Origin of the sequence: Streptomyces gottesmaniae, assembly GCF_031845845.1 — a bacterium.
GTDB classification, from domain to species: Bacteria; Actinomycetota; Actinomycetes; order Streptomycetales; family Streptomycetaceae; genus Streptomyces; species Streptomyces akebiae.
In genome coordinates this window covers 1-115343 of the sequence record NZ_JAVRFJ010000029.1, presented here as the reverse complement: position 1 = coordinate 115343, position 115343 = coordinate 1, and the positions used below count along the sequence as shown (strand labels likewise).

The following is a 115343-nucleotide window of genomic DNA, read 5'->3' as shown; positions in this document are numbered from 1 at the left end:
CCCCGACATGGGCAAGGACCACGGCACCCACGCCCTCAAGGTCACCGACCCGGGCGTCGTGCACTTCCTGGTCTCCGCCTTCGAGTACGCCTGGGAGCGGGCGCGGCCGGTCGTCTACGAGCACGACCAGCAGCGCCCCGCTCTCCTGACCGACGAGACGCGGCTGCATGTGCTGCGCCTCATGGTCGACGGCTACACCGACGCCGCCATCGCCAGCCGGCTGGGCATCAGTCCCCGTACGGTCGCCAGCCACCTCAAGAAGGTCGGCGACCTGCTCGGCAGCAACAGCCGTGCCCAGCTCGCCTATCTCACGGCCAGGAGCGGCTTGCTGGAGGACGTGACGGCGGCCGACTGCGGCTGCGAGAAGCAGGGTTGACCGCGCGGGCCACCCGCGTCCGGCCCTGGCTCAGGCGACTCGGACGCGGAGGGAGTAGAGGCGGGTCGTCTGGACGGCGTTCTGGTTGTCGTCGCTGACCAGCAGCACCTCCAGCCGGCCCCCGGGCCGCCCGGCCCCGGTGACGGTCATGCCCTCGATGTTGTCGAGCAGCGGGTTGGGCTGGGGCTGCTTGGCCGTGGCACCGAGGGAGGGGCAGTTCACGAGGTCGGCGAGGAGCGTCTTGCGGACGAGCCGGACGCCGTCGCCATGACGGGTGCCGTCACCGATGCCATGACCGGTGCCGTCGCCGATGCCGTGCCCGGTGCCGTCGCCGGCGCGGTCGCCGTCCTGGCCGGTGAGGACGGCGACGCCGCCGGTGTCGGTCGCGCGACGCGTGTCGGCGGCGTAGAGGCGGACCGTGTTGCCCACCCCGGCGGTGAATCCGCGCTCCAGGACGAGCAGCCGCCCGCCCGGGAGACCGGCCACCTCGACGACGCCGAGGCCGGTGTCCGCGCGGTAGCCGTACTGGGCGGAGAGCCTGAAGTCCCCGGCGCCGCCGTGCCGTTGCCAGGTCTGGAAACGGACCACCCCGGCGGTGTCCCCGGCGAGGGTGCCCTCCATCGAGGCGAGCAGGGTGCGTCCGCCGGGCAGCAGGGTGAGCCCTTCGAAGGTCTGGTTGGCGACCGCCCGGCCGGCCGGGGCGACCTTCAGCGCGTCCGGCACGGGCAGGCTGCCCAGGATCCGCCCCCGCCGGTCGTGGCGCCGTACGGTCGGCTCGGTCTCGGAGGTGATGAGCCGGGTGCCGTCCCGGTCGACCGCGAGCGCCTCGGAGTCGAGCGCGGCACCGGTCTCCGTGGCGAGCGGGAGGACGCCCTCGGGCGCCCGTGTGCGGCGGTCCAGGGTGAAGAGGGCGGACCGGTCGGAGACGGCGAGGAGCGAGCCGTCACGGTCGACGGCGAGGCCGGAGAGGTTCCCGACGAAGGTGTCCGCGTAGGTCGTCTTGTCGAGGGCGTCGGAGTAGCCCTCGATCGACACGGACGACGAACAGGCGTGGCCGCGCGGCGTATCGGCCTGGACGGGCCCGGCGGCGGCGAGAGTGGCGGCGGCCACCGCCAGGCCTGCGGAGAGGGTCGCGACGAGGCTTCTGAGAGGCATGGCGTCACGGTAGGACGACGTCGGTGAGCCGCGGATGGCCTCGCCGTGAATGTCCGGATGACATCGGGAGCGTGCGCCTCATGGCTCGGGAGTGGGGGTTGTTGGCGGGTGCGGGTCCGGTGGGGGCTGGTCGCGCAGTTCCCCACGCCCCTGAGCAGGGGCTGCGCCCCGTGCTTTTCGGCCCGAAAGGCCGGAGGCCTTTCAGGGGCGCGGGGAACTGCGCGAGAAGTCCAACGCACCGGCACCCGCCAACGAACCCGCACCCCCGAGCTACTGGGCGCCCCCCGCCTCCGGGACCGGAACCGTCGCCTCCTGCGGCCGGTCGGTGGGCACGTACCGCTGCACGCCCGCCGTGCCCGAGGAGCTCTTCGGAGCGGGCACGAGATCCTTGTGGATGACCTTGGCGACACCCTGGATGGTGTTCACCCCGTACTGCATGTCGGGGTTGCCGTGGGTGAGGACGGTGATCGTGTAGTCCCGTCCGCCGCCCTTGAACGTGCCGACGCTGTGCACCCGCCAGCCGTGCGTGGCGCGGGACAGCCACCCGTTCTTGACGTGCACCTTCACGGTGGAGGGCGCCCCGGCCGGGGTGCCCCAGCGCTGCGAGGAGACGACCTTGTTCATCAGCTTGAGGACGTACGCGCGCGCGTTGTCGCTCAGGACGGTGTTCTTCGCGGTGAGCAGCGCGAGCAGCCGCTGCTCGTCCCGGACGGTGATCTGGGTGAGGCCCCAGTAGTTGTTCGCGCCCGGCTTGGTCTGCGTCATCTTGGCGGCCGTGAGGAACGCCTTGATCTTCTTGACGCCGAGCTGCTTCCACAGGGTGCTGGTGGAGGCGTTGTCCGACTTGGTGATCATGGCGGTGGCGAGCTTGGTCTCACGGTCGGTGAGATACCTGTTCGTCTTCTTGGCGTCGTACAGCAGCGCGGCGAGCACGGTCACCTTCACGACGCTGGCCGAGTCGAAGGCGGTGTCCCCGCGCAGCGTGCAGGTGGTGCCGGTCACCCGGTCGTACAGGCCGACCGCCACCGTCCCCTTCCGCTTCGCCAGCGCCGTCGTGATGTCCTTCTGCAGCTTCTCGGCCAGCCCGGCCTGCTTGGACGTACAACTGACCTGCGGCGCGGCGACCGCGGCCGGCGCGAACGCCGCGGCCGCCGACGTGAGGACCATTCCGGCCCCGATCCCCGCAGCGACCACACGCGCCCGTCTGGACGCCGGCGACACCCGGGATACCCCCGATATCCGGTGAGTCATCAAACCTGTCCCATCCCTTGAGCGACTGGAACCCGCCTCTGACGGATTCACCACAGTCGACTCGTGAGGACGATCGATAGTTGTACGTGAGTTCCCTTCGTCACGGGACGGGGTGGGTCGGCAGCTGGGGAACGACAGCTCGCTGAGCCGGGCCGAGCGGCATCCCGGCCCGCGGTTGCGTGAGCAGCTCGAGAAGGCGGGCGAGCAGTTGCTCGCCGCGCCCACCCGGGTCCCCAAGCACTGGCAGGCCGCCGGCGAGGCAGTAGCCTCCCCCCATGACCGCCACCCTGCAGACGATCCACGACGTGCCCGTGCTGGTGTGTGCCGCCGAGGGCGGGGTGATCGGGGGTGAGAGCGACGCGCTGGACCTCATCGGGGACGCCGGGTACCAGGGCGCCGCGTGGGTCGCCGTTCCCGTCGAGCGGTTCGACGAGCGGTTCTTCCGGCTGAGCACCCGCGTCGCGGGCGACGTCATCCAGAAGTTCGTGCAGTACCGCGTCGGTCTCGCCGTCGTCGGTGACATCTCCCCGTACACGGCCGACAGTTCGGCCCTGCGCGACTTCGTCCGGGAGTGCAACCGCAACCGTCAGACGTGGTTCCTGGCCGATGTCGACGAGCTGCGGGAGCGGCTCAGGGGCTGAGCCCGCCCACTCAGCGACCGAGCCACCCGCTCAGAGGCCGAGCCACCCCCGCACCCGGCTCACACCAGCTCGGGGTGGCGTTCGGCCCGCCGCTCCGGCTGCCGCGTCGACGCGGCCTTCGGCGCCCAGCGTCTGTCGACCCGTACGTAGCCGTATACGACCGATGCCATGACCAGGAGGAGAAGCGGCCCGTACGCCCACGGGTGTCGGGCCATTTCCACCGGCAGAAAGCGATAGGCCAGCAGAAGCCCCACGAATACCGTCGCGCCATGGACGACCAGTGCGATTCCCGCCCTGTCCCAGCCACGGTCGAACGTCCGCAGCGCCGCCTCGATCGTGATGGTGAACACGACACCGGCGATGAGATCCACGCCGTAGTGATATCCGAATCCCAGTGTCGCGGTGAGCGTGGCGAGCAGCCAGAAGGTTCCCGCGTACCGCAGAATGCGCGGCCCACGGCGGGAGTGGATGAAAATCGCGGTGGCCCATGCCGTATGGAGGCTGGGCATGCAATTGCGTGGGGTGATCTCGTCGTACGCCATCGGGTGCGGGGCGGTGAGCGGTGGTGGCGTGTCGGGCCAGATGTCGGCCAGTGCCCAGTGCTCACCGCCGGTGCCGAAGGCGCCTGTGCCGTAGGCGAAGACCGGTCCGACCACGGGGAAGATCATGTAGATGCTCGGCCCGAGGAGGCCGATCATCAGGAAGGTGCGCACCAGGTGGTGGCGCGGGAAGCGGCGCTCGGCCGCCACGTGCCGCAGTTGGTAGAGCGTCACGACGACCGCCGCCACCGCGAGCTGGATGTAGACCCAGTCGAGCAGATGGGTGCCGACGGGGCCGGTGGCCCTGACCATCCGGCCCACCAGCCACGAGGGGTTGCCCAGGGCGTGGTCGGCGGTCGCGAGGTACGGGTCGAGCACCGTGGGCCGGGTCTTGGACGTGATCAGCAGCCAGGCGTCACCCGTCTTGCGGCCGGCCACCAGCAGCAGGCCGAGCCCGACGCCTTTCAGCAGGAGCGCCCGTTCGCGGCCGGTGCGACGGGTGACGGCGACGACCGCGCAGCCGAGGATCACCCACAGCGCGCCGTTGCCGAACATCATTCTGGCGTCGAGAAGCCATCGGACCAGGAAGAAGACGATATCGATTCCGATGGCGGCACCGGCCGCGATGAACCGTTCTCGCCAGGTGAGCACCACCATCGTCAACGCCATGCTGGCATAGAGCAACGGCCCCGATTTCGGGGCGAGTATCACCTCGCTCGCCTGGTTGGTGATCGGCCCCGGCAGGCCGTATCCCCGTGCGGCGATCTCCAGCGCGAGAATGAATCCGACGGCCGCGACGCTCACCCCGGCCCACAGAATCGTCCTCGGTTGACGCCACTTGACGGACGAGAACGTGCTTCGTATTCGCGGGAGCGCCCGCGAGATCAGGGATATCAATTATCCGGCCGTCGTCTCGTTCGATCGGCCGGGTCTCTTATTGGTGAGCAACATGGCTTTCCGGTGTGGGGGTGAACGGGTGGACGGACGGCGGGTGGACGGGCGGACGGCGGGACAGACGGACGGCGGGGTACCACGGGCGGGCGGACAGACCGACAGGCCGGACCACGCCAGGCGTGATCGCTGTAAGGAAGACGGCTCATCCCCCGTCGAGGTTGCTCTGCACCCGACAACTACGCAAGACCTCCCACCCACCCAGCACGGCTGAATCCGCACGTCAATGAGGGTCTCCCCTTGAATCGAGGCAGGTGAAGGGGAGTTGAGGCACAAGGGTTGCGCCATTGGCCGAATCGTCACCAGATCGCCTTCCGGCCGTAACACGTGGACTGACCCGTCCATGCCAATCTCTCGGTTACCCACACAGTCAACCCGCGTAGAACGAGGCTCCCCGAAGCAACTCCTCGTCCTGCGCGGCCCTCTGGGAAGGGACACCCCTCATGCCTGCTGCGCGGATACGCAGTTGGAAGTCGGTCGCTCTCGCGACGTCGGCCGTGCTCGTCGGTATCGTCCTCCCGGCGGCCACCGCCACCCCCGCCTCGGCGACGACGACCGCGTACGACAACACGTACTACGCGAGCGCGATCGGCAAGACCGGTACCGCCCTGAAGTCCTCGCTGCACTCGATCATCGACGGTCACACGACCATCTCGTACTCGGCGGTCTGGAACGCGCTGAAGGTCACCGACCAGGACCCCAACAACACCAACAACGTGAAGCTGCTCTACAGCGGCATCTCCCGCAGCAAGTCCCTCAACGGCGGCAACTCCGGCAACTGGAACCGCGAGCACGTGTGGGCCCAGTCGCACGGCGACTTCGGTACCTCCGCCGGTCCCGGCACCGACCTGCACCACCTCCGCCCCGAGGACGTCACGGTCAACGCCATCCGCGGCAACCTCGACTTCGACAACGGCGGCAGCAGCTTCACCAACAGCGGCGGCAGCCTCTACGACTCGAACTCCTTCGAGCCCCGGGACGCGGTCAAGGGCGACGTGGCCCGCATGATCCTCTACATGACCGTCCGGTACGAGGGCGACGACGGCTGGCCCAACCTGGAGCCCAACGACTCCGTCAACAACGGCGGCACCCGCTACCACGGCCGCCTGTCCGTACTGAAGGCCTGGAACGACGAGGACCCGCCGGACTCCTTCGAGGAGCGCCGCAACGACCTCATCTACAGCAACTACCAGGGCAACCGGAACCCGTTCATCGACCACCCGGAGTGGGTCGAGGCGATCTGGTAGCCCCACCCGAGCACGGTGAGCCCCCGGTCCGGTACGGGCCGGGGGTCCGCCGTTCCCACCGCCGCACCTTTGCTTCCGCCTGTGTGCACGCACAGCCGACTGCCCAGCCACACCACAGTGCGCGCCCGGGCCCCGGCAGCACCACCCGGAGACCCTTGGCCGCCCTCGCGTCCAGGGGCCCCGGCAGTTACGCACCCATGACATTCGGACGTACAACCGGCGAACCCCCGATCGAGTCGGACTACATGGACGCGGTGCTTCCGCCCCGCCGAAACCCCCCGACCCGAAAGGGACGTGCATGTCACGAGCACGAGCACGAGCAACAGCACGACGCAGCACCCGTACCGCGCGCGTGAGCGCCCCCTTGGCCGCGGTGGTCCTGCTGACCGGAGGGCTGACCGCCCTGTCGCTCGGCCCGGCCTCGGCGGCTCCCGCGGCGGTGGGCGTGGCGGACGACTTCAACGGCGACGGATACGCCGACCTGGTCGTGGGCGCCCCGAACGCCACGGTGTCCTCGCAGGCCAAGGCGGGCTATGTGGCCGTCCTGTACGGCTCGAAGAGCGGGGTCTCCCCCACGAACAAGAAGCTGATCAGCCGGTCGACGAGCGGTGTGCCCGGCTCCGCCACCGCGAACCAGCGCTTCGGCTCGACGTTCACCAAGGGCGACCTGGACCGTGACGGCTACGGCGACCTGGTGATCGCGGGCGGCACGGCGGGTTCGGTGATCGTCTGGGGCTCGTCGTCCGGGCTGACCGGCGGTACGAGCATCGCCCAGTACGGCGCGGCCCCGCAGGCGGGCGACTTCGACGGCGACGGCAAGACCGACCTCGCGCTGTTCTCCGCGCAGTCCGTCGGCGGCGACGACCCCGAGGGCGCGCCGGCGGCCCTGTGGAAGGGCCCGGTCTCCCGCGCGGGCAAGCCCGCCGCGGTCCTCCCCCTCCTCGACAAGTCCCTGTGGTGGGGCTGGTACGAGGACGACGCGTCGTGCGACACCGGCGGCGGCTGCGAGAACGGCCCGGCCTCCATCACCGGCCCGGTCGTCTCCGGCCAGGTCGGCGACGTCAACGGCGACGGCCGGGACGACATCGTCCAGTGGCACTACACGGGCGACGGCACCTGGGGCAACCGCCTGCTCCTGGGCGGCGCCTCGGGCTTCACCCGCGGGTACGCACCCGGGGACGACACGAGCCGCGACCCGGCCGGCACCGGCGTCGGCGACGTGAACGGTGACGGCTACGACGACGTGGTCGTGGGCGCGGAGGGCTGGTCCGACCAGGTCCGCGTGGCCTACGGCTCGCCCACCGGCACGTCCGAGGAGAACGTCCAGACCTTCGACCAGAGCCTGCCCGGCTTCCCCGGCGCGCAGGAGGAGGGCGACCTGGTCGGCTCTGCGGTCTCTGTCGCGGACGTCACCGGCGACGGTTACGCCGACATCGCCCTCGGCATCGCGTACGAGGACGTCGACGGCATCGTGAACACCGGCTCGGTCGCCCTCGTCCCCGGCACCGCCTCCGGTGTCACGGGTTCCGGCACCAAGGTCTTCCACCAGAACACCGCCGGGGTCCCCGGGGTCGCCGAGGCGGACGACAAGTTCGGTACCACCACGGCCCTGCTGGACCTCAACGGCAACGGTCACCCCGACCTCGCCGTGGGCGCCCCCGCCGAGAACAGCGACAACGGAGCCGTCTGGGTCCTCCCCGGCACCGCCACCGGCCCGACCACCACGTCGGCCCTGGCCTTCGGCCCCGGGGACGTGGCGGGCCCGGTCACGGACGCGATGTTCGGCGCGGCTCTGCGCTGACACCGCTCGCGGCGCGCGTGCCCGGCGGTACCGGGTACGCGCGGCGCGTCACGTCCGCGGGCGCCGGTCGGGCCGTGTGGCGCAGGTCAGGGCGTGTGCGCAGGTCAGGCCGTAAGGCGTCAGGTGACGTGCGTCATCACAAGTGCGTCGGCGCGAACATCCGCAGCGCCGTCGGCAGGACGACCACCGAAGGGCCCGGCGTGGCAAGGGACTTGGTCAGGTCGGCCGCGAGGGTGTCGGGGGTCGTCCGGGTGGCCGGGACGCCGAAGGACTCGGCCAGGGCCACGAAGTCCGGGCGGGTCAGTTCCGTGCCGGTCGTCTCGCCGAACGCGTCGGTCATGTACTCGCGCAGGATGCCGTAGCCGCCGTCGTCGACGATCAGCCAGGTGACGTCGAGGTCGTACTGCCGGGCCGTGGCCAGTTCCGCGATCGAGTACAGCGCGCCGCCGTCGCCGGAGACGGCCAGCACCGGCTGGGTCGGGTCGGCCGCCGCCGCGCCGAGGGCCGCCGGGAACGCGTAGCCGAGGCCGCCGGAACCCTGCGCGGAGTGCATGGTGTTGGGGTGCCTGGGGTCGAACGCCGACCAGGCCCAGTACGCCAGGATCGTCATGTCCCAGAAGGAGGGAGCGCGGGCCGGCAGGGCCCGTCGGACGGACGCCAACAGGTCCTGTTCGAGGGTGAGTTCCTGTCCGTCGATCCGCTCACGCACCCGTGCGAGCACGTCCCGCACCCGCTCCGGCGCCGTCGCGTCCTCCCGGGTCCCCTCGATCGTCTCCAGCAGCGCCGTCAGCGCCAGCCGGGCGTCCGCGTGGATGCCCAGCGCGGGGTGGTTGGACTCCAGCTTCCCGAGGTCCGCCTCGATCTGGATGATCCGGCCCCGGGGCTTGAACGTGTGGTAGTTCGAGGAGAGTTCACCGAGGCCCGAGCCGACCACCAGCAGGACGTCCGCGTCCTCCAGGAAGTCCGTCGTGTGACGGTCCTCCAGCCAGGACCGCAGCGACAGCGGATGCGTCCACGGGAAGGCGCCCTTCCCCCCGTAGGTCGTCACGACCGGCGCCGACAGCCGCTCCGCCAGCATCCGCAGCTTGCCGGAGGCGTCCGCCCGTACCACCCCGCCGCCCGCGATGATCGCCGGACGGGCCGCCGTCGACAGCAGGTGGGCGGCCAGCGCGGTCAGTTCGGGGCGCGGGGGCAGCTCCTCGGGGAAGGCGTCGCCGCCCGTCACCACCGGGATCCGCGTCTCGGCGAGCAGCACGTCCTGCGGGATCTCCACCCACACCGGGCCGTGCGGGGCCGACAGCGCCGACTTCCAGGCCGCCTCGACCGCGGACGGGATCTGGGACTGGGTGCGGACGGTGTGCACGGACTTCACCACACCCCGGAACGAGGCCGCCTGGTCCGGCAGTTCGTGGAGGTAGCCGTGGCGCCCGCCGCCCAGGCCCGGGGTCGGGATCTGGCTGCTGATGGCGAGGACCGGGGCGGAGGCCGCCGCCGCCTCCTGCAGCGCCGCCAGTGACGTCAGCGCGCCCGGCCCGGTGGACAGCAGCAGCGGCGCCGCCTCCCCCGTGATCCGGCCGTACGCGTCCGCCGCGAACCCCGCGTTGTTCTCCACCCGCAGGCCGAGGTACCGCAGGTCGGAGCGGCGCAGCGCGTCGAACAGGCCGAGCGCGTGCTGGCCGGGGAGCCCGAAGACCGTCGTCGCGCCGAGCCCGGCCAGCGTCTCCACGACCAGGTCCCCGCCGGTGCGGCCGGGGGGAGGGTTCAGCGCGGCCTCCGTCTGGGCGGCCGTCGGGCGGAGTACCAGGTCGTGGTCGTGGGTCACTTGCCTTCGTTCTCCTCACGGGTTGCGGCGATCTGCCGGGACATGATCGTGGTGAGTTCGTACGCCGTGTGCGAGGCGGCCACCGCGGTGATCTCGGCGTGATCGTACGCGGGCGCCACCTCGACGACGTCGGCGGAGACCAGGTTGCAGGAGGCCAGGCCGCGCAGGATCTCCAGGAGCTCCCGCGAGGTCATGCCGCCCGCCTCCGGCGTGCCCGTGCCCGGCGCGTGGGCGGGGTCGAGGCAGTCGATGTCGATGGAGATGTAGAGGGGACGGTCCCCGATCCGCTGGCGCAGCTGGTCGGCGATCTCGTCCACACCGCGCCGCATCACGTCCGCCGACGTGACGATCCCGAAGCCCATCTTCTCGTCGTCGGTGAGGTCCTGCTTGCCGTACAGCGGCCCGCGCGTGCCCACGTGGGAGAGGGCGGACGTGTCCAGGATCCCCTCCTCGACCGCCCGCCGGAACGGGGTGCCGTGCGTGTACTCGGCGCCGAAGTACGTGTCCCAGGTGTCCAGGTGCGCGTCGAAGTGGAGCAGCGCCACCGGGCCGTGCTTCTTGGCGACCGACCGCAGCAGCGGGAGCGCGATGGTGTGGTCGCCGCCGAGGGTCATCAGCCGGGCCCCCGTCCCGAGCAGCTCGTCCGCCGCCGCCTCGACCGTCTCCACCGCCTCGTTGATGTTGAACGGATTTGCGGCGATGTCACCGGCGTCCGCGACCTGGGCGAGGGCGAACGGGGAGGCGTCCTGGGCCGGGTTGTAGGGGCGCAGCAGCCGGGACGCCTCGCGGATCGCGTTGCCGCCGAAGCGGGCGCCCGGCCGGTAGGAGACACCCGAGTCGAACGGCACTCCCACGACCGCGACGTCCGCCCGGCCCACCTCGTCCAGGCGCGGCAGCCGGGCGTAGGTCGCGGGTCCGGCGTAGCGCGGGACCCGGGAGGAGTCGACGGGGCCGCGGGGCGGGGCGACGGGGCCGCGGGGCGTCTCGGGGTCGCTCATGGGGTTCTGCCTTCTCTCGTACATCTCGCCGCGGGTGTGCCGTGCCGCGTATGTCCCACTCGGTACGACTCTGCCACCGGGCCGGTGGCGGCACCGACACTAGGTGGCCGGCGAGCGGCTGCGAAGTGTACGTTTCATCCATTCGTGCCGCTCTGGATGTAAGGAACGCACACCGTGCCGGACCCGGCCGCCCCCACCGCCCCCGCTGTCCCGCCCACTCCGCCGGTGCCCCTGTCGGCACTGCTGGCCCACGGCGGTCTGGGTCTGCGGCAGATCGCCGGCCCGGTGGACGCGGGGACGGAGATCCACGGGGCCCACGCCTCGGAGATGCCGGACCCGTACCCGTACCTGCTCGGCGGTGAGCTGCTGCTGACGGCCGGCGTCCACATCCCGGAGGCGGCCGGCTCGGGCACCGACATCGACGGCTGCCTCGACGGCTACCTCGACGACTACGTCTCGCGCATCGTGGCGGCGGGCGGCGCGGCCCTCGGCTTCGGCGTCGCCCCGGTCCACGACAGCGTCCCGGGGGCCCTGGTCGCCGCCTGCGACGCCCACGGCCTGCCGCTCGTCGAGGTTCCGCCCGGGACCACCTTCTCCGGCGTCGCCCGCGCCGTCTGGCAGCTGATGGCCCGGGCCCGCCACGCCGAACTCCGCCGCGTGACAGAGGCCCAGCAGGCCCTGGCGGCGGCCGTGTCCCGACCGGACCCGGTCCACGCGGTCCTGCGGCAGCTGGCCCGGCGCGTCTCGGGCCGAGCGGTCCTGTACGGCCCGGAGGGCACGGAACTGGCGGCGGCGGGGCGCGAGCCCGGTGCTGCGATCGACCAAGACCTGGCAGCGCTGACCACAGTGGTCCGCCCCGGCCTTGCCAGGGGCGCGGGGAACTGCGCGACCGGCCCCCACGCACCCGCAGCCGCCGACGCACCCCCGTCCCCCACTCCCTCCCCGCGTACCCCACTGCCCATCTCCGCCACAGACACGATCAACGGCACCTACTTCACCGCCTACGCCCTCACCCCCACCCACCCCGCTTTCACCCTCGGCATCGCCAGTGCCCGCCGCACCCCCGGCGACCAGACCATCGCCTCGGTCGCCGCCGCGCTCCTCTCCCTCCTCACCGGCGAACGCCGGATGGGCACCGGCGCGGCTCGCACCTCGGCCCTGGTCCGACTTCTGCTCGGCGCCGAACCGCAGGAGGCCGCGCCCCTCCTGGGCCCAGGCACCCACTGGCACGTCGTCCACGCCCGTCTCACCGACGGCGCCCCTCGGCCGGAGGCCCTCGCCGCGGCCGCGCTCGGCGCCGCCCTCGGCTCGCCCCTGGTCGACGCCCACGGCGACGTCGTACGCGTCCTCGTCCCCGCCGACCGCGAGATCCCCGAGCAGCCCGGCTGGACGTGCGGGGTGAGCGCCCCCGCCGAGCCGCACGCGTGGCCCGCCGCCGACGTACAGGCGGCCCGCGCGCTGGCCCGCGCCAGGGCCACCCGGACGGCGCTGGTCCGGCACGGGCTCCCGACGACGCTGGCCCAACTCGTGCCGCCGGAGGACGCGACCGCCCACGCCCAGGCCCTGCTGGCCCCGGTCACCGCCGCCCCCGGCGCCGCCGCGCTCACCGAGACCCTGCGCACCTGGCTGTCCCTGCACGGCAGTTGGGACCGCACGGCCGTCGCCCTGTCCGTCCATCGCAACACGGTTCGCCAACGCGTCGGCCGCTGCGCCGCGTTGCTGGACGCGGATCTCGACGACCCGGACGTCCGCATGGAGTTGTGGTTCGCACTGCGGCAGGACTGACCGACGAACACCTCTGGGGCCGCGCTCCGGGCCCCTCCTGCGGGACCCTGGTGCCGCGGCAGGCGACCTTCGCCCCGCCGGGAACGTCGCCTGCCGCGGCAATAGCCTTGGTCGCATGCGCAGATACGTGCTCACCGGCACCCCGGGGGCGGGCAAGACGACCATCCTGCGGGGCCTCGCCGCGCTCGGACACACGGTGATCGAGGAGGCGGCCACCGAGGTGATCGCCCGGGCGCAGTCGCGCGGTGAGGACGAGCCGTGGACCCGGGAGTGGTTCATCGACGAGATCGTCCAGTTGCAGAGACAGCGGCAGTTGGCGGCCCCGCCCGCCGACGACGTCCAGTTGTATGACCGTTCGCCGCTGTGCACGCTCGCGCTCGCCACCTACCAAGGGCGCTCGCCGTCCCCGGCACTGACAACGGAGGTCGAACGGGTCACCAGCCAAGCCGTCTACCAGCGGCAGGTGTTCTTCGTCCGCAACCTGGGTTTCTGTGAGCCCACCGCCGCACGCCGCATCAGTTTCCGGCAGTCGCTGGAGTTCGAGCGGATCCACGAGGAAACCTACCGCGCGTTCGGTCACGAACTCGTCGAGGTGCCCGCCGGTGACCTCGCCGGGCGGAGTGACGCGATCGACGCGGTCGTCTGCGGGCGCCGGGCGGAGTGACGCAGGTCGCAGCGGGCGGGACGCCCGCGACTCCCGCAGTTGTCTGCCTCACAATGGACGCATGCCGATACCCGGGACCCCCAGCCGCGCCGAGCTCGTCGAACACCTCGTACGGACGCGTATCGCGGGCGACGTCGCCACGCCGCGCGAGAACAACCTCTCCCACTACCGCGAACTGGCCAACGGCAACCGCCACTACTGGCTCGGCCTGGAGCTCGGGGACCGCTGGAACGACGAGCAGGACGTGCTGGCCGTGATGGCGGAGCGCGTCGGGGTGAACGACGACCCGGGGTACCGCTACGGCCAGGACACCATCGACCCGGATCTGACGGTCGACGCGCTGGAGCGCATGGCGGCCCGGCTGCGCAAGGCGGCGGAAGGCGGGCAGCGCGTCCTGTTCGCCACCGGGCACCCCGGCGGGCTGCTCCAGGTCCACCACGAGACCGCGCGGGCGCTGCGCGCGGCCGGCTGCGAGATCGTCGTCATCCCGGACGGGCTGCAGACGGAGGAGGGGTACGTCATGCAGTTCGCGGACGTGGCCGTCCTCGAACACGGCGCCACGCTCTGGCACACCCACTCCCCCGAGCCGATGCGCGCCATCCTGCGGGGTCTGGAGGGCGCCGGCCGTCCGCTGCCCGACCTGGTCGTCGCCGACCACGGCTGGGCGGGCTGCGCCGGCCAGCTCGGCATCGACTCCGTCGGGTACGCGGACTCCAACGACCCGGCCCTCTTCCTCGGCGAGTCCGAGGGCACCCTCCAGGTCGTGGTGCCCCTGGACGACCACGTGGTCAGCCCGCGCCACTACGACCCGATGTCGGCGTATCTGCTGGAGCAGGCGGGGCTCAGCGGGGAGTAGCCCCGGGTTGCCTCGGTACGCGCACCACGCCCTCCTGGATGACGGAGATGGCGAGGCGGCCGTCCTGGGTGTAGATCCGGCCCTGGCCGAGGCCCCGGCCGGCCGCCGCCGACGGTGACTCCTGGTCGTACAGGAGCCATTCGTCGGCGCGGAAGGGCCGGTGGAACCACATGGCGTGGTCGAGGGAGGCCCCGACGACGTCCCCGACGGCCCAGCCGCCGCGTCCGTGCGCGAGCAGGATGGAGTCGAGGAGCGTCATGTCGGAGACGTAGGTGGCGAGGACGACGTGCAGCAGGGGGTCGTCGTCGAGCTTGCCGTTGGCGCGGAACCAGACCTGGGAGCGGGGTTCGCGGGGCTCGCCGTAGCGGCCGTAGGGCGGGTCGTCGACGTAGCGCAGGTCGACGGCGGCGCGGGCCTCCAGCATCTTCTCCACGACGGCCGGGTCGAGGTCGTAGGCCGGGAGGCGTTCCTCGGCGGTGGGCAGGGTCTCGGGGTCGGGCGCGGCGGGCATCGGGGCCTGGTGGTCGAGGCCGTCCTCGTAGCGCTGGAAGGACGCCGAGAGGGCGAAGATCGGCTGGCCGTGCTGGACGGCGACGACGCGGCGCGCGGTGAAGGAGCGGCCGTCGTTCATGCGCTCCACGGTGTAGACGATGGGCGCGCCGGCGTCGCCGATGCGCAGGAAGTACGCGTGGAGCGAGTGCGGGAGCCGGTCGGCGGGGACGGTCCGCCCGGCGGCGACGAGCGCCTGGGCCGCGACCTGCCCGCCGAAGACCCGGGGGACGATGGCGGGCCGGGACTGGCCGCGGAAGATGTTCTCCTCGATCTGCTCCAGGTCGAGCAGATCGAGGAGAGACTGAAATGCGGGCTGACTCATGAGGTCAGTTGTACTGTGCAGCGGTTTCCGGTGCCTTACAGACCCATGTCCTTGGCGATGATCGTCTTCATGATCTCGCTGGTGCCGCCGTAGATGCGGTTGACGCGGTTGTCCGCGTACAGCCGGGCGATGGGGTACTCGTTCATGAAGCCGTAGCCGCCGTGCAGCTGGAGGCAGCGGTCGATGACGCGGTGGGCGACCTCGGTGGTGAACAGCTTGGCGGAGGCGGCCTCGGCGGCGGTCAGCTCGCCCGCGTCCAGCGCCTCGGTGGCGCGGTCCACGACGGCCTCGGCGGCGTCGACCTCGGCCTGGCAGGCGGCCAGCTCGAACTTGGTGTTCTGGAAGGCGGCCACCGGCTGACCGAAGACGGTGCGCTCCTTGACGTAGTCCTTGGCGAACCGGATGGCCGCCTTGGCCTGCGCGTAGGCGCCGTAGGCGATGCCCCAGCGCTCGGAGGCGAGGTTGTGGCCGAGGTAGTAGAAGCCCTTGTTCTCCTCGCCGAGGAGGTCCTCGACGGGCACCTTGACGTCGACGAACGCCAGCTCGGCGGTGTCGGAGGTCTTCAGGCCGAGCTTGTCGAGCTTGCGGCCGACCGAGTAGCCCTCGGCCTTGGTGTCCACGACGAAGAGGGAGATGCCGTGGCGGCGGTCCTCCTTGGTCGGGGCGGCGGTGCGGGCGCAGACGATCATGCGGTCGGCGTGGACGCCGCCGGTGATGAAGGTCTTGGCGCCGTTGAGGACGTAGTGCGTGCCGTCCTCGGAGAGCTTGGCGGTGGTGCGCATGCCCGCGAGGTCGGAGCCGGTGCCCGGCTCGGTCATCGCGATGGCCCACATCTCCTCGCCGGAGACGAACTTCGGCAGGAAGCGCTTCTTCTGCTCGTCGGTGGCGAGCAGCTTGATGTAGGGCAGGCCGAGCAGCACGTGCACGCCGGAGCCGCCGAAGGTGATGCCCGCGCGGGCGGTCTCCTCGTACAGGACGGCCTCGAACTTGTAGGAGTCGATGCCGGCGCCGCCGTACTCCTCGTCGACGCGGATGCCGAAGACACCGAGCTCGGCGAGCTTGTAGTAGAACTCGCGCGGCGCCTGGCCCGCGGCGAGCCACTCGTCGTACACCGGCACGACCTCGGCCTCGATGAAGGCACGGAGGGTCTCCCGGAACGCCTCGTGATCCTCGTTGAACACCGTACGGCGCACCGCCGCCACCCTTCTTGCGCCTGGACCGGCGCCGCTCTCGCGTACCTGGTTGCTCGCCGTCGGGGTTCCTCGGCCGATGGTCGCGGTCCATCGGCAGACGGTCGCGGCCCGCCGGACACGGCTAAGCGCTTGCTCAGACAACCGTACCGGCGGGTAGCGAAGCCCGTCCAGACCCCTCCCTCCGTAACGCTCGTCACTCCTGCGCGGCAGCCGCCCCGAACGCCCCCCGCGCCATCCGGTGCAGGAGTGCCGCGGTGGCCGTCCGGCCGGGGAGGGGGCCCGGGCGGCCGAGGTGCGGCGTGGAGTTCAGCAGGCCGAAGACCGAGTGCACGGCGGAGCGGGCGGCGGGCTCCGTCAGGCCCGGGTGGACCTCGCGCAGCACCTGCACCCACAGCTCGACGTACTGGCGCTGGAGCTGGCGGACGAGCTTGCGGTCGCTGTCGCGGAGGCGGTCCAGCTCGCGGTCGTGCAGGGTGATCAGGGGGCGGTCGTCCAGGGCGAAGTCGATGTGCCCCTCGATGAGCGAGTCGAGGACATCCTCGGCGGGCCCCCCGTCGGCCTCCGCCAGCCGCCGCTTGGCGCCCGTCAGGAGCTGCCCGCTGATGCCGACCAGCAGCTCGGCGAGCATCGCGTCCTTGCCGGCGAAGTGCCGGTAGAGACCGGGGCCGCTGATACCCACGGCGGCGCCTATCTCGTCGACACCGACGCCGTGGAAGCCGCGCTCGGCGAAGAGCCGCGCGGCCTCCTTGAGGATCTGCTCGCGACGGGTGGGGGCGTCGGTTCTGGTGGTCATGCGAGCAATTCTAGACAGGGACGTTAGCGGTCGTTAACCTGAGGGAAATGCGTTAACGCTCATTAACTAGGTGAGGGGTTCGCAGGATGCACGAGGCACCGGAGCTTCACAGCGCGGCCGACCCCGCGTCGGAAGCCTGGCGGGCCAACGAGGAGGCCCACCGCGCGCTGGTGGACGAGCTGCGCGGCAAGCTCGCCGCCGCCCGGCTCGGCGGCGGTGAGAAGGCGCGCGCCCGGCACACCGCGCGCGGCAAGCTGCTGCCGCGCGACCGGGTCGACACCCTCCTCGACCCCGGCTCCCCGTTCCTGGAGCTGGCGCCCCTGGCCGCCGACGGACTGTACGAGGGGCAGGCGCCGGCGGCGGGGGTGATCGCCGGGATCGGCCGGGTCGGCGGACGCGAGTGCGTCGTCGTCGCCAACGACGCCACCGTCAAGGGCGGCACCTACTACCCGATGACGGTGAAGAAGCACCTGCGCGCGCAGGAGGTGGCCCTGGAGAACCGCCTCCCCTGCCTCTACCTCGTCGACTCCGGCGGTGCCTTCCTGCCCATGCAGGACGAGGTCTTCCCCGACCGTGAGCACTTCGGCCGGATCTTCTACAACCAGGCGCGGATGTCGGGGGCGGGCATCCCGCAGATCGCCGCCGTGCTCGGGTCGTGCACGGCGGGAGGCGCGTACGTCCCCGCCATGAGCGACGAAGCCGTGATCGTCCGGGGGCAGGGCACGATCTTCCTGGGCGGCCCGCCGCTCGTGAAGGCCGCCACCGGTGAGGTCGTCACCGCCGAGGAGCTGGGCGGCGGCGAGGTGCACTCCCGGATCTCGGGTGTCACCGACCACCTCGCGGAGAGCGACGCCCACGCCCTGCGCATCGTGCGGACCATCGTCTCCACCCTGCCCGCCCGGGGCCCGCTGCCCTGGTCGGTCGAACCGGTCGTCGAGCCCAAGGTCGATCCCCACACGCTGTACGGGGCGGTGCCGGTCGACTCCCGCACCCCGTACGACGTGCGGGAGGTCATCGCGCGCGTGGTCGACGGTTCGCGGTTCGCCGAGTTCAAGGCGGAGTTCGGGCAGACCCTCGTCACCGGCTTCGCCCGGATCCACGGGCACCCGGTCGGGATCGTCGCCAACAACGGCATCCTGTTCTCCGAGTCCGCCCAGAAGGGCGCCCACTTCATCGAGCTGTGCGACCAGCGCGGCATCCCGCTGGTCTTCCTGCAGAACATCTCCGGCTTCATGGTCGGCCGGGACTACGAGGCGGGTGGCATCGCCAAGCACGGGGCCAAGATGGTGACGGCGGTGGCCTGCACCCGCGTCCCCAAGCTGACGGTCGTGATCGGCGGCTCGTACGGCGCGGGCAACTACTCGATGTGCGGCCGGGCGTACTCGCCGCGCTTCCTGTGGATGTGGCCGAACGCCAAGATCTCGGTGATGGGCGGCGAGCAGGCCGCGTCCGTCCTCGCGACCGTGAAGCGGGACCAGTTGGAGGCGCGCGGCGAGGACTGGCCGGCGGCGGACGAGGAGTCCTTCAAGGACCCGATCCGCGCCCAGTACGAGCGCCAGGGCAACGCCTACTACGCCACCGCCCGGCTGTGGGACGACGGGGTCATCGACCCCCTCGACACCCGCCAGGTCCTGGGCCTGGCCCTGACCGCCTGTGCCAACGCGCCCCTGGGTGAACCCCAGTTCGGCGTCTTCCGGATGTGAGGGGGAGCTGACAGTGAGCATGTTCGACACGGTCCTCGTGGCCAACCGGGGCGAGATCGCCGTCCGCGTCATCCGCACCCTGCGGTCGCTGGGCGTCCGCTCCGTCGCGGTGTACTCCGACGCGGACGCCGACGCCCGGCACGTCCGGGAGGCCGACACGGCGGTACGGATCGGCCCGGCGCCGGCGGGCGAGAGCTATCTCGTGGCCGAGCGGCTGCTTCGGGCGGCGGCCCGCACGGGCGCGCAGGCGGTACACCCGGGGTACGGCTTCCTCGCGGAGAACGCCGCCTTCGCGCGGGCGTGCGCCGACGCGGGCCTCGTCTTCATCGGCCCTCCCGCCGACGCCATCTCCCTCATGGGCGACAAGATCCGTGCCAAGGAGACGGTCCGGGCGGCCGGGGTGCCGGTGGTGCCCGGCTCCAGCGGCAGCGGGCTGACGGACGGCCAACTCGCCGACGCCGCACGGGAGATCGGCATGCCGGTACTGCTGAAGCCCAGCGCGGGCGGCGGCGGCAAGGGCATGCGGCTGGTCCGGGACGCGGCCGTGCTGGCCGACGAGATCGCCGCCGCCCGCCGCGAGGCCCGCGCCTCCTTCGGCGACGACACCCTCCTCGTGGAGCGGTGGATCGACCGACCCCGGCACATCGAGATCCAGGTCCTGGCGGACGGCCACGGCAACGTGGTGCACCTCGGCGAGCGCGAATGCTCCCTCCAGCGCCGCCACCAGAAGATCATCGAGGAGGCGCCCAGCGTCCTGCTCGACGAGGCCACCCGAGCCGCCATGGGCGAGGCGGCCGTCCAGGCGGCCCGTTCCTGCGGCTACTCCGGCGCGGGCACGGTCGAGTTCATCGTCCCCGGCGGCGACCCGTCCTCGTACTACTTCATGGAGATGAACACCCGCCTCCAGGTCGAGCACCCGGTGACCGAGCTGGTCACCGGTGTCGACCTGGTGGAGTGGCAGCTGCGGGTCGCGGCGGGCGAGCGGCTGGCGTTCGGTCAGCGGGACGTGACGCTGACGGGGCACGCGGTCGAGGCCCGCCTCTGCGCCGAGGACCCCGCGCGCGGCTTCCTCCCCTCCGGCGGCACGATCCTGCGGCTGCGCGAACCCCAGGGCGACGGCATCCGCACGGACTCGGGCCTCAGCGAGGGCACGGAGGTCGGCTCGCTGTACGACCCGATGCTCTCCAAGGTCATCGCCTACGGCCCCGACCGCGCCACCGCCCTGCGCCGGCTCAGGGCGGCCCTCGCGGAGACGGTCACCCTGGGCGTCCAGACGAACGCCGGGTTCCTGCGGCGGCTGCTGGCCCACCCGGCGGTGGTGGCGGGCGAGTTGGACACGGGGCTGGTCGAGCGGGAGGTGGACGGGCTGGTGTCGGACGAGGTGCCGGTGGAGGTCCTCGCGGCGGCGGCGCTGCGCCAGGCCGCGCCGGGCCCGGCCGACGGCGGCGGCACGGGCTGGACCGATCCGTTCGACGCGGCCGTCGGCTGGCGGCTGGGCGGTGAGCGGGCCTGGACGGCGCACCATCTGCGACTGCCGGGGCACGAACCGGTGACCGTGCGGGTGCGCCGTGCGGCGGACGGCACGGCCGAGGTGCTGCCGGACGGGGCCGACACCCCCCTGCGGGGGTCCGGGGGCGTGCTCACGCGCCCCGGGGACGAGGGCCGGTTCACGCTCCACCTCGACGGCGTCACCCACACCTTCGACCACGCCGCCGACTGGCTGGGCCGCGACGGCGACGCCTGGCACGTGCGCGACCACGACCCCGTGGCGGCGTCCCTGAGCCGGTCCGCGCACGCCGGCGCCGACTCGCTCACCGCCCCCATGCCCGGCACCGTCACCGTGGTGAAGGTGGCCGTCGGGGACGTGGTGACCGCCGGGCAGAGCCTGCTGGTGGTGGAGGCGATGAAGATGGAGCACGTGGTCTGCGCGCCGCACGCCGGGACGGTCGCCGAACTGGACGTCACACCGGGCACGACGGTCGCCATGGACCAGGTCCTCGCGGTCGTCGCACCCCACGAGGAGGTGGAGCGATGACCCTGCCCATGACGGTCCCCGAACCCGGTCTGCCGGCCCGCGTCCGGATCCACGAGGTCGGTGCCCGGGACGGCCTGCAGAACGAGAAGTCGACCGTGCCCACCGAGGTCAAGGCGGAGTTCGTCCGCCGCCTGGCCGACGCGGGACTCACCACGATCGAGGCCACCAGTTTCGTCCACCCCAAGTGGGTGCCCCAACTGGCCGACGCGGAGCGGCTCTTCCCGCTCGTGAGCGACCTGCCGGTGGCCCTCCCCGTCCTCGTCCCCAACGAGCGCGGCCTCGACCGCGCCCTCGCGCTCGGCGCCCGCCGGATCGCCGTCTTCGCCAGCGCCACCGAGTCCTTCGCCAAGGCCAACCTCAACCGCACGGTCGACGAGGCACTGGCGATGTTCGCACCGGTCGTCGGCCGGGCGAAGGCGGAGGGCGCGCACGTGCGCGGCTATCTGTCGATGTGCTTCGGCGACCCGTGGGAGGGCGCGGTCCCGATCCCCCAGGTCACCAAGGTCTGCCGCGCCCTGCTCGACATGGGCTGCGACGAACTCAGCCTCGGCGACACCATCGGGGTGGCGACACCAGGTCACGTGCGGGCGCTGCTGACCGAACTCGACGTCCCCGTGGACAGGCTCGGCGTGCACTTCCACGACACGTACGGCCAGGCCCTCGCCAACACCTACGCGGCGCTCCAGCACGGCGTCACCACCGTGGACGCCTCCGCGGGCGGCCTCGGCGGCTGCCCGTACGCGAAGTCCGCCACCGGCAACCTCGCCACCGAAGACCTCGTGTGGATGCTGCGCGGACTCGGCATCGACACCGGCGTCGACCTCGGCCGCCTCGTCGCCACCAGCACGTGGATGGCCGGACACCTGGGCCGACCCAGCCCGTCCCGCACCGTACGAGCCCTGTCCCACGAGGACGACGAGGGCCACGAGGACCTGAAGGAGCAGTGACGTCCATGAACCACCGTCTCTCCCCCGAGCTGGAAGAACTCCGCCGTACGGTGGAGGAGTTCGCGCACGAGGTCGTCGCGCCCAAGATCGGCGACCTCTACGAGCGGCACGAGTTCCCGTACGAGATCGTGCGCGAGATGGGCCGCATGGGGCTGTTCGGCCTGCCGTTCCCCGAGGAGTACGGCGGCATGGGCGGCGACTATCTGGCGCTGGGCATCGCGCTGGAGGAGCTGGCCCGGGTGGACTCGTCCGTGGCCATCACCCTCGAAGCCGGGGTCTCCCTGGGCGCGATGCCGATCCACCTCTTCGGCACACCGGCCCAGAAGGCGGAGTGGCTGCCGCGGCTGTGCTCCGGCGAGATGCTGGGCGCGTTCGGCCTCACCGAGCCCGACGGCGGCTCGGACGCGGGCGCGACCCGGACGACGGCCCGCCTGGACGAGTCGACGAACGAATGGGTCATCAACGGCAGCAAGTGCTTCATCACCAACTCGGGCACGGACATCACGGGCCTGGTCACGGTCACGGCGGTGACGGGCCGCACCCCGGAGGGCAAGCCGCTGATCTCGTCGATCATCGTCCCGTCGGGCACCCCCGGCTTCACGGTGGCGGCGCCCTATTCCAAGGTCGGCTGGAACGCCTCCGACACCCGGGAGCTGTCCTTCTCCGACGTACGGGTCCCCGCGGAGAACCTCCTCGGCGAACTCGGCCGCGGCTACGCCCAGTTCCTGCGCATCCTCGACGAGGGCCGCATCGCCATCTCGGCCCTCGCCACGGGCCTCGCCCAGGGCTGCGTGGACGAGTCGGTGAAGTACGCGAAGGAACGTCACGCCTTCGGCCGCCCGATCGGCGCCAACCAGGCCATCCAGTTCAAGATCGCCGACATGGAGATGAAGGCCCACACAGCCCGCCTCGCCTGGCGCGACGCCGCCTACCGCCTGGTCTCCGGCGAACCCTTCAAGAAGGAGGCGGCCCTGGCGAAGCTGTACTCGTCGACGATCGCCGTGGACAACGCCCGCGACGCCACCCAGATCCACGGCGGCTACGGCTTCATGAACGAGTACCCCGTCGCCCGTATGTGGCGCGACTCCAAGATCCTGGAGATCGGCGAGGGCACGAGCGAGGTCCAGCGGATGCTGATCGCGAGGGAGCTGGGACTGGTGGGCTGACCTCCGGTCTCCCTGGCGTCGGGGGGAGCAGCAGTCGTACGGGACGGCCCGGTGGTCTGCGCCCGACGAGCGGGCCGAGTCCGGGCCGAGTCCGGCCCGCGCGCCCGTGTCACCGGTGGCCCCGTGCACCCCGAGGAGTTCAGCTCCGTAGAGGTGTCGGGGACACCGACGGCTTCGACGGGGTGGCCGGCGGGCCGACGGGCCACCGCGTCGGTCCACGACGACGCCGCCCCGACGCCACCCCGATCGCCGCGCTCCAGGCCGAGAGCGGCGGCGAGTTCGTCCCGGGAGGGCGGACGCCCGCGGCGAGGACCAGCAGAGCGCGGTCCAGGACCGTGCGTCGGTGAACCTGACGGCCCCCACCGTGCCGCGGGGTGGGCCTCAACGAGGCGACGGCGGTTCGGCAGCGCAGGTCGAGGCCGAGCTCCGTGGCGCCGCGGTGGAGCAGCCGGGTCGCCCCTGCGAGGCGGAGGAGACCGCCGCAGCCCGTGATGGCCCGGGGCGGCCTCCGCCGACGCGGTGGGTGCGCGCCCCCCGACTCAGCGATGACCTCCGGCACGCCCGACAGCACCGCGGCGCCGGGGCGGTCCAAGTCGGCCGGGGGGCAGCACATCCGGGGCAGGTCCAGCCCTCTGGCAGGGCCTGCCCCGGTTCACCGGGAAGTCCGCCGGACGCGCCCGTGCCGGGGCCGGCGGTGGGACGCGGTCCTCCCCGGTGTCGTCATCAGGTCAGCTCGGTTCGGCGACCACGAGGTGGGTCTCCAGGGGCAGGCCGTGGACGGCCTTCACCGTGAAGCCGGCCTTGTCGAGGAGCGTGCGGTACTGCGTCTCGTCCCGCTCCCGGCCGCCCCCGAGCACCACCAGCATGTGCATGTTGTAGCCCTGGGTCAGCGAGGAGCCGGTGCCGCGGGCCAGGATGCGTTCCAGGATCACCAGTCGGCCGCCGGGGGCCATCGCCCGACGGCAGTTGGTGAGGATCCGGTGACATGCCTCGTCGTCGAAGCAGTGCAGAATGCGGGAGAGGATGTACACGTCGCCGCCGGACGGGACCGACTCGAAGAAGTTCCCGGCGACCCGCTCGCACCGGTCCGCGTGGTCCGTGGCGATCGGGCGGTCCTTGGTCTCCTCGATCACATGGGGGGCGTCGAAGAGCACGGCACGCGGGCCCTCGTTCGCGTTGAGGATCTCGTTGAGGAGCGCCCCGTGGCCCCCGGCGACGTCCACGATCCGCCTCGCCCCGGAGAAGTCGTGGACCCGGCTGACAGCGGAGAAGAAGAGCGTGCCCGCCACCATGGCCCGCTCGTACGTGAGCGATACCTCGGGGTTCTGGTGCAGATACGAGAACAGGTCGGATCCGTACACATGGGCGAAGGCCGAGCGGCCGGTGCGCAGCGAGTGGGAGAGCGCGCCCCACGCCGGGTAGAAGTGTGAGCCATAGATGCGTACGTGATCGCGCATCGAGTCCTCGGCGTCGGTGCGCAGCAGCTCACCGACGGCGGTGAGCGCGTAGCCGCTCGGCTCGTCGCCTTCGACCACGTCCAGGCTCTCCAGGAACAGCAGGAGTCTGCCCAGGGCGTCGGCGTCGGTCCGGGTCGCCAGGGCCAGTTCGACGGTGCGGATACGGCCCGCGTTCGCGATGGCGTCGACGATGCCCGCCTCGGTGGCGAGGTAGACGGCCTGGGTCTTCCAGAACCCGGCCATGAGCTCGAACAGCCGGCGTCCCGCCGTGGTGTCCTTCATGGTCATGCCCCCACCGTGTCGTCCGTCACCGGGTCCGTCCCGAGGGGCCGCAGCCGTCCTTCGCGAAGCAGTCGGATCAGCTCGGGTCGCTGGACCTTCCGGGTCGAGGTGCGCGGCAGGTCCTCGAACCGGAACTGCTGGAAGTCGCTCATCGAGGGCAGGTCGAAGGTCGCCCGCCGCCAGCGCCTCTCGTCGAGCGGCGCCTCTCCCCGGGTGGCCACCACCGGGACCGGCTCGCCCTGCGGACCGGCCACGATCACAATCTCGCGCAGCTCCTCCAGACGGCTCATCAGGAGGTCCTCGACCGCGAGGCTGCTTTCCACGGAGTCGATGCGGTCCACCTCGCGGTCCATCAGGTGCAGCAGACCCCAGCGGCTGCGGTAGCCCATGTCACCGACCCGCCACCAGCCGTCGTGCACCTGGCTCTCGAACCGTTCGTTCTCGCCGAGATAGGTGAGGATCCGCGTACGGCTGCGTACTTCGAGGTGGCCGGTCCGTCCCGAGCCGACCCGCCGGCCGTCGTCGTCGACGACACGCATGGAGATGAAGCCGGGCAACGGCAGGCCGACACAGCGGCCGTCCGCCTTGTGGGCGGTCTGACGTGTGTACCAGCGCCCGGCCATGGGGCCGATCTCCGACTGGCCGTAGAACTGGACGAAGACCGGCCGCTTGTGTCGTGAGGCGGCGAGCATGCGCTGGATGGTGCGCGGGTGCATCGCGTCGAACGTGGCGCCGAAGACCCGGACGCTGGAGAGGGGCGCCCCCGGTGCGGAGTCCAGTTCCTCCCAGTCGACATACGTGTTGGGGTGGGTCTCGATGTAACCGGGGCGGGTGCGGACGAACAGCGGGCCGATGCGGTCCGGGTCCGGATCGACGGCGATCACCATCGGGTTGCCGTGGCCGAGGAACATGGCCAGCCCCTGATAGAAGCGGGAGTGCACGAACGTCATGCACAGGGCGGCCGTCTCCCGCCCCCGTATGGGCCAAGACACCACTCGCTGGGGCACGAGGCGGTGCCAGCCGGTCTCGGGGCAGTGCACGGCCAGCTTCGGGATGCCCGTCGTACCGGAGCTGTGGGTGATCAGCGACGGCTGGCGCGGGTGGAGGAACACCGGCTCGCGCCGGGGCGCGTCCGCGTGCTCGGCGAGCACGGCCACCTCGACGCTCCGCCCGGACGACTTCGCGGCGAGGTCGGCGGGCGCGGTCCCGGCGGACAACAGGACCTTGCGGACGTCGTCGGCCAGTTCGACCCCGCTCAGCTTCCCCGCGAGGGTGTCGCCGTCGGTGAGCAGCCACGGCCGCTCCAGCCGGACGAGCAGCTCGCGCGCCACCGCGCCGTCCAGCGCCGGTGACAGCAGCGCGGGTACGGCGCCGATGCGGGCAGTGGCGCAGGCGAGCAGCGCGATGTCGAAGTTGTCCGTCTTGTACAGCGCCACGCGTTCGGTCGGCCTGACCCCGGCCGCCCACAGGCGCGCCGCCAACTCATCTATCTGGTCGGCCAGTTCACCGACCGTGAAGTGTGTGCCGCGGTCGGGGGCCCACTGCGGCGGGCGGTCGAGGGTGATCCGCGTGGTGGCGTCACGGCGCGCGGCCGCGTGGAAGATGTCGCCGATGTAGAAACCGTTCCCGCGCGTGACCCGGGACAACAACGTGTGCAGCACTGGTTCTCCTCGTGGGTGAGGGTCAGGAGCGAAGGGTGGGACGTGCGGTCACGGGCTCCCGCTCGGCGGTCACCGCGGGACCCGGGTGCGGGGCGACGGCCGCCCCGGCGTCGTAGCCGTACAGCCAGTCCAGGTGCTCCAGGCCCTGCCGGGCGCGGAGCCCGCTGTCGCGCCTCGCCTGGTCCGCGCCGTCGGGGAGGTGGAACGTCTCCCCCAGCGCGCGGGCGCGCCGGTGGACGTCGGCGGTCCGGGGGATGCGGAACTCCTCGTAGCGGCGTACCGCACGGGCCAGTTCTCCGGGGCCGGCGTCCCGGAGGAGTCGTACGAGGACCATGGCGTCCTCCAGGGCCTGGTTCGCGCCCTGCGAGAGATAGGGGAGGGTGGGGTGCGCGGCGTCGCCGAGCAGCACCACCCGGTCGGTGGCGTACCGGTCGGCCATGTCGCGGTCGAACAGGCCCCAGCGCGTCACCGAGGCCGCGGCGGTCACCACCCGCCGGACCTCCTCGTGCCAGCCGGCGAACGCCGCGTCGAGGTTCTCCACCGTGCCCGGGGAGGACGAGGTGCCGGCCTGTCCGTCGCCGCTGACGCCGACGGCGCTGAAGTGGACCGTGTCGCCGCCCACGACGGGGTAGTAGGTGACGTGTCGCTGGGGGCCGAGCCAGAACACGACGCGCGGGTCACGCGCGAAGGACGGCACGATGTCCGCCGGGACGAGACCGCGGTGCACCGAGTAGCCGGAGAAACGCGGCTCGTCGTCGACGACCGCCTTCCGGACGACGGAGTGCACTCCGTCGGCCCCGATCACCAGGTCCGCCGTGGTGACCGAGCCGTCCGTGAAGTGGAGTTCGACCTCGTCGGGCCGTTCCACCACACGCGCGCAGCCCCGGCCGAGTTCGACGACGCCCTCGGGCAGGGCGGACACCAGGCAACGCTGCAGATCCGCCCGGTGGATCAGGTAGTAGGGGGCACCGAACCGTTCGTCGCACAGGGTGCCGTGCTCGACTCGGGCGATCAGGCTTCCGTCGTCCCATCGTCGGGTCTCGATGGCCCCGGCCCGGACGCCGGTCCGGGCGAGCGCGTCCGTGATGCCCAGCCGCTTCAGGACACGCACCCCGTTGGGCGAGAGCTGGATGCCCGCACCCACGGCTCCGAACACCGGCGTCTGCTCGTAGAGCCGGACGTCCATGCCATGACGGTGCAGCAGCGTGGCGGTGACCAGGCCGGCGACGCCACCTCCCACGATGGCGATCTGTGCCTTCGACGGTGCCATGCGCATCCTCTCGACCAGAGGGACGGAGTCCGGGCGACGCCGCGAAGGGCCGACTCGTCGCCCGGACGGCGGGGGTGCCGTCAGCCTCGCAAACAGCTGTCGAGGTCACGTACGAACACCTGTCGAGGCCGAGCAGTAGGAACGCTCAACGCCGATGGCCCAGGCACGAAAAGGGCAAGAGCCCACCCCGGGGGATTCGGGTGGGCCCTTGCCGGTTCAGGGGGCGGGCTCTCGGCCGTCGGAGGAAGGTGAAGGCGATACGGCCCGCGAAGCCCTCTGCATGAGGCAGCGCTGAAGGGGCGCGGGGAACCGCGCGAGGGGCCACGACGGTGTCGCACGCGGGACGCCCGTCGCGGCACTTCGCGCGGAGCTCAGCGCAGCGCCTGCGCCTTTTCGATCTGTCGCGGCGACAGCCGGGCGATGGGCCAGAGCATGAGGACGGTGAGCGCGGCGAGGAGGCCGAAGGCCTGCTGGTATTCGCCGGTGGTGTCGCGCAGGGCGCCCACGACGACCGGTGCGAGTGCCGCGCATCCGTAGCCGACGAAGAACGCCATCGCGGCGAACCGCCCGGCCTGCGCGGCGTCACGGCTCGCCGAGACGGGCAGCGTCAGGACCAGGGTGAACAGTCCGCCGTGTCCGATGCCCATGGCGAGGACCCAGAGCCACGTGCCGGTACCCGGGCTGAAACCGAAGCCCAGGAAGCCCACGGCGGTCAGCACGGTCGTCACCGTCAGCCCGAAGCGTTTGTCGGCGCGCTCGCCGAGCAGCACGGGCACGCCCAGCATGGCGACGACCTGGATGGAGATCATCACGGTGAGCATGAAGCCGGCCCGAGCCTCGCTCAGTCCGCCGTCGTCGTGCAGCAGCGGCGCGATCCACGCCAACTCGCAGTAGTAGAGGGCGGAGTTGCCGGCGGAGATCGCGGTGATCCGCCAGGCCAGCGCGGAGCTCCAGGGCAGACCGGTGGTGGCCGGGCCCTTGGGACCGTCGATGTCGGCGAGGCGCAGTTGCCCCTTCGCGGCGGTCCACAGCACCATGCCCGCGACGGCGAGGATCGCCCAGGACGCCAGGGCCCCGGGCCAGGAGTCGATCGCGTCGGCCAGCGGCGCGCTGGCACCGGCGGCGACCGCGCCGCCCAGGCCGAGCCCCGCCGTGTAGATCCCGGTGACCAGTCCGGCGCGGTCGGCGAAGCGGGTCTTGACGACGGCCGGCAGCAGGGTCTGGGAGATCGCGATACCGGTGCCCACGACGGCGGCGCAGCACAGTTGCAGCCAGGTGGCCCCGCCCAGGCCGCGGGCCGCGGTCGCCAGGGCGACGACGGTCAGCCCGAGCAGCACACCGCGCTGCAGCCCCCACCTACGGCCCACCGAGGCGGCCAGCGGCGCGCCCAGGCCCATGGCCAGGGTCGGGATGGTGGTCAGCAGCGACACCGCGGTCGCCGAGAGGTCCAGATCCGCGCGGATCCGGTCCACCAGGGGGGAGACCGCGGCGATCGCCGGACGGAGGTTGGCCGCTGCCACGAAGAGGGCGACGGCGGCGAAGCCGAGCGCCGCGCGCCCCTGGCCGGGTGCCGGGACGGCACCTTCCGAGCTGCGGCCAGGTGTCACGACAGCACCTGACGCGGGACTTAAACGATCTTCGGTTTCGCTCATGACCTGCACCTTCGCTATCTCGGACATTTACCGTCCTTGTTTATACCAGAATCCCGGACACTCAATGTCGGAGATTGCTACCCTGGCGGTCATGAAGCTGTCCAACGGAGTCGAGTGGGCACTGCACTGCTGTGTCTCACTCGGCCAGAGCCACGCGCCCGTGCCGGCCGCCCGACTCGCGAAGCTGCACGGCATCCCGCCCGCCTATCTCGCCAAGCATCTGCAGTCGCTCTCCCAGGCCGGAATCCTGCGGTCCACACCTGGGCCGGTCGGGGGGTACTCCTTCGCCCAGTCGCCCACGCAGGTCTCCGTCCTCGACGTCGTCCTGGCGATCGACGGCCCGGAACCGGCGTTCCGCTGCACCGAGATCCGCAGGCAGGGCCCGCTCGGGCTGGGCCCCGAGAAGTGCCGGAAGCCCTGCGCCGTGTCGCGGGCCATGGCCGCCGCCGACGCGGCGTGGCGGGCGGCGCTCAAGGGCGTCACGATCGCCGACCTCGCCCGGGACATCGACGCCGACAGCGCCGGGACGGCCATGGGGTCGGTCCGGCAATGGCTGGCCGGTACGGGATAGCCCCGCCCGGACCGTCCCGCGCCGCCCCCTTACTGGATGTCCCCGGAGGTGCACTGAGCAATGAGCCCTGATGAGTGCCACGTGCGCGCGCTCGGCTCCGAACTGTCCGCCGTGGAATCGGTACCGATCGGCCGGCTGCTGCCGGCCGACTCCCCTCGCCGGTGGGGCGAGGACGACGAACACGTCCGGCTGCTCGCCCAGTCGGACGCACCGCTGCCCCCGATCATCGTGCACCGACCGTCCATGCGCGTCATCGACGGCATGCACCGGCTGCTGGCCGCCCGTCGGCACGGCGCGCGCGAGATCCGGGTGCGATTCTTCGACGGCCCGCCGGAGGACGCCTTCGTCCTCGCGGTCAAGGCCAACGTCAGGCACGGACTGCCGCTGTCCGCGGCCGAGCGCACCGCCGCCGCGACCCGCATCATCCGCTCCCACCCGGACTGGTCCGACCGCGCGATCGCCTCCGTCACCAGCCTCTCGGCGAAGACGGTCGGTGCCCAACGCCTCAGGATCTTCGGCAGTCCCGGCCGGTCGGCACGGGTCGGAAAGGACGGCAGGGTCCGTCCGCTCACAGCCGCCGAGGGGCGCAGGATCGCGGCCCGCCTCATCGCCGAGGAGCCCTCGGCGTCCCTGCGCAGCATCGCCAAGAGGGCGGGCATCGCCCCGGGGACGGTCCGCGACGTACGGGAACGGCTGGAGCGCGGTGAGGACCCCGTGCCGTCCAGACCCGCCGCCGCGACCGCGGGGCCCACGGCAGTCGTACCGCGGCCGCCGCACGCCGTCGCCCCGTCGCATCCGGCCTTCGGTCCCGACACGGCGCGTATGTCGGCCGAGACCCGCGAGGCGATGTTCCGCAGCCTGTGCCGGGATCCGTCCCTGCGCATGACCGAGACCGGGCGTCTGCTGCTGCGCATGATGGAGATCCACATGGCGGCGGACCACCGGCACATCGCGGCGGCGGTGCCGGCGCACTGCGCGGACTCGCTCTCCGCGATGGCCACGGCCTGCGCGGAGGTCTGGCAGGAGCTGGCCGTCCTGATCAAGGCGTCCGCCCACGCCCCGGCCCTGCCCACCGCGCCCCGGCGGAGCACCGCCTCCGCCGTCTAGGGTCTTGCCGGCAGACCGTTTCGGGGGCCGCGGAAGGACCTCGTCGACGGGGCGTCGCGGCCCCGGGAAAACGACCGCGGCCCGGGAACGTTCGTTCCCCGGCCGCGGTCCCCGTCACCGACGGGACACCCTCACGTCGTGCCGTACTCCGAGTTCAGTATGGCCAGTTGCAGATCCTGGAGCGGGGCACCGGGTTCGATCCCGACCTCGTTCACGAGGCGCACGCGCAGGCCGCGCAGCACCCCGAGAGCCTCAGCCCGACGGCCACCGAGCGCGAGCGCCCGCACGTACTGATGGTGCAGGCCCTCATGGAGCTCATGCTCCCGGGTGACGGCGGCGAGCTGGGTGACGGCCCTTTGATGCAGACCGGCCTCGATGTGCGCCTCGGCCCGCATCGCTATGGCGTCGAGCCGGCACTCCTCGAAGAGCCGCCGTTTCGAATCGAGCACGGGCCCGAGAGGCACATCCGCCAACGCGTCCCCGCGCCACAACTCCAAGGCCGCGTCCAGCAGTCGAATGCCCTCCGCGGTGTCGCCTTCCGCCAGGCATTTACTGCCGAGCCGTGTCAGCCGCTGGAAATCCAGCCAGTCGAGCTGAAAGTGGGCGCCTTTCAAGATGTACCCGCCCGACCGGGTCGCCAGCACCTCCTGGGAGATACTCGCCGCCGGGCGTCCGCTCACTCGCGCCAGTAGTTTTCGACAATTCAATATGTAGGTTTGCAGGGTGCGCAGCGCGGTCGCGGGCGGCTGCTCCGGCCACAGCTCACGCACCAGAACCTGGACCGGGACCACCTGGTCGGCGTGAACCAGCAACATGGCCAGAACCATACGGATCTTCGGCGCGACCGCGACGGTTTCGACCGCCCCGTCCACACCGACGTGCAATGCTCCCAGAACCGTGCCCTTCACACGGGGCTGAGCACTCTGGACCTCGTGGACCTCCCGCGCGACATGGAAAGCAAAGCCGGGTTCGGTCACGTACTCCGATCGGTACACCTATCCCCCATCGCTCAAATCCGGTCACCAATTGCCAACAAAAGGCGAGATGAATTGACTGAGGCGATCTCAATGTAACAGCATTCTTTTGCTCCACCAGAACCACTTCCGGCCGACCTGGCCGTAAACGGTCGAAAAATTTGCGTCGACCGGGTTCCTCTCTGTGCAACTGAGGAGCTTCCTCAGTTGCACAGTCGCCCGCACCCCACCACGTTCAACCGACGCCCGGCCATCGCCACCATCGCGAGCTGTGATTCAACGATTCCTTCGACCGTTTCTTGAACGCCCCCTGTGACGCTACAAGCACCCCACCGAAACCCATCTCCGCCGGTGCCATATCACCCGCAGAAGGAGCACTCGATGGCGCGTGCACTATTGACCGGCAGATCGATACGTTCAGCCAGGCTGTCCGGTCACGAGGACGGGCGACTGCTTCTCGTCCCCCTGGACCACTCGGTGTCCGACGGTCCCATCGCCACGGCCGCGGGCTTCGACGACCTGATCCGCGACATCGTGGCCGGCGGCGCGGACGGCGTCGTCGTGCACAAAGGACGGGCCCGGCTGCTCGCCCCCCACCTCTTCGTCAGTTGCTCACTGGTCGTACACCTCAGCGCCAGCACCTCGCTCGGCCCGGACAGCAACGCCAAGGTCCTCGTCGGGGACGTCGAGGAGGCGGTCCGGCTGGGCGCGGACGCGGTCAGCGTCCATGTGAACATCGGCTCCGACACCGAGGCCGAACAACTGGCCGCCCTGGGCACCGTGGCGGCGGCATGTGAGCGGTGGAGCATGCCGCTGCTCGCCATGGTCTATCCGCGGGGCCCGCGGCTGACCGGCCCCGCCTCCCCCGAGCAGGTGGCCCACGTGGTCAACGTGGCAGCCGACCTCGGCGCCGACCTGGTGAAGACGGTCTTCGTGGGCCCGCCGGACCGCATGGCCGATGTGGTCGCCGCCTCACCGGTACCGATCCTGGTCGCCGGCGGTCCGGGCGGCGAGCAGAGCCTGACCGACTTCGCCCGTACGGCGCTGGCCACTGGTTGCCAGGGCCTCGCGGTGGGGCGGCGCGTCTTCTCGTCCCCGGCCCCCGGCCAACTGGTCCGGGACATCGCGGACATCGTGCACGGTCCGACCCCGGTCCCCGTTTCCCTCCCTTCCCGAGACATGGCAGGTGTGATGTGAAGCTCAGCTGGATCGACATCCGCAACGTCGGCTCCGCGAAGGACGCCATCCTCCAGGAGGCGATCCACGCACGCGTGGACGGCATCCTCGCCGCGGCGCCCGAGGATCTGGAGCATCTGCCGCCGACCGTGAAGAAGATTCTGTTCCCCCAGGACCGTCCGCTGCCGGAGGACTTCGGCACCGCCGACGTCGTCGTGGTCGACCCGGCCAAGCACGGGGATCCCGTCGAGCTGGCCGGGCGACACCAGGGCGTCGAGTTCGGTCGGTACGTGGAGATCACGGATGCCGCGACCCTGGAGGACGCCTGCCGGTCGGGCCGCACGGACAAGTGGAGTCTGCTGTACTTCCGCGACCCCACGAAGATCCCGCTGGAGATCGTGATCGCCGCGGCGGCCGGGGCGAAGGGCAGTCTGATCACCGTCGCCCAGGACGTCGAGGAAGCGGAGATCATCTTCGGCGTACTGGAACTCGGTTCGGACGGAGTGCTCATGGCACCGGCTCGCGTGGGCGACGCCACGGCACTCAAGCAGGCGGCCGAGACCGGCGTGCCCGACCTGGAACTCGTCGAACTCGAGATCACCGCCACCGCCCATGTGGGCATGGGCGAGCGGGCCTGCGTGGACACCGCCACCTACTTCCGCGAGGACGAGGGCATCCTCGTCGGCTCGCACTCCAAGGGCATGATCCTCTGCGTCAGTGAGACCCATCCGCTGCCGTACATGCCCACGCGGCCGTTCCGCGTCAACGCCGGGGCGATCCACTCCTACACGCTGGCCAAAGACCAACGCACCAGCTACCTGAGCGAGTTGCAGGCGGGAAGCAAGGTCACGGCCGTGGACATCCACGGCAGGACCCGACTCGTGACGGTCGGCCGCGTCAAGATCGAGTCCCGCCCCCTGCTGTCCATCGACGCCATCGGGCCCGACGGCCGCACCGCCAATCTGATCCTCCAGGACGACTGGCATGTGCGGGTCCTCGGCCCGGGCGGCACGGTGCTCAACAGCACCGAGCTCAAACCGGGCGACAAGGTCCTCGGCCATCTGCCCACGGAGGACCGGCACGTGGGCTACCCCATCAACGAGTTCTGTCTGGAGAAGTGACCTCCCCCCGGCCGGGCGACCACGAGGTCCCCGGCCGGGTGCGTGCGTCTGGACAGACTCCTGGACTATCACCCCGAGACCGACACGAGGAAGCCACAGGGAGGGTGACTCATGCTCGGCGGCACACGCATTTCCCTTCATTCCGCGGACTCTCCAGCGGACTCCGGACCGGTACGGCGGCGACGGACGGCCGTCGAGCGGCAAGGGCTGGCCCTCCGGTTCGTCATGATCATCGGAGACCGGCGGCTGGCCGAGGCCCAGCACGTGCTGTGCGACCAGGACACCGTGGTGGTGGACTTCCCCGAGACATCCGTCCGCATCGGCCTGTGCCGGCTGCTGCCCGGCTCGGACGGCGGCATCGTGCTCGACTGCCGAGTCGACTACCGCCCTGGGGCCGGCGTCTCGCGTACGGCCCCAGCTGTCTCGTGGGAGCGGATCCTCACCGGCCGGCCGGGCTCCCTGCATCAGCGGGAGGCGCTGCTGCGGGAAGTCGTGGCGGCCAGGAGCCGCGCCCCCGGTCGAGCCGTCACCCGCCCCGCACTGGCCTCGCTGCGCTATCTGGCGGCGGCTGTCTGAAGCCCTGCCCGTGGCCTGGCGTCCGGATCGTGCCGATCCGGGCGCCAGGCCACGGGCATCGCGGTGACCGCGGGAGAGGGGGCTACTTCTCGACGGGGTCCTCGAAGCGGAGCACCCCGGGTACGGCCAGGCACACCAGGCTCGACACCGCGACGACGGCACCTCCGACGACGAGCGTGCCGGTCATCCCCAGCACGGCGACCGTGGGCCCGACGAGCGCGAACCCGAGGGGCAGCAGGGCGTACGCGCCGAGCTGGTCCAAGGCGAAGACCTTGCCGAGGAGTTCGTCGGGAAAGGCCCGCTGCAACGCGGACACCCAGTACACGAAGAACAGCTCCACCACGAAGCCGCCCAGCGCGAAGCAGAGCATCACGACGGGCAGCGGAAACGGCGCGGCCAGACTCAGCGGCAGCAGGGCGTACCCGGTCAGTCCCAGCATCGAGACGGCGCCCCGTGCCCTGGGCTGCCAGCGCCCGGCCAGCGCGATGGCCGGGAGGGCGCCGATTCCCATGGCGGCCAGGACAGCGCCGTACGCCACGTCGCCGCCGAAGTCGCGGCGCGCCACGATCGGCAGGAGGGTGAGCGCGGTCGCGGATCCGGCGAAGAGGTGCAGACACACCGTTCCCATGACGGTCAGCACCCAGGGGCGCCGTCGAATGGCCCGGAGCCCGGCGGCGGCCTCACCGAGCGCGGACGTGCGGGAAGCCGTCGTGGGTCTGGTGTCCGAGACGCGCCACACGCAGAGCGCGGCCAGCGCGAACACCGCGCTGGTCACCAGCAGGGCGGGCCGTACGCCGATCAGGGTCACCGCGGTCACCCCGACGAGCGCACCGCAGACGGCCGCTCCTCGCTGCGCCGCGGACACCAGGGCGTTGCCGCGCTCCAGCAGGACATCGGGCAGCAGATTCGGCAGCAGGGAGCGCGAGGCGGGCCGGGACAGGGCCTCGCCGGCACCGACCAGCGCGGTGACCAGGGGCAGCAGACCGAGCGGCAGCCAGGCGAGGAGGAGCGCGGTGGCGAGCAGGATGACGGCGCGGAACGCGTCGGCGGCGATGAGGATACGGGTGCGGCGCAACCGGTCCGCGATCACACCGCCGATCAGCAGACACACCACCAGGGCCACGGCCCGGCCCGCCAGCACCAGGCCGACCTGCCCCGCGCCGCCTCCCTCGTGCAGGACGTACAGACTGAGCGCCACCGGGAACACCTGGTCTCCGACGGCGCCACTGGCCTGCCCCGCCCACATCCGCAGGAACTGCGGATGGTCCCTCAGGTTCCCAGCCGACGAGGGGAGTTGTCCCTCGCCCTCGCGATCTCTCGGTTTCCCTGCGGGCGACGGGGGTTGCCCCTCGCCCTCGTCGATACGGCCGGGTGCGGTGGTGTCGTCCGTCATCAGTCGTCGGGATCGCTTTCTCTACTCGGTGAGCCGTCCGGCCGCGCGGTGTTGCGACGCGGCCGCACCTTGAGGGGTGGCAGAGGGAGGCAGCAGCAGACCGATGTCGACCAGTGCCGCGGCCACCTTTCGCGCGTTGTCCTCTCCCAGTGCCGCGGTGAGCCCGGCCATGTCCGCGGCCCGATCCCGGCGCAGCGCCGCCAGGAAGGGCGACACCGCGGCGGGCAGCCGCACACGTCGGCCTCCCACCGAGAGCTGAACGCCATCCTTCACAGCAGCCGTGTGAAAGTACACGCCCGCCCGAAGCCGGTGAACACCCTGTGGGCAGACATCGCCGCTCACCGGAAGGATCGGCACGGGCTCGGGAGTCTGCTCCCGGAACGCGGTTTTCCGCAGCGACCACATCACGTCGTCGGGGCAGACGTCGGCCGCCAGCGCCGCCAGACGTTCACCGGCCTCCTTGAGCAGACTCCGGGTCAGCGCGGCATCCTCGACCAGCCGGTCCGTCTCGACGCCGACGCGCATCCAGTCGAGGTCGGCGGCCCGCCGTACGAGTTCGGTGAGCACGTCGTGGCGGGTGATGGTGGAGACGGCGACGGTGAGATGGATGGACAGCGTGTCCAGCGCCATCGGTGAGTGCATCGTGCCCCGCGGCAGATAGAGGCTGTCGCCGGTCCGCAGCACCAGATCCGCGAGTGGTTCGCTGGCCGCGCGCATCTCCTCCCGTCGCCGGTCCGGTACGTCGAACCAGGCGTGGGCGGACAACGGGTCGCGCAGGGGCGGTGTGCGCAGCAGCCACCGCTTGTCCCCCGCTATCTGCAGGACGATCACGTCCTGGACGTCGAAGTGCAGGTCCACCCCCTGGGACCCCGGGGGTGTGACGAACGCGTTGACCTTGACGGGGTGGCCGATCTCGGCGGCGAGTTCGTGTGCGAAGCGCCGGATCGGCGGATGGAAGCGGTGCAGGGATCGCACGATGAGGGTCTGTCCGGCGGCGAGCCCGGCGCGGATGCCGTCGGTGCTGGGGAACGGCGCGGCTCCGGGCGCGTCACCGGACTCGGGGACTCGGTCCCGGGCGACATCGCGTTCCACACCGTCACGCACCAGTCGCAGCGACGAGGTGCGCAACCCGCCCGAAACCAGCTCCTCCAGGGCGTCGGGCGAGAACAGGTCGGCGAAGTCGTCGGCCAGTTCGGCGGCCTGGGTGTGGAGGTACCTGTGGCCGAACACCGACGAACGGAACTCGTCGGGCGGCAGTGCGACACAGCGCTTCAGACTCATGGCCTACTCCTGCGGCAGAAGGCCCGGGGCAGCAGACGGACCGCTGTGAACCGCTGGGTCACCGCACCGCTCCCGGGCGGGGAAAGGCGAAGTCGGCCGGGAGCAGCGAGACGGGCCCCTCCGGTACCCCCGCGGCCAACAGATAGACGGCGAACTCCTCGTCGGGGTCGACGCCGAGGAACCGCTCCAGCCGACTGTCGGCGAAAGCGACGGTCTGGAAGGGGCCGAGGCCCAGGGCCGTGGCGGTCAGGGCGAAGGTCTGGCCGTAGTGGCCGGCGTCGTACATCCACAGGCGATAGGCGCGCGGATGACGGTACTTCCAGGCCAGACGGTTGGCCACGGCCGTCGTGATGACAGTGAAAGCGCCTTGGTAAGAGGCTTCCTGATGGTAGGTCAGCTCGGCCAGTCGCTCCCGGTCCGCGTCGGCGTCCAGGAGTTCCAGCGCGTGGCGCACCACCGAGTAGTGGTACAGGCCGGGCGGCACCCCGATGACGTTGTGGACGACGATGTACGCCTCCACTTCGTGACGTCCGCCCGCCGAGGCGCTCACCCGGCACTGCTGCACCCCGAAGTCGCCGCCGTCGATGAACCGGTGGGGCGCGAAGCTGTGGAAGAGCAGCGTGCCGAGCTGGTCGAGGGAGACGGGCGTGTCGGCGAAGCGGCGATGGGTGCGACGTCCGGCGAAGACGTCGTCGACGGACGTCGACAGAGGCAGGGGCCGGCGGGGCAAGGGCACGACGGGGTGGTCCGGGTACTCCTTGAACGCGGGTGGCGCGTCGCTCTCGGCCAGAATCGCGTCCGCCTCGTCGGCCCGCCGGGGTGAGTCGACGAGATAGTCGGCGTCCCGTGCCTCGAGGTGGAAGCGCCGTGCCAGCCCGCCCCAGCGCTGCCACAAGGGAGGCGTCCGAGCGGCTTCGTCCACGGGGGTGAGAACACCGAGTTGGAGCAGGGCGGTGACAGCGTGGCGCACCTTCGCCTCGTGTTCCGCACCGAAGGCGCCCGCCAGTTCGTCCAGGTCGATTCCGTCTCCGGCCCTGTCCAGCACCTTGCGCAGGTCGGCCGAGAGCCTGACCCACTGTGCCCGCCCGGGGATTCCGACTTCGAGCCCCTCGGGAGGCCACCGCAGGACCAGGTGTTCGGGACGGCGGACCTTCATTCACGTCTCCCTCTCAGCAGCCGCGCTCTCGCTCGTGGTCCGGCCGTGATGCCGGAGGCATCACGGCCGGACGTACCGTTCGTCCTTACCGGACGATCAGGTGGACGGGTGGTGCAGCAGCACCTGGCCGTCCTCGACGATCTCGATGTCGAGCTCCATTTCTGTCACCCCCTCTTGATGAATAGTTTGTCCGACCGTCGACGAGAAGAGAAAAGAAGTCCCTTCACAGCCTGGACAGCCATTCTCTCCGCCGACACATTTGACATTAGGCGCAGCCTTTTGGGCCCCGCAAGCACCCCAACAATTCATGGCTAAAAATGTGGCGAACGCTGGACCGAAGCAGAGAGAAAGTGCAGGTGAGGACCGATATAAACGCACGGTCGCCCTAGCCATCCGGTTCCGGAATCAGTCTCCACCGAAGCATGAAACAGGTCTTGAGCGTTTCTCGACAGGCCACCACTAGGGTGCCCGAATCAGCAATTAGGAAGAATCCGCACCCACCCCGCCTTCAGCATTACCGGGTGCGAGTGATTACGTACTCAGGCGCGGGCGATCGCACTCTCGCACCGGACCGGGGACTGTGGGCCTCGTCCAAGATCGCCGACGTGCAGACGAAGGCCCGCACCGCTCGATCGGCCCGGCGGGACGCGGCCTCGCGCCTGGTCTCCGGCGAAACCCGCGAGAAGTCCAAGATCCGGGAGATCGACGAGGGCGCGAGCGACGTGCAACGGATGCCGATGGCGCGGGAGTTGGGCCCCGCCGGCCGACCGACAGACAGTCGACGTCGGCCTACGTCGGTCGACAGCGCACGTTCGAATGATGGCCGGAATCAGCGATGACAGAGCGTCTCCGACACGCTCCCACCAGGCTCGCCACCCGTGAGCCGAGCGCCCTTTCGTCCCGTATGGGATTCGACCGGAACCCCCCGCGATGCCCTGCGTATTGGTGACGCAAGCCACAGGTTTACGCTCCATCGGCGCCCACCAGGGCGCAAGAACCTTTGATTCACAGGCGATTCAAAGATTGAGGCAGGAGCGGACCCGGGTATCCCACTTCCTGGAACCACCCCCTGGACAAGGGATGAGGTTAGGCTAACCTACCTTCGAACTCACCCTCGGGCGGCACTCCGCCCCGTTCGAAAGTAGCCATACACATGTCCAACGCCAGAGCCGCTCACCTCACCCGCCGTGGCATCCTCGCCGCCGGTGGCGCACTCGGTCTCGGTGCCGTGCTCGCCGCCTGCGGGGACGAGGGCTCGACGAGCAGCAGCACTGGCTCCGACAAGGAGACGGCTGCCGCCAAGTCCGGCCCCTGGTCGTTCAAGGACGACCGCGGCGAGACCGCCAAGACCGACGAGGTCCCGTCGACCATCGTCGCCTTCGTGGGTGTCGCCGCCGCGCTCCACGACTACGGCATCGGCGTCAAGGGCGTCTTCGGCCCCACCAAGGCCGCCGACGGCAAGGCCGACGTCCAGGCCGGCGACCTCGACATCAGCAAGGTGACCATCCTCGGCAACGTCTGGGACGAGTTCAACGTCGAGAAGTACGCCGCCCTCTCCCCCGACGTCCTCATCACCACGATGTTCGACGACGCCGGCACCCTCTGGTACGTGCCCGAGGCCTCCAAGGACAAGATCGCCAAGCTCGCGCCGAGCGTCGGCATCTCCGCGTACGACCGTCAGCTGACCGAGCCGCTTCAGCGCGTGCTGGAGCTGGCCAAGTCCCTCGGCGCGGACACGGAGTCCGAGAAGATCACCGCCGCCAAGAAGCGGTTCGAGGACGCGGCCGCCCGGCTGCGCGCGGCCACCAAGGCCAAGCCCGACATCAAGGTGCTCGCCGGCTCCGCCAGCCAGGACATCTTCTACGTGTCCGGCTCGAACCTCTCCATCGACCTGGAGTACTTCAAGGCCCTCGGCGTGAACTTCGTCGAGCCGAGCGCCGCCGCGCTGAAGGCCAGTGGCGGCTGGTTCGAGAACCTCAGCTGGGAGAACGTCGACAAGTACGACGCGGACGTCATCATCATGGACAACCGCACGTCGGCGATCCAGCCGGACGCGATCGAGGAGGCGACGTGGAAGAAGCTTCCCGCGGTGAAGGCCGGTCAGGTCATCGGGCGTAACCCCGAGCCGATCCTGTCCTACGACAAGTGCGCGCCGCTCCTGGAGGAGCTGGCCGAGGCGATCGAGAAGGCCAAGAAGGTCAGTTAGGGCTGAGGCCCTGGGTGACCTGCGGGTGCGTCGCGGTTGCTCGCGCAGTTCCCCGCGCCCCTGGATATGCAGGGGCTGCGCCCCACGCTTGTTCAGCGGCCCGCAGGGGCCGTTGCTTTGAGGGGCGCGGGGAACCGCGCGACCGGCCCCCACCGGACCCGCACCCGCCGACGAACCCACAACCCGAGTTTCCCGGGCTCGCCCACTTGCGCACACGCTCCCGCCCCCTATCCAGGAGCCCCCATGACGACGGCCGTAGCCGCGCCCTTCCGTTTCTTCTCTCTTCAGGTCGTGCGGACGGAGCGGCTGGGGCCGTCTCTCGTGCGCGTCTCGTTCGCGGGGGACGACCTGCGGTTGTTCCACTCCGACGGGCGGGACCAGTCGCTCTCGCTCTTCCTGCCGCAGCCGGGGCAGGACGCCCCGGCGGTGCCCTATGAACTGGGTGACGGCTGGTGGCAGGCGTGGCGGGAACTGCCGGACGACGTACGGGCGGTGATGCGCTCGTACACCCTGCGGGGACTCCGCTCGGACGCCCATGGCGAGACCGTCGAGATCGACATCGACTTCGTCCTGCACGGGGTCGAGCCGGGGGCCGCCGTGCCCGCCGGTCCGGCGTCCCGGTGGGCGTCGGCCGCGAAGGCCGGCGACCGCGTGGTCCTGCTCGGTCCCGCGATCGCCGACAACCGCGCGATCCGTTTCCGTCCGCCCCAGGACACCGACCTGGTGCTGATCTGGGGCGACGACACCGCGCTGCCCGCCGCCTCGGCGATCCTGGAGTCGCTGCCTGCCGGTACGCGGGCCCGGGTCTGGCTGGAGGTCCACCACGCGGGGGACATCCAGGACCTGGCGACGGAGGCCGACGCCGAGATCACCTGGCTGGTGCGGACCGAGGGGGCGGCGACCGCCCTCGACACCATCCGCGCCGCCCAACTGCCGCCCAGTGAGCTGCCCTACGCCTGGATCGCCGGTGAATCCGGCCGCGTGAAGGAGTTGCGCCGCCATCTCGTGCGGGAGCGCGGGATCGACAAGCGGCGTGTCACCTTCGTCGGGTACTGGCGCGAGGGTCTGACGGAGGAGCAACTGCGGGAGCGCGGCGAGTAGTCGGGCGCCACCGGCACCGGAACCAGTGTCACTGAAGTGACCACGGTCACGGACGAGCCAGGATTTCCCGCAAGTTAATTAGGTTAGGCTTACCTAAGTTGGACGACGTGATGTCACCCCCCACTCACCTCTCCGTCCCACCCGGACCGCCCCGCTCGGAGGACCTCCCCATGCGCTCGCACCTGCTCAATGACACGACCGCGGAGCGGTACCGCCGCACCGTGACCGAAGGCGTGGAGCGGGTGGCGGCCAAACTCGCCACCACCGAACGACCGTTCACCGGTGTCACCGTCGACGCCCTCTCCCCCAGCATCGAGAAGATCGACCTCGACAAGCCGCTGCACGACACGGCCGCCGTCCTCGACGAGCTGGAGGACGTCTATCTGCGTGACGCGATCTACTTCCACCACCCGCGCTACCTCGCCCACCTCAACTGCCCGGTCGTCATCCCGGCCGTGCTCGGCGAGGCCGTGCTCTCCGCCGTCAACTCCTCCCTGGACACCTGGGACCAGTCGGCCGGCGGCACCCTGATCGAGCGCAAACTGATCGTCTGGACCAACGAGCGCATCGGGTTCGGTCCCTCCGCCGACGGGGTGTTCACCTCCGGCGGCTCGCAGTCCAACCTCCAGGCGCTGCTCCTCGCCCGCGAGGAGGCCAAGACCGACAGCACCGCCAAACTGCGGATCTTCGCCTCCGAGGTCAGCCACTTCAGTGTGAAGAAGTCGGCGAAACTGCTGGGCCTGGACCAGGACGCGGTCGTCTCCATCCCCGTCGACGCCGACAAGCGCATGCAGACCATGGCGCTCGCCCGTGAGCTGGAGCGCTGCCGGAACGACGGCCTCGTCCCCATGGCCGTCGTCGCCACCTCCGGCACCACCGACTTCGGTTCCATAGACCCGCTGCCCGAGATAGCCGAGCTCTGCGCCCAGTACGACACCTGGATGCACGTCGACGCCGCCTACGGCTGCGGCCTCCTCGTCTCCCGCAAGCGCCGCGACCTGCTGAACGGCATCGAGCGCGCCGACTCCGTCACGGTGGACTACCACAAGTCCTTCTTCCAGCCCGTGAGTTCGTCCGCCGTGCTGGTCCGCGACGGAGCCACCCTGCGCCACGCCACCTACCACGCGGAGTACCTCAACCCGCGCCGCATGGTCACCGAGCGCATCCCCAACCAGGTCGACAAGTCCCTGCAGACCACCCGCCGCTTCGACGCGCTCAAGCTGTGGATGACCCTGCGCACGATGGGCGCCGACGGCATCGGCCAGCTCTTCGACGAGGTCTGCGACCTCGCGGAGGAGGGCTGGAAACTGCTCGCCGCCGACCCGCGCTACGACGTCGTCGTGGCGCCCCAGCTCTCCACGCTGGTCTACCGCTACATCCCCGAGGCCGTCACCGACCCGGCGGAGATCGACCGCGCCAACCTGTACGCCCGCAAGGCCCTGTTCGCCTCCGGCGACGCCGTGGTCGCGGGCACCAAGGTCGGCGGTCGCCACTACCTGAAGTTCACCCTGCTCAACCCCGAGACCACGGCCGAGGACATCGCCGCCGTGCTCGATCTGATCGCCGGCCATGCCGAGCAGTACCTGGGAGAATCCCTTGACCGCGTCGCTTCCTGAACCCGCCGTGAAGACCTACGACTTCATCGGCATCGGACTGGGACCCTTCAACCTCGGCCTCGCCTGCCTCACCGAGCCCATCGCCGAACTCGACGGGATCTTCCTGGACTCGAAGCCGGACTTCGAGTGGCACTCGGGGATGTTCCTCGACGGCGCCCACCTCCAGACCCCGTTCATGTCGGACCTGGTCACCCTCGCCGACCCGACCTCCCCGTACTCCTTCCTGAACTACCTGAAGGACTCGGGCCGCCTGTACTCGTTCTACATCCGCGAGAACTTCTACCCCCTGCGGGTCGAGTACGACGACTACTGCCGCTGGGCGGCCGGCCGGCTGAGCAACGTCCGCTTCAGCACGACGGTGACGGAGGTGACGTACGAGGACGACGTCTACGCAGTGCGCACGGCCGACGGGGACGTCCTGCGCGCCCGGCGGCTGGTCCTCGGCACGGGCACCGTCCCGTACATCCCCGAGGCCTGCCAGGACCTGGGCGGCGACTTCTTCCACAACGCGCAGTACATGCACCGCAAGGCGGAGCTGCAGTCGAAGAAGTCGATCACGATCGTCGGCAGCGGCCAGAGCGCCGCGGAGATCTACTACGAACTCCTCTCCGAGATCGACGTCCACGGCTACCAGCTCAACTGGGTCACCCGCTCCCCGCGGTTCTTCCCCCTCGAATACACCAAGCTGACGCTGGAGATGACGTCCCCGGACTACATCGACTACTTCCGCACGCTGCCCGAGGAGACCCGCTACCGGCTGGAGAAGCAGCAGAAGGGCCTGTTCAAGGGCATCAACGGGGATCTGATCGACTCGATCTTCGACCTGCTCTACCAGAAGAACGTGACCGCCGGCGGCCGCCCGGTACCGACCCGCCTGCTCACCAACTCGTCCCTCAACAGCGCCACGTACGAGGACGGGCGGTACACCCTCGGCCTGCGCCAGGACGAGCAGGGCAAGGACTTCGAGATCGAGACCGAGGGCCTGGTCCTGGCCACCGGCTACCACTACCGGCCGCCGGCCTTCCTCTCCTCGATCAACGACCGGCTGGTCTTCGACGGCCACGGCCGCTTCGACGTGGCCCGCAACTACGCGATCGACACCACCGGGCGGGGGATCTTCCTCCAGAACGCGGGCGTCCACACCCACAGCATCACCTCGCCCGACCTGGGCATGGGCGCGTACCGCAACGCGTACATCATCCGCGAACTGCTCGGCACCGAGTACTACCCGGTCGAGAAGACCATCGCCTTCCAGGAGTTCGCGGTATGAGCGGCCTGAACGGTACGGACTTCACCTTCCGCCCCCTGGACCCGCTGAGCGACGCCGAGCTGCTGCACGGCTGGGTCACGCACCCCAAGGCGGCCTACTGGATGATGCAGGACGCCAGGCTGGAGGACGTCGAGCGGGCGTACATGGAGATCGCGGCCGACCCGCACCAGCACGCCCTGCTGGGGCTGCGGAACGGCGAACCCGCGTTCCTCATGGAGCAGTACGACCCCGCCCACCGTGAACTCGTCGGCCTGTACGAGCCCGAGCCCGGGGACGTCGGCATGCACTTCCTGGTGCCGTCGACGGACACCCCGGTGCACGGCTTCACCCGGGCCGTGATCACCGCCGTGATGGCGCACCTCTTCGAGGACCCGGCCACCCACCGGGTCGTCGTCGAGCCGGACGTGTCCAACAAGGCCGTCCACGCCCTCAACGAAGTCGTCGGTTTCGTCCCCGACCGCGAGATCGACAAGCCGGAGAAGCGCGCACTGCTGAGCTTCTGCACGCGAGAGCAGTTCTTTCGCAGCCAGAGCCTGGCTGCCCGAGGAGTAGCCGTATGACCCTGTCCGACGCCGTAGCGCATCTGTCCCCCCACCGCTGGGCACGGGCCAACCGCCTACTCATCCGCAAGGCCCTCGCCGAGTTCGCCCACGAGCGGCTCATCACGCCGGAGGCCACCGCCGACGGCCGCTTCGAGGTCCGCAGCGACGACGGTCTGACCCGCTACGGGTTCAAGGCCGTCCGCCGCGCCCTCGACCACTGGCAGGTCGACGCCGACTCGATCTCCCGTCGACGGGACGGCGTCGACCTCCCCCTCGCCGCGCTGGACTTCTTCATCGAGCTGAAGCGGTCCCTGGGCCTGAGCGACGAGATCCTCCCGGTCTACCTGGAGGAGATCTCCTCCACCCTGGCCGGCACCTGCTACAAGCTCACCAAGCCGCAGACGCCCGTCGCCGAGCTGGTGGACGCGGGCTTCCAGGCCATCGAGACCGGGATGACCGAGGGCCACCCCTGCTTCGTCGCCAACAACGGCCGCCTCGGCTTCGGCGTCCACGAGTACCTGTCGTACGCCCCCGAGACGGCGAGCCCGGTGAAGCTGGTCTGGCTGGCCGCGCACCGCTCCCGGGCGGCGTTCACGGCGGGCGTGGGCATCGAGTACGAGGCCTTCCTGCGCGACGAACTGGGCGCGGAGACGGTCGCCCGCTTCCGCTCGGTTCTCACCGAGCTCGAACTGGACCCCGCCGACTACCTCTTCATCCCGGTCCATCCCTGGCAGTGGTGGAACAAGCTCTCCGTCACCTTCGCCGCCGAGGTCGCCCAGCAGCACCTGGTCTGCCTCGGCGAGGGGGACGACGAGTACCTGGCCCAGCAGTCGATCCGGACGTTCTTCAACAGCTCCGCCCCCGGGAAGCACTACGTCAAGACGGCCCTGTCCGTCCTCAACATGGGCTTCATGCGCGGCCTGTCGGCGGCGTACATGGAGGCGACGCCGGCGATCAACGACTGGCTGGCCGGACTCATCGACAGCGACCCGGTCCTGAAGTCCACGGGCCTGTCGATCATCCGCGAGCGGGCGGCCGTCGGCTACCGGCACCTGGAGTACGAGGCCGCCACCGACAAGTTCTCCGCGTACCGCAAGATGCTGGCCGCGCTGTGGCGCGAGAGCCCGGTGTCCATGCTCCAGGAGGGCGAGTCCCTGGCGACGATGGCCTCCCTGGTCCACGTCGACCACGAGGGCAGGGGCTTCGCGGCCGCACTGATCGAGCGCTCGGGGCTGACCCCGACCGACTGGCTGCGCCGCTACCTGAAGGCGTACTTCACCCCGCTCCTGCACAGCTTCTACGCCTACGACCTCGTGTTCATGCCGCACGGCGAGAACGTGATCCTGGTCCTGAAGGACGGCGTGGTCGAGCGGGCGATCTACAAGGACATCGCCGAGGAGATCGCGGTCATGGACCCGGACGCGGTGCTCCCGCCGACGGTCGAACGCCTCCGCGTCGACGTCCCCGAGGACAAGAAGCTCCTGTCCCTCTTCACGGACGTCTTCGACTGCTTCTTCCGCTTCCTGGCCGCGAACCTCGCCGAGGAAGGCGTCCTGGACGAGGAGGACTTCTGGCGCACGGTCGCCGAGACCGTCCGCGACTACCAGCACGCCATGCCCGAACTCGCCGACAAGTTCGCCCAGTACGACATGTTCGCCCCCGAGTTCGCACTGTCCTGCCTCAACCGCCTCCAGCTCCGCAACAACAAGCAGATGGTGGACCTGGCGGACCCCGCGGGCGCACTCCAACTGGTCGGCAACCTGAAGAACCCGATAGCGGGCCTGTAACCACGGACCCACCACAAACTGACGGGCACCTCGGAGTACGGTCCTCCGAGGTGCCCGTCGCATGCGGCCATCGTTCAGCTTGAAAGGCGACGACCTGTCGCGCCCCTGGAAAGCACGGGGCGCAGCCCCTGCTTCTCAGGGGCGCGGGGAACTGCGCGAGAAGCCCCACCGGACCCGCACCCGCCGACGAGACCCACACCCCCACCCCCTACCGCGCCCCCCACGGCACCCCCGGCGCCCGAAAGTACCCAACCCCCAGCGCATCCCACCGCGCCCCCTGCGCACCCAACCGCACCCGATACCCCTCCCAGTCGAGCGCGCCCACCGGCGACCACCCCAACTCGGCCACCCCCACCACCCTCGGGAACGCCATGTACTCAACATCCTCCGAGGTCACGATCGTCTCGCTCCACAACGGCGCCTCGACCCCCCGGACAGCCCCCGCCGGCACCCCCGCCAGATAGGCCCCCGGATCCCAGTCGTACGCCCGCCGCACATCCACGTACCCGGCCCAGTCGAGCCCCAGCGGCGTGTCCTTGTCGTACTTCATGTCGAGGTAGATCCGGTCGGCGGGCGACAGCACGACCCCCGTCCCGTTGCGCGCGGCGGCGGCCACCCGCTCCTTCTCCTCCGCGCCCGTGCTGTCCAGCCCCCAGTACTGCGCGAGAGCGCCCCGCGCCGGCGCCGCCCCGGTCAGCTGGTGCCAGCCGACCACGGTCTTGCCGTACCGCTCGACGACCGGCTGCACCCGGTCCATGAACTTCGCGTAGTCCTCGTGGCTGGTGGAGTGCGCCTCGTCGCCGCCGATGTGGAGGTACCGCCCCGGCGTGAGCGCGGCCAACTCCCGTACGACGTCGTCCACGAAGTCGTACGTCACGTCCTTGTCGACGCACAGGGAGCTGAAGCCGACCTCGGTGCCGGTGTAGAGCGGGGGCGCGACACCGTCGCAGTTCAGCTCGGCGTAGGAGGCGAGCGCCGCGTTGGTGTGGCCCGGCATGTCGATCTCGGGGACGACCTCCAGGTGACGCGAGGCCGCGTACCGGACGATCTCCTGGTAGTCGGCCTTGCTGTAGTGGCCGCCGGGGCCGCCGCCGACCTGCGTGGAGCCGCCGTACGAGGCGAGGCGCGGCCAGGAGTCGATCGCGATGCGCCAGCCCTGGTCGTCGGAGAGGTGCAGATGCAGCTTGTTGAACTTGTAGAGCGCCAACTGGTCGATGTAGCGCTTGACCTGGCCGACGGTGAAGAAGTGGCGGGAGACGTCCAGCATCGCGCCGCGCCAGCCGTAGCGCGGGGTGTCCTCGATCGTGCCGCCCGCGACGAGCCACGGCCCCGGCTGTACGGCGTTCTTCTCCACGGCGGCGGGCAGCAACTGCCGCAGGGTCTGTACGCCGTGGAAGAGGCCGGCGGACGCGCGGGCGGTGAGAGTGACCCCGGAGCGGCCGCTGTCGAGCCGATACCCCTCCTGGCCGAGACCCGTCTCCCCGGGGGCCAACCGAAGGCGGATTCCGGCCTCCTGGCGTTCGGTCACCGGCAGCCGGTACCCCGTCGAGGGCCGCAGGATCCCGGCGAGGTACTCCCCCACCCGGCGAGCCTCGGTCCCGCCGTCCACGACGATGCGCGTACGGCTCGTCAGCCGGTACGGCGCTCCGTCGGCCCGGACCGAGGCGGGGGCCGGGATCACCTGCCCGAGCGGGACGGTGGCGGCGTCGGCGGGGGCGTCGGCAGGGGTGTTCTCGGACACGGGCGTGGCTCCCACGGCGAAGATCCCGGCCGCCACCACCAGTAGCAGCGAGCCGAGAAGGCGGGTCGATCCGTGGTGCGATCTCACGACGAGCTCCCTCCACTTATCGAACTGTGCGCTCCCCACCATCACCCCTCCACCCCCTCCAGGTCTAGACCATCTCTCCTCGCGGGCGATGGAAGAATCCCCGCATGGCGGAAATCCTCCAACGGGACGGCACGTGGACCTTCGACGGCGACACCCTGCGGCTGACCCCGGGTCGCGAAAAGAGCGTGAGCCTGCTCCGCAAGACCCTGGGTGAACTCGCCGTCCCGCTGGGCGCGTTGGCGGGCATCTCGTTCGAGCAGGGCAGGAAGTCGGGTCGGCTGCGGCTCCGGCTGCGCGACGGCTCCGACCCGCTCCTCCAGGCGACCGGCGGCCGGCTCACCGACACCAACGACCCGTACCAGCTGAGCGTCGACGCCGACCGGTACGGCGTCGCCGAGTACTTCGTGGACGAGATCCGCAACGCGCTGCTGCTGGACGAGGTGCCGACCGACGCGGTGGACACCTATCTCCTCGCCGGTCCGGCCGTCCCGCTCTCCGTCTCCGCCGGGGACGGCACCGCGAGCTTCGACGGCGACCACGTACGGCTGGAGTGGAACTGGAAGACCGAGGACGCGAAGGCCGCGGCCGGAGCGCGGACGCTGTCGCTGACGGACATAGCGGGCGTCGAGTGGCATCCCTCGGTCGGCCTGGAGAACGGCTACCTCCGCTTCACGGTGCGGAACGCGCCGACCAAGGCCCCGCCCAAGTACGACCCCAACTCCGTCGAACTGTGGGGCTTCAAGAAGGACCCGCTGATGGCCCTGGTCGCGGCGGCCGTACAGGCGCGGCTCCCGCACCCGGCGGCGTCGGCGCCGAAGCAGCTCACCCCGCCCCCGTCGCCCCGGGACCGGCCCGCCCCCGAGGAGGACCACGACGCCCTGCTGCGCCGCCTGCGCGAACTGGGCGACCTCCACCGGTCCGGAGTGCTCACGGACGAGGAGTTCACGATGGCCAAGCAGGCGGTCCTCAAACGCCTCTGACGTGCGCGAGGACCACCCGCCCGGTCACCGGGGTCACTTGGCCCGGCGCGCCACCGTGAAGTGGTCGACCCGCGCGCCCGTCTCGGCGATCCCGCGCACGGTGAGCGTCGCGTAGTGCCCCTTCGGTGCGGGCTTCACGTCCACCCGGAGGAAGGAGTAGTCGAGGTAGCGCACCCGCGACCAGGTGACGGTCTCGTCCTGCTTGCCGTCCTTCAGGTTGACGAAGGAGGCCACCGACTCGACCTCGTTCTCGTGCCCCTCGTACGACTGCGCGGCACTGAACGCGTACAGACTGCGGCCGGCCGCGCCCGCCGTGACGTACACCACACCCTCGGTCTCCGGGTAGACCGTGCCGCCGATCGGGAGCTTCTTGGTGACCGCGCCCGCCTTGATGACGTCGGTGCGTTCGTACTGGTGGTTGTGGCCGTTGATGACGAGGTCGACGGAGTACTTCTCGAACAGCGGCACCCACTCCTGTCGCACGCCGCCTTCCGAGGCGTGCGCCGTGGAGGTGCAGTAGGCGCAGTGGTGGAAGAAGACCACGACGAAGTCGATGTCACGGGAGGCGCGGAACTTCTTCAGCCGCGTCTCCAGCCACCGGGTCTGGGTGCCGCCGGAGATGCCGAGGTTGGCCGGGATCTCGAAGGAGATGTCGTTGGCGTCGAGCGAGATGACGGCCGTGTTCCCGTAGACGAAGGAGTAGACGCCGGGCAGGTTCTCGCGGTCGGGGCCGTTGTCGGGCAGGTTCCAGCGGGCGTCCTCGCCGCCGTAGCCGTTGGGCGAGTACCAGGCCTCCATGTCGTGGTTGCCGTAGGCGGGCATCCACGGGACGGACTTGGCGACGGACTCGGTCTGGGCGAGGAACTGGTCCCACACCCGGGCGTCGAAGCCGGTGTCGGCGGCCCTGCCCTGGCCGGCCGGGTCGGCGTAGGCGATGTCACCGGCGTGCAGGTGGAAGGCCGGGTTCTGGCCGAGCAGCAGGCTGTTGTTGGCGAGGCCGTGGTAGCCGACGCCCTCGTCGCCGAAGGCCGTGAAGGTGAAGGGCGGCTTGTCGGCGGGGGCGGTGGTGAAGGTGCCGAGGGTGCCCAGCAGGTGCGGCTCGGCCGGGTCGAAGCCGGTGTGGCCGACGCCGTAGTAGTAGGTGCGGCCGGGCTTGAGGTGGGTCAGCTCGGCGTGCACGTAGTACTGCGTGTGGTCGCCGCTCGCGCCGACGCCGGCCGGGGTGTGGAGGGTGCGGACCTCGGCGTCGATGCGGCGGGAGAGGTCCTGGGGGTGGGCGCCGATCCGGATGAACGGCTTCCTGACCGCGACCGGGACCTGCCAGGAGACGGTGATCTCGGTGCGCGGGTCGTTGCCGAAGGCGAGGTGGCGGCCGAAGGGGGCGACGAAGGAGCCGTCGACGCGCTCGGTGCCCGTGCCGGCCTGGGTCGGGACGGACGAGGCACGGAGGGCGGCCGGGCCCGCCGCGGTGGCGGCCCGGGCCGTGGCCGGGACGAACGCGCCGCCCGTGACGGCGCCGAGCGTGACCGCGCCGCCTCTGATCATCGAGCGACGGGAGAACGTGGAGCGCAGGTACTCGTGCTGCTCGGCCATGCTCATGCGCTCGGCCAGCCGCTCGGGTACGCCCATGCGAGGAATGTCCATGGCGTCCGAAAGTCGTCGCCTCAGGCGACGGGATGCGGGACACCGCATGGACGGCGCACGAACACCCACTCATCACACGTTCAACGTTCCCCCAAGGGCCAGTAACAGCACCTTGCCCGATATCGGGCAGGATTCTTGCGAAACACCCTCCGGTACCCCATGATCTACCGAGTGCACGACGAACTTGTTGATCATTTGACGCGATCCTCGCCCCTCAACCGGGGCGAGGCGCTGCGTGTGATCCAGGACGTGCTCGCCTACTTCGACGAGACGACCGAGGAATACGTCCGTCGCCGCCACCGCGAGCTCCAGGCCCAGGGCCTGGTGAACGCGACGATCTTCGAACGGATCGAGGCGGACCTGAAATACCGGGCGGTCGCACCGCCGGAGCTCACGCTCAGGCAGCTGCGCCGCATCGTCTACGGCTGAAACGGGATACGTATATATGTGCGGGATTGTCGGTTACATCGGCAAGCGCGACGTGGCGCCGCTGCTCCTTGAGGGCCTGCAGCGCCTGGAGTACCGGGGCTACGACTCGGCGGGCATAGTCGTCACCTCGCCCAAGACGGCCGGCCTGAAGATGGTCAAGGCCAAGGGCCGGGTCCGGGACCTGGAGGCCAAGGTCCCCGCGCGCTTCAAGGGCACCACCGGCATCGCCCACACCCGCTGGGCCACCCACGGCGCCCCGTCCGACGTCAACGCCCACCCGCACATGTCGGCCGACAACAAGGTCGCCGTCGTCCACAACGGCATCATCGACAACGCCTCCGACCTGCGGAAGAAGCTCGAAGCCGACGGCGTCGAGTTCCTCTCCGAGACCGACACCGAGGTCCTCACCCACCTCATCGCCCGCTCCCAGGCCACCACCCTGGAGGAGAAGGTCCGCCAGGCGGTGCGCATCGTCGAGGGCACCTACGGCATCGCCGTCATGCACGCCGACTTCAACGACCGGATCGTCGTGGCCCGCAACGGCTCCCCGGTCGTCCTCGGCATCGGCGAGAAGGAGATGTTCGTCGCCTCGGACATAGCCGCTCTGGTCGCCCACACCCGCCAGATCGTCACCCTCGACGACGGCGAGATGGCCACCCTCAAGGCCGACGACTTCCGCACCTACACCACGGAGGGCACCCGCACCACGGCGGAGCCCACCACCGTGGAGTGGGAGGCCGCCTCGTACGACATGGGCGGCCACGACACCTACATGCACAAGGAGATCCACGAGCAGGCCGACGCCGTGGACCGCGTACTGCGCGGCCGGATCGACGACCGCTTCTCCACCGTGCACCTCGGCGGCCTCAACCTGGACGCCCGCGAGGCGCGCCAGATCCGCCGCGTCAAGATCCTCGGCTGCGGCACCTCGTACCACGCGGGCATGATCGGCGCCCAGATGATCGAGGAGCTGGCCCGCATCCCCGCGGACGCCGAGCCGGCGTCGGAGTTCCGCTACCGCAACGCGGTCGTCGACCCCGACACCCTCTACATCGCCGTCTCCCAGTCCGGCGAGACCTACGACGTGCTGGCGGCCGTCCAGGAGCTGAAGCGCAAGGGCGCCCGTGTCCTCGGCGTGGTGAACGTCGTCGGCTCGGCGATCGCCCGCGAGGCGGACGGCGGCATCTACGTGCACGCGGGCCCCGAGGTCTGCGTCGTCTCCACCAAGTGCTTCACCAACACCACGGTCGCCTTCGCCCTGTTGGCGCTGCACCTGGGCCGCACCCGTGACCTCTCCGTCCGCGACGGCAAGCGCATCATCGCGGGCCTGCGCAGGCTCCCCGCCCAGATCTCCGAGATGCTGGAGCAGGAGGAGGAGATCAAGAAGCTGGCCGAGCAGTACGCCGAGGCCCGCTCGATGCTCTTCATCGGCCGCGTGCGGGGCTACCCGGTGGCCCGCGAGGCCTCCCTGAAGCTCAAGGAGGTCTCCTACATCCACGCGGAGGCCTACCCCGCCTCCGAGCTCAAGCACGGCCCGCTGGCCCTCATCGAGCCCGCCCTCCCGACGGTCGCCATCGTCCCCGACGACGACCTGCTGGAGAAGAACCGCGCCGCCCTGGAGGAGATCAAGGCCCGCAGCGGCAAGATCCTCGCCGTCGCCCACCAGGAGCAGGAGAAGGCCGACCAGACGATCGTCGTCCCCAAGAACGAGGACGAGCTGGACCCGATCCTCATGGGCATCCCGCTCCAACTCCTCGCCTACCACACGGCCTTGGCCCTGGGCCGCGACATCGACAAGCCCAGGAACCTCGCCAAGTCGGTCACGGTCGAGTAGGGACGCACCCCGGTCTCAAGAAGACGGACCCCCGCGTGATGCCTACCATCACGTGGGGGTCCGTTCGGTACGCCGGGGTCGCCCAACCCCGACGCCGCTGCCAACTACCCGTGGCCGTCACACCACCGTCCGGCATCACGCGGGTTATGCCCTTCACAAAGACACAAACACCCCTACGCGCCAGTAGACTTGCGCGTTTCCGAAAGCGGCGCGGACCGCACGAGAAGGTGACGGGGAATCCGAGAGAGAACGACGACGACCGGCCGCCGCGCGGTCAGGGAATGACGATGACCGGCCGCTGCGCCCGCTTGGCGAGCCGCCCGGCGACGGACCCGAAGATCCGCCCGACGATCCCGTGCGTCGACCCGACGACGATCGCGTCGGCCTCGTACTCCCGGCCCACCTCTTCGAGTTCGTGGCAGATGTCGCCACCGCGCTCGACGAGGATCCAGGGCACTTCGACGAGATAGTCGGCGCAGGCGAGTTCCAGCCCGAGGACCTCGGTGCGGTGATCGGGGACGTCGACGAAGACGGGCGGCTCGCAGCCGGCCCACACGGTCGTGGGAAGCCGGTTGGCGACGTGCACGATGATCAGGCCCGAACCGGAGCGGCGGGCCATGCCGATGGCGTACGCGAGGGCACGCTCACTGGACGTCGAACCGTCGAAGCCGACGACGACGCCGTGCTTGAAGGCGGGGTCGCAGGACGGGCGTGCCTCTTCCGCCGCGAGGGGCTCTGCCGCCGCGTGATCGGCGACGGGCCGCCGCTTGCGGTCCGCGGAGTCGAAGAATTCGTGACCGGCCATGGGTGTCTCGGCGTTCGGATCCTCGTGGATGGGACGACGTGGATGGGACGTCGGTGCGCGGCGGAGCCGTGTCCGGGAATCATCTTCCCAACCCCATACCCCCAAGGGTACGACCGCACGCCTCCTCCGCCCAGATCCCGCACCGGCTGCGCGGGGTTCCAGGGAGCATGCACGAGCACCGCCCCGTAACGCAATGGTTGCTGCCACGTACAGCCGGTTTCCCCAGGAAGGTGACCCGGGGCACCCCGGAGAACGGCACGACAGCACCTCCAGCACCGCACCCCCACGGCAACCCGATCAAGCAGCACCAGTGACCGACGGGTCGAACACGCGTTGAACCCCCGTAAGCCGATCCCGAGGGAGCCAGGAGGGAGCCCGCAGTGCCCGCCCATCGCACAGCACACCGGTCCGCACCCCGCACAGCACCCCGCACAGCACCCCGCGCCGCGCCCCCGTCCGACTCCGCCCCCGCCCTCGAAGCCGCAGCCGGAGCCGGAACCGGAGCCGACAACATCCCCCCGGCCACGACCCCGCCCCCGACGCCCGCCGACACCGCCACGGACGTGGTTCGCTGGGCGGCGTTCAGCTGCGTCCTCGTCCCGGTCGTCCTCGTCTGGTACGGCACCTCGCTCGCCGGCGCCACCGGCGCGGCCCTCGGCCTCGCCGCGGTCACCGGCGTCTGCCGCGTCCTGCTCCGCCAGTCCGAGCGCGGAGCGGCCCGCGCGGCCCGCGCCACCGCCGCCCGTTCGATGGCCGAAGATCGCGCCTCTTCGCGCGGCCGGCGCGGACGCTCCCCCTCCGGGGCGCACGGGGGCGGACGGAACTCCGGCCCGAGTACGCCGGTCGACTGACCGGTTTCCGCGCACACCCCCGTATCTTTTCAGCCAACTTCGGCCACCTGCACCTCCCTTGGTCGAACACCCCTCCACCCCCCGTTCGACCTGCACTGAAAGGGGTCCAGGGCCCGCGCGCACCCTACGTGGACCGGCCACTGGGACAAGGCGCACTTCCCTGCACGGCCCACGAGTGCAACGCTTCGTGATCGAATGCTTTACGCCAAGTTGCCATGTCGACAATGTGCCGGTTGGCGATCTGGTCACGCCGGCACCACGGGACACAGTAGATTCGATCATGACTGTCTTACGGCGGGGGACTCGTGCAGGACCAAGGGGAAACGTGCAGGAGCGACACAACCGAGGAGCCGCGACCACCGAGGGGGGCTTAGCAGTATGAGCCACGACTCCACCGCCGCGCCGGAAGCCGCGGCCCGGAAGCTGTCCGGGCGACGCCGCAAGGAGATCGTCGCGGTGCTGCTGTTCAGCGGCGGCCCCATCTTCGAGAGTTCCATACCACTGTCGGTGTTCGGGATCGACCGCCAGGACGCCGGCGTACCGCGCTACCGCTTGCTGGTGTGCGCGGGCGAGGAAGGCCCGCTGCGGACCACAGGGGGCCTGGAACTCACCGCACCGAACGGCCTGGAGGCGATCTCGCGGGCGGGCACGGTGGTCGTGCCCGCATGGCGTTCGATCACCTCACCGCCACCGGAGGAAGCGCTCGACGCACTGCGCCGAGCGCACGAAGAGGGTGCCCGCATCGTCGGCCTGTGCACCGGCGCATTCGTGCTGGCCGCCGCGGGCCTGCTGGACGGCAGGCCCGCGACGACACACTGGATGTACGCGCCGACGCTGGCCAAGCGCTATCCGTCCGTCCACGTCGACCCACGAGAACTCTTCGTGGACGACGGGGACGTACTCACCTCGGCCGGCACCGCGGCCGGAATCGATCTCTGTCTGCACATCGTGCGGACGGACCACGGCAACGAGGCGGCAGGGGCCCTGGCCCGGCGTCTCGTCGTGCCACCACGTCGATCGGGCGGCCAGGAGCGCTACCTCGATCGGTCTTTACCCGAGGAGATCGGCGCCGACCCGCTCGCCGAGGTCGTCGCCTGGGCGCTGGAGCACCTCCACGAGCAGTTCGACGTGGAGACGCTCGCGGCACGGGCGTACATGAGCCGTCGTACGTTCGACCGCCGGTTCCGCTCGCTCACCGGGAGCGCTCCCCTGCAGTGGCTGATCACTCAGCGCGTACTGCAGGCGCAGCGTCTCCTGGAGACGTCGGACTACTCGGTGGACGAGGTCGCGGGGCGGTGCGGCTTCCGTTCGCCGGTGGCGCTGCGTGGGCACTTCCGGCGGCAGCTGGGTTCGTCCCCGGCCGCGTACCGGGCGGCGTACCGGGCCCGGCGGCCGCAGGGCGACAAGCCCGGTGACCACCACGACGGGCCGCACGGCGTCCCGGGGCCGTCCCCGATGGCGCCGGAGCACGCGCCGGTGCCGCTCCAGGCCCGGCGCACGGCCGCGGCGAGCGCCCTGGCGCCGTCGGCGTCCCTCTCCACGGAGGGCGCCAAGCCGGAGCTGTACGCGACGGGCCGCCTGCCCGGCCAGCGCAGCGCGCCGTAGCGGTGTAGTACCCACCGGCTCGTACCGGCCGTACGGCCCGGTCCCGCACCTGATCACCCCGTGATCACCCTGGTGCAGGACCGGGCCGTACGGCTGTCACGGGCCGTAAGGTGAGACACATGAACGATCGCATGGTGTGGATCGACTGCGAGATGACCGGCCTCTCGCTGTCGGACGACGCGCTCATCGAGGTGGCCGCCCTCGTCACCGACTCCGAGCTGAACGTGCTCGGCGAAGGAGTCGACATCGTCGTCCGCCCGCCGGACTCGGCGCTGGAGACGATGCCGGAGGTGGTGCGCGCGATGCACACCGCGTCCGGCCTGCTGGACGTGCTGGCCGGCGGCACGACGCTCGCCGACGCCGAGGAGCAGGTCCTGGCGTACGTACGGGAACACGTGAAGGAACCGCGCAAGGCTCCGCTGTGCGGCAACTCGGTGGGCACGGACCGGGGATTCCTCCTGCGGGACATGCCGACGCTGGAGGAGTACCTCCACTACCGCATCGTGGACGTCTCCTCGATCAAGGAGCTGGCCCGCCGCTGGTACCCGAGGGCGTACTTCAACAGCCCGGAGAAGAACGGCAACCACCGGGCCCTCGCCGACATCCGCGAATCCATCGCCGAACTCCGCTACTACCGCGAGGCGATCTTCGTCCCGCAGCCCGGCCCCGACTCGGACACGGCCCGCACGATCGCCGCGAAGCACGTCCTGCCCGCGGGGTAGCCCGCCCCCGGGGCCCGTCCGGCCCCGGAACCGCCCCCACCGAAACGTGTGCGCGGGCACCCCTCAGGACCCTGTACACTTTTTCTCGGCCGGTCGGTGAAACCTTCGGATGAACCGCCGGTCATGGTGGGTGTAGCTCAGCTGGTAGAGCACCTGGTTGTGGTCCAGGATGCCGCGGGTTCGAGTCCCGTCACTCACCCTGAGGAACAAGCCCCGATCTGGGAACGGATCGGGGCTTGTTTCGTGTGCGGTCGGTCACCCGCCGCCGGGCTCAGCAGTCGTCATAACGCCAGGCCCCCGCCTCACGAATCCACGGCTCCTGTTTCTGGTCGAACTTGGGGAGGCCGACGCCGTACGAGACGCGGGCCGAGTCATCGGATATCTCGTCGACCTCGAACCGCTTCACGTCCTTCGGCTCGGAGTCACCGATGGCCCGCTCGGTCTGCTCGGCCCGTTCGGTCAGCACGGCCATGCCGGCACGCGTGATGTGCTTCCGGCAGCGCGTGGACAGCATCCCGAAGGTGGTGTCGGGCTCGTTCGCGAAGTACGCGGCGGTGTAGGCACGGACCGCTGCTTCGAGGCCGGCGGTGTCGGCTTCCGAGGTCGCGGTCCGGCTGGGCGTGGCGCTCGGCTGCCTCGCTCCGGCGGACGGTGTCCCGTCAGCGTGGTCACCGGGCTCGTCGTCGGACGTGCACGCGGTGAGCGTGACGAGCGCCGCGATGAGTAAGACGGTGGCGCGGGTGTGCATGGTCCCCCCTGAGAACGTGTGTGTCGAAGAGGCATCCTGACACGTGACCGTTCGCCGCACGCCGGCCCCAGGGCACAAATCCCAGGTCTTAGGGAGGTCCTGGTGGCCCACGCACGACTTCGACGTGGACGACTTCTGCGACGCCCCTCACCGCTCGCCTCGCGACCAACGGCCCCACCGTTCGCCCTGTCTGGTTCCTCTGGGAGGGCGGGGCCTTGTGGGTGCTGACGGGGACGTGGGCCCGCTTGTTCGACCGGGTGAAGGAGGACCCACGCCTCGCCCTCGTGGTGACGAGTGCGACATCGCGACGGGGCGGGTCCGGCAGGTGATCGCTCGCGGGAGGGGTGAACTGGTGCCCTTCGACGTGCCGCGAGGGCGACGCAAGCTGACCCGCTGTCTGGGGACCGACGAAACCACCTGGGACGCGGGCTTCGTGCACTACCTGCACGACGCCCCGGCCGAACGAGGCACGATGCGGCTGCGCCCGACCCCCGACTCCCTCACGGCGAAGGACCTCAGCTACGCGGCCACGCTTCCCTGAACTCCCGTACGCTGGCGAAGCGTTGAGCCGGGTCGGGGTGCGTGGCCCGCTCCAGGACAGCCAGTTGGGCCGCCGTACCCCGCCAGGCGCTCTCCTCGTCGCCCGCGTCGAGCAGCAGCCGTGCGGTGCGGCCCAGCGCGTGCACCGTGGTGCGGGAGTCGATGGTCGCACCGCGTGCGAACTCCTCCGGCGCCATGAAGCGCGTGGAGCCGGGCAACCGCTCGGCGTCCAGAACGAAGGGGCCGGGACGGTACTCGTCGAGGTCGATCAGACGCATCTTCGCCGCCGCGAAGTCGTACAGCAGGGCCCCGTCGTAGAGGTCCACGGCGACGTACCCGGCGGCCTCGACGACGAGGTGGGCGTCGAGGACACGGGCGAAGGCGTCCTCGATCCGGTGGACGGGCAGGGCCCGGAAGCGGGCCATGGGGCTGCCGGGGCGCGTACGGTCTGCTCGCCCGCGCTCCGCCGGGTCGTACAGCACCTCGCCGTCCCGCCAGGGCATGACCACGGCCGGCCGGTCCCCCACCGCGATCCGGTGCACCTGCGGGACGATCACCGGATGCCGCACGGCCCGGTGGCAGCGCCACGCCCGCTCCAGCGACCGCGGACCCTGCCCGGCGACCGCCGTCTTCACGAACCACCGCTCACCGCGGTCCGGCAACCGCACGCCGTACGCGACGCACCCCGAGTCCTGCTTCTCCGCGACCCGGAAGACATCACCGACCCGGTCCAGGTACGCCCGCAGAGGGCCCGCGACGCGGTCGACGCCCAGCAGGGGGTGATCGGCCGCGTTCTCGTCACCGCCGAGCTTCTCCATGAAGGCCGGGCCCCCCTCAGGACGAATCGCGCTCCACCAGCTCCGTGGGCAGCACGACCTGCCGCCGCTCCAACCCCCGCGACACCGCCGGGCGGCGGTCCGCGATCTCGTCGAGGAGGAGGTCGATCATGGCCCGGCCCATCTCCACTATGGGCTGGCGGACGCTCGTCAGCGGGGGATCCATGTGGCGGGCGATCGCCGAGTCGTCGTAGCCGACGAGGGCGACGTCGTCAGGTATGCGGAGGCCCTCCTCGCGCAGGACCCGGCGGGCGCCCGCCGCCATGACGTCGGACTCGACGAAGACCGCGTCGAGGTCGGGGCAGCGGGCCAGCAGTTCCTTCATCGCCCTGCGGCCGCCCTCCTCGGTGAAGTCGCCGGGGACGATCAGGCGCTCGTCGACCTCGCGGCCGGCGTCCGCGAGGGCCTCGCGGTAGCCGACGACACGGCGCTGGGCACCGTAGACGTCGAGGCGCCCGGTGATCGTGGCGATGCGGGTGCGGCCCCGCGCGATCAGGTGCTCCACCGCCGAGCGGCCGCCGCCGTAGTTGTCGGAGTCGACGGAAGGGAGCGTCTCGTGCTCCGAGCGCGGGCCGCTGATCACGGCCGGGATCTCCAGTTGCGACAGCAGATCGGGAAGCGGGTCGTCCGCGTGGACCGAGACCAGGAGGACGCCGTCGACGCGGTGCGCGGCGAGGTACTGGGCCAGGCGGCGGCGCTCCCGGTCGCTGCCCGCGAAGATCAGCAGGAGCTGCATCTCCGTGTCGGACAACTGGGCGCCCACGCCCTTGAGGATGTCGGAGAAGTACGGTTCCGCGAAGAAGCGGGTCTCCGGCTCGGGCACGACCATCGCGATCGCGTCCGTCCGGTTCGCCGCGAGCGCGCGGGCCGCCGTGTTGGGGACGTAGCCGAGCTCCGCGACGGCCGCCTCGACCGCCGCACGGGTCGCGTCACTGACCCGGGGCGAGCCGTTGATCACCCGGGACACCGTCCCCCGGCCCACACCGGCCCGGGCGGCGACCTCTTCCAACGTCGGCCGCCCACCGCTCCGGCCCCGTGCTCCGTGGCCTGTCACCATGGTCGCCTCCCGTTCACACCGCGCTGGCGTGGAATCTAACAGTCCTGATCCTCGTACGACGCCCGGGAAGTGGTCGTCCGGGTTTCGGCACGACCGGTCAGACGACTGGTTACACGAGTCCAACAGTCCCACAGGGTGCGCATCCCGGATCCGCCCCCGCCTCCGGCCCTGTTCCCTGCTGCCTCGTGAGCCCCACCCGTGCCCCGTGCGCGCCCGGCCCACGTCCCGCCCTCGCCCTGGCCGCGCCGTTCCCGTGCCCCGCCGGGTCGTTTCCGGGCATGCCCGGCCATCGGCACCCGGGTTAGTTAACAGCCCGATAACCGAAGACATCTCTCCGCGCTCGCTCCCTTGACACCCCCGCATGAACCGACGACCCTTCAACACATCACTTGTGGGAGCGCTCCCACGGTACCTGGCACTTACACATCCCGCACGTTCCCCGCCCGAGCCGCAGCATGAACCAAAGGGCCCAACAACGCAGTTGGCCGGGGGGTCGGCACGTCAGGGCATCAGGAGGACGCAATGCGAGCACGTACCCTCCCCCACTCTCGGCTCCGGTCGGGCGGGGGCACCCGCAACGCCCGCAGGACGCGCAGGACGGTGGCCATCGCGGCCGTCGCCGCGCTGGGCGCCGGGCTGCTGGCCGGCTGTGCCGACGACGGCAAGGACGAGGACGGTTCGTCGTCGGACGGTGGCGGCGGCGGCAAGACCAAGATCACCCTGGGGCTCTTCGGCACCGCGGGCTTCGAGGAGTCCGGTCTGTACAAGGAGTACGAGAAGCTCAACCCGGACATCGACATCCAGCAGACCGTGGTGGAGCGGAACGAGAACTACTACCCCGCTCTCCTCAACCACCTGACCACCGGCAGCGGCCTCCAGGACATCCAGATGGTCGAGGTCGGCAACATCGCCGAGATCGTCGGGACCCAGTCGGACAAGCTGCTCGACCTGTCGAAGTACGGCAAGGAGAGCGACTACCTGCCCTGGAAGTGGAACCAGGCCACCACCTCCGGCGGCCAGACCGTCGCGCTGGGCACCGATGTCGGCCCGATGGCCATCTGCTACCGCAAGGACCTCTTCGAGGCCGCCGGCCTGCCCACCGAACGCGAGGAAGTCGGCAAGCTGTGGGCCGGCAGCTGGGACAAGTTCGTCGACGCCGGCAACCAGTACAAGAAGAAGGCGCCCAAGGGCACCACCTTCCTGGACTCCCCCGGAGGTCTGCTGCAGGCGATCCTGAGCAGTGAGAAGGACCGCTTCTACGACTCCTCGGGCGAGGTCATCTACAAGACGAACCCGGCCGTCAAGGACGCCTTCGACCTCACGGCGAAGGCCGCCGAGGACGGACTGATCGGCAACCAGACCCAGTTCCAGCCGGCCTGGGACACGACGATCGCCAACAGCAAGTTCGCCGCGATGTCCTGCCCGCCGTGGATGCTCGGCTACATCAAGGGCAAGTCGAAGCCCGAGTCGGCCGGCAAGTGGGAGATCGCCCAGGCGCCGAAGTCCGGCAACTGGGGCGGCTCCTTCCTCTCCGTGCCCAAGAACGGCAAGAACGCGGAGGAGGCGGCGAAGCTGGCCGCCTGGTTGACCGCGCCCGAGCAGCAGGCCAAGCTCTTCGCCGTACAGGGCAGCTTCCCGAGCACCCCGGCCGCCTACGACTCGGACGCGGTGAAGAACGCGAAGAACGACATGACCGGTGACGCGCCGATCGGCACGATCTTCGCCGAGGCCGCGAAGAGCATCCCGGTCCAGACGATCGGCCCGAAGGACCAGATCATCCAGCAGGGCCTGACCGACAACGGTGTGATCCTCGTGACCCAGGGCAAGTCGGCCTCGGAGGCGTGGAAGAACGCCGTCAAGACCATCGACAACGCACTGGACAAGTGACCGGTATGCCCACACGGCACGACACTGCCGCGCCCCCCGTGAAGGGGGGCGCGGCCCCGGGCCGCCCGCCCGCGGAGTCCGCGACCGAAGAACGCCGGCGGGCCCGGCTGTCCCGCCGCTGGCAGCGGGACGTGCGCTGGAGCCCGTACGCCTTCGTCTCGCCCTTCTTCCTGCTGTTCCTCGCGTTCGGCCTGTTCCCGCTGCTCTACACCGGCTGGGCCTCGCTGCACACCGTGGAACTGACCGCCCCCACCGACATGAGCTGGGCGGGGCTGCGCAACTACACACGGATCTTCGACGACGAGTTCTTCTGGAACGCGGCGAAGAACACGCTGATCATCGGAATCATCTCGACCGTCCCGCAGCTGATGATGGCGCTGGGCATCGCGCACATCCTCAACTACAAGCTCCGTGCCTCGACGTTCTACCGGGTCGTGATGCTCGCCCCGTACGCCACGTCGATCGCCGCCGCCACCCTGGTCTTCGTGCTGCTCTTCGGCCGCGACTACGGAATGATCAACTGGTTCCTGGGGATGCTCGGCTTCGACCACATCGACTGGCAGAACGGTACGTGGTACTCGAAGATCGCCGTGTCGACCATCGTCATCTGGCGCTGGACCGGCTACAACGCGCTGATCTACCTCGCCGCGATGCAGGCGATCCCGCAGGACCTGTACGAGTCGGCCGCCCTCGACGGAGCCAGCCGCTGGAAGCAGTTCATCCATGTGACGCTGCCGTCGTTGCGCCCGACGATCCTCTTCACCGTCGTCGTCTCGACGATCGGAGCCTCGCAGCTCTTCGCCGAGCCACTGCTGTTCGACGCCAACAAGGGCGCGTCCGGCGGCTCCCAGCACCAGTTCCAGACGCTCGGCCTCTACCTGTACGAGCAGGGCTGGGTGAACCAGCACCTGGGCCGCGCCTCAGCGATCGCCTGGACGATGTTCCTGATCCTCATCGTGGTCGGAATCATCAACTACGTCATCTCGCGCCGGCTGCGCGCCAGTAGTTAGGAGACCGGCCGTGACGACGACAATCACCAAACCCCCGGCCGACGCGGTCCCCGAGCCGCCGAAGAACGGACGGGGCAGGCGCGGGCCGAAGGCTGCACGCGCCGGCGGGCAGCACCACGGCGGGCCCGTCGCGTACATCATCCTCATCGCGTTCACCCTGATCTCGCTGTTCCCGCTGTTCTGGACGGCGGTCGCGGCATCGCGGGACAACGCGCGGCTGGCGGAGACCCCGCCGCCGTTCTGGTTCGGCGCGAACCTCTTCGACAAGCTCGAAGTGGCCTGGGAGGACGCCAATCTGGGCGAGGCGTTCCTCAACACGACGATCGTGGCGGGCATTTCGTCGCTCACCATCGTCTTCCTCTCCACGATCGCCGGCTTCGCCTTCGCCAAGCTGCGCTTCCGGGGCCGGGGCGCCATGATGCTGATCGTGATCGGCACGATGATGGTGCCGCCGCAGCTCCAGGTGATCCCGCTGTACATGATGGTCGCCAAGCTCGACTGGACCGACCAGCTCCAGGCAGTGATCCTGCCGTCCCTGGTCAGCGCGTTCGGCGTGTTCTTCATGCGGCAGTACCTGCTGCAGGCGCTGCCCGACGAGATCATCGAGGCGGCCCGCGTCGACGGCGCGAGCAGCTGGCGCGTCATCTGGCACGTGGTGTTCCCGGCCGCGCGGCCGGCGATGGCCGTCCTGGGCATGCTGATGTTCGTCCAGACCTGGAACGACTTCCTGTGGCCGTTCCTCGTGCTGACCCAGCTGGGCAACCCGACCGTGCAGGTCGCGGTGGCCGGTCTGGGCCGCGGCTACACGCCCGACCAGGCCCTCATCATGGCGGGCGCGCTGCTCAGCACGTTGCCCCTGCTCCTGGTCTTCGCGATCTTCGGCAAGCAGATCGTGGGCGGCATCATGCAGGGCGCGGTCAAGGGCTGACGGCCCGCGCCGTCCGTACGTTCTCCAGGGGCCGGGTCACCGCCGCCTCGGCCCCTGTTCTCCCGTTGTTCCTCCCCCCACCCACCTCCGTCGGTCTCCACGACCACCTTGGGAGCGCTTCCATGCCTGAGCCCACCACGCCGGTGACCTTTCCTCCCGCCTTCCTCTGGGGCGCGGCCACCTCCGCCTACCAGATCGAGGGAGCCGTGCGGGAGGACGGCCGTACGCCCTCCATCTGGGACACCTTCAGCCATACGCCGGGCAAGACCGCCGGTGGCGAGACCGGTGACATCGCTGTCGACCACTACCACCGCTACCGCGACGACGTGGCGATGATGGCCGACCTGGGCCTCAACTCGTACCGCTTCTCCATCTCCTGGTCGCGGGTGCAGCCGACGGGCCGGGGCCCGGCGATCCAGCGCGGCCTGGACTTCTACCGGCGGCTGGTCGACGAGCTGCTGGAGAAGGGCATCAAGCCGGCCGTGACCCTCTACCACTGGGACCTCCCCCAGGAGTTGGAGGACGCGGGCGGCTGGCCCGAGCGGGACATCGTGCACCGCTTCGCCGAGTACGCGCGGATCGTCGGCGAGGCGCTGGGCGACCGGGTCGAGCAGTGGATCACGCTCAACGAGCCGTGGTGCACCGCGTTCCTGGGCTACGGCTCCGGGGTGCACGCGCCGGGCCGTACGGACCCGGTGGCGTCGCTGCGCGCGGCCCACCATCTGAACGTGGCGCACGGGCTGGGCGTCGCGGCGCTCCGCTCGGCGATGCCCGCCCGCAACTCGATCGCGGTGAGCCTGAACTCGTCGGTGGTGCGGCCGATCACGAACTCCCCCGAGGACGTGGCGGCGGCGAAGCGGATCGACGACCTCGCGAACGGTGTCTTCCACGGCCCGATGCTGCACGGGGCGTACCCGGAGAGCCTGTTCGCCTCGACCGCGTCGGTGACGGACTGGTCGTTCGTGCAGGACGGTGACGTGGCGACGGCCAACCAGCCGCTGGACGCGCTGGGGTTGAACTACTACACGCCCACGCTGGTGGGCGCGGCCGACGCCGACCTGAAGGGCCCCCGGGCGGACGGCCACGGGGCGAGCGAGCACTCGCCGTGGCCGGGCGCGGACGACGTCCTGTTCCACCAGACCCCGGGCGAGCGCACGGAGATGGGCTGGACCATCGACCCGACGGGCCTGCACGAGCTGATCATGCGGTACTCGCGGGAGGCTCCGGGGCTGCCGATGTACGTGACCGAGAACGGGGCCGCGTACGACGACAAGATGGACTCGGACGGCCGCGTCCACGACCCCGAGCGCATCGCCTACCTCCACGGCCACCTGCGCGCGGTCCGCCGCGCGATCGCCGAGGGGGCGGACGTCCGCGGCTACTACCTCTGGTCCCTCATGGACAACTTCGAGTGGGCGTACGGCTACGGGAAGCGGTTCGGCGCCGTGTACGTCGACTACGCCACCCTCACCCGTACACCGAAGTCGAGCGCGTACTGGTACGCCCAGGCCGCGAAGACGGGCGCGCTGCCGCCCCTGGTGACGACCTCGGCGTAACGGACCACAGGGCCGGGGGCTGGGGAGCCCCCTGGGGGAACGGGGGAGCGGGGGTCCGGGGCGCGGCGCGTATAGGGGAGCGCCGCGCCCCGGACGGCGGTGGTCAGAGCCGCCGGTAGTAGTGCGCCGTCGGGAAAAGGACGCAGCCGAGGCTCTCGTAGAGGGCGCGGGCGGGGGCGTGGAAGGTGTCGCCGCCGGTGCCGATCTCGACGAGTTCGGCACCGCGGCCGCGCAGGTCGGCGAAGGCGTGCTCGCACAGGGCGGTGCCCACGCGGTCGCCCCGGTGTGCCGCCTCCACGGCGAGCAGTGTGATCTCGGCGTGGTGGCGGGTGGGGCCGAGGCGCCAGGCGACGTAGCCGACGATGACGCCGTCGGCCTCGGCGACCGCGACGTACTTGTCCTGGTCCGGGTCGTGCAGGGTGGGGACCAGGGTGCGGTAGTCGTCACGCCAGTCGGCGTGCAGCGTGGCGAGGACGAGCCCGTCGAGCAGCGATCCGACGGAGTCCTCGAAGAACGGGCGGAACGTGTCGATGGTGAGCTCGGTCAGTCGGGCCAGGTCGTCCCGGACAAATGCGCGAATGAGCATGGAGTGGACCTCTCGGAACCTGAGGGAGGAAAAGGGCACCTCTGGCCCGCCGGTCATCCCCGATGCGCCGGTGGGCCGATCCTCAGTGGCGAGTACGCCAGGAAGCGAAGCACTCCATAAATGGCATGCTAGCGGCCTGCGAAGGGACAGGTCTCATGACTTTGCTGGTCGCCGCCGTCATCGTCCACGACCGGGACGCGGGGCGGGTCCTCCTGCTCCGGCGCGGCCAGAACGCCAGGTTCGCGCGGGGGAGATGGCATCTGCCGGTCGGCAAGAGCGAGCCCGGGGAGCCGATCACCCGGACCGCCGTGCGCGAGCTGTACGAGGAGACCGGGCTGACCGTGAAGCCGGAGGCGCTGGAGGTCGTGCACCTCGTCCACGCGGCCCGGGGTGTCGAGGCCCCCGACGGCTTCCTCACCGTCGTCTTCGTCGCCCACGAGTGGACGGGCGAGCCCGAGAACCGGGAACCGCACAAGCACTCCCAGGTCCGCTGGTTCGCCACCGACGCCCTCCCCGAGGACTTCGTGGAGGGAGACGCCGACGCGTTGCGCGGCTACCTCACCGACGGTCCCCGGATGTCCCTGTACGGCTGGGAGTGACCCTCGGGGGAATGGGGTGGCCGCAGCTCGTCGCCTCTTCCTTCACGGCACAGGGCCGCGCCCCCGGAGGAGCCGCGGCCCTGTGCCGTCGTGATCGGTGTCAGCGGGGTTCGCGGACGACCGCCACGTCCCCGGCCGGTACCGGCACGGTCGCCGGGGCGTCGGTCGGGGTGAGGGTCTTGCCCGTCAGCAGTTCGACAGACCCGGCGGCCACCTCGACCTCGGCGTCGTCGCCCCCGTGGTTGATCAGGAAGAGGTAGTCCGCGTCCGGCCCCCGGCGCAGTACCGCCTCCACCCCCTCGGGGGTCGTGCGCACCGAGCGCACTCCCGCTTCCTCGCCGATGCGGTTCAGGAGAGCGGCCAGGGTCGTCGGGTCCGGGCGGGTGGCCAGGTACCAGGCCGTGCCCGTGCCGTGGGTGTGGCGGGTGACGGCCGGGACCCCGCTCAGGGGGCCGGAGGTGTACGTCGTGATCGGCTCGGCGCCCGCCGGGGCCAGCCGTTCCGACCAGAGGGACGCCGTACCGCCGTCGCTCAGGCCCACCGTCTCCCCCGGCAGCAGGGGGAAGAGTTCGTCCGTGCGGACGCCCAGGGCCTCACGGAAGGCGCCCGGGTAACCGCCCAGCCGGACATGGCAGTTCTCGTCCACCGCGCCGCTGTGGAAGCCGACGGCCAGGGTGCCCCCGGCCTCCGCGAAACCGGTGAGGTTCGCCGCGCCCGCGTCGTCCACCAGGTACAGGCTCGGGGCCAGCACCAGTCGGTAGGCGGAGAGGTCGGCGTCGGGGCGTACGAAGTCCACCGCTACGCCCGAGCGCCACAGCGGCTCGTACCAGGCGCGGACCAGTTCCTGGAAGCGGAGTTCACCGCTCGGCTGGGACGGGAGTTCCAGCGCCCACCAGGCGCTCCAGTCCCAGACGATCGCCACCTCGGCCACGCCCGTGCTGCCCCGTACCTCCGCCAACGACCGCAGATCCGCGCCCAGTCGGACGACGTCCCGCCAGATCTGGCTGTCGGTGCCCGCGTGCGGCAGCATCGCGGAGTGCCACTGCTCGGCGCCCGCCTTGGCGGCCCGCCACTGGAAGTAGGCGATGCCGTCGGCGCCCCGCGCCACGTGGGAGAGCGCGTTGCGGCGCAGTTCGCCCGCCGTCTTGGCCCGGTTGACGGGCTGCCAGTTGACCGCGCCGGTGGAGTGTTCCATCAGCAGCCACGGGCTGCCGCCCGCCAAGGACCGCACCAGGTCGCCGCTCAGCGCGACGTCGATCTGCGACTCGGGGTCCGCCGACTGGAGGTAGTGGTCGTTGGAGACGATGTCCAGCTCCGGCGCCCAGCGCCAGTAGTCCAGCTTGTCGAAGTTGAACATCACCATGAAGTTGGTGGTGGCGGGGGTGGAGGGGGCCGCCTCCAGCAGCACCTCCCGCTCCGCCCTGCACAGCGACAGCAGCGCGTCGCTGCAGAAGCGGCGCCAGTCCAGCTGGTGGGTCGGGTTCGGGACCGCGCCCGTCGCGCGGGGCGGGATGATCTCGTCCCAGTCGTAGTACCACTGGCTCCAGAACGTCGTGCCCCAGGCGTCGTTGAGCGCCGCCAGGTCGTCGCCGTACTTCTCCCGCAGCCAGACCCGGAACGCCGCCGCGCTCGTGTCGCAGTGGCACTCGCCGTTGTGGCAGCCGTACTCGTTGTGGACGTGCCACATGACGACGGCCGGGTGGTCGGCGTACCGCTCGCCGAGGACGCGGGCGATCCGCAGGGCCGCCTCGCGGTAGGCGGGACTCGACGGGCAGAAGGTCTGGCGGCTGCCGTACGAGAGGGTGCGGCCGTCCCTGTCGACGGGCAGCGCCTCCGGGTGCGCGACGAAGAACCAGGCCGGCGGGGCCGCCGTCGGGGTCGCCAGGTCGGCGGCGATGCCGTTCTCGTGGAGCAGGGCGAGGATCTTGTCGAGGCGGGTGAAGTCGTACTCGCCCTCGCGCGGCTCCAGCAGCGCCCACGAGAAGATGTTGACGCTGACCATGTTCACGCCCGCCTCACGCATGAGGCGTACGTCCTCGGCCCAGACCTCCTCGGGCCACTGCTCGGGGTTGTAGTCCCCGCCGTAGGCGATGCCGGGGACCTTCAGTTCGCGCTTCATTCGGAGGCCTCCGCGCCCTTCGTCAGCAGTCGGCGCGTGGTCTCCACGCCCCAGGTGTCCAGTGAGAGCAGCCGGTCGCTCGACGCCATCAGGCCGCCCGTCGCCTCGACGTGGGCCGCCCAGCGCTCGCGGGTCTCCACGGCGGGGCGGGCCATCAGACAGTCGGGGTCGTTCACCCAGAGGCGGCCGTGCTGCCACTGGCGGCCCACGCCGGTGAACTCGGCGGGGTCCTGTCCGGGCTGGCTGTAGTCGTCCGCCTCGGGGCGGCGGTGCGGGGCCGTGTCGGGGCTGACCCGCATCGCGTCGAACAGGCCGATGGAGGGGAGGATCGGCGCCCCGCAGCCCAGGAGGTAGGCCTCGGGGCCGATGGCGGAGCGGATCAGCTCGATGCCCTGGCGGTACGCCGTGAGGGCGTCCACGGAGGCGTGGCGAACGCCGTCCAGCGCGCCCGCGTAGAGGAAGTCGACCTTGAAGTAGTCGTAGCCCTCGGCGCGCAGGGTGGTGAAGACCTCGGTGAGGTACGCCGCCGCGTCGGGGTGGGTGGTGTCGAGGACGTACAGGTCGTGGCCCCAGTTGCGGCCGGCGTGCGTGAAGCCGCCGCTCTCGTCGCGCACCAGCCACTCGGGGTGCTCGGCGGCCAGCGCGCTGGACGGGTCCACGAGGAAGGGGGCCGTCCAGATGCCGGCGCGCCGGCCCCTGGCCCGGATCACCTCCGCGACGCCCGCGCGGGAGCGGAAGCGGCCGGAGAGGGTGAGCCAGTCGCCCAGGGCCTTCTGGTAGCCGTCGTCGATCTGGACGACGTCGACGGGGAGGTCGAGGGTGTCCATCGCACGGAGGTTCTCGTGGATGTCGTCCTCGGTGACGGAGGTGAAGTACTCGTACCAGGAGCACCAGACGGTGGGGGCTGGGCGGGGGGCCGCGAGGCCGAGGCCCGCCGCCCACTCGCCCAGCACCGCCTGGATGTCCGTGCCGGTCCACTCCTTCACCGGGCCGTCGGCGCTGACCTCGGCGATCCCGTCCCGCACCACCAGGCGGACGGACGGGACCTCGTGCACGGGGTCGGGGGCGGCCCACAGGCGGACGGGTGTGCCGTCGCCCGGGTCGAGGGCCAGCAGGCCCTCGCCCTGGAAGGTGTCGGCGGGGACGGTGACCCCGGGCCGGTAGCAGACGGTCGCCCAGTTGTCGTCGGTCGGGCGGTACGGGGTCGCGTCGAGGGCGTAGGAGCCGCTGGGGCTCCAGGACTGCCAGCCCTCCTCGTGGACCCGTGCCGTACTGGTGTCCACGGGCACGGAGGCCACGTGGGTGAAGGGGTGGTGCACGGAGCTTCTCTTTCGAAAGGTGGACCGCCGGAGGGGCCGGCCCGTGCAAGGGGCCGGCGCGGATGCTGTCAGCCCTTGTTGGCGCCCAGGGTCAGACCGCTGACGAACTGCCGCTGGAGCGCGAAGTACACGATCAGCGTGGGGATCGCGGTGAGCAGGGCACCGGCGGCGACCAGGTTGGGGTCGGTGAAGTACTGGCCGGAGAGGTTGTTCAGGGCCGAGGTGATCGGCATGTTCTCGCCGGTGGAGATCAGCACGAGGGCCCAGAAGAAGTCGTTGTAGATCCAGATGGAGAGCAGGGTCGCCAGGGCGGCCATCGCGGGCTTGCACAGCGGCAGCACGATCTGCCAGTACAGGCGCCACACGGACGCGCCGTCGACGAGCGCGGCCTCGGTCAGCTCGTGCGGCAGGGAGCGCATGTAGTTGCTGAGCACGAAGGCGCAGAACCCGGACTGGAAGGCCACGTGGATGAGGACCAGGCCGAGCGCGGAGTCGTAGAGCTTGCCGCTCATCGTGATGCCGGGGATGTCGATGAGCAGGTACAGACGGTACAGCGGCGTGATGATGACCTGCTGCGGGAGCAGGTTGCCCGCGGTGAAGACCAGCAGCAGGAAGAGGTTGATCCGGAAGTCGAAGCGGCTGACGTAGAAGGCGACCATCGACGACAAAAACAGCGTCAGCAGCACCGCCGGGACGGCGATGATGAGGGTGTTCACGAAGTAGTGCGTCATCTCCGACTGGGTGAACGCGTTCGTGAAGTTCTCGAAGCTGAGCTTGTCGGGCCAGGAGACGTAGCCCTTCTCGGAGGTCTCGCCGTAGGGCCGCATGGCCGCGTACAGCGCCCACAGCAGGGGTGCGAGCCAGGCCAGCGCCGCGCCGGCGAGGAAGAGGTGCAGCAGGACGCGGGCGGGGCGGACGGGCGTGCGCTCCTTGCCAGCGGCGGTCGCGGCGGTGGTGTCGACGGTGGTGCTCACGCTTGCCGCTCCTTCCGGAAGGTCGCGATCAGGTAGGGGATGATCACGGCGAGGGAGATCACCAGCAGGACGACGGCGATGGCCGAGCCGTACCCGATGCGGCTGGACTCTCCGATGATGTTGTTGGTGACGAGGATGGAGAGCAGTTCGGTGCCCTCGGCGCCCTTGTTGAAGACGAAGACGAGGTCGAAGGCGCGCAGGGCCTCGATGATGGTGACGACCAGGACGACCGTGTTCGTGGGGCGCAGGGTGGGGAAGATGACGTTCTTGAACGTCTGCCATTCATTCGCGCCGTCCAGGGCGGAGGCCTCGCGCAGGGAGGGGTCGACGCCCTTGAGGCCGGCCAGGTAGAGGATCATCATGTAGCCGGCGTGGCGCCAGGACGCGGCGATCAGGATGGCCCACAGGTTGAGGTCGGGGTCGCCGATCCAGTCGATGTAGTGGCCCGGTTCATTGGCGCCGATGAGGCTGTTGATCAGGCCGGTGTCGGGGTTGTAGATCAGCTGCCAGACGAAGCCGATGACCGCGAGCGACATCACGACGGGCAGGAAGAAGGCCGTCTGGTACACGCGGCTGAACCGGATGTTCTTGTCCAGTTGCACGGCGAGGAACAGGCCGAGCGGCGTGGGGATCAGGATGAGCACGACGAACCAGACGATGTTGTGCTCGACGGCGGGCCAGAACTGCGGGTTGTTGGTGAACAGCTCCTTGAAGTTGTCCAGCCCGACCCACTTGATCGAGTCGAAGCCGATGCCGTCCCAGGTGGTGAAGGCCAGCGCGATCGAGGCGAGGGCCGTCACCCAGACGAGGGCGACGTGCAGGAACGTCGGCAGACCCGCCATCAGGCCCAGCGTGAGCCGGTCGCGGCGGGTGAGGAGCCGCCGGTGTCCCTGGGACACCTTGGTGGCGGTCCTGGCGGTCTTTGTGGCAGGGCCGGAGCCCGGAGGCGGCGTGGCCGCCTCCGGGCTCTCGGTGGGGGTGGTCGTCATGTCAGGAGGTCATCCAGTCGTGAGGACGGTCGGTCGTCAGGACGGTCGGTCGTCAGGACGGTCGGTCGTCAGGACGCGAAGATCGTCTTCTTCTGCCGCTCGATGGACGAGAGCAGGCTGTCGACGCCCTTGGGGTCACGGATGAACTTCTGCAGCGCCGGCTGCATCACCGTGGAGGTGAAGTCGGGGCGGCTGTCGCGGTCCATGAACTGGGTGAGGCTCTTGGCGCCCGAGATCATGTCGTACGCCTTCTTCTGCAGCGGCGAGTACGAGGAGGTGTCGGCCTTGGTGGAGGCGGCCACCACGTTCGGGTCGGCCTTGAGGTAGATCTGCTCGGCCTCGGGGGTGCCGAGGAACTCCATGAGCTTGACGGCGCCGGCCTTGTTCTTCGGGGACTTGCTCATCATGAAGCCGTCGGTGGGGGCCTCGACGGTGTCCTGGCCGTACGCCGGGTCGATCTCCGGGAAGGCGAAGAAGTCGAGGTCGTCGAGGTCGGCCTTGTTGGTGAACTGCTGGCCCACGAAGGTGCCCAGCAGGTACATGCCCGCCTTCTTCGACGCCAGGGTCTGCGCGGCGTCCTGCCAGGTGCGGCCGACGGCGCCCTCCTGGTGGTACGGCAGCAGCTCGGCCCACAGGTCGAAGACCTTGCGCACCTTGGCGTCCGTCCACGACGCCTTGCCCGCCATCAGCTCGACGTGGAAGTCGTAGCCGTTGGTGCGGAAGTTGATCTGGTCGAAGGTGCCGAGCGCGGGCCAGGCGTCCTTGTCACCGAAGGCGATCGGGACGAGCTTGTCCTTCTGCATCTGCTTGCACAGGGCGATCAGCTGGTCCCACGTGGTGGGAACCTCGTAGCCCTTCTCCTGGAAGACGCTCTTGCGGTAGAAGAGCGCCCAGGGGTACGTGTACAGCGGCACGAAGTAGTACTTGCCGTCCTCGCCCTTGCTGAGGCCCTTCATCGCCTCCGGGAAGTTGCCCCCGATCTTGTCCCACACGTCGTCGATCGGGGTGGCCAGGCCCTTGGCCGCGAAGAACTGCATGCGGTAGCCCGCGAACCAGTGGAACACGTCGTCCGGCGTGCCCTGCAGGTAGGAGTTGATCTGCTCCTGGAACGTGTTGTGGTCCTTGGTGTTCACGTCGACCGTGAGCCCGGACTGCTTCTTGAAGGCCGCGTAGATCTCGGCGAACGCCTTCTTCGGCACCGCGTCCGACGCGTTGGAGCCGACAGTGACGGTCTTCGAGTCCGCGGCGCCGCCACCGCTGCCGCCACAGGCGCTGAGCAGGGGGACTCCAGCGCCGAGTGCCGCGGCCCCGCCCATGCCGCGCAGCAGGGTGCGGCGGCTCGTGCCGGGGACGGAGAGACCGGAAGGTGTGAGATGCATGTACGGCTCCCTGGGGGACAGGTGGTTCGGTCTCAATGGCCCTCGCCGGCTACTGATCGAAAACAATCAGAAACCAACTCGACCGAACACGGTGGCCGCCATAACAGCTCTATGTCATGTCATGAGTCAAGACTTCTTGTCCCCCTTTGTTGAAACGTAATCCCTGGTTGTCGAAACGTGACCGACACAGACGGCGGTCACACCATCGGCGGGGGCTACCCATGTACGCCCCAGTGACTACACAAGATCAGCCGAAGAGAGCAGGCGGTCCGCTCAGATCGCCGGGTACAGCGTCGCCTCGCCCAGGACCCGGATACCGGTCTCGTCGCCCGGCCGCACCTGCAGCGGGCCCGCGACACGGACGTCGACCGGGGAGTCGTGCCCGTCGACGGCGACGGTGACCATGGCGTCGTGGCCGTGGAAGCGGACGTCGGTGACCGTGCCCCGCGCCGCTCCCTCGGCGGCCGGCCCGGTGAGGACGAGCTGTTCCGGGCGGAGCAGGAGCGTCCCGGCGCGAAGGCCCTGCGGCGGGGCGGCGAGCGGGACGGCGCCGAGCACGGTGCGGGCCGTGCCGTCGCCGTTCACGGTGGCGGGGAGCACCACCGCCTCGCCGACGAAGCGCGCGACCCAGGGGTCGGCCGGGCGCCGGTAGAGATCCTGCGGGGTGTCGCACTGGGCGACCCGGCCGTCGCGTACGACGGCGACGAGGTCGGCGGTGGAGAGGGCTTCCTGCTGGTCGTGCGTGACGAGGAGCGCCGTGGCCCCGGTCGCCCGCAGCGCGGCGCGCACGTCGGCCCGGACCCCGGCCCGCAGCGCGCTGTCGAGGGCGTTGAACGGCTCGTCCAGCAGCACGAGCCGGGGGCGGGGGGCGAGGGCCCGGGCGAGGGCCACGCGCTGCTGCTGGCCACCGGAGAGTTCGTGCGGCATCCGGTCGCCGTATCCGGCCAGGCCGACCAGTTCCAGGAGTTCCTCGGTGCGGTGCCGCCGTTCCCCCCGGGCCAGGCCCGTGAGCCCGAAGGCCACGTTCCGCGCCACACTCAGGTGCGGGAAGAGGGCGCCCTCCTGCGGCACGATGCCGATACGGCGCCGCTCGGGCGGCAGGTGGACACCGGGACCGGTCAGGACCCGGCCGCCGAGCCGGATGGTTCCCGCGTCGGCCCGCAGGAACCCGGCGACGATGCGCAGCAGGGTCGTCTTGCCGCATCCGGAGGGGCCGAGGACGGCCGCCAGCGCGCCCGCGGGGACGGTGAGCCGGAGGCCACGCAGGACCGGGTCCCCGGCCGCGTAGGACTTCGCGAGCCCGTCGACGTACAGCTCGTTGGCGTGCGGCTCGTCGGCCTGCGGCTCGGCCACATGTGTCTCGGTCGCCTGTGTCTCGGTCGCCTGTGTCTCGGTCGCATGCGGCTTGTTCATGTTCGGTGCCTCCCCAGCAGGTACGAAGGCACGGCGGCCAACAGGATGAGTGCGGCGGCATAGGGGGCGGCCGCCGCGAAGGAACCCGCTCCCGTCTCGGTCCAGAGGCGGGTGGCGAGGGTGTCCATGCCAGTGGGGCGCAGGAGCAGGGTCGCCGGGAGTTCCTTCATACAGACGACGAAGGTGAGCGCGGCCCCGGCGGCGACACCGGGCGCGGCCAGCGGGACGGTGACCTCGCGCAGGACCTGCCAGGGGCGACGGCCGAGGGAGCGGGCCACGTCGTCCAGGACGGGTGGGGCCTGCAGCACGGCGGCCCGGGTGGCGGCCACCGCGATCGGGAGGAAGAGGACCGCGTACGCACAGACCAGCAGGGGGAGTTGCTGGTAGAGGGGGTAGGCGTAGCGGACGGCGAAGAAGACCAGGGAGAGGGCGACCGTGATGCCGGGGAGGGCGTGCCCGGCGTACGCGGCCTGTTCCAGGAGCCGGGCGCCGCGACCCCGGTGCCGGGCGGCGATCACGCCGACGGGCAGGGCGAGGGCGGTGGTGAGGGCGGCGCCCGCCGCCGCGACGCCGAGTGTGGCCCAGGCCGTTTCGGTGAGGCCGCCCAGGTCCCAGGTGGCGGAGGAGCCGACGGTGAGCCAGTAGCCGAGGGTGCCGAGCGGGAAGGCGACAGCCATGGCGACCACCACGCCGCACCACACCAGCGCGAGCGGCTTCCAACGGCCCAGCGGCACGGGGGCGGCCGGGCGAGCCGTTCCGCCGCCGGTCCTGGCGTGTCCCGCGCGGCCGCGCGTACGGGCCTCGGCGGCGACCAGGGCCACCGTCATCACCACCAGGACGACGCTGAGCGCGGCGGCGGGGGTGCGGTCGAAGGAGGCGCGGTAGGAGGTGTGGATGGCCCGGGTGAAGGTGTCGTACCGCATGAGGGAGACCGCGCCGAAGTCGGAGAGCACGTACAGCGCGACGAGCAGCGCCCCGCCCGCCGCCGCCGGGCGCAGCTGCGGGAGGGTGACCCGGAGGAACGTACGGAGTGGGCCGTGCCCGAGGGAGCGTGCGGCTTCCTCCTGTGCCGGGTCGATGCCCCTGAGCGCCGCCGCGACCGGCAGCTGCACGTACGGGAAGCTGACCAGCGTCAGGGCGAGCGCGGCGCCGCCGAACCCGGCCAGGTCCGGCTCGGCCGACAGCCAGGTGAAGGCGGCCACATAGCTGGGCACGGCCAGTGGCAGCGTGGCGGCGATCGACCAGACGCGGGCGCCCGGTAGCGCCGCACGTACGGTCAGCCAGGCCATCGAGACACCCAGCACCACACACGCCACCACGACCACTGCGGTCAGGCCCAGACTGCGGCCGAGGAGGCCGAGCGTCCGCTCGTCGGCGACGACCTCCCAGGCGAAGGCGGGGCCGCGTTCGAGCGCGCGGACGGCGAGGTAGCCGAGCGGGAGCAGCGCGAAGAGGGCTGCCGCACAGGCGGGGACGAGCAGGACCAGGGGCGGTCTGCGGTCCGCCCCGCGTCCGGCGAAGCCTGCCGCCGGACGCGGGACGGACCGCAGGGCGGCTCCCGGACGCTGGGCGACTCCCGAATGCGGAGCGGCTTCAGGACGCGGGGCGGCTCCCGGACCCGGGGCGGCTCCCGGACCCGGGGCAGTTCCCGGACCCGGGGCAGCTCCCGGACCCGGGGCAGCTTCAGGCGTGTCCACTGCCGGTCAGACCAGCCCGACGTCCTGGAGCATCGCCAGCGTCTCCTGGAGGGACTCCAGCTTGCCGAGGTCGATGTCGGGCGATTCGAGCGACTCGAACGGGGGCAGCCCCTCGACGGTGCTGGTGACACCCGCGGCCAGCGGATACTCCTTCGTCGTGTCCGCGAAGTAGGTCTGCGCCTTCTCGGACAACAGGTAGTCCACGGCCTTCCGGGCGGTCGCCTTCTGCTCACCGCTGTCGGCGAGGATGCCGGCGCCGGCCACGTTGATCAGCGCGCCGGGGTCCTCGCCGGGCAGGAAGTGCAGCTTGGCGTCGACTTCGTCCTCACCTTTCTCGGCGACCCGCTCGTACCAGTAGTAGTGGTTGACCAGGCCGAGGGAGACCTCACCGGCCTCGACGGCGTCGAGGGTGGCGAGGTTGTGGGCGTAGGTCTTGGCACCGTTGGCCTTCAGGTCCTCCAGCCACTTCCGGGTCGCGTCGTCGCCCTCCAGGACGCGCATGCCGGTGACGAACGCCTGGAAGGAGGCGTTGGTGGGCGCGAAGCCGACCTTGCCCTTCCACTCGGGCTTCACCACGTCGTGGACGCTGTCCGGGACCTCGTCCGCGGCCACGTCGTCAGGGTTGTACGCGATGACGCGGACGCGTCCCGACAGGCCCACCCAGTCGCCCTCACTGCTCCGGTAGGCCTTGTCGACCTTGTCGAGGGTGCTCTGCGGCAGCTTCGCCAGCATGCCCTCCCTGGAGAGCGCGCCGAGCGCCCCGGCGTCCTGGGAGAAGAACAGCCCGGCCTTGGTGCGGTCACCCTCCTCCAGGATCTGCGCGGCGAGCTCCGCGCTGTCGCCGTAGCGCACCTCCACATCGGCGCCGACGGCCTTCTCCAGCTGGTCCAGGATCGGCTTGACCAGCTTCTCGTTGCGGCCGGAGTAGATGACGAGGGCGGCGTCACCGTCGCCCCCCGATCCACTGTCGTCGTTGTCGTCGGAACCGCACGCGGCGAGTGCGGGGAGCAGCAGACCGGCCGCGAGGAGCGCAGAGATCCGGCCAGCCAGAGGGCGTCGCATGTAGGTGCCTTCCTGCGTAGCTCGCCGCTACGCCGCAGGTCGCGTCGTTGGTCAGCGAGTGGCGAAGTGACGCTTTTTAGCCAACTGTGAACATGCTATGAATAAGGTAAAGCTTGCCTAAGCGTCAAGGGAAATGTGCTACCCGCGGACGCCGTCGCGGAAAGGCCGCGCCCTGTGATCCACTCCACCGGACCCGTGCGGGTCCCGTCCGGTAGCCCGGCTGCCCCGGCTCCGCGCCCCACCCCGGTACCGTTCCCGAGGCCGCCCGTGGGAGCGCGTGCGGTGCCCTTCGCCCGCGACCTCGCGGCGCACGGCGACCGTGTCGCCCTCCACACCCCCGCGGGTGAGGTCACCTACCGGGCCCTCGCCGAGCGCGTCGCGGCCACCGCCGAACGACTCGGCCCCGTACGACGACTGGTGCTGCTGGCGGGGGCCAACCGCGCGGGCGCGCTGGTCACCCACCTGGCCGCCCTCTCCGCCGGCCACCCGGTGCTCCTCGTCCCCGGTGACAGCGACCACGGCATCGCCTCCCTCACGGCCGCATACGCCCCGGACGTGGTGGCACGTCCGGACGCCGACGGCGCCTGGACGCTCGACGAGCGCCACCCCGGCACCGCCCACACCCTCCATCCCGACCTCGCCCTCCTGCTGAGCACCTCCGGCTCGACGGGCGCGCCCAAACTCGTACGGCTCTCGCACGAGAACGTGCAGGCCAACGCCGAGTCCATCGCCACCTACCTCGGCATCACCCACACCGATCGGGCGGCCACCACGCTCCCGATGCACTACTGCTACGGCCTCTCCGTCATCCACAGCCATCTGCTGCGCGGCGCCGGACTGCTCCTCACCGAGCGGTCGGTCGCGGACGACGCCTTCTGGACCGAGTTCCGCGCCGCCCGCGCCACTTCGCTCGCCGGGGTGCCGTACACCTTCGATCTCCTCGACCGGATCGGCTTCGAGGGGATGGAGCTGCCGCACCTGCGCCGCGTCACCCAGGCCGGGGGGCGGCTCGCGCCCGAACGCGTCGCCCGGTACGCCGAGTTGGGACAGCGCTCCGGCTGGGACCTGTTCGCCATGTACGGCCAGACGGAGGCGACGGCCCGCATGGCCTACCTCCCGCCCCACCTGGCCGCCACCCGCCCGGAGGCCGTCGGAATCCCGATACCCGGCGGCTCTTTCCGCCTGCATCCGCTCCACGGCGACGGATCGGAGGTGGGAGGGGCGGGAGAGGCGGGAGAGGTGAGAGACGTCAGTGACGCCGACCACGGCCCGGATGTGGGCGAGCTGGTGTACTCGGGCCCCAACGTGATGCTGGGCTATGCCGACAGCCCCGCCGATCTCTCCCTCGGCCGCACCATCACCGAACTCCACACCGGTGACCTCGCCCGGCGCGCCTCCGACGGCCTCTACGAGATCGTCGGCCGCCGCAGCCGCTTCGCGAAGATCCGCGGCCTGCGCATCGACCCCCAGCGCGTCGAAGCGGCACTGGAACGGCACGGCGTGAAGGCCTACTGCACCGGCGACGGCGACGAGTTGGCGATCACCGCCACCGGCACCACCGCCGACGAGCCCCGCCTCCGGCGCCTGGCGGCGGAGTCCTGCGGCATCCCACCCCGAGCCGTCCGTCTCCGCGCCCTCCCCGAAGCCGAACTCCCCCGTCTGACGACCGGCAAGCCCGACTACGCGGCGGTACGCCGCCTGACCCGCCCTCCGACAGCGGCGTCCAGGACGGCGACGCAGTCCGCTACAGCACCGGCGCACCCCGCGGACGGCGGGCGCAGCAGGGGCGAAGGACGCCGCACGGACGACTTGCGCGCCCTCTATGCCGAGGTCCTCGACCGCACCGACGTCACCGAGGACAGCACCTTCGTCGGCCTCGGCGGCGACTCCCTCTGCTACGTCGAGATGTCCCTCCGCCTGGAGGAGGCACTCGGCACCCTCCCACCCGACTGGCACGCCCGCCCGATCCGCGACCTGCGCCCGCCTACGCCCTCAGCCTCGGCCGAGCAGCAGCGGGCTCCCGTCCCCGGCCGAACCCGCCGCACCCTGGAAACCGGCATCGCCCTGCGCGCCATCGGCATCGTCCTGGTGGTCGGCTCCCACATCCAGCTCTTCACCCTCCAGGGAGCCGCCCACATCCTCATCGGCGTCGCGGGCCACAACTTCGCCCGCTTCCACCTCACCGACGCCGAACACCGTCGGCGCGTACGACACCTGTGGCGAAGCATCGCCCGTATCGCCGTACCCAGCGCGGCCTGGATCACCTGTGCGGTCGCCGTGACGGGCCTCTACGACCCCGCCAACGCCCTTCTCCTCAACAGCCTCGTCGACCAGGGCCCCGAGCGCCACGAGTGGCACTACTGGTTCATCGAGGCGCTCCTGTACTTCCTGGTCGGCCTGGCCGTGCTGATGGCCTTCCCCCTACTGGACCGCATGGAGCGCCGTCGCACGTTCGGCGTGCCCCTCGTCCTGCTGGCCATCGGTCTTCTCTGCCGCTACGACCTGCCCGACCTGGCCCCCGCCCGCTTCCACCTCGGCCCCACGGTGGTCTTCTGGCTCTTCGCCCTGGGCTGGGCGGCGGCCCGGGCGAGCACAGCCTGGCAACGCCGGCTCCTGACGGCGACCCTCCTGCTCGCCACCCCCGGACTCTTCCCGCCGGACCAACATCTGCGAACGGCTCTGGTGATCGCCGGCCTGACCCTGCTGATCTGGGTCCCCACCCTCCCCAGCCTCGGCCCCCTCAACCGCCTCGCCGGCCTGCTCGCCGGCAGCTCCCTCTACATCTACCTGACCCACTTCCAGGTCTACCCCCATCTCCAACACGACTTCCCCGCCCTCGCCCTCCTCGCCTCCCTCGCGGTGGGCATCGGATACGCGGCGGTAGCCACGCGGGGGATGCGTGCGGTGCGTCGGCTGTGACCGGCCGGGGCAGGAACTCGCCCTCCTCCGCCGGTGGACAGCGGTCTCGGAACGACCACCCACGACGGCCACCGGAAGCGGCGCCCGCTGAACCGACGACTGGGCGGACTACTTGAAGGCCGAGGCCAAGCCGGTGTGTCCGCGCCGCCGCATCGACCCCCGATGCCCCCTCCTCGCTGTCGCCCGCCCGTCCCCACCGCCCAGTTGGATCCAGATCCGCACCTCGGTCCCGCCCAGCACCGACGACCCGATGCGCACATCGCCGCCGGTCGACTCGGCGAGGCGGCGCACGATGTCGAGGCCCAGACCGGTCGAGCCGTCGCTGCCGGAGCCCCGGCCCCGGGCCATCGCGGCCTCGGGATCGGCGATGCCCGGACCGGCGTCGGAGACGAGAACGATCACCGCGTCCTCGCCGTTGTGGACGTCGACCGCGAACGCCGTGCCCTGCGCCGTGTGCCGGAAGACATTGCCGAGGAGGGCGTCCAGGGCGGCGGCGAGGTCGGTCCGGGCCACGGGTATGCGGGCCGGGCGCTCGACCCCGGCCACCCGCCACTTGCGGCCCTCGTCCTCGGCGAGCGCCGACCAGAACGCCATCCGCTCCCGGACCACCTCAGCCGCGTCGCACCCGGCGCCGGGCCCGGCCACCACCGTCTGTGGCTTGGCCTCCCGTGCCGTACGGATGATCGTGTCGACCTCCCGCTCCAGCTGCTCGACCGCCGCCCGTGTCTGCTCGGCGGCCGGTCCGTCGCCGAGCGAGGCCGCGTTGAGCCGCAGCACGGTCAGCGGTGTGCGCAGCCGGTGCGACAGGTCCGCCGCCAGCTCCCGTTCGTTCGCCAGCAACCCCACCACCTGGTCCGCCATCGCGTTGAACGCCACCGCCGCCAGCCGCAGTTCCTTCGGCCCCTTCTCCGGCACCCGTGCGCCCAGCCGCCCCTCCCCCAGTTCCCGCGCGCTCTCGACCAACCGCTGCGCGGGCCGGACCATCCGCACCCCGAGCCGGTCGGCCACCGCGACCGAACCGACGATCAGCAGCGCGCCCACTCCCGCGAGCACCGCCCACGCCGTGGCGACCCCGTTGCTCACCTCCGACTCGGGCACATACACCTCGACGACCGCTATCTCCCCGGAGCTGAGCGCGGTGGGCTGCAGCAGCGTGGACCCGCCCGGCACCTCGGTGGTCGAGGCACGGCCCAGCTTCCGCACGGTCGCGATGTCCTCGTCCGAGGCGCGCTGCCGGCCGAGGTCGAGCGCGGCGGACCCCGCGCCGTCCGCCGGCAGGTGCACCGCCATCCCGTCGTCCGACCCGGCCGAGGCGACGACCCGCTCCAACTGCTCCCGGTCGGTGGTGATGGAGAGCGCCGGGGCGATCGCTGCCGCCTCCCGTTCGGCGCCCGAGAACGCCCGGTCCCGCGCCATCTCCCTGACGACCAGCCCGAGCGGCACCGCGAAGGCCACCACGACCATCGCCGTCACCGCCACACACACCTTGACCAGCGCCCACCTCATGGCCGCGCCCCCGCCCCCGGCGGCTCCAGCTTCACCCCGACACCCCGCAGCGTGTGCAGATAGCGGGGCTGCGCCGCCGTCTCCCCCAACTTCCGGCGCAGCCAGGACAGATGCACATCGATGGTCTGGTCGTCGCCGTACGACTGCTGCCAGACCTCCGCCAGCAGCTCCTTGCGCGCGACGACGACACCGGGCCGGCCGGCGAGGAACGCGAGCAGGTCGAACTCGCGCCGGGTGAGGTCGAGTCGTACGCCGTCCAGCTCGGCCTGGCGGCGCAGCGGGTCGATCGCGAGGCCGCCGACCCGGAGCACCGTGGACGGGGGCGCCTCGCCGCCGAAGGCGCGGGAGCGGCGCAGCACGGCCGCCATCCGGGCGGACAGGTGCTCGACCGAGAACGGCTTGGTCAGGTAGTCGTCCGCGCCCGCGTTCAGCAGCCGCACGATCTCCGACTCGTCGTCCCGCGCGGTCGCGATGATCACCGGGACGTCCGTGATGCCGCGCAGCATCTTCAGTGCCTCCGAGCCGTCGAGGTCGGGCAGCCCGAGGTCGAGGATGACCACGTCGAAGCGGACATGCGCGACCTCGCGCAGCGCCTCCAGCGCCGTACCGACGCTGCGCACGGTGTGGGCGGCGTCCGTCAGATGCCTGATCAGCGCCGAGCGTACGAACTGGTCGTCCTCGACCACGAGCACACTTGCCATGCGCCGCACCGTACGCCAAACGGGAGAGGCCGGTCGGGGCCTGTGGACAACTCGTCCGTCCACGACACCACCGGGGCGCGTGGGGCAGTATGGCCACGATGCGCAGAGGACTCCTACACGTACTGGCCTGGCTGCTCGCCACGGGCGCGGCGGTCACGGTGACGTGGTGGGGCGTCCACACGGTGATGGCCGGCACCGCCTACGACCCGCCTCGCGCGCTGCCCATCACGGCCGCCGACGCCCAGGCCCAGGGCGGGCCCGCGCCGGCCACGCCGTCCCCGCTCCCGGAGCCGTCGCGCAGCGCCGGGGAACGGAAGGAGAGCAGCGGCGACGAGCCGTCCCCGACTCCGTCCGAACCCGCGAAGTCCGCGCAGCCCGGCCCCCGTCCGGGCACCGACGCCCCGGCCGACTCGGCCGGATCGGCCGACTCCGGTGGCTCGGGTGACTCCGGTGGCTCGGGTGAGGTCAAGGCCTACGACACCGAGGGCGGCCGGGTGGTCTTCTCGCTCGGCGAGGAGTACGCGACCCTCGTCTCCGCGACGCCCGGCTCGGGTTGGTCGATGCAGGTGTGGAAGACCGAGACGTGGATCCGGGTCGACTTCGCCGCCGGTGCGGACCGGGTGTCGGTGTTCTGCACCTGGCACGACAGCGCGCCCCGGGTGGACGTCCAGAACTTCTGAGGGTCTCGGGGAGCGGTGCTCTCAGCGGAACACCGACGACGGCGGCGCCGGTGAGGCGGTAGCCGCCGCGTCCGTCACCGGCACCGCTCCGCCCGTGAAGTCGGCGAGCGCGCGGCCGTCTTCGACACGGCCGGGGTGCGGGTCGGAGGCGGCGCGGCGGGTCAGTTCGGCGATCGGGAGCGGTTGGTCGGAGGCGACGAGCACCGCGTTGCCGAAACGTTTGCCCCGCAGCACGGTCGGGTCGGCGACCAGCGCCAGTTCGGGGAAGACGACGGCCGCGGTGGCGATCTGGGCGCGCAGATGGGCCAGCGGCGGGCCGTCGGCGAGGTTGGCCGCGTAGCAACCGCCCGGCTTCACCACCCGCCGTACGTCGGTGAGGAACTCCGTCGACGTCAGGTGCGCCGGGGTGCGCGCCGCGCTGAACACGTCCGCGATCACCAGGTCCGCCCACCCGTCGGGCACCTTGGCGAGCCCCTCGCGCGCGTCCGTCGACCGCACCCGTATCCGCGCGTTCGGGTCCAACGGCAGCTCCCGTCTGACGAGTTGGACGAGGGTGGCGTCGCGCTCGACGATCTGCTGGGTGGAGCGGGGGCGGGTGGCGGCGACGTACCGGGCGAGGGTGAAGGCGCCTCCGCCGAGATGCACGGCGTGCACGGGCCGTCCGGGCGGGGCGACCAGATCGATCACATGCCCGAGCCGCCGCTGATACTCGAAGGACAGATACGCCGGATCGTCGAGATCCACGTGCGACTGCGGCGCCCCGTCGACCAGCAACGTCCAGGCCCGGGAGCGCTCCCGATCCGGAAGCAGCTCGGCGAGTCCCCCGTCCACCTGCTCGACCACGGCGTCGGCATCCTGCCCGCGCCGCCCGCGCCCCTTCTTCGACCTGCCCACTCACCCATTATCGGCCCGGCCGGAGACAGTGGCGCCACATCGCCGGCACCCCTGGGGCGACGGCGCGCACCTCACCGAGACCTCACCGGCACCGCACCCGCATATCACCGGCAATTGTCGGCGGCCTCGATCAACCGCGCCGCCTCGCCGAGCGCGGCCCGCAGCACCGTCGGATCGGTCGCGAGGTCCGCCTCCCCCGGCGGCAGCAACCAGCCCGCACCCGGCGCGGGAGCCAGCACGGCCCCCCGGCCGTCGCTCTGCGTGCACGTGCTCCCCGGCACGTCCCACGCGTCCGCGGTACCGGGCGGCACCAGGAACCCGAGCGTGTCGCACGCGTCGTCGTGCAGAACGGGCCCGACCGTCATGACGGGGCCCACCGCGTCGAGGGCGCCCCGGCGGAGGATGTCGACCGCCTCCAGCCCCTGCCGTGCGGGCACGGTCACCAGGTCGCAATCGGATCGGGCTTCGAGGTGCTTCATCCGGGCCTCCCACGCCTACCAGCGCCCTGCCCAACGCGCCGCCCCGTCAACGGCTACGGCGAAACTGCGCCGCAAAGGATGGCAGTTCATGGCAGATCAAGGATGAGATATCCGGTTTGTAGCCAAACCTCGCGTGGGGGCACCGATGGGGCGGGTACGTTCTTGCCCCGCCGGACACAGCGGAACCAACCGTGCACCACGCATACAAGTCCTACTGAATCCGGCATGGTTCGACGGTTCGCGAGAGAGGGCCCGGCCATGACGTCGTCATCGGTGACCTCGTCCCAGTCCCCCCGTCCACAACGGCCGAATCTCGTCTTCAGGCAGCTGCGCGGGCAGCGCTCGCCGGGCGAGTTCGCCGCGGCGGTACGGCGGGCCGCGCGTGAGATCGGCGAGCGGGTGAGCTGTGACGCGCGGTACGTCGGACGGGTCGAGGCGGGCGAGATCCGCTGCCCCAACTACGCGTACGAACGGGTGTTCCTGCATATGTTTCCCGGCCGAACGCTGACCGACCTGGGTTTCGCGCCCCGCGCGGAGGTACGCGGTCGGGGGGCGCGCCCCACCGACGAGGCGCCCTCCCCTCGCAACGAGAGCCGCTCGCACTCCTCATACGGAATGGGGGGTGAGACGGAAGGGGCGTACGAGCCGTATGACACGCAAGAGATGTACGACATGCAGGACCCGCGGGGCGACACGGGCTATGTGCGCGGCCGGCGGGGCACGCACCAGGCGTACCGGAACGACGAGGAGAGCGACGTGCAGCGTCGCGCGTTCATGACCGGAGGTACCGCCGCGATGGCGGCCGCCTCCTTCGGCCCCTTCGCCCTCGGTGGCGCGGCCTCGGCCACGATCCGGCCCGTGCACCGGGCGGGCACGGGCGAGGCGGGGGCCCTCGAAGCGGCCGTGCGCAAGATCCGGCTGCTCGACGACCGCCACGGCGCGGACGGGCTGTACCGCAGGGCCTCGGCGCCGTTGCGGGCCGCGTACGCCCTGCTCGACGCGGGCACCACCCGGCAGACCACCGCCGACCGGCTGTACGCGGGGGCGGGCGAACTGGCCATCTCCGTGGGCTGGCTGGCCCATGACTCGGGGCGGTTCGACGACGCCCGCTCGCACTACGCGGAGGCGCTCGCCACGGCCCGGATGTCCGGGGACCCGGGTCTTGAGGCGCACGCCTTCTGCAACACGGCGTTCCTGGCGCGCGACGCGGGCCGGCCGCGTGAGGCGGTGCGGGCGGCGCAGGCCGCGCAGCGGGTCGCCCGACCTCTGGGATCACCTCGCCTGATGTCCCTGCTGGCGCTGCGGGAGGCGGGCGGCTGGGCGGGGCTCGCCGACCGCACCGGGTGCGAGCAGGCGCTGGCCCGGGCGCACGCCCTGTTCGGGCGGGGCGCCTCCGAGGCCGACCCGGAGTGGATGAGCTTCTACGGGGAGGCCGAGCTGGAGGGCCTGGAGGCGCAGTGCTGGTCCACGCTGGGCGACTGGCCCCGCGCCGCCCGGCACGCGCGCCGGGCGGCCGGTCTGCAGAACCCGCACTTCACCCGGAACATCGCCCTCTACACCGCCGAGCTCGCCGACGACCTCGCGCGCGGGGGGCGTCCCGACGAGGCCGCGGCCGCCGGCATGCGGGTCCTCGACCTCCTCGACGAGGTCCAGTCCTCCCGCGTCCAGCAGATGCTGGCCGGTACGGCACGGGTACTGCTGCCGCACCGGCGGGCGTCGGGGGTGTCGGCGTTCCTGGAACGCCACGCGGGGGTCGCGCGGACGGCCTAGCCGCCGACCCTGGCCGGGGCGCCGCGGTCCCCAGGGGCCGCCGGGTGCGCTAGCCCGCCAGGTGCCCCGTGTCGTTCCAGGACTCGATCGCCGGGTCGCCGTAGGCCCAGCCGAGGACCGACAGGGACGTCGGGTTGAGGCGGACGCGCGCGGCGAAGCCGAGGTCCAGTCCGAGCCAGCGGGCGGCTATGGAGCGCAGCACGTGGCCGTGGGCGAAGACGAGCACGTCGCGCTCGGCGGACCGCGCCCAGGCGACCACCTCGTCCGCGCGCGCGGAGAGCTGCTGCAGGGTCTCGCCCTCGGGGACGCCGTCGCGCCACATCAGCCAGCCCGGCCGGAAGGCCTGGATCTCGGCGGGGGTCAGTCCCTCGTACGCCCCGTAGTCCACCTCCATGAGCGTGTCCCACTCGGTGGCGCGGTCGCCGAAGCCGGCCAGATCGCAGGTCTCACGCGCGCGGGAGAGGGGACTCGTACGGACGTCGACACCGGGCAACCCGTCCAGGGGCGCCCGGTGCAGGCGCTCCCCGAGGAGCTTGGCGCCGCGCCGGCCCTCTTCGAGGAGCGGGATGTCCGTCCTGCCGGTGTGCTTTCCGAGCAGGGACCATTCCGTCTGTCCGTGCCGGGCCAGCAGGATGCGCGGTGCCATGAGCGACCTTTCGGGGGTCCTTCGGCGAGAAGGGAGAAATCGGAGGCGGATGCTTCCATCATCGCTCACGCTGTCGTGGGGCAACCCGACAGGCGATCCCAGCGTCTTGGACATCGTCTTGCTCAAGGGTCACACCAGCACCACACACAGATGAACATCGACGCATCGACGCGCACAGACGGGGGAGGACGTTCGGATGCCGCAGACCGAGGCGACCGAGGCACCGGTTACCAGAAGGACCGGCGCACCGGTTACCGAGGCGACGCCGGTCACGCGGCTCCGCTGGTGGACCGAGCTACCGCTGATCCTGCTGGTGTACGGGGCGTACTCGGCGGGCCGGCTGCTCGCCCGCGGCGACACCTCCCACGCGATCGACCACGGTCTGGCGATCCTGCGGATCGAGAAGGCGTTCCTGCTCAACGCCGAGCATCCGCTGAACCGTCTGTTCACCCGTGAACCCTGGATCGGGATACCCGCCGACTTCTGGTACGCGTCGCTGCACTACCTGGTCACACCCGCGCTCCTGGTATGGCTCTTCAGGTCCCACGCCGTGCGCTACCGCGCGGCCCGCACCTGGCTGCTGACCTCCACCTTCATCGGCCTCATCGGCTTCACCCTGCTGCCCACCTGCCCGCCCCGGCTGCTCGATCCGGCCCACGGCTTCGTCGACACCATGGCCCACTACAGCTCGTGGGGCTGGTGGGGCGGCGAGGCCAGCGCGCCCCGGGGCCTGGGCGGCATGACGAACCAGTACGCGGCGATGCCGAGCCTGCACGTCGGCTGGGCCCTGTGGTGCGGGGTGATCCTGTGGCGGTTCGCGGGCGGCTCACGGCTCGTGCGGACCGCCGCCGTCGCGTACCCGCTGATCACCACGATCGTGGTGATGGGCACCGCGAACCACTACTTCCTCGACGCGGTGGCGGGCGCCGCCGTGATGGGGGCGGGCCTGCTGCTGACCCCGCTGGTGCTGCGGCTCGCGGACCAGTGGCGCAGCTCGCTCGGCCTCGGCACGACGGCCGCGAGCCGGTTCGACGGCGGCGGCCGCCGGCCCGTGGAGGAACTCGCCGCCGCTGCCACGGCCGCCACTCGGGCCTCGGTTTCCCCGATTGTCAGTGCCGAGTGCCAGACTTCCCCGGGTGAGCGAATTCCACGGCAGCGGATCACCGAACTCGAGCCGGGTGCCAGCCCCTCGCAGACAGGGGACGGCGCTGCGGCAGCGGCTCGCTGAGCTGCGCGGACCCGAGGTCCCACCCAAGGCGCTGGACGCGCGCGCCCTCGCCGCGCTCGCGGCCAACCCGGGCTGCGAACGCCGCGCGCTGCTGGACGGCGCGGGTGTGAACAAGGCGGTCCTGGCGGGCGCGCTCGGCTCGCCCTCCGCCTTCGGCCAGTCCCAGTTCGCCTTCATGCGGGGCAACGCCTTCGAGGCCCGGGTCAAGGCGGACGGCGGCGCCGAACTGCTGCGGCTGGTGCACGAGAGACTGGACCCCGGTGCGGAGCCGCCGGCCACGGCCTCGGTCCCCGACCTCGCCGCCGTCGGCCCCGAGGGCCGCGCCGCCCGTACGGCACTGGCGTTGCGCGAGGCCACGGACACCGGCGGCTGGACGCTGCTCGACCACCCCATGCTCGCGCTCGACGTCGCGGGCTCCCCCGCGTTCCTGGAGCCGGACGCGGTGGTGGTCCACCCGGACGGCACCTGGTCGGTCGTCGAGATCAAGTCCTTCCCGATGCTGGACGGTTCGGCGGACCCGGCGAAGGTGGGCGCCGCCGCCCGCCAGTCCGCGGTGTACGTGCTGGCGCTGGAGGAGGTCGCCGCCCGGCTCGGCGGCGAGGCCCGCGGGGGCGCCCCCGCGCCCGAGGTCCGCCACCGGGTGCTCCTGGTCTGCCCCAAGGACTTCACCAACCTCCCGACGGCCGCGGCGGTGGACATCCGCAAGCAACGGGCGGTCACCCGGCGCCAGTTGACCCGGCTGACCCGCATCGAGGAGATCGCGGAGGACCTCCCCGAGGGCACCTGTTTCGCCCCGGACCTGCCCCGGGAGCAGCTGACGACGGCCGTCGAGGCGCTCTCCGCGTCCTACGCCCCCGAGTGCCTCGCCGCCTGCGAGCTCGCCTTCCACTGCCGGGCCCGCTCCCGCACGGAGGGCGCGGTGACGTCCCTGGGCCGGGCCGCCCGCGCGGAGCTGGGCGGTCTCACGACCGTCGACGACGTCCTGGCGGCGGCCCACGGCCGTGCCGGCGACCCGGACGACCCGGCCGTGGCCGCGCTGCGCAGAGCGGCGGAGCTACGGGCGGAGGCGCTGGGAGCCGCCGGGCTCGGCACCGCCGGCGCGCCCCCGGCGGCGGCCACCCTTCCCGGCCCGGCGCCGGAGGGGGTTCCGTGTCGCTGATCACCACCCTCGCCCGTCTCGAAGCCGTCAGCTCGGGCCGCGCCCAGCCCGCCGCCACCGTCCTGCACCGGCATCTGAGCGCCCACCCCCTCGTCCTCGTGCCGCTCACCACCGCCGGTGAGGCCGGGGCGCCGCTCGGCGCGCTCGTCGGCACCGACCGGGACGCGCCCCGCCTGCTGGTGGTGCCCCAGCCCCGCGACCGTGACCTGCGCTTCGCGTTCCTCGCCGAGCTGGCGGACATCGTCCTGCCGTACGTGGACGGCTACGCCGACGTGGTGGAGGCCGCCGAGCGCAACGAGACCGACCCGGAGACCGGCAAACGCGTCAAGGTCGAGGTCGAACTCTGCGCGGACGCCCCGCAGTTGATCCTGCCGAGCCGGACGGGCATCGACTTCGTACGGCTCCTCGGGCGCTCCATGCGGTTCCGGCGCACCGCCGAGCAGGACCCGGAGGCGCCCCATCCGGCACCGCCGCGCGTGCCGTTGCTCGGGCGATGGCTCACGCACTTCGGGGAGCGGGCTCGGGTGCCGGGCTCCTCGCTGCTGCTCGCGCTCACCGACCTGCTGTCGCGGCACTGGGCGACCGGCCAGTCCGGGGTGGAGGACCAGCATCTGGGGTCGCTGCTCGCCTGGATCGACCCGCCGGAGGGGGAGTCGGGCGAGGCGGCGGCGCGGCGGGCCGAGCTGGCGCGGGACGCCGAGGGCCAGCTGCTGTGCCCGCCCGCCGGTCCCGCGACCGATCCGGCGTTCGACAACAAGCTGCTGGCCCCGGCCATCGAGCGGTACGACCGGGCGCGGCTCGCGCTGGCCGCCGCCGAGGACGGCCTGGAGGCCGACGACCGGCTGGGGGCGCTGACCGCCGCCGAGCGGGAGATCCGCGCCCTGGTCGAGAGCCGCACCCGGCCCACCTGGGACGCGGTCTGGCACGGCCTGGATCTGCTGCGCGCCCTGCCGGAGGGCGCCCACGCGGCCGACCGGTGGACCCGCGACCGCTGGTCCTTCACCGGCCACCGGGACCGGATCGCCGCCGGGGAGCCCCCGCAGCCGCGCGTCGACGACGCGGTGACCGCCGCGAACAAGCTGGCCGCGCGCGAGCGTGAACAGGCCCGCCTCGACGCCCAGGAGGCTCTGGACGACCCCCTCGTGATGGCCGGGCGCCGACTGGCCGGGGAGGCGTTCGCCGGCGAGGTCGTGGACGTCGTGATGGCGTACAGCGAGGGCAAGCGCCCCAGCCCGCGGCCGCTGGTCACCGTGCGGACGCGGGACCGGCCGCATCTCGGGGAGCGCGCGAAGGTGTACCGCTCGCTGGGCGGGAAGCCGCAGACGGCGGAGTTCGTGGGGCCCGGGCCGGACGAGGCGCTCGACGAGGGCGAGAGCCTGCTGGTGCTGCGGATCATGGACAAGATGGGGCGGGGCAAGGAGCCGGAGGTGGGGTCCGTGCCCGAGAAGGGGGATCTGCTCTGCTTCACCCTCTTCGAGCACGACCAGCGGGGCGGGGCGAAGCTGCCGGACCCCGAGGAGACACCGTGGACGCACGGCGGGCCGCCGGGTGAGCCCGACGCCGTACCCGTGCCGGACCCGGTGACCGAGGAGGACGTCCTGTGACCGGCACCGAGGCCGTTCTCGACCCCGGGGCGGCGGCCGGCCGCGCCACCGACGCGATCCTGCGCGACACGTTGCACGGGGAGGCGCGCGGCGTCGTCGTCGACTCGCCGCCGGGCGCCGGCAAGTCGACGCTCGTCGTCCGCGCCGCGCTCGAACTCGCTTCGGCCGGGCGCCCGCTGATGGTCATCGCGCAGACGAACGCGCAGGTGGACGATCTGGTGATCCGGCTCGCCGAGAAGAACCCCGAGCTCCCGGTCGGCCGGCTGCACAGCAGTGACAGCGACCCGTACGACAAGGCGCTGGACGCGCTGGGAAACGTACGGAAGTCGACGAAGGCGGCCGATCTGGCCGGGCTGGACGTGGTGATCTCCACGGCGGCGAAGTGGGCGCACGTCAAGGGGGTCGAGCCGTGGCGGCACGCGATCGTCGACGAGGCGTACCAGATGCGGTCGGACGCGCTGCTGGCGGTGGCGGGGCTCTTCGAACGCGCGCTGTTCGTGGGTGACCCGGGGCAGCTGGACCCGTTCGCGATCGTGGGCAGCGAGCAGTGGGCGGGGCTGTCGTACGACCCGTCGGCCTCGGCGGTGACGACGCTGCTGGCGCACAACCCCGAGCTGCCGCAGCACCGGCTGCCGGTGTCGTGGCGGCTCCCGGCGTCGGCGGCGCCGCTGGTCTCCGACGCGTTCTATCCCTTCACCCCCTTCCGCAGCGGCACGGTCCACGGCGACCGGCGGCTCGGGTTCGCGGTGCCGTCGGACGGCTCCGGCCCGGACCGGGTCATCGACGAGGCCGCCGAGTCGGGGTGGGGCCTGCTGGAGCTGCCGGCCCGGCACACCCCCCGCACGGATCCCGAGGCGGTACGGGCTGTCGCGCGGGTCGTACGGCGGCTCCTCGACCGGGGCGGGGCGGCGACCTCGGAGCGGTCCGAGGAGCCCGTGCCGCTGACCGCCGACCGGATCGCCGTCGGCACGGCCCACCGCGACCAGGCGGCTGCCGTGCGCTCCGCGCTGGCCGAGCTGGGGGTCGCGGACGTGGTCGTGGACACGGCGAATCGGCTCCAGGGGCGGGAGTACGACGTCACGGTCGTCCTCCATCCGCTCTCCGGGCGCCCCGACGCGACGGCGTTCCACCTGGAGACCGGGCGCCTGTGCGTCCTCGCCTCCCGGCACCGGCACGCGTGCATCGTGGTGTGCCGGGCGGGCGTGACCGACCTGCTCGACGACCATCCGTCCACCGAGCCGGTCCAGCTGGGGGTGACCGTGAAGTTCCCGGACGGCTGGGAGGCGAACCACGCGGTGCTGGCGACGCTGGCGGAACACCGGGTGGCGTGGGTGCCGTAAGGGCCGGGATCCGTTCGGCGGCAGGCGGGACGGTGCGTTTCGGGGGCGTGGGTGTGTGCGGGGTGGCGTGCGGGGCGCCGGGTGGGTTCGATGCCCACTTGCGCGGTCACGAGAGAATGGACGGTGGCCCTCCCCCCGGGACGCCTCCGGGACCGGCCAACTGAACCGTCGTACGAGGAGGAGAAGACATGGCGGAGCCCACGTCGCGTCGGAACGAACCGCGGCTGCGGCCCGCACCCCTGCTCTTCGAGCCGGCGGAGGCGGCCGGCGACCCCGAGCACTTCTTCGATCTGGAGTCGATCGACGATCCGCGGGCGCTGTTGTCGCGGGCGACGGAGCTGGCGCAGGCGTTCCGGGCGGCGGCGGACCGGGCCGTGGAGTTCCAGGCGATCGCCGCGGCCCAGCTCGCCGACCCCCGGCGTTTCGATCGGCTGACCTCGGCGGACATCGCGGAGCGGGCGGAGTGGACCGAGGACTACGCCAAGAAGATGGTGGAGTTCGGGCGTGATCTGCTGCGGGGGCGGGACGTGAGTGGGCCGGAGTCCCTCTGACCGAGTGCGTGAAACAGCGTTTGGCATATGCCGGGCGGGCAAGATACCCCACTTGCCCAACTCGTGTACCAGTTTCCGGTAACTGCTCGGGGGCGGGCGGTCACGGACGGTAGACCTGGAGGCATGAGCGGTGGAGTGGGCACGGGCAGGTATCCGGAGGACGGGGTCGATGTCGCCGGGGTCACGGCGGAAGGGGCCGCGTGGCTCGCCTCGGCAGGAACGTATCCGCGCAGCACGCTGACGCTGTGGGAGGAACGGCCGACCGCACCGGTGGTGCTGCCGTGCGGCACCGTCTTCGACGTCGTCAGCGTGCCGGCGCTCTTCGGGCGGCGGATGCTCGACCGGTTATGGGCCGAGGGCCCCGGCTCCGGACCGGTCGCCGTCTACCGCGGGCGGGTGCTCCTGTTCGCCTCCCCCGGCACCGCCCACCGACTGCCCACCCTCCTGGAGTGGGAGGAGTGGGGCTCCCCCGGCCGCACCGGCGCGGTCCCACCCCTCCTCTGTCACGGCACGGGCGACGCGGTCACCGTCCCGGCCGTGCTCGCCCCCGAGGACTCCGGCGGAACCGACGGCTCCGCAACCTCCGACACCCCCGGTGTCACCCGGCTCGGATCCCGCTGGCTGGTCGCTCCGGACACCCGGCGACCTTGGCTTCCGGGGCCCGACGTACTGCTCTGGGCGGCCGTGCGCGCGGCCCGGTCGAGCGCCTCCGCGACCGTGCGCGTATCGATTTTTCCTCCCGCCGATCAGGGTGCTAAGGTCTACGACGTCAGCAGGCGCCGCTAGCTCAGTTGGTTAGAGCAGCTGACTCTTAATCAGCGGGTCCGGGGTTCGAGTCCCTGGCGGCGCACGACACGAAAGAAGCCCCTCGCGGAAGCGAGGGGCTTCTTTCGTACGCCGACCCGTCGGCCGCCCCCCCCATCACACCCCCCTCACCGCCCCGTCGTGATCCGCACGGTCCACGCCCCGGACGCCGTACGCCCCTCCACGTCCACCCGCACGGCCTCCCCCGGCACCGTGAAGCTCTCGCCCACGCTCACCGGCGCGTCCGCGAGGGGCGGGTAGACGGACTCGTCCCAGCAGGCCTCGGTGCGCGGGTGGGCGTCGAGGACCTCCATGGGGCCGCCGCCGGACTCGGCCCCGCTGCGGATGCGGTAGATGAGGACGCCCTGCGTACAGACGGCGGCGTCGTTCCCGACCGCACCCCGCGCCTCGATGCCGAGCGCGCTGTCGGGCCCCGTACGGACGACCGCCAGCTTCGTACCCCGGCCCGCACCGAACCCCCGCACCCCGGCCGCGAGCCCGGCAGCGCCGCCGCTCACACCGCCGGCGCCGGCCTCGGTCCCTGCCCCGACGTCCGCACGGGCATCGGCACCGGCACCGGCGCCCCCGACACGCCGCCCCCCGCCGCCCGCGTGGCCCACCTCGCCGTCACCGGTCTCCGCGCCCTCCTCCGACTCCCCCTCGTACGCCCCTCCCGGCCCCGCCCCCACCGCCTCCAGCGTCAGCCGGGTGGTCCCGGCGCCGCGTACGCACGTCACCTGGCGGGGCTCCAGCCAGCCCAGCTTCCACTTGTGCCAGGCGAACAGGTCCGGGGCCAGGGCGAACTGGCTGCCCATGAGGTCCCAGTCGCCGACATGGGTGTCCCAGTCGCCCTTTCCGTCGGTGGGCCGGTGGTAGAGGTCGGGGAGGTCGAACACATGGCCGGTCTCGTGGGCGAGGACGAGACGGTCCGGAGGGTGCCGCTCGAACACGGTGACGACCCGGCGCAGACCGGTGCCGTCGACCTCCAGCGGGGTCTGCAGGTTCACCACCTTCGTGGCGTCCGAGTCGACACCGGGCGCGTGCGGATCGGCCACGAAGTACACGATGTCGAAGCGGGAGAAGTCGACGTGCGGGTCGGCCGTGGCCAGGGCGTCCCTGAGGTAGGCGGCCCGATGCGTCGCGTTCCAGTCACGTCGTATGGCGTACGCCGTCGACGGCTGGGGCATCTCCAGCCACTCGCGGCGGGGATGGGGACGGAGGGCGAACTTGCCGTACGACGCGCGTTCGAAGAACTCGCTGGTGGCCGGAAAGTGATCCGCGGTCAGCTCGGCCGGTGTGGTGAGAGGGGCCGCGTCCGGGAATGACAAGAATACGAGTACGGCGTCGAGGTCGCGGGTGGGGCGTGGATACGCGGAATTCCAGGTGTCGAGACCCTCCGAGTGGTGCGCCTGGGTGCGCCGCAGCGTGCACGGCTCCGAGAGCGGTACGGCGGAGGGAGCCGCGATCAAGGAGGTCGCGGCGAGCGCGGTGAGGGAGGTGAGCATGGCCGCTGTACTGCGCAGTATGGGCGCCCGGTCGCCGAGGAGTTCCTTCCAGGGGAGCGGACGCTGCACGGGGACCTCCGGATGCGGATCTTGGGGACACCGCGTCCAGATTTTCGGAATTCGTAGTACTTTGCCCTGTTTGTCTGCACCAGAAGGGTGAAGGGGCCGCCGATCGACCCCGCCCGCCCGCACCTCCGGGCACAGCCACCGACACCCCGCGCGCTCACGGAACGTCACAAGCGATCCACGGAAAAGGGAAGCCGATCAGCTCGGGGCAGAAACGATCTGTCAGATCTGGTCGTTGTTCAGGGAGACTGGAGAGTGGCTAGAACGCCCTGGGGTCAGCCTCTATGATCGGCACACTTTCCTGCACGGACACGGCTTGAGCGCCCTTACTACCAGGTTCGGCCGCTCCGACGAGACATATGAGATCCGTACGAAAAACGAGTGCACTGCGGGAGCGAACGGTGAGCGGAACGTCCCAAGGGCCGGCGCCCGCGGCAGACCTCGTCCGGCCGGCGATCACAGAGCGTCACGCCAATGCGTCAGTTCAGTCGTCTGAGCCGCCCCAGCCGTCTCAGTCGCCCCAGCCACCCCAGACACCCCCGCGGCCCCCGTCGTCGGAGGAGAGCCCCACGACCCCCGCCGCCTTCTCCCTCGCGCCGCTCGCCATGGCCGTGGTCGACCGGGACGGGCTGGTCGTCACCGCCAACGGGGCGATGGGGGCCCTGCTCGCGACAGGCTCCGAACCGCTCGTCGGGCGGGTCGCCGCCGACCTGGTGGACCTGACCTCGGACACCCGCACCTGGCACGCGTACCGCGAGGTGCTGCGCGGACGGCAGGCCCGGCTGCGCTGTACACGACGACTGAAACAGCCCGACGGGACCTGGCTGTGGGTACAGGTCTCGGTGGCACCGCTGCCCGAGGAGGAGCGGGCGGTCCTCCTCTCGGTCACCGACATCAGCGCGAACCGTCAGCTTCAGGCCAGGCTCCGTCACTTGCAGATGCACGACCCGGTGACCCGCCTCCCCAACCGCACCCTCTTCTTCGAACAGCTCTCCGCCGCCCTCGAACGCGAGGCGTACGACGAGGTCGGCACCGGCCGCATCGGCCTGGTCTATCTGGACCTGGACGGGTTCAAGGCGGTCAACGACACCCTCGGCCACCGCGCCGGCGACCGGCTCCTCACGGCCGTCGCCGAGCGGCTCACCCGCTGCGCCGACGAGGCCGCGCTCCTGCGCACGGCCGGAACGGCGGCCGGGGCGCCGCTGGTGGCCAGACTCGGCGGTGACGAGTTCGCGCTGCTCGTGGAGGACTCGACCGGCACGGAGCAACTCGCCGATCTGGCCGACTCGGTCCTCAAGGCGCTGCAGGCGCCCTTCGACCTGGCCGGTCAGCGGCTGTCCGTCTCCGCCTCGATCGGGGTCGTCGAACGGCAGTCGGCGAGCACGACGGCCACGGGGCTGATGCAGGCCGCCGACACCACGCTGTACTGGGCGAAGGCCGACGGCAGGGCCCGCTGGACGCTGTTCGACCCGGAGCGCAACGCCCACCGGATGACCCGTCAGGCCCTGGCGTCCACGCTGCGGGCGGCCGTCGGGCGGGGCGAGTTCGTCCTGGAGTACCAGCCGCTGGTGGGCATGGCCGAGGGCGAGGTGCGCGGGGTCGAGGCGCTGGTGCGCTGGCATCACCCGCAGTTCGGCCTGTTGACGCCGAATCGGTTCATCTCACTGGCCGAGGAGGACGGCTCGATCGTCCAGCTCGGACGGTGGATTCTGGCCACCGCCTGTCGGCAGGCGCGCCGCTGGCAGACCGACCACCCGGACCGGGCCCCGATCTTCGTCAGTGTGAACGTGGCCGTCCGCCAGGTCTGGGACTCCGACCTGGTCGCCGATGTCGCCGAGATCCTCGCGGAGACCGGTCTCGCCCCGCACCTCCTCCAGCTGGAGCTCACCGAGTCCGCGCTCATGGGCTCGGCCGGACGCCCCCTCCAGGCTCTCAAGGCCCTCAGCGACATGGGCGTCCGCATCGCCATCGACGACTTCGGCACCGGGTACTCCAACCTCGCGTACCTCAGCCGCCTGCCCGTGTCGGTGTTGAAGCTGGACGGGGCGTTCGTACGGGGGTTCCAGTACGAGGACGGGGAGGAGGGCAGGGGTCCCGGCGGGGCCGGGCCCGCTGCCGGTGATGTCGGGGACACGGGGCAGGCCAACCCCGCCGACGAGATCATCGTCGAGGCCCTCGTCCAGCTCGCCCACCGGCTCGGGCTGTCCGTCACGGCGGAGGGGGTGGAGACCGACGCGCAGGCCTCACGGCTGCGCCGGCTCGGCTGCGACACCGGGCAGGGGTGGCTGTACTCCCGCGCGGTGTCGCCGGAGCGGATCGCGGAACTGCTGGGGGCGGCGGCCTGCCCTCAGGCCTGACGGTCGCCCCCCTCAGGCCTGACGGACGCCCCCTCAGCCCTGCGGGTCGCCCTCCGCGGGAGGGGTGCGCGGCAGGTCGTACGCGTCCGCGATCAGTTCGTACGAGCGCAGGCGTATGTCGGCGCTGTGGGCGTGGGTGGTGAGCATCAACTCGTCGGCGCCGGTGCGCTTGTGGAGGTCGTCCAGGCGGGTACGGACCTCGTCGACGGTGCCGTGGACGACGTCCGCGTTCCAGGAGTCGACGAAGTCCTCTTCGACCACGCTGAACTCGTACGCCTCCGCCTCCTCCGGCGTCGGGACGAGACCGGGGCGGCCGGTGCGCAGCCGGACCATGTTGAGCGCGGCGGCCCTGACCTGGCGGCGGGCCTCCCGCTCCTCGTCGGCGGCGAGGGCGGAGACGCCGATCAGCGCGTAGGGGGCGTCGAGGACCGGTGAGGGGCGGAACGACTCGCGGTACAGGTCGAGCGCCGGGATCGTGTTGCGCGCGGAGAAGTGGTGGGCGAAGGCGAAGGGCAGGCCCAGGGAGCCGGCCAGGCGGGCGCTGAAGCCGGAGGAGCCGAGCAGCCAGATCGGCGGGCGGTGCGGGGACTGGACGCCGCCGGGCGAGGTGGCCTGAATGGGTCCCGGGACCGCGTGGATACGGCGGTAGGGGTGGCCGTCGGGGAAGTCGTCGTCCAGGAAGCGGGTGAGCTCGGCGAGCTGCTCCGGGAAGTCGTCGGCGCCCTCGTTCAGGCGTGCCGAGCGGCGTAGGGCGGCGGCGGTGGCGCCGTCGGTGCCGGGGGCGCGGCCGAGGCCGAGGTCGACCCGGCCGGGGGCCATGGCTTCGAGGGTGCCGAACTGCTCCGCGATGACCAGCGGGGCGTGGTTGGGGAGCATCACGCCGCCCGAGCCGAGGCGGATGCGGGTGGTGTGGGCGGCGAGGTGGGCGAGGATCACGGCCGGGGAGGAGGAGGCCACGCCGGGCATGGAGTGGTGTTCGGCGACCCAGTAACGGTGGAAGCCGCGGGCTTCCGTCTGGCGGGCGAGGGTCACGCTGGTGCGGAGGGCGTCCGTGGCGGTGCGGCCGGCGCCCACGGTGACCAGGTCGAGGACGGAGAGGGGGAACGGGGCGGTGCCCTTGGTTTCGCCTCGTATCTCGTCTGTGGTCACGGTGGGGCCTCCTGGGGGTGGGTGCCTTGCGGCTCGGGGGTACGGGGTGGGTCAACAGGAGGGTGGCTCCGGTTATTCCCTCGTCCCCCGCCGCCCCTGCCCGTCCCGCCCCCAGGGGCGCTGCCCCTTCGACCCCGGGGAGGTGCGTTGTCGGGTGCGGGTCTGTGGGGCTTCTCGCGCCGTCCCCCGCGCCTCTGAAGGGCCTGCGGCCCTTTCCAGGGGGCGGCGCTCGGTCGGCTAGGCCTGCACGATCGGTTCGCGGGTGAACAGGGTGCCCAGGTCCGGGGCGTTGACGCGCCTGTCGGCCAGCCTCAGGGCCTCCCAGACCGTGACCTGGTTGGCGGTGAGGACCGGTTTGCCGAGTTCCTTCTCCAGGGTGGGGATGTGGGAGGCGGTGTGCAGGGCCGTGTCCGGCAGGAGGAGGGCGTCGGCGTCGGGGTGGTCGGCCGAGTGGGCGAGGGTGAGGACGTCGTCCAGGGTCCAGGTGCCCACCTCCGCCGCCGTGATGATGCCGGCGCCCCGCACGGAGAGGACCTCGATGCCGGCCGCCGCCAGGAAGTCGACGAAGAGGCGGGCCACGTCGTCGGGGTAGGTCGCCGCGACCGCGACCTTGGTGGCGCCCACCTCCCGGGCCGCGTGGGCGAAGGCGAAGGAGGTGGAGGAGGCGGGGAGGCCGGCGGTGCGGGCGAGTGCGCGGATCTGGTCCTGCGCTCCTTCGTAGCCGTGGACGAAGCTGCCGCTGGTGCAGGCCCAGACGATGGCCTCCGCGCCGGACAGGCGGAGGGCCTCGCAGCCGGCGGCGAGCCGTTCGGGGGCGCCCATCTCGCGCAGGGCGTCCACGCGGTGGGCGTCCTCGCCGATGTCGGTGTGCACGACGTCCACCCGGATGTCGCTGCCGAGCAGTTGCTCCATACGCGGATAGTCGTCCTCGGCGGAGTGGCCCGGGTAGAGGAAACCGAGTGCGGTCATGCCCAACCTTCCTGTTCTTCCGGCAGTACCGGCGGTGGCGGAACAGGACCCGCACCGAACGTCTGCCTGGCCGACTCGTCGAGCAGAGCCTGGTACGGACCCACCGCCCGAGTACCCAGATGACGCAGCGCCGCCCATATCGTCACCTGGTTGGCCGAGATGACGGGCATCCGCAGTTCCGCTTCCAGCTGGGGGATGACGTCGTACGTGGGGAGGTTGGTGCAGGAGATGAAGAGGGCGTCCGGTGTGGTCGTCCGGACCGCGCGGTGGGCCATGGCGACCACCTCGTGGTAGGGGACCTTCCAGATGTGCCGGACCAGGCCGAGCGAGGCGCGGCCGGTGACCAGGATGTCCGCCTCGGCGAGGTACTCCGCCAGGGACTGGGTGACCGAGACGGTGTACGGGGTGACCAGGGCGATACGGTGCGCGTTCAGCTCGGCCAGGGCGGCGAGCAGCGCACCGGAGGTGGTGACGGCGTGCGCGGCGCCCGCGCGGGTCATCGCCTCACCCATCGCACGCTCCCCCGCGACCCCGCCGACGAAGCTGCCGCTGGTGCAGGCGTAGGCCACGACCTCGGGCGCGACCTCGTTCAGCGCCCGGACCGCCTCGTGCAGGGTCTCGTGCTCGGAGACGAGCCGGGCCAGGTCGAGGCTCACCTCGACGGGCACGTACGGGGTCCGGGTGAGGTGCAGGGAGACGTCGTCCGGGACCCAGCGCCACAGCTCGCGGTCGAGGGCGAAGTCGAACGGGGCGATGACACCGACGCCGCGCTGCGGTCGGGGTCCACCGAGGAAGGAGACGTTCATGACAGCCACCGGCCTCACGGAGAGAGAAGTGCGGACGACAGAACGTGCGCAAGTCCGTGTTGACGAAGGTAGGTTCGGGTGCGAGCGTGGTCAATCAGTGCATGTCACACGCATCTCGTGGGGCGGGTAGAGCCGCTTTTCGATCGTGAGGGGTTGCTTTCGCCCATGACCTCGACTCCCCGACCGACCCTCCTCGTCCTCGACGCCGAACCGCGCCCCCGGCTCGGGCGGCTCACCGGGCGGGCGACGGTCGAGTACGCCGACGCCTCGACGCTGGCGGCGCGGCTGCCGTACGCCGATGTGCTGCTGGTGTGGGACTTCACCTCCCACGCGGTGCGGGACGCCTGGCCGGGCGGCGGGCCCCGGCCGCGCTGGGTGCACACGGCGAGCGCGGGCGTCGACCATCTGCTCTGCCCCGAGCTGGTCGCCGCCGAGGACACGGTGGTGACGAACGCGCGCGGGGTGTTCGAGGCGCCGATCGCCGAGTACGTCGCCGCGCTCGTCCTCGCCATGGCCAAGGATCTGCCGCGCAGCTGGGAGTTGCAGGGGCGGCGGGAGTGGCGGCACCGGGAGGCGCTGCGGGTGGCGGGGGGCCGGGCGTGTGTGGTCGGGTCCGGGCCGATCGGGCGGGCCATCGCGCGCTGCCTCAAGGCCCTCGGGCTGCACACGGCCCTGGTGGGGCGGACCGCGCGGCCCGGTGTGCACGGCCCGGAGGAACTCGACCGGTTGCTGGCCCGCGCCGACTGGGTGATCGCGGCCGCGCCGCTGACGGAGGCGACGCACGGCATGTTCGACGCCCGGCGGTTCGGGGTCATGCAGCCGTCCGCGCGGTTCGTCAATGTGGGGCGTGGGCAGCTCGTGGTGGAGGACGCCCTCGTCGAGGCGCTGCGCAAACGGTGGATCGCGGGGGCGGCGCTGGATGTCTTCGAGCGCGAGCCGCTGGGTCCGGACGACCCGCTGTGGGACGTTCCCGGGCTGATCGTCTCGCCCCACATGAGCGGGGACACGGTGGGGTGGCGGGACGAACTCGGCGCCCAGTTCGTGGAGTTGTTCGAGCTGTGGGAGGCGGACAAACCGCTGCCCAACGTGGTCGACAAGCAGCGCGGGTACGTGCCCGGGCACTGAACTCCCCTGGGAGGGGCCGGATGTCGGAGCTCACGGAACTGTCCGCCGTACGACTGGTCGAGGGGTACCGCAAGGGCGAGTTCAGCCCGGTGGACGTCACGCGCGAGGCTCTCGAACGGGCCGAGCGCGTGCAGCCGGAGGTGAACGCCTTCGTCAGGATCGACACCGAGCCGGCCCTCGCACAGGCGCGGGAGTCGGAGGGGCGCTGGCGGCGCGGGGAGCCGGCCGGGGCGGTGGACGGGGTGCCGGTCACGGTGAAGGACATCCTGCTGGTGCGTGGTGGGCCGACCCTGAAGGGCTCCAGGACCATTGCGGAGAAAGGGAGTTGGGACGAGGACGCGCCCTCCGTGGCCCGGCTGCGGGAGCACGGGGCCGTCTTCCTGGGGAAGACCACGACACCCGAGTTCGGCTGGAAGGGCGTCACGGACTCTCCGCTCAGCGGAGTGACCCGGAACCCGTACGACCTCTCGCGTACGGCCGGGGGGTCCAGCGGGGGCGCGGCGGCGGCGGTCGCGCTCGGGGTGGGGCCGCTGGCGCTGGGCACGGACGGGGGTGGCAGCGTGCGGATCCCGGCCGCCTTCTGCGGGGTGTTCGGGCTGAAGCCGACGTACGGGCGGGTGCCGCTGTATCCCGCGAGCGCGTTCGGCACGCTGTCGCACGTGGGGCCGCTGACCCGGGACGCGGCGGACGCCGCGCTGATGCTGGACGTGATCTCCGGGCCCGACGCGCGGGACTGGTCGGGGCTGGGGCCGGTCTCCGGGTCCTTCGTGGACGCCCTCGCGGGCGGGGTGCGGGGGCTGCGGGTCGCCTACTCGGCGTCGCTGGGCGGGCAGGTCGCCGTGCAGCCGGGTGTCGCTTCCGCGGTGCGGCGCGCGGTGGAGGGGCTCGCCGGGCTCGGCGCGTACGTCAGTGAGGCCGACCCCGACTTCGGTGATCCCGTGGGGGCGTTCCACACGCTGTGGTTCGCCGGGGCGGCGCGCGTGACGCAGCGGCTGGGGGCGGCGCAGCTGGCCGTTCTGGATCCCGGATTGCGGGAGATCCGGGAGGCCGGGGCGCGGCTGTCCGCGCTGGAGTATCTGGCCGCGGTGGATGTGCGGATGGATCTCGGGCGGCGGATGGGGGCGTTCCATGAGCGGTACGACGTGCTGGTCACGCCCGCGTTGCCGGTGACCGCGTTCGAGGCGGGTGTGGAGGTGCCGGGGGGCTCCGGGCACCGGCGGTGGACGGGGTGGACGCCGTTCACGTATCCGTTCAACCTGACGCAGCAGCCGGCGGCGAGTGTGCCGGTGGGGGTGGACGGGAGTGGGCTGCCGGTGGGGCTTCAGGTGGTGGCGGCTCGGCATCGGGACGATCTGGTGCTGCGGGTGGGGCATGCGTTGTACGGGGCGGGGGTCGCGGGGGTGGGTTCGTTGACGGGTGAGGGTGCGTTGTCGGGTGCCGGTGCGTGGGGCTTCTCGCGCAGTTCCCCGCGCCCCTGAAGGCCCAGGCCCTGCGGGCCTGAAAAGCACGGGGCGCAGCCCCTGCTTCTCAGGGGCGCGGGGAACTGCGCGACCAGCCCCCACCGGATCCGTACCCGCCCACGCACCCGAACCCCCGACCCCCAAGGCGCCCTCACACCCTGCGGAACCGCAGCGTCTCCCCCGCCGCCCCCGTCCGCCACAGGTCATTGCACGCCTCCGCCATCTCCTCCAACCCCGACACCACCTGCCCCCAGACAATGCCGGGCACCCACCCCACGTCCCCGTTCAGCAGCAGGTTGTTGCGTTCGTAGAAGAGGGCGAGGTCCACGAGGGTGGTGTCGGGGCGGACCTGCTCGTCGTAGCCGTACGCGCCCGTGGCCAGTTCCGTGCCGGCGAAGGAGAAGTAGCAGAGGTCGCCGGGGATGGGGGTGACGGTGGGGTTCTCCAGTGGTGGCTCGTGGGGGGCGAAGGGTGGGAAGAGCGCGTAGATCTCGTTGCGGGCGTATTTGGCGTGGTAGACGTCCCCGGACAGCGGCAGGGCGTCCCAGACGGCGGCGCACGTGCGCGGCGCGCGGTCGTCGAGGAGCTTCGCCCGGCACACGACCTGACGCTTGAGCAGGGAGATCTCCAGATAGCGGTCGGTCACGTCTGTCATGTCTCCCATGGTGCCGTCGGGGTCAAGGGCGCCTCACGGGCACGGCGGGGCCCGGCCAGGGGTGTGTGCGGGGGTCGTGAAGGGCGCCGCGGTGGCGTGAATACATCGCATCGGGTCGGGTAGCCGCGCGCCCATGGCTCCAGCAACGAAGACCTCCGGGAGAACCGGCACGACACGCGACCCCAGCCGCCGGGCGCTGCTCGTCGGCGCCTCCGCGCTCGCCACCGCGGGTGCGCTGGGCGTCGCCGGGTGCAGCAGGGTGGCCACGGCCTCCGGCACGGAGGGGGGTGAGCTGCTGGACCGGCTGCGCGCGCAGGGCGTCGTACGGCTCGGTATCGCGGGCGAGATCCCGTTCGGCTACATCGACACCGATGGTGAGCTGACCGGCGAGGGGCCGGAAGTGGCCCGGGTCGTCTTCAAGCGGCTGGGCGTGGAACGGGTCCAGCCCGTGCCCACCGAGTTCGGGTCGCTCATACCCGGGCTGAACTCCCAGCAGTTCGATGTCGTGTCCGCCGGGATGTACATCAACCCCGAGCGCTGTGCGGAGGTCATCTTCTCCGAGCCCGACCACCAGATGCTGGACGCGTTCGTGGTGAAGAAGGGCAACCCGAAGGGCCTGAACGACTACGCCGACGTGATCCGCGCCAAGGCCCGGTTCGCCACGGGGTCGGGGTACGCGCAGATCGCGCACGCCGTCGAGGCCGGGTACAAGGAGAGCGACATCGTCATCGTGCCCGACCAGGTGGCCGGGCTGAACGCCGTGGAGGCGGGCCGGGTCGACGCGTTCGCGGGGACGTCGCTGACCACCCGCGAGGTGGTCAAGAAGTCCCGGACGACGGAGGCGACCAAGCCGTTCGCCGCGCTCGTCGACGGCAAGCCGCGGGTGGACGGCGCGGGTTTCGCGTTCCGGCCGGCCGAGACCCGACTGCGGGACGCCTTCAACGTCGAGCTGCGGAAGATGAAGGAGAGCGGCGAACTGCTGCGTGTGCTGCGGCCCTTCGGGTTCACCAAGGTCGAGATGACCGACCTGACCACGAAGGAGCTCTGTCGCGCATGACACCAGGGCTCTGGGAACTCGTACTGCGCGGCGTCTGGGTCACCCTCCAACTGCTGGTGTTCGGCGCGCTGTTGGCCGCCGCCGTCTCCTTCGTGGTCGGGATCGCGCGCACCCACCGACGGTGGATCGTCCGCTTCGTCGCGGGCCTCTACACCGAGGTGTTCCGCGGCACCTCCGCGCTGATCATGATCTTCTGGGTGTACTTCGTGCTGCCGCTGGCCTTCGGCTGGCAGCTGGTCCCGATGTGGGCGGGCGTCCTCGCCCTCGGACTGACGTACGGGGCGTACGGCGCCGAGATCGTGCGCGGCGCCCTGACCGCCGTGGACCCGGCCCAGCGCGAGGGCGGTATCGCGCTGAGCTTCACCCCGTGGCAGCGGATGCGGCTGATCCTGCTGCCGCAGGCGGTGCCGGAGATGATCCCGCCCTTCGCCAACCTGGTGGTCGAACTGCTCAAGGGCACGGCGCTGGTGTCGGTCATGGGCATGGGCGACCTGGCGTTCAGCGGCAGCCTGGTGCGGCTGGCGCTCCAGGAGAGCGTCGAGATCTACGCGTATCTGCTGCTCATCTACTTCGTGATCGCCTTCCTGCTGACGCGGGCCATGCGGCTGCTGGAGCGGCGGCTGAAGGCCCGGGTGGGCAAGGCCCCGGCGCGCAAGGCGGCCGTGCCGACGGCGCGTGTCCCCGAGGGCGCGGGCGCGGGAGCTGGTGCCTGATGAACTGGGACTGGAACGCGGTCACCGACTTCCTGCCGCACTTCCGGGACGGCCTGCTGGTCACCCTGCAGGCGCTGGCCCTGGGGTCGGTCGTCTCCTTCCTGCTGGGGCTGGTGTGGGCGCTGCTGGTGCGGACGCCGACCCGCTGGGTGAGCTGGCCGGTGGGCGTGGTCACGGAGTTCATCCGGAACACCCCCCTGCTGGTCCAGCTGTTCTTCCTCTTCTACGTGCTGCCGGAGTGGGGGCTGACCTTCTCGGCGCTGACCACGGGCGTCTTCGCGATCGGGCTGCACTACTCGACGTACACGATGCAGGTCTACCGCGCCGGTATCGAGGCGGTGCCGGTGGGCCAGTGGGAGGCGGCCACGGCGTTGAACCTGCCGGTGCGGCGCACCTGGACGGTGGTGATCCTGCCGCAGGCGGTCCGCCGGGTGGTGCCCGCGCTGGGCAACTACGTGATCTCGATGCTCAAGGACACACCGATCCTGATGGTCATCACGGTCCCGGAGATGCTGAGCGAGGCACGGCTCTACGCCCAGGAGACCTTCCGTTTCACCGAGCCCCTGACCGTCATCGGGGTGGCCTTCATCCTCATCTCCTATCTGGCCTCCCTGCTTCTGCGAACCCTGGAGCGACGCCTTGTCCGCTGACACCCCGCTGATGAAAGAACCCGAGTCGCCCGGCAGGCCTGTGGCGGACACGGGTGAACTGATCCGCTTCGAGAACGTGACCAAACGATTCGGCAGCAACACCGTCCTCGACCGGCTGGACTTCTCGGTCGACACGGGCAAGCACGTCACGCTGATCGGCCCGTCCGGCTCCGGCAAGACGACGATCCTGCGGCTGCTGATGACCCTGACCAAGCCCGACGAGGGGACGATCACCGTCGGCGGGCAGCGGCTGTTCCCGGCGAGCGACAAGCAGTGCCGTGAGGTCCGCAAGAACATCGGGATGGTGTTCCAGCAGTTCAACCTCTTCCCCAACATGAAGGTGCTGCGGAACATCACCGAGGCGCCTGTCACCGTCCTCGGGCTCTCCAAGGACGAGGCCGAGGCGCGGGCCCGCGAACTGCTCGACATGGTCGGGCTCGCCGACAAGTGCGACGCCTATCCGACCCAGCTCTCCGGCGGGCAGCAGCAGCGGGTGGCCATCGCCCGGGCGCTGGCGATGCGTCCGCAGGTGCTGCTGCTCGACGAGGTGACGTCCGCGCTCGACCCCGAGCTGGTCGCGGGCGTGCTCGACCTGCTCAGGGACATCGCCCGCACCACCGACATCACGATGCTCTGTGTGACCCACGAGATGAACTTCGCCCGGGACATCTCGGACCAAGTTCTGATGTTCGATTCTGGCCAGGTGATCGAGTCGGGCAGCCCCGAGAAGATCTTCGGCGACCCGTCGCACGAACGCACGCGGGAGTTCCTCGGCGCGGTCATCTGACTACACCCGGTGAGCGCCTGAACGCGTGGGAACATCCGAGGTCCATCGGCCGGGCCATACCTCTGGCATATGCCAGAGTGCTGGTCCGGCAGTTGGGAGGCCCGGAGGCACCGGGAAAATCTCGCGAACAACCCCTCCACGTACGACGCTTGGGCCGTATCGTGGGACACGGCAAGCTGTCCGAAAAACGGCCCGAGAAGCGCAGGGGGAAACCGTGGCGCTCAAGCACGAGCCGACCGCGCCGTACCACTCGGCCCAGGACGCCCTGCGCGTCCTGGAGACGGTGGCGCGGCACGCAGGTGGCGTCACCGACGCCGAGATCGCCCATCGCACCGGCGTCGACAGTGAGCGGTTGACCGCGCTCCTGCGGATGCTGCGTCGCGAGGGATACGTGGAACAGACCACCGACGGCGCCTACGTAAGTGGTGCCGCACTCGCCCGGCTGGGCTCCGCCCAGGGTCATGACCAGGCCCTGCGCGAGCAGCTCCAGCACACCCTCGACCGGCTCCGCGACTCCGTGGGCGCCGCCGTCTACGTCACCCGCTATCTGGACGGGGAGATCCAGGTCACCGGCTGGGCCGACAGCCCGGCCATGCCCGCGGTCCACGAGTGGGTCGACTTCCGCTCCTCCGCCCATGCCACCGCCTTCGGCAAGGGCCTGCTGGGCCAGCTCGACCTCAACGGCCGCCGCGACCACCTCTCGCGGCACCGCCCGGCCCGGCTCACCGCCCGCACGATCACCAACGAGAAGGTGCTGCTGAGCAAACTCGACGCCCAGACACCCACGGTCCCGGTCCTCGACCTCCAGGAGTACGCGCCCGGCACGGTCTGCGCGGCCGTCCCGATCACCGCGGGCTCCGCCGTCGGCTGCCTCGCGCTGTCGCTGCCGCTGAGGCACGCGCACCGGCTGCGGGCGGCGGCGAACACGTTGAACCGGGGAGCCGCGCCGGTTCTGCTGTCATTGGCGATCTAGACACCCGGCATCCCACAGAGATCCAGCTCACGTTTAACCGGTCGAAGGCACCCGCCCGGACCAGGTAGTATTTTCTCTGTCGCCAGCCGCGAGAGCGGAAGAGCGACAGAGTCTGCGCCGCTAGCTCAGTTGGTTAGAGCAGCTGACTCTTAATCAGCGGGTCCGGGGTTCGAGTCCCTGGCGGCGCACATGGAGAAGGCCCCTCGCTTCGGCGGGGGGCCTTCCGCGTACGCGGGGCCGTCAGGCCCGCAGGTACGCCAGCACCGCCAGCACCCTCCGATGGGTGTCCTCCGCCGGGGGCAGGTCCAGCTTTCCCAGGATGTTGCCGATGTGCTTGCCGACGGCCGCCTCGGTGACGACCAGCTCCCGGGCGACGGCCCCGTTCGACTTCCCCTCGGCCACCAGCGCGAGCACCTCCCGCTCGCGCGGGGTGAGCGCCGCCAGCGGATCACGCCGGCGCCGCAGCAGCTGCCGTACGACCTCGGGGTCGACGACCGTGCCCCCGGCCGCGACCCGCTCCACGGCCTCCGCGAACTGTTCGACCTGGCCGATGCGGTCCTTGAGGAGATAGCCGACGCCGGTGCCGTCGCCGGTGTCCAGCAGATCGGCGGCGTAGGCCCGTTGGACGTACTGGCTGAGGACGAGGACGGGCAGGGCGGGGTTCGCCGCCCGGAGTTCGAGCGCGGCGCGCAGTCCCTCGTCGGTGAGGCCGGGCGGCATGCGGACGTCGGTGACGACGAGGTCGGGGGCGTTCGAGGAGACGGCCGCGATCAGTGCGTCCGCGTCGCCGACCGCCGCGACGACCTCGTGTCCGAAGCGGGTCAGGACGCCGACGAGCCCTTCCCGCAGCAGCACGCTGTCCTCGGCGAGCACGATCTTCAGCGCTGCGGGCACGGGATCTCCAGGGACAGGACGGTCGGGCCGCCGGCCGGGCTGTGGACGGACAGTGTCCCATCGAGCACCGCGAGCCGGTCGGCGAGTCCGGTGAGGCCCGTGCCCCGCGCGGGATCGGCGCCGCCCGTGCCGTCGTCCCGCACCTCCACCCGCAGCCGCCCGCCGGTGTACCGGCCGGCGATCCACGCCCGCCGCGCCCCGCTGTGCCTGCCGATGTTGGCGAGCGCCTCCCGGACCGCGAAGTGGGCCGCCGCTTCCACCGACTCGGCGAACCGGGGAAGGTCCACGTCCAGCTCCACGGGAACGACGGACCGGTCGGCGGCGTCGGCGAGGGCGTCCGGGAGACCGTAGTCGACCAGGACCTGGGGATGGATGCCGTGGATCAACTCCCGCAGCTCGCCCAGGACCTGATCGGCCTCCCGGTGGGCGGCGGCGAGCCGGTCGGCCAGGTGGGGCGGGGCGTCCAGCCGGGCCAGGCCCAGGGTCATGCTCAGGGACACCAGGCGCTGCTGGGCCCCGTCGTGCAGATCGCGCTCGATCCGGCGCCGCTCCGCCTCGAAGGCCGCCACCAGCCGGGCCCGCGACCGGGTCACCTCCCCCAGACGGCGTTCCGCCTCTGCCTCGCCCGGCGCGAGCAGCAGCCGGGCGAGCGCGGCGCGGACCCGCGCGTACCGGACGAGGGGCCACAGCAGCGCGAGCAGGAGGGCGACACCGGCGGCCGTGCACAGCAGGGCCTGACCGTAGGAGTCGATCAGCCAGAGCTTGACGATCCGCGCGTCACCGCTGCCACTGCCGGTCGTCGCCAGCTGCACGGGTGCCGCGATCATCGCGCCGGGCACGACCAGCGCGACGAACAGCACGATCACGTCCAGCGGCCACAGCGCGAACGCGAGCAGGACGGTGTACGCCAGCTCCCGCCAGGTCGCCCGCTCGGTCAGCCGGAGCCGGGCCCAGGCGGCGAGACCGGGCTCGGCCGGGGTGGCGTGCGGGTCGGGCGGCGGCGGGGTGCGGGTGAGGGCCAGCCGCCGCCGTTCGAGGGCGCCGACGGGGATGCCCGACAGGACGGCCACGGCGAGCAGCGGCAGGCCCACCAGGATCGGGGCCAGGGCGAGTCCGAGGATGCCCAGGACCAGCAGCGCCACCAGCAGCGGGGCGCCGACGAGGACACCGCTCAGCAGGTAGGCCGCGGCGCGCGGCAGCTCCCGTACGACCGTTCGGATCACGGGGTCACGGTAGGCGGAGGCGGTCGGCGGCGGCCATACGCGCAGGTGGTGTCCGGGAGGTAGGCCCAGCCCTACCTCGTCAGCAGCTCCTCCCGCCCGCGCGCCCGGTACTCCGTCACCAGTCGCGCCAGATCCACCGCCGAGAACTTGCGGTACGCCCACTTCCCCGGCGGGCGCCACCAGACCGGGTCCGCGCAGCGGAAGCCCTCGCGGCGGAGGGTGGCGCGCTGGATCTTGTTGGTGGCGGTGACCGGCATGGACCGGACGACCCGTACGAAGCGCGGTGTCATCTTCGTGCCCAGGTCGGGCTGGGCCAGCAGGAACTCGGCGAAGCGGCACGGGTCGAAGGTGCCGGCGACGGTCGCCATGACCTGGTCGCCGGCGACCGGGTCGGGGACCGCGTACACGGCGACGGCCTCGGCGCCCTCGTAGCGGGCGAGGATGTTCTCGATGACGGCGGCGGCGAGGTTCTCGCTGTCGACGCGGAGGCGGTCGTCGGTGCGGCCGGCGAAGTAGAGGAAGCCGCCGGTGTCGCGGTAGAAGAGGTCGCCGGTCCAGTACCAGCCGTCGCGGCGGCGGGCGGCGTCCGCCTCCGGGTTGCGCCAGTAGCCCTCGAAGGGGTTGGGGCCCCGATTGACCAACTCCCCGATCGCCTCGGTGCCGTTGAGCAGTCGGCCGTCCTCGCCGAAGACGGCCGGCGGGCACTCCTTCCGGGTCTCCGGGTCGACCACCGCGAGGTCGTCGCCGGGTGCCGCCCGCCCGATCGCACCCGGCGGCGCCCCGGGCGTGCGCTGGATCGCCGCTCCGCCCTCGGAGGATCCGTACCCCTCCACGAGCCGCACCCCGAAGCGTTCCTCGAACGCCGCCGCGTCCACCGCGCCCGCCTCCGTGCCGAAACCCATGCGCAGCGGGGTGTCGCGGTCGTCGGGGCGGGGCTCGGTGGCGAGGAGGTACTGCACGGCCCGGCCGACATAGGTGAAGTACGTGGCCCGGTAGGCCCGTACGTCGTCCAGGAACCCGGTGGCCGAGAACCGGCGGCGCAGGGCGACACCGGCCCCGGCGACCAGGGCGGGGGCCCAGTCGGCGATGACCGCGTTGCCGTGGAACATCGGCATGCAGATGTAGTGCACGTCGTCCCGCCGCACCCCGAAGCGGTCCACCAGGGCCCGCCCGGCCGCCGCGAGCCGTCCCTGGGAGCAGATGGCGGCCTTGGGCGCGCCGGTGGAACCGGAGGTGAAGTAGAGGAGGAGACGGTCGGCCGGGGTGGCCCGGGTGGGATCGGGCTCGGTGCCCGCGTACGGGGCGAGGAGGTCGGCGTACGGCTGGGTGCCGGTGACCAGGACGCGGACGCCGGGGAGTGCCAGGCCGTCGAGGAGCGGGAGGTGGGCCTGTTCGGTGATCAGCACCCGGCACTCGGTGTGCAGGATGTCGCGGGCCAGTTCGGGGCCCCGCCGGGTGGGATTGACGCCGGCGACGGCCGCGCCCGCAAGGGCCGCCGCGCTCAACCACAGGGGGAATTCAGGGGTGTTGTCGAGGAGGACGCCCAGGTGCGGGTGGGCCTTCGGTGGCAGGAGGTCGGTGAGCAGGGCCGCGCGGGCGGCGGCTGCGGCGGTGACCTCGTGGTGGGTCAGGACCTGTTCCTCGAACCACAGCCCGGGCCGGTGGTCGCCCCACCGGTCGGCGACGAGCTGTGCGACCGTGCGCCTCGTGGACTCCATGTCGGCGCACGGTAGTTGACTGTCCGTCAGTTGTGGAGGGTCACGGCGTCGGGTACGAGGTGTCGGTCGAGAACTGGTGGAAGCTGACCATGAAGAAGACACAGAACGCGAAGGCCACTCCGAGGAAGGCCAGCAGGCCGACGCCCGTCGCGGCCTCCTTGACCCGCCGGCCGGGCTGATGGGCGGTGGCGACCACGCGCGGGCCGTCGGTGTAGTGGACGGTGACGAAGTCGCCCTCGACCGTCGTCATCGGCCCGTCCTCCTCCTCGAAGCGGACGGATCGGCCGTCGTGGGTCCTGAACTCGTAGACGTGGTGGATCGTCGTGCGCACGGCGCTGTGCTCGCCCATGGTCTTGCTGACCGTGGTGAACGCCTTCAGACAGCGCGCCTCGGCCGTCAGGCCGCTGTTCCAGGCGCTGCGGATCTGGAACCAGCGGCGCAGCACGCGGTACGCCATGAAGGCGATGACGGTCATGATGGCCACGGGAATGAGGTAGAAGAAGGCGTTCACGGTGTTCCCCCGGGTTCGGTGTCCGCCCTGGTCGGCGGCGCGTGGGGAACGTACCCATGTGGGGGCCCCGCGCAGCTCAAGAGATGCTCAGAACTGGCGGGGCCGGAAGGGGAGCCGCTCAGAAGGTGACGTCCGAGCAGGCGTAGAACGCGTTGGTGGTGTCGGCGATCGTCCAGACGGCGACGATCACGTGGTGGCCGCTCAGCCCGGACGGCAGGCGTCCGGTGTGGGAGAGCGTGGCCGGTGGGCGCTGGCCGTTGTACGGGACGGTGAAGAACGGGGTCAGGTTGAGGTCGGAGCGGGCGAGGGCGTGGTTCTGGTTCCAGCCCGCCTTGGTGACGTAGTACTTGAAGTCGGTGGTGGCGTGCATGGCCGTGAACTGCCAGCGGAACGTGTAGTTCTGGCCGCCCGTCACCCGGGTGGTGGGCCAGGCGCCGCCGCCCGGCTTCGTGGACGCGTTGAGCTGGTTGAACCTGCTGTTGCCGCCGGAGCAGATCTGGCCGTCAGCCGGCCCTGAGCCCGGGAAGCCCTTCGGTCCCTCGACGCTCTGCGGTTCCCACTGGATGTCGCCGCAGTTGGTCACGGTGCCGTTCTGACAGAGCTTCTGCCGGCTGACGGGAAGATCGGTGTAGCCGTGGCCGGTGGCGCCACCACTGGAGAGGACGAGCGCTCCGGTGGTGGCCAGGCCGACGCCGGCGGCGTACCACTTGGTCCTGCTACGCGTGTGCTTGCGCATGCTGCCGCTCCCTGGAGTACGTGGGGGTGTTTCCAGGTCTAGACCAAGCCCCAGATTATGGGTGCGGATTGAACATGTCCATACCAATTTCCGGGTTCACGGGGACACTTCACGGCGCCCTGTATAGAACGCGACCGTCAGGTCCTTCACCAGTGCCTTGCGCTCGTAGTCGTCGAGTTCGACCAGGCCGCGCATGGTCAGCCGGGTCACCGTGTCCTCGACGGAGTCGACGACGGAGGTGAGCACGGTGTCCCGGTGCTGGGCGTCGAGCGCGGCGATCCGACGGCGCTGCATCACGGCGGCCACCTCGGGCGCGTACTCGATCCGGATCGGCTGGACCGAGAACACCTCCATCCCGACCGGCGCCGCGTCCGCCGCCACCAGCCGGGTCAGCGCCTCGCCCACCGCCTCCGTGTTGCGCAGCGTCGAGTCCCGCACCAGCGCCCCCGGCGCCACGTCCGCCGGCAGCCGCGACAGCACCCGGGAGACCGCCGCCTCCACGCACTCGCGCAGATACCGCTCATGGTCCTCGATCCCGAGCAGGGCCCGCGCGGTGTCCCGGACCCGCCACGCCACGAGGACGACGACCCGCAGCGCCACCCCGTTCGCGTCGACGGCCGCCATCGGCTCGCTCCGCCAGTGCCGCAGCCGTACGTCGACCCGGCGGCGCAGCACCAGCGGGTTCACCCAGAGCAGTCCGGTGCGGCGGACCGTCCCCCGGTAGCGCCCGAACAGCCCCAGCACCCAGGCCCGTCCGGTCCGTCCCCGCGCCAGCCCGCCGAACCCGAACATCGTCAGCGCCCCGGCCCCCGCGTACGCGGCCCACTGCGCCGGTCCGAGCCCGGCGCCCGCGTACACGGTCGGCAGCCCGAGCGCCCGTACCGCGAGCCCCGGCAAGACCCCGGCCCACCAGGAGGTGAGCACGCATCCGGCCACCCCGCACGCGCCGCCCAGCACACCCACCACCCCGGGCATCACCCGGGCCGGGCGCTCGACGAGTTCGGGGTCGACCTCGACCGCGGGGCGCGGCTTCACGGAGGCGGGCCCCTGCCGCACCCGCGGCTGTTCGCCGGTGCCGCGCCGCCGGCCCACGACGGCGGGGGTGACCGGCACGGAGACCGGGGCGGGGTCGTCCCGGAACAGCAGATGGACGGGGATCTCGGTGGTCGTCTCGTTCTGGATGAGCCGGGCGGGCCGCGCGGCCCCCTCCGGCTCCGGGGTGTGTGAGGTGGTCGTACTCATACGTGCCTCCATGCCTCCGCGCAGGAAGAACCGTGGTGAGGGTGAGTGAGGGGATGAGGGGGCGAGAGGTGAG

The 115343-nt window shown here is 71.3% G+C and carries 98 protein-coding genes and 3 tRNA genes (1 of these 101 running past the window's edge); 54 read left to right on the top strand and 47 right to left on the bottom strand.

Translation table 11 applies throughout. The features are described 5' to 3' along the window. Positions 1-376, top strand: partial view of a LuxR C-terminal-related transcriptional regulator gene (locus RM704_RS29360; RefSeq protein ID WP_052146460.1) — the 3' portion only. Its footprint begins 641 nt before the window's first position; 376 of the gene's 1017 nt are visible here — the last part of the coding sequence; the start codon falls outside the window, past its left edge; the stop codon is at positions 374-376. A gap of 30 nt (positions 377-406) precedes the next feature. Here the strand turns inward: RM704_RS29360 and RM704_RS29355 are convergent, their stop codons facing one another. After that, positions 407-1531, bottom strand: a complete 1125-nt coding sequence (locus RM704_RS29355) for an esterase-like activity of phytase family protein (RefSeq protein ID WP_033531271.1) — start codon at positions 1529-1531, stop codon at positions 407-409. 270 nt (positions 1532-1801) lie between these two features. Then, the gene (locus tag RM704_RS29350) at positions 1802-2698 is read right to left on the bottom strand and encodes a serine hydrolase (RefSeq protein WP_192829816.1); all 897 of its coding nucleotides are present in this window, start codon (positions 2696-2698) and stop codon (positions 1802-1804) included. Positions 2699-3057: 359 nt separating this feature from the next. Between RM704_RS29350 and RM704_RS29345 the strand changes: the two genes are divergently transcribed. Further along, the gene (locus tag RM704_RS29345; RefSeq protein WP_033531268.1) at positions 3058-3423 is read left to right on the top strand and encodes a DUF4180 domain-containing protein; all 366 of its coding nucleotides are present in this window, start codon (positions 3058-3060) and stop codon (positions 3421-3423) included. 59 nt (positions 3424-3482) lie between these two features. Here RM704_RS29345 and RM704_RS29340 read toward each other — a convergent pair whose 3' ends face one another. Beyond that, on the bottom strand, positions 3483-4781 hold the full coding sequence (locus RM704_RS29340) for a phosphatase PAP2 family protein (RefSeq protein WP_033531403.1): 1299 nt from the start codon (positions 4779-4781) through the stop codon (positions 3483-3485). A gap of 575 nt (positions 4782-5356) precedes the next feature. Between RM704_RS29340 and RM704_RS29335 the strand changes: the two genes are divergently transcribed. Both RM704_RS29335 and RM704_RS29330 read left to right on the top strand, forming a co-directional pair. After that, positions 5357-6160, top strand: a complete 804-nt coding sequence (locus RM704_RS29335; RefSeq protein ID WP_052146448.1) for an endonuclease I family protein — start codon at positions 5357-5359, stop codon at positions 6158-6160. A 364-nt stretch (positions 6161-6524) separates the two neighbouring features. Continuing rightward, on the top strand, positions 6525-7961 hold the full coding sequence (locus tag RM704_RS29330) for an FG-GAP-like repeat-containing protein (RefSeq protein WP_033531402.1): 1437 nt from the start codon (positions 6525-6527) through the stop codon (positions 7959-7961). Positions 7962-8097: 136 nt separating this feature from the next. Here the strand turns inward: RM704_RS29330 and RM704_RS29325 are convergent, their stop codons facing one another. Together RM704_RS29325 and speB are read right to left on the bottom strand one after the other, a co-directional pair. Then, complete coding sequence (locus RM704_RS29325; protein WP_033531266.1) at positions 8098-9783, bottom strand: thiamine pyrophosphate-binding protein; 1686 nt, start codon at positions 9781-9783, stop codon at positions 8098-8100. Next, positions 9780-10781, bottom strand: coding sequence for an agmatinase (speB, locus tag RM704_RS29320; RefSeq protein WP_033531265.1), 1002 nt, complete (start codon positions 10779-10781; stop codon positions 9780-9782). Before speB ends, RM704_RS29325 begins: the two co-directional genes overlap by 4 nt. A 174-nt stretch (positions 10782-10955) precedes the next feature. Here speB and RM704_RS29315 point away from each other — a divergent pair, with 174 nt between their 5' ends. From RM704_RS29315 to RM704_RS29305, 3 genes are all read left to right on the top strand, one after another. Next, positions 10956-12566 carry a PucR family transcriptional regulator gene (locus RM704_RS29315; protein WP_033531264.1) on the top strand — a complete coding sequence of 537 codons (1611 nt, stop codon included), beginning with the start codon at positions 10956-10958 and terminating at the stop codon, positions 12564-12566. Between the two features lie 115 nt (positions 12567-12681). Further along, a complete protein-coding gene (locus RM704_RS29310) occupies positions 12682-13230 on the top strand; it encodes an ATP/GTP-binding protein (protein ID WP_033531263.1) in 549 nt (182 codons plus the stop codon). 61 nt (positions 13231-13291) lie between these two features. Continuing rightward, positions 13292-14086, top strand: a complete 795-nt coding sequence (locus RM704_RS29305; protein ID WP_033531262.1) for a phosphatase — start codon at positions 13292-13294, stop codon at positions 14084-14086. Here the strand turns inward: RM704_RS29305 and RM704_RS29300 are convergent. From RM704_RS29300 to RM704_RS29290, 3 genes are all read right to left on the bottom strand, one after another. Then, the gene (locus RM704_RS29300; RefSeq protein WP_033531261.1) at positions 14073-14960 is read right to left on the bottom strand and encodes an acyl-CoA thioesterase; all 888 of its coding nucleotides are present in this window, start codon (positions 14958-14960) and stop codon (positions 14073-14075) included. The two genes, RM704_RS29305 and RM704_RS29300, sit on opposite strands and share 14 nt — an antisense overlap. A 35-nt stretch (positions 14961-14995) precedes the next feature. After that, positions 14996-16153 carry an acyl-CoA dehydrogenase family protein gene (locus RM704_RS29295; RefSeq protein WP_033531401.1) on the bottom strand — a complete coding sequence of 386 codons (1158 nt, stop codon included), beginning with the start codon at positions 16151-16153 and terminating at the stop codon, positions 14996-14998. 193 nt (positions 16154-16346) lie between these two features. Continuing rightward, positions 16347-16946: an SACE_7040 family transcriptional regulator gene (locus RM704_RS29290; RefSeq protein WP_033531260.1), complete on the bottom strand. Its 600-nt coding sequence runs from the start codon at positions 16944-16946 to the stop codon at positions 16347-16349. 86 nt (positions 16947-17032) lie between these two features. On the opposite strand from RM704_RS29290, the gene RM704_RS29285 reads away from it, so the two are divergent. The 4 genes from RM704_RS29285 to RM704_RS29270 are packed head-to-tail and all read left to right on the top strand — an operon-like array spanning position 17033 to position 22797. Continuing rightward, a complete protein-coding gene (locus RM704_RS29285) occupies positions 17033-18649 on the top strand; it encodes a carboxyl transferase domain-containing protein (protein ID WP_033531259.1) in 1617 nt (538 codons plus the stop codon). A gap of 19 nt (positions 18650-18668) precedes the next feature. Beyond that, on the top strand, positions 18669-20684 hold the full coding sequence (locus RM704_RS29280) for an acetyl/propionyl/methylcrotonyl-CoA carboxylase subunit alpha (RefSeq protein WP_033531258.1): 2016 nt from the start codon (positions 18669-18671) through the stop codon (positions 20682-20684). Beyond that, positions 20681-21631, top strand: coding sequence for a hydroxymethylglutaryl-CoA lyase (locus RM704_RS29275; protein ID WP_033531257.1), 951 nt, complete (start codon positions 20681-20683; stop codon positions 21629-21631). The genes RM704_RS29280 and RM704_RS29275 overlap by 4 nt, the downstream gene beginning before the upstream one ends. Positions 21632-21636: 5 nt before the next feature. Continuing rightward, a complete protein-coding gene (locus RM704_RS29270) occupies positions 21637-22797 on the top strand; it encodes an acyl-CoA dehydrogenase family protein (RefSeq protein ID WP_033531256.1) in 1161 nt (386 codons plus the stop codon). Between the two features lie 728 nt (positions 22798-23525). Here RM704_RS29270 and RM704_RS29265 read toward each other — a convergent pair. The 4 genes from RM704_RS29265 to RM704_RS29250 form a co-directional block, all read right to left on the bottom strand. Further along, positions 23526-24542 carry a methyltransferase gene (locus RM704_RS29265; protein ID WP_202808161.1) on the bottom strand — a complete coding sequence of 339 codons (1017 nt, stop codon included), beginning with the start codon at positions 24540-24542 and terminating at the stop codon, positions 23526-23528. After that, complete coding sequence (locus RM704_RS29260) at positions 24539-26197, bottom strand: class I adenylate-forming enzyme family protein (RefSeq protein ID WP_311591363.1); 1659 nt, start codon at positions 26195-26197, stop codon at positions 24539-24541. The genes RM704_RS29265 and RM704_RS29260 overlap by 4 nt, the downstream gene beginning before the upstream one ends. A 22-nt stretch (positions 26198-26219) precedes the next feature. Beyond that, positions 26220-27467: an FAD-dependent monooxygenase gene (locus RM704_RS29255; protein WP_063774530.1), complete on the bottom strand. Its 1248-nt coding sequence runs from the start codon at positions 27465-27467 to the stop codon at positions 26220-26222. Between the two features lie 371 nt (positions 27468-27838). Further along, entirely contained in the window at positions 27839-29119 is a 1281-nt protein-coding gene (locus RM704_RS29250) for an MFS transporter (RefSeq protein ID WP_078937437.1), read from the bottom strand. Positions 29120-29210: 91 nt separating this feature from the next. Between RM704_RS29250 and RM704_RS29245 the strand changes: the two genes are divergently transcribed. Together RM704_RS29245 and RM704_RS29240 are read left to right on the top strand one after the other, a co-directional pair. Further along, the gene (locus RM704_RS29245; RefSeq protein WP_033531254.1) at positions 29211-29690 is read left to right on the top strand and encodes an RrF2 family transcriptional regulator; all 480 of its coding nucleotides are present in this window, start codon (positions 29211-29213) and stop codon (positions 29688-29690) included. Between the two features lie 60 nt (positions 29691-29750). Beyond that, complete coding sequence (locus RM704_RS29240; RefSeq protein ID WP_078937421.1) at positions 29751-30797, top strand: ParB/RepB/Spo0J family partition protein; 1047 nt, start codon at positions 29751-29753, stop codon at positions 30795-30797. A 131-nt stretch (positions 30798-30928) separates the two neighbouring features. Here the strand turns inward: RM704_RS29240 and RM704_RS29235 are convergent, their stop codons facing one another. Next, complete coding sequence (locus RM704_RS29235) at positions 30929-31774, bottom strand: AfsR/SARP family transcriptional regulator (RefSeq protein WP_157856797.1); 846 nt, start codon at positions 31772-31774, stop codon at positions 30929-30931. A 378-nt stretch (positions 31775-32152) separates the two neighbouring features. Here RM704_RS29235 and RM704_RS29230 point away from each other — a divergent pair, with 378 nt between their 5' ends. The 3 genes from RM704_RS29230 to RM704_RS29220 all read left to right on the top strand — a co-directional run bounded on the left by RM704_RS29230 (position 32153) and on the right by RM704_RS29220 (position 34644). Next, positions 32153-32968, top strand: a complete 816-nt coding sequence (locus RM704_RS29230; RefSeq protein ID WP_052146445.1) for a 2-amino-3,7-dideoxy-D-threo-hept-6-ulosonate synthase — start codon at positions 32153-32155, stop codon at positions 32966-32968. After that, the gene (locus RM704_RS29225) at positions 32965-34068 is read left to right on the top strand and encodes a 3-dehydroquinate synthase II family protein (RefSeq protein WP_033531253.1); all 1104 of its coding nucleotides are present in this window, start codon (positions 32965-32967) and stop codon (positions 34066-34068) included. Before RM704_RS29230 ends, RM704_RS29225 begins: the two co-directional genes overlap by 4 nt. A 225-nt stretch (positions 34069-34293) precedes the next feature. After that, positions 34294-34644, top strand: coding sequence for a hypothetical protein (locus tag RM704_RS29220; RefSeq protein WP_157856796.1), 351 nt, complete (start codon positions 34294-34296; stop codon positions 34642-34644). A gap of 82 nt (positions 34645-34726) precedes the next feature. Here RM704_RS29220 and RM704_RS29215 read toward each other — a convergent pair whose 3' ends face one another. From RM704_RS29215 to RM704_RS29205, 3 genes are read right to left on the bottom strand one after another with little or no spacing between them, the layout of a single operon-like run. Further along, positions 34727-36037, bottom strand: a complete 1311-nt coding sequence (locus RM704_RS29215) for an MFS transporter (RefSeq protein ID WP_078937420.1) — start codon at positions 36035-36037, stop codon at positions 34727-34729. A gap of 21 nt (positions 36038-36058) precedes the next feature. Next, positions 36059-37318 carry a JmjC domain-containing protein gene (locus tag RM704_RS29210; RefSeq protein ID WP_052146444.1) on the bottom strand — a complete coding sequence of 420 codons (1260 nt, stop codon included), beginning with the start codon at positions 37316-37318 and terminating at the stop codon, positions 36059-36061. Positions 37319-37376: 58 nt separating this feature from the next. Further along, on the bottom strand, positions 37377-38474 hold the full coding sequence (locus tag RM704_RS29205) for a SagB/ThcOx family dehydrogenase (protein ID WP_052146443.1): 1098 nt from the start codon (positions 38472-38474) through the stop codon (positions 37377-37379). A gap of 1153 nt (positions 38475-39627) precedes the next feature. On the opposite strand from RM704_RS29205, the gene RM704_RS29200 reads away from it, so the two are divergent. From RM704_RS29200 to RM704_RS29175, 6 genes are all read left to right on the top strand, one after another. Next, positions 39628-40680, top strand: coding sequence for an ABC transporter substrate-binding protein (locus RM704_RS29200; RefSeq protein WP_033531250.1), 1053 nt, complete (start codon positions 39628-39630; stop codon positions 40678-40680). A 243-nt stretch (positions 40681-40923) separates the two neighbouring features. After that, complete coding sequence (locus RM704_RS29195; protein ID WP_033531249.1) at positions 40924-41781, top strand: siderophore-interacting protein; 858 nt, start codon at positions 40924-40926, stop codon at positions 41779-41781. A gap of 170 nt (positions 41782-41951) precedes the next feature. Beyond that, positions 41952-43397: a lysine decarboxylase DesA gene (gene desA / locus RM704_RS29190; RefSeq protein ID WP_033531248.1), complete on the top strand. Its 1446-nt coding sequence runs from the start codon at positions 41952-41954 to the stop codon at positions 43395-43397. After that, on the top strand, positions 43351-44667 hold the full coding sequence (locus RM704_RS29185) for a lysine N(6)-hydroxylase/L-ornithine N(5)-oxygenase family protein (RefSeq protein ID WP_438828961.1): 1317 nt from the start codon (positions 43351-43353) through the stop codon (positions 44665-44667). Before desA ends, RM704_RS29185 begins: the two co-directional genes overlap by 47 nt. Beyond that, complete coding sequence (locus tag RM704_RS29180) at positions 44664-45227, top strand: GNAT family N-acetyltransferase (RefSeq protein WP_033531246.1); 564 nt, start codon at positions 44664-44666, stop codon at positions 45225-45227. Before RM704_RS29185 ends, RM704_RS29180 begins: the two co-directional genes overlap by 4 nt. Further along, complete coding sequence (locus RM704_RS29175) at positions 45224-46996, top strand: IucA/IucC family protein (RefSeq protein WP_033531245.1); 1773 nt, start codon at positions 45224-45226, stop codon at positions 46994-46996. Before RM704_RS29180 ends, RM704_RS29175 begins: the two co-directional genes overlap by 4 nt. Before the next feature lie 208 nt (positions 46997-47204). Here the strand turns inward: RM704_RS29175 and RM704_RS29170 are convergent, their stop codons facing one another. Next, the gene (locus tag RM704_RS29170; RefSeq protein ID WP_052146442.1) at positions 47205-48866 is read right to left on the bottom strand and encodes a beta-N-acetylhexosaminidase; all 1662 of its coding nucleotides are present in this window, start codon (positions 48864-48866) and stop codon (positions 47205-47207) included. A 62-nt stretch (positions 48867-48928) separates the two neighbouring features. Between RM704_RS29170 and RM704_RS29165 the strand changes: the two genes are divergently transcribed. Further along, a complete protein-coding gene (locus RM704_RS29165; RefSeq protein ID WP_033531243.1) occupies positions 48929-49804 on the top strand; it encodes a DUF4429 domain-containing protein in 876 nt (291 codons plus the stop codon). Between the two features lie 33 nt (positions 49805-49837). Here RM704_RS29165 and RM704_RS29160 read toward each other — a convergent pair whose 3' ends face one another. Continuing rightward, the gene (locus RM704_RS29160; RefSeq protein ID WP_033531242.1) at positions 49838-51433 is read right to left on the bottom strand and encodes a purple acid phosphatase family protein; all 1596 of its coding nucleotides are present in this window, start codon (positions 51431-51433) and stop codon (positions 49838-49840) included. 186 nt (positions 51434-51619) lie between these two features. On the opposite strand from RM704_RS29160, the gene RM704_RS29155 reads away from it, so the two are divergent. Then, positions 51620-51877: a hypothetical protein gene (locus RM704_RS29155; RefSeq protein ID WP_033531392.1), complete on the top strand. Its 258-nt coding sequence runs from the start codon at positions 51620-51622 to the stop codon at positions 51875-51877. 16 nt (positions 51878-51893) lie between these two features. Beyond that, positions 51894-53711, top strand: a complete 1818-nt coding sequence (gene glmS, locus RM704_RS29150; RefSeq protein ID WP_033531241.1) for a glutamine--fructose-6-phosphate transaminase (isomerizing) — start codon at positions 51894-51896, stop codon at positions 53709-53711. Between the two features lie 274 nt (positions 53712-53985). Here glmS and RM704_RS29145 read toward each other — a convergent pair whose 3' ends face one another. After that, on the bottom strand, positions 53986-54516 hold the full coding sequence (locus RM704_RS29145) for a universal stress protein (protein WP_033531240.1): 531 nt from the start codon (positions 54514-54516) through the stop codon (positions 53986-53988). Between the two features lie 512 nt (positions 54517-55028). On the opposite strand from RM704_RS29145, the gene RM704_RS29140 reads away from it, so the two are divergent. The 4 genes from RM704_RS29140 to RM704_RS29125 all read left to right on the top strand — a co-directional run bounded on the left by RM704_RS29140 (position 55029) and on the right by RM704_RS29125 (position 57893). Beyond that, positions 55029-55367: a hypothetical protein gene (locus RM704_RS29140; RefSeq protein ID WP_033531391.1), complete on the top strand. Its 339-nt coding sequence runs from the start codon at positions 55029-55031 to the stop codon at positions 55365-55367. A 378-nt stretch (positions 55368-55745) separates the two neighbouring features. After that, entirely contained in the window at positions 55746-56972 is a 1227-nt protein-coding gene (locus RM704_RS29135) for a helix-turn-helix domain-containing protein (protein WP_033531239.1), read from the top strand. A 119-nt stretch (positions 56973-57091) separates the two neighbouring features. After that, positions 57092-57694: an oligoribonuclease gene (gene orn / locus RM704_RS29130; protein ID WP_033531238.1), complete on the top strand. Its 603-nt coding sequence runs from the start codon at positions 57092-57094 to the stop codon at positions 57692-57694. 126 nt (positions 57695-57820) lie between these two features. Continuing rightward, positions 57821-57893: transfer RNA gene (locus RM704_RS29125), tRNA-His, on the top strand. Positions 57894-57965: 72 nt separating this feature from the next. On the opposite strand, the gene RM704_RS29120 is transcribed toward RM704_RS29125, so the two are convergent. Next, positions 57966-58442 carry a hypothetical protein gene (locus RM704_RS29120; protein ID WP_033531237.1) on the bottom strand — a complete coding sequence of 159 codons (477 nt, stop codon included), beginning with the start codon at positions 58440-58442 and terminating at the stop codon, positions 57966-57968. Positions 58443-58794: 352 nt separating this feature from the next. On the opposite strand from RM704_RS29120, the gene RM704_RS29110 reads away from it, so the two are divergent. Next, positions 58795-58983 (top strand): hypothetical protein, encoded by a 189-nt coding sequence (locus tag RM704_RS29110; protein WP_311591362.1) that lies wholly within the window; start codon positions 58795-58797, stop codon positions 58981-58983. Here the strand turns inward: RM704_RS29110 and RM704_RS29105 are convergent. Together RM704_RS29105 and RM704_RS29100 are read right to left on the bottom strand one after the other, a co-directional pair. After that, entirely contained in the window at positions 58958-59800 is an 843-nt protein-coding gene (locus RM704_RS29105; protein WP_052146441.1) for a protein kinase family protein, read from the bottom strand. The two genes, RM704_RS29110 and RM704_RS29105, sit on opposite strands and share 26 nt — an antisense overlap. Before the next feature lie 16 nt (positions 59801-59816). Further along, positions 59817-60872, bottom strand: coding sequence for a LacI family DNA-binding transcriptional regulator (locus RM704_RS29100; RefSeq protein ID WP_107072426.1), 1056 nt, complete (start codon positions 60870-60872; stop codon positions 59817-59819). Positions 60873-61397: 525 nt separating this feature from the next. Here RM704_RS29100 and RM704_RS29095 point away from each other — a divergent pair. The 4 genes from RM704_RS29095 (at position 61398) to RM704_RS29080 (ending at position 66256) form a co-directional block, all read left to right on the top strand. Next, the gene (locus RM704_RS29095; protein ID WP_033531235.1) at positions 61398-62762 is read left to right on the top strand and encodes an ABC transporter substrate-binding protein; all 1365 of its coding nucleotides are present in this window, start codon (positions 61398-61400) and stop codon (positions 62760-62762) included. Positions 62763-62767: 5 nt separating this feature from the next. Then, entirely contained in the window at positions 62768-63772 is a 1005-nt protein-coding gene (locus RM704_RS29090) for a carbohydrate ABC transporter permease (protein ID WP_033531234.1), read from the top strand. Positions 63773-63782: 10 nt separating this feature from the next. Beyond that, positions 63783-64700, top strand: coding sequence for a carbohydrate ABC transporter permease (locus RM704_RS29085; protein ID WP_033531233.1), 918 nt, complete (start codon positions 63783-63785; stop codon positions 64698-64700). A gap of 122 nt (positions 64701-64822) precedes the next feature. After that, complete coding sequence (locus RM704_RS29080; RefSeq protein ID WP_033531232.1) at positions 64823-66256, top strand: GH1 family beta-glucosidase; 1434 nt, start codon at positions 64823-64825, stop codon at positions 66254-66256. A gap of 103 nt (positions 66257-66359) precedes the next feature. Here RM704_RS29080 and RM704_RS29075 read toward each other — a convergent pair whose 3' ends face one another. Beyond that, a complete protein-coding gene (locus RM704_RS29075; RefSeq protein ID WP_033531231.1) occupies positions 66360-66842 on the bottom strand; it encodes a GNAT family N-acetyltransferase in 483 nt (160 codons plus the stop codon). 155 nt (positions 66843-66997) lie between these two features. On the opposite strand from RM704_RS29075, the gene RM704_RS29070 reads away from it, so the two are divergent. Next, on the top strand, positions 66998-67441 hold the full coding sequence (locus RM704_RS29070; RefSeq protein WP_033531230.1) for an NUDIX domain-containing protein: 444 nt from the start codon (positions 66998-67000) through the stop codon (positions 67439-67441). A 100-nt stretch (positions 67442-67541) separates the two neighbouring features. On the opposite strand, the gene RM704_RS29065 is transcribed toward RM704_RS29070, so the two are convergent. From RM704_RS29065 to RM704_RS29030, 8 genes are all read right to left on the bottom strand, one after another. After that, a complete protein-coding gene (locus RM704_RS29065; RefSeq protein ID WP_033531229.1) occupies positions 67542-69560 on the bottom strand; it encodes a beta-galactosidase in 2019 nt (672 codons plus the stop codon). Next, the gene (locus RM704_RS29060; protein ID WP_033531228.1) at positions 69557-70879 is read right to left on the bottom strand and encodes a glycoside hydrolase family 36 protein; all 1323 of its coding nucleotides are present in this window, start codon (positions 70877-70879) and stop codon (positions 69557-69559) included. Before RM704_RS29060 ends, RM704_RS29065 begins: the two co-directional genes overlap by 4 nt. 68 nt (positions 70880-70947) lie before the next feature. Further along, positions 70948-71853: a carbohydrate ABC transporter permease gene (locus RM704_RS29055; RefSeq protein WP_033531227.1), complete on the bottom strand. Its 906-nt coding sequence runs from the start codon at positions 71851-71853 to the stop codon at positions 70948-70950. Beyond that, entirely contained in the window at positions 71850-72842 is a 993-nt protein-coding gene (locus tag RM704_RS29050) for a carbohydrate ABC transporter permease (RefSeq protein WP_033531226.1), read from the bottom strand. Before RM704_RS29050 ends, RM704_RS29055 begins: the two co-directional genes overlap by 4 nt. 68 nt (positions 72843-72910) lie before the next feature. Further along, entirely contained in the window at positions 72911-74221 is a 1311-nt protein-coding gene (locus RM704_RS29045; protein ID WP_033531225.1) for an ABC transporter substrate-binding protein, read from the bottom strand. 273 nt (positions 74222-74494) lie between these two features. Beyond that, on the bottom strand, positions 74495-75634 hold the full coding sequence (locus RM704_RS29040) for an ABC transporter ATP-binding protein (protein ID WP_078937419.1): 1140 nt from the start codon (positions 75632-75634) through the stop codon (positions 74495-74497). Further along, positions 75631-77184, bottom strand: coding sequence for an ABC transporter permease (locus RM704_RS29035; protein ID WP_033531388.1), 1554 nt, complete (start codon positions 77182-77184; stop codon positions 75631-75633). Before RM704_RS29035 ends, RM704_RS29040 begins: the two co-directional genes overlap by 4 nt. A gap of 153 nt (positions 77185-77337) precedes the next feature. Further along, entirely contained in the window at positions 77338-78393 is a 1056-nt protein-coding gene (locus RM704_RS29030; RefSeq protein ID WP_033531224.1) for an iron ABC transporter substrate-binding protein, read from the bottom strand. A 282-nt stretch (positions 78394-78675) separates the two neighbouring features. Here RM704_RS29030 and RM704_RS29025 point away from each other — a divergent pair, with 282 nt between their 5' ends. Then, complete coding sequence (locus RM704_RS29025; protein WP_311591361.1) at positions 78676-81312, top strand: AMP-binding protein; 2637 nt, start codon at positions 78676-78678, stop codon at positions 81310-81312. A 108-nt stretch (positions 81313-81420) separates the two neighbouring features. On the opposite strand, the gene RM704_RS29020 is transcribed toward RM704_RS29025, so the two are convergent. Both RM704_RS29020 and RM704_RS29015 read right to left on the bottom strand, forming a co-directional pair. After that, entirely contained in the window at positions 81421-82818 is a 1398-nt protein-coding gene (locus RM704_RS29020) for a sensor histidine kinase (RefSeq protein WP_033531222.1), read from the bottom strand. Beyond that, positions 82815-83519: a response regulator transcription factor gene (locus RM704_RS29015; RefSeq protein WP_033531221.1), complete on the bottom strand. Its 705-nt coding sequence runs from the start codon at positions 83517-83519 to the stop codon at positions 82815-82817. The genes RM704_RS29020 and RM704_RS29015 overlap by 4 nt, the downstream gene beginning before the upstream one ends. Before the next feature lie 89 nt (positions 83520-83608). Here RM704_RS29015 and RM704_RS29010 point away from each other — a divergent pair, with 89 nt between their 5' ends. Continuing rightward, positions 83609-84199 carry a hypothetical protein gene (locus RM704_RS29010; protein WP_033531220.1) on the top strand — a complete coding sequence of 197 codons (591 nt, stop codon included), beginning with the start codon at positions 83609-83611 and terminating at the stop codon, positions 84197-84199. A 21-nt stretch (positions 84200-84220) separates the two neighbouring features. Here RM704_RS29010 and RM704_RS29005 read toward each other — a convergent pair whose 3' ends face one another. Further along, positions 84221-85093 carry a spermidine synthase gene (locus RM704_RS29005; RefSeq protein WP_033531219.1) on the bottom strand — a complete coding sequence of 291 codons (873 nt, stop codon included), beginning with the start codon at positions 85091-85093 and terminating at the stop codon, positions 84221-84223. A gap of 104 nt (positions 85094-85197) precedes the next feature. Further along, positions 85198-85572, bottom strand: coding sequence for a hypothetical protein (locus RM704_RS29000; protein ID WP_033531218.1), 375 nt, complete (start codon positions 85570-85572; stop codon positions 85198-85200). A gap of 258 nt (positions 85573-85830) precedes the next feature. Here RM704_RS29000 and RM704_RS28995 point away from each other — a divergent pair, with 258 nt between their 5' ends. Further along, complete coding sequence (locus tag RM704_RS28995) at positions 85831-87342, top strand: NsdA family TPR-like regulatory protein (protein WP_033531217.1); 1512 nt, start codon at positions 85831-85833, stop codon at positions 87340-87342. Between the two features lie 49 nt (positions 87343-87391). On the opposite strand, the gene RM704_RS28990 is transcribed toward RM704_RS28995, so the two are convergent. Further along, a complete protein-coding gene (locus RM704_RS28990; protein WP_033531216.1) occupies positions 87392-87988 on the bottom strand; it encodes a histidine phosphatase family protein in 597 nt (198 codons plus the stop codon). 196 nt (positions 87989-88184) lie between these two features. On the opposite strand from RM704_RS28990, the gene RM704_RS28985 reads away from it, so the two are divergent. From RM704_RS28985 to RM704_RS28955, 7 genes are all read left to right on the top strand, one after another. Further along, complete coding sequence (locus RM704_RS28985) at positions 88185-89216, top strand: phosphatase PAP2 family protein (protein ID WP_033531215.1); 1032 nt, start codon at positions 88185-88187, stop codon at positions 89214-89216. Further along, positions 89167-90375 (top strand): hypothetical protein, encoded by a 1209-nt coding sequence (locus tag RM704_RS28980; protein ID WP_311591360.1) that lies wholly within the window; start codon positions 89167-89169, stop codon positions 90373-90375. Before RM704_RS28985 ends, RM704_RS28980 begins: the two co-directional genes overlap by 50 nt. Beyond that, positions 90366-91979 carry a hypothetical protein gene (locus RM704_RS28975; protein ID WP_033531214.1) on the top strand — a complete coding sequence of 538 codons (1614 nt, stop codon included), beginning with the start codon at positions 90366-90368 and terminating at the stop codon, positions 91977-91979. Before RM704_RS28980 ends, RM704_RS28975 begins: the two co-directional genes overlap by 10 nt. Then, positions 91976-93319 (top strand): AAA domain-containing protein, encoded by a 1344-nt coding sequence (locus RM704_RS28970; protein ID WP_033531213.1) that lies wholly within the window; start codon positions 91976-91978, stop codon positions 93317-93319. Before RM704_RS28975 ends, RM704_RS28970 begins: the two co-directional genes overlap by 4 nt. A 188-nt stretch (positions 93320-93507) precedes the next feature. Continuing rightward, positions 93508-93870: a DUF8844 domain-containing protein gene (locus RM704_RS28965; RefSeq protein WP_033531212.1), complete on the top strand. Its 363-nt coding sequence runs from the start codon at positions 93508-93510 to the stop codon at positions 93868-93870. A 123-nt stretch (positions 93871-93993) separates the two neighbouring features. After that, on the top strand, positions 93994-94656 hold the full coding sequence (locus RM704_RS28960) for a bifunctional DNA primase/polymerase (RefSeq protein WP_107072424.1): 663 nt from the start codon (positions 93994-93996) through the stop codon (positions 94654-94656). Next, positions 94647-94720: transfer RNA gene (locus RM704_RS28955), tRNA-Lys, on the top strand. The genes RM704_RS28960 and RM704_RS28955 overlap by 10 nt, the downstream gene beginning before the upstream one ends. An 82-nt stretch (positions 94721-94802) precedes the next feature. On the opposite strand, the gene RM704_RS28950 is transcribed toward RM704_RS28955, so the two are convergent. Next, positions 94803-96248 (bottom strand): M6 family metalloprotease domain-containing protein, encoded by a 1446-nt coding sequence (locus RM704_RS28950; protein WP_033531211.1) that lies wholly within the window; start codon positions 96246-96248, stop codon positions 94803-94805. 398 nt (positions 96249-96646) lie between these two features. On the opposite strand from RM704_RS28950, the gene RM704_RS28945 reads away from it, so the two are divergent. Further along, positions 96647-98602, top strand: coding sequence for a putative bifunctional diguanylate cyclase/phosphodiesterase (locus RM704_RS28945; RefSeq protein WP_078937417.1), 1956 nt, complete (start codon positions 96647-96649; stop codon positions 98600-98602). A gap of 33 nt (positions 98603-98635) precedes the next feature. Here the strand turns inward: RM704_RS28945 and RM704_RS28940 are convergent, their stop codons facing one another. The 3 genes from RM704_RS28940 to RM704_RS28930 form a co-directional block, all read right to left on the bottom strand. After that, positions 98636-99751: an LLM class flavin-dependent oxidoreductase gene (locus tag RM704_RS28940; protein ID WP_033531209.1), complete on the bottom strand. Its 1116-nt coding sequence runs from the start codon at positions 99749-99751 to the stop codon at positions 98636-98638. 237 nt (positions 99752-99988) lie between these two features. Continuing rightward, entirely contained in the window at positions 99989-100720 is a 732-nt protein-coding gene (locus RM704_RS28935) for a maleate cis-trans isomerase family protein (RefSeq protein WP_033531208.1), read from the bottom strand. Then, positions 100717-101526 carry a maleate cis-trans isomerase family protein gene (locus RM704_RS28930; protein ID WP_192829814.1) on the bottom strand — a complete coding sequence of 270 codons (810 nt, stop codon included), beginning with the start codon at positions 101524-101526 and terminating at the stop codon, positions 100717-100719. The genes RM704_RS28935 and RM704_RS28930 overlap by 4 nt, the downstream gene beginning before the upstream one ends. A 165-nt stretch (positions 101527-101691) precedes the next feature. On the opposite strand from RM704_RS28930, the gene RM704_RS28925 reads away from it, so the two are divergent. Both RM704_RS28925 and RM704_RS28920 read left to right on the top strand, forming a co-directional pair. After that, the gene (locus RM704_RS28925) at positions 101692-102651 is read left to right on the top strand and encodes a D-2-hydroxyacid dehydrogenase (RefSeq protein ID WP_033531206.1); all 960 of its coding nucleotides are present in this window, start codon (positions 101692-101694) and stop codon (positions 102649-102651) included. A 20-nt stretch (positions 102652-102671) separates the two neighbouring features. Continuing rightward, the gene (locus RM704_RS28920) at positions 102672-104129 is read left to right on the top strand and encodes an amidase (protein ID WP_052146440.1); all 1458 of its coding nucleotides are present in this window, start codon (positions 102672-102674) and stop codon (positions 104127-104129) included. Between the two features lie 133 nt (positions 104130-104262). On the opposite strand, the gene RM704_RS28915 is transcribed toward RM704_RS28920, so the two are convergent. After that, entirely contained in the window at positions 104263-104757 is a 495-nt protein-coding gene (locus RM704_RS28915) for a DUF3830 family protein (protein ID WP_033531205.1), read from the bottom strand. 142 nt (positions 104758-104899) lie between these two features. Here RM704_RS28915 and ehuB point away from each other — a divergent pair, with 142 nt between their 5' ends. The 6 genes from ehuB (at position 104900) to RM704_RS28885 (ending at position 109134) form a co-directional block, all read left to right on the top strand. Beyond that, positions 104900-105823 carry an ectoine/hydroxyectoine ABC transporter substrate-binding protein EhuB gene (gene ehuB, locus RM704_RS28910; protein WP_052146439.1) on the top strand — a complete coding sequence of 308 codons (924 nt, stop codon included), beginning with the start codon at positions 104900-104902 and terminating at the stop codon, positions 105821-105823. Continuing rightward, a complete protein-coding gene (gene ehuC, locus RM704_RS28905; protein WP_033531204.1) occupies positions 105820-106536 on the top strand; it encodes an ectoine/hydroxyectoine ABC transporter permease subunit EhuC in 717 nt (238 codons plus the stop codon). The genes ehuB and ehuC overlap by 4 nt, the downstream gene beginning before the upstream one ends. Then, positions 106536-107186: an ectoine/hydroxyectoine ABC transporter permease subunit EhuD gene (ehuD, locus tag RM704_RS28900; RefSeq protein WP_033531203.1), complete on the top strand. Its 651-nt coding sequence runs from the start codon at positions 106536-106538 to the stop codon at positions 107184-107186. The genes ehuC and ehuD overlap by 1 nt, the downstream gene beginning before the upstream one ends. Positions 107187-107196: 10 nt before the next feature. After that, positions 107197-107973, top strand: a complete 777-nt coding sequence (gene ehuA / locus RM704_RS28895) for an ectoine/hydroxyectoine ABC transporter ATP-binding protein EhuA (protein ID WP_033531202.1) — start codon at positions 107197-107199, stop codon at positions 107971-107973. A gap of 214 nt (positions 107974-108187) precedes the next feature. Next, positions 108188-108946, top strand: a complete 759-nt coding sequence (locus RM704_RS28890) for an IclR family transcriptional regulator (protein WP_033531201.1) — start codon at positions 108188-108190, stop codon at positions 108944-108946. 114 nt (positions 108947-109060) lie between these two features. After that, positions 109061-109134 (top strand) — tRNA-Lys (locus tag RM704_RS28885). 52 nt (positions 109135-109186) lie between these two features. Here RM704_RS28885 and RM704_RS28880 read toward each other — a convergent pair. The 6 genes from RM704_RS28880 to RM704_RS28855 form a co-directional block, all read right to left on the bottom strand. After that, positions 109187-109840 (bottom strand): response regulator, encoded by a 654-nt coding sequence (locus tag RM704_RS28880; protein WP_033531200.1) that lies wholly within the window; start codon positions 109838-109840, stop codon positions 109187-109189. Continuing rightward, positions 109825-111063: a sensor histidine kinase gene (locus RM704_RS28875; RefSeq protein WP_033531199.1), complete on the bottom strand. Its 1239-nt coding sequence runs from the start codon at positions 111061-111063 to the stop codon at positions 109825-109827. Before RM704_RS28875 ends, RM704_RS28880 begins: the two co-directional genes overlap by 16 nt. A 71-nt stretch (positions 111064-111134) precedes the next feature. After that, positions 111135-112781 (bottom strand): long-chain-fatty-acid--CoA ligase, encoded by a 1647-nt coding sequence (locus RM704_RS28870; RefSeq protein ID WP_033531198.1) that lies wholly within the window; start codon positions 112779-112781, stop codon positions 111135-111137. 40 nt (positions 112782-112821) lie between these two features. Then, complete coding sequence (locus RM704_RS28865) at positions 112822-113292, bottom strand: DUF3592 domain-containing protein (protein WP_033531197.1); 471 nt, start codon at positions 113290-113292, stop codon at positions 112822-112824. 118 nt (positions 113293-113410) lie between these two features. Continuing rightward, the gene (locus tag RM704_RS28860; protein WP_033531196.1) at positions 113411-114028 is read right to left on the bottom strand and encodes a lytic polysaccharide monooxygenase auxiliary activity family 9 protein; all 618 of its coding nucleotides are present in this window, start codon (positions 114026-114028) and stop codon (positions 113411-113413) included. 96 nt (positions 114029-114124) lie between these two features. Beyond that, positions 114125-115270: an SPFH domain-containing protein gene (locus RM704_RS28855; RefSeq protein ID WP_033531195.1), complete on the bottom strand. Its 1146-nt coding sequence runs from the start codon at positions 115268-115270 to the stop codon at positions 114125-114127. Positions 115271-115343 lie beyond the last annotated feature (73 nt).

Coding starts and splice junctions, on each gene's coding strand:
- RM704_RS29355 (WP_033531271.1), bottom strand. CDS start 1,531: ATGCCTCTCAGAAGCCTCGTCGCGACCCTCTCCGCAGGCCTGGCGGTG.
- RM704_RS29350 (WP_192829816.1), bottom strand. CDS start 2,698: ATGGTCCTCACGTCGGCGGCCGCGGCGTTCGCGCCGGCCGCGGTCGCC.
- RM704_RS29345 (WP_033531268.1), top strand. CDS start 3,058: ATGACCGCCACCCTGCAGACGATCCACGACGTGCCCGTGCTGGTGTGT.
- RM704_RS29335 (WP_052146448.1), top strand. CDS start 5,357: ATGCCTGCTGCGCGGATACGCAGTTGGAAGTCGGTCGCTCTCGCGACG.
- speB (WP_033531265.1), bottom strand. CDS start 10,781: ATGAGCGACCCCGAGACGCCCCGCGGCCCCGTCGCCCCGCCCCGCGGC.
- RM704_RS29310 (WP_033531263.1), top strand. CDS start 12,682: ATGCGCAGATACGTGCTCACCGGCACCCCGGGGGCGGGCAAGACGACC.
- RM704_RS29305 (WP_033531262.1), top strand. CDS start 13,292: ATGCCGATACCCGGGACCCCCAGCCGCGCCGAGCTCGTCGAACACCTC.
- RM704_RS29300 (WP_033531261.1), bottom strand. CDS start 14,960: ATGAGTCAGCCCGCATTTCAGTCTCTCCTCGATCTGCTCGACCTGGAG.
- RM704_RS29290 (WP_033531260.1), bottom strand. CDS start 16,946: ATGACCACCAGAACCGACGCCCCCACCCGTCGCGAGCAGATCCTCAAG.
- RM704_RS29285 (WP_033531259.1), top strand. CDS start 17,033: ATGCACGAGGCACCGGAGCTTCACAGCGCGGCCGACCCCGCGTCGGAA.
- RM704_RS29280 (WP_033531258.1), top strand. CDS start 18,669: ATGTTCGACACGGTCCTCGTGGCCAACCGGGGCGAGATCGCCGTCCGC.
- RM704_RS29275 (WP_033531257.1), top strand. CDS start 20,681: ATGACCCTGCCCATGACGGTCCCCGAACCCGGTCTGCCGGCCCGCGTC.
- RM704_RS29270 (WP_033531256.1), top strand. CDS start 21,637: ATGAACCACCGTCTCTCCCCCGAGCTGGAAGAACTCCGCCGTACGGTG.
- RM704_RS29265 (WP_202808161.1), bottom strand. CDS start 24,542: ATGACCATGAAGGACACCACGGCGGGACGCCGGCTGTTCGAGCTCATG.
- RM704_RS29255 (WP_063774530.1), bottom strand. CDS start 27,467: ATGGCACCGTCGAAGGCACAGATCGCCATCGTGGGAGGTGGCGTCGCC.
- RM704_RS29250 (WP_078937437.1), bottom strand. CDS start 29,119: ATGAGCGAAACCGAAGATCGTTTAAGTCCCGCGTCAGGTGCTGTCGTG.
- RM704_RS29245 (WP_033531254.1), top strand. CDS start 29,211: ATGAAGCTGTCCAACGGAGTCGAGTGGGCACTGCACTGCTGTGTCTCA.
- RM704_RS29240 (WP_078937421.1), top strand. CDS start 29,751: ATGAGCCCTGATGAGTGCCACGTGCGCGCGCTCGGCTCCGAACTGTCC.
- RM704_RS29230 (WP_052146445.1), top strand. CDS start 32,153: ATGGCGCGTGCACTATTGACCGGCAGATCGATACGTTCAGCCAGGCTG.
- RM704_RS29220 (WP_157856796.1), top strand. CDS start 34,294: ATGATCATCGGAGACCGGCGGCTGGCCGAGGCCCAGCACGTGCTGTGC.
- RM704_RS29215 (WP_078937420.1), bottom strand. CDS start 36,037: ATGACGGACGACACCACCGCACCCGGCCGTATCGACGAGGGCGAGGGG.
- RM704_RS29210 (WP_052146444.1), bottom strand. CDS start 37,318: ATGAGTCTGAAGCGCTGTGTCGCACTGCCGCCCGACGAGTTCCGTTCG.
- RM704_RS29205 (WP_052146443.1), bottom strand. CDS start 38,474: ATGAAGGTCCGCCGTCCCGAACACCTGGTCCTGCGGTGGCCTCCCGAG.
- RM704_RS29200 (WP_033531250.1), top strand. CDS start 39,628: ATGTCCAACGCCAGAGCCGCTCACCTCACCCGCCGTGGCATCCTCGCC.
- RM704_RS29195 (WP_033531249.1), top strand. CDS start 40,924: ATGACGACGGCCGTAGCCGCGCCCTTCCGTTTCTTCTCTCTTCAGGTC.
- desA (WP_033531248.1), top strand. CDS start 41,952: ATGCGCTCGCACCTGCTCAATGACACGACCGCGGAGCGGTACCGCCGC.
- RM704_RS29185 (WP_438828961.1), top strand. CDS start 43,351: ATGCCGAGCAGTACCTGGGAGAATCCCTTGACCGCGTCGCTTCCTGAA.
- RM704_RS29180 (WP_033531246.1), top strand. CDS start 44,664: ATGAGCGGCCTGAACGGTACGGACTTCACCTTCCGCCCCCTGGACCCG.
- RM704_RS29175 (WP_033531245.1), top strand. CDS start 45,224: ATGACCCTGTCCGACGCCGTAGCGCATCTGTCCCCCCACCGCTGGGCA.
- RM704_RS29170 (WP_052146442.1), bottom strand. CDS start 48,866: ATGGTGGGGAGCGCACAGTTCGATAAGTGGAGGGAGCTCGTCGTGAGA.
- RM704_RS29165 (WP_033531243.1), top strand. CDS start 48,929: ATGGCGGAAATCCTCCAACGGGACGGCACGTGGACCTTCGACGGCGAC.
- RM704_RS29160 (WP_033531242.1), bottom strand. CDS start 51,433: ATGGGCGTACCCGAGCGGCTGGCCGAGCGCATGAGCATGGCCGAGCAG.
- glmS (WP_033531241.1), top strand. CDS start 51,894: ATGTGCGGGATTGTCGGTTACATCGGCAAGCGCGACGTGGCGCCGCTG.
- RM704_RS29145 (WP_033531240.1), bottom strand. CDS start 54,516: ATGGCCGGTCACGAATTCTTCGACTCCGCGGACCGCAAGCGGCGGCCC.
- RM704_RS29135 (WP_033531239.1), top strand. CDS start 55,746: ATGAGCCACGACTCCACCGCCGCGCCGGAAGCCGCGGCCCGGAAGCTG.
- orn (WP_033531238.1), top strand. CDS start 57,092: ATGAACGATCGCATGGTGTGGATCGACTGCGAGATGACCGGCCTCTCG.
- RM704_RS29120 (WP_033531237.1), bottom strand. CDS start 58,442: ATGCACACCCGCGCCACCGTCTTACTCATCGCGGCGCTCGTCACGCTC.
- RM704_RS29105 (WP_052146441.1), bottom strand. CDS start 59,800: ATGGAGAAGCTCGGCGGTGACGAGAACGCGGCCGATCACCCCCTGCTG.
- RM704_RS29095 (WP_033531235.1), top strand. CDS start 61,398: ATGCGAGCACGTACCCTCCCCCACTCTCGGCTCCGGTCGGGCGGGGGC.
- RM704_RS29090 (WP_033531234.1), top strand. CDS start 62,768: ATGCCCACACGGCACGACACTGCCGCGCCCCCCGTGAAGGGGGGCGCG.
- RM704_RS29080 (WP_033531232.1), top strand. CDS start 64,823: ATGCCTGAGCCCACCACGCCGGTGACCTTTCCTCCCGCCTTCCTCTGG.
- RM704_RS29075 (WP_033531231.1), bottom strand. CDS start 66,842: ATGCTCATTCGCGCATTTGTCCGGGACGACCTGGCCCGACTGACCGAG.
- RM704_RS29070 (WP_033531230.1), top strand. CDS start 66,998: ATGACTTTGCTGGTCGCCGCCGTCATCGTCCACGACCGGGACGCGGGG.
- RM704_RS29065 (WP_033531229.1), bottom strand. CDS start 69,560: ATGAAGCGCGAACTGAAGGTCCCCGGCATCGCCTACGGCGGGGACTAC.
- RM704_RS29050 (WP_033531226.1), bottom strand. CDS start 72,842: ATGACGACCACCCCCACCGAGAGCCCGGAGGCGGCCACGCCGCCTCCG.
- RM704_RS29045 (WP_033531225.1), bottom strand. CDS start 74,221: ATGCATCTCACACCTTCCGGTCTCTCCGTCCCCGGCACGAGCCGCCGC.
- RM704_RS29040 (WP_078937419.1), bottom strand. CDS start 75,634: ATGAACAAGCCGCATGCGACCGAGACACAGGCGACCGAGACACAGGCG.
- RM704_RS29030 (WP_033531224.1), bottom strand. CDS start 78,393: ATGCGACGCCCTCTGGCTGGCCGGATCTCTGCGCTCCTCGCGGCCGGT.
- RM704_RS29020 (WP_033531222.1), bottom strand. CDS start 82,818: ATGAGGTGGGCGCTGGTCAAGGTGTGTGTGGCGGTGACGGCGATGGTC.
- RM704_RS29015 (WP_033531221.1), bottom strand. CDS start 83,519: ATGGCAAGTGTGCTCGTGGTCGAGGACGACCAGTTCGTACGCTCGGCG.
- RM704_RS29010 (WP_033531220.1), top strand. CDS start 83,609: ATGGCCACGATGCGCAGAGGACTCCTACACGTACTGGCCTGGCTGCTC.
- RM704_RS29000 (WP_033531218.1), bottom strand. CDS start 85,572: ATGAAGCACCTCGAAGCCCGATCCGATTGCGACCTGGTGACCGTGCCC.
- RM704_RS28995 (WP_033531217.1), top strand. CDS start 85,831: ATGACGTCGTCATCGGTGACCTCGTCCCAGTCCCCCCGTCCACAACGG.
- RM704_RS28990 (WP_033531216.1), bottom strand. CDS start 87,988: ATGGCACCGCGCATCCTGCTGGCCCGGCACGGACAGACGGAATGGTCC.
- RM704_RS28985 (WP_033531215.1), top strand. CDS start 88,185: ATGCCGCAGACCGAGGCGACCGAGGCACCGGTTACCAGAAGGACCGGC.
- RM704_RS28965 (WP_033531212.1), top strand. CDS start 93,508: ATGGCGGAGCCCACGTCGCGTCGGAACGAACCGCGGCTGCGGCCCGCA.
- RM704_RS28960 (WP_107072424.1), top strand. CDS start 93,994: ATGAGCGGTGGAGTGGGCACGGGCAGGTATCCGGAGGACGGGGTCGAT.
- RM704_RS28935 (WP_033531208.1), bottom strand. CDS start 100,720: ATGACCGCACTCGGTTTCCTCTACCCGGGCCACTCCGCCGAGGACGAC.
- RM704_RS28930 (WP_192829814.1), bottom strand. CDS start 101,526: ATGAACGTCTCCTTCCTCGGTGGACCCCGACCGCAGCGCGGCGTCGGT.
- RM704_RS28925 (WP_033531206.1), top strand. CDS start 101,692: ATGACCTCGACTCCCCGACCGACCCTCCTCGTCCTCGACGCCGAACCG.
- RM704_RS28920 (WP_052146440.1), top strand. CDS start 102,672: ATGTCGGAGCTCACGGAACTGTCCGCCGTACGACTGGTCGAGGGGTAC.
- ehuB (WP_052146439.1), top strand. CDS start 104,900: ATGGCTCCAGCAACGAAGACCTCCGGGAGAACCGGCACGACACGCGAC.
- ehuC (WP_033531204.1), top strand. CDS start 105,820: ATGACACCAGGGCTCTGGGAACTCGTACTGCGCGGCGTCTGGGTCACC.
- ehuD (WP_033531203.1), top strand. CDS start 106,536: ATGAACTGGGACTGGAACGCGGTCACCGACTTCCTGCCGCACTTCCGG.
- ehuA (WP_033531202.1), top strand. CDS start 107,197: ATGAAAGAACCCGAGTCGCCCGGCAGGCCTGTGGCGGACACGGGTGAA.
- RM704_RS28870 (WP_033531198.1), bottom strand. CDS start 112,781: ATGGAGTCCACGAGGCGCACGGTCGCACAGCTCGTCGCCGACCGGTGG.
- RM704_RS28860 (WP_033531196.1), bottom strand. CDS start 114,028: ATGCGCAAGCACACGCGTAGCAGGACCAAGTGGTACGCCGCCGGCGTC.
- RM704_RS28855 (WP_033531195.1), bottom strand. CDS start 115,270: ATGAGTACGACCACCTCACACACCCCGGAGCCGGAGGGGGCCGCGCGG.